Annotated in this window: 125 protein-coding genes, 1 tRNA gene and 2 pseudogenes (1 of these 128 running past the window's edge); 26 read left to right on the forward strand and 102 right to left on the reverse strand. The window is 68.5% G+C overall.

Features of this window, described 5'->3' with window-relative positions; all coding sequences use genetic code 11:
* The 5 genes in view from Acor_RS12695 to Acor_RS12715 are tightly spaced (at most 23 nt apart) and all read left to right on the forward strand, a layout consistent with a single transcriptional unit that may run on beyond the window.
* A protein-coding gene (locus Acor_RS12695; protein WP_155336816.1) for an AfsR/SARP family transcriptional regulator crosses the window boundary here: on the forward strand, positions 1-1,143 show its end. Its footprint begins 1,791 nt before the window's first position; 1,143 of the gene's 2,934 nt are visible here — the last part of the coding sequence; the start codon falls outside the window, past its left edge; the stop codon is at positions 1,141-1,143.
* Positions 1,144-1,166: 23 nt separating this feature from the next.
* Positions 1,167-2,057, forward strand: coding sequence for an ABC transporter ATP-binding protein (locus Acor_RS12700; protein ID WP_155336817.1), 891 nt, complete (start codon positions 1,167-1,169; stop codon positions 2,055-2,057).
* Positions 2,054-2,923, forward strand: coding sequence for an ABC transporter permease (locus Acor_RS12705; protein WP_155336818.1), 870 nt, complete (start codon positions 2,054-2,056; stop codon positions 2,921-2,923). The genes Acor_RS12700 and Acor_RS12705 overlap by 4 nt, the downstream gene beginning before the upstream one ends.
* Positions 2,920-3,828 carry an ABC transporter ATP-binding protein gene (locus Acor_RS12710; RefSeq protein WP_155336819.1) on the forward strand — a complete coding sequence of 303 codons (909 nt, stop codon included), beginning with the start codon at positions 2,920-2,922 and terminating at the stop codon, positions 3,826-3,828. Before Acor_RS12705 ends, Acor_RS12710 begins: the two co-directional genes overlap by 4 nt.
* Positions 3,825-4,541, forward strand: coding sequence for an ABC transporter permease (locus Acor_RS12715; protein WP_155336820.1), 717 nt, complete (start codon positions 3,825-3,827; stop codon positions 4,539-4,541). Before Acor_RS12710 ends, Acor_RS12715 begins: the two co-directional genes overlap by 4 nt.
* A 28-nt stretch (positions 4,542-4,569) precedes the next feature.
* Here the strand turns inward: Acor_RS12715 and glmM are convergent, their stop codons facing one another.
* From glmM to rplM, 3 genes are read right to left on the reverse strand one after another with little or no spacing between them, the layout of a single operon-like run.
* Positions 4,570-5,901, reverse strand: coding sequence for a phosphoglucosamine mutase (glmM, locus tag Acor_RS12720; protein ID WP_155336821.1), 1,332 nt, complete (start codon positions 5,899-5,901; stop codon positions 4,570-4,572).
* Between the two features lies 1 nt (position 5,902).
* Positions 5,903-6,424 (reverse strand): 30S ribosomal protein S9, encoded by a 522-nt coding sequence (rpsI, locus tag Acor_RS12725; RefSeq protein WP_155336822.1) that lies wholly within the window; start codon positions 6,422-6,424, stop codon positions 5,903-5,905.
* A 30-nt stretch (positions 6,425-6,454) separates the two neighbouring features.
* The gene (gene rplM, locus Acor_RS12730) at positions 6,455-6,898 is read right to left on the reverse strand and encodes a 50S ribosomal protein L13 (protein ID WP_155336823.1); all 444 of its coding nucleotides are present in this window, start codon (positions 6,896-6,898) and stop codon (positions 6,455-6,457) included.
* Between the two features lie 361 nt (positions 6,899-7,259).
* On the opposite strand from rplM, the gene Acor_RS12735 reads away from it, so the two are divergent.
* The 3 genes from Acor_RS12735 (at position 7,260) to Acor_RS12745 (ending at position 11,003) form a co-directional block, all read left to right on the forward strand.
* A complete protein-coding gene (locus Acor_RS12735) occupies positions 7,260-7,964 on the forward strand; it encodes a CAP domain-containing protein (protein WP_155336824.1) in 705 nt (234 codons plus the stop codon).
* Positions 7,965-8,016: 52 nt separating this feature from the next.
* On the forward strand, positions 8,017-8,754 hold the full coding sequence (locus Acor_RS12740; protein WP_155336825.1) for a hypothetical protein: 738 nt from the start codon (positions 8,017-8,019) through the stop codon (positions 8,752-8,754).
* A 71-nt stretch (positions 8,755-8,825) separates the two neighbouring features.
* Complete coding sequence (locus tag Acor_RS12745) at positions 8,826-11,003, forward strand: hypothetical protein (protein ID WP_155336826.1); 2,178 nt, start codon at positions 8,826-8,828, stop codon at positions 11,001-11,003.
* Here Acor_RS12745 and truA read toward each other — a convergent pair.
* The 52 genes from truA to Acor_RS13005 form a co-directional block, all read right to left on the reverse strand.
* The gene (gene truA / locus Acor_RS12750; RefSeq protein ID WP_155336827.1) at positions 11,000-11,806 is read right to left on the reverse strand and encodes a tRNA pseudouridine(38-40) synthase TruA; all 807 of its coding nucleotides are present in this window, start codon (positions 11,804-11,806) and stop codon (positions 11,000-11,002) included. The two genes, Acor_RS12745 and truA, sit on opposite strands and share 4 nt — an antisense overlap.
* Positions 11,807-11,880: 74 nt before the next feature.
* Positions 11,881-12,390: a 50S ribosomal protein L17 gene (rplQ, locus tag Acor_RS12755; RefSeq protein WP_155336828.1), complete on the reverse strand. Its 510-nt coding sequence runs from the start codon at positions 12,388-12,390 to the stop codon at positions 11,881-11,883.
* A gap of 83 nt (positions 12,391-12,473) precedes the next feature.
* On the reverse strand, positions 12,474-13,490 hold the full coding sequence (locus tag Acor_RS12760) for a DNA-directed RNA polymerase subunit alpha (RefSeq protein WP_155336829.1): 1,017 nt from the start codon (positions 13,488-13,490) through the stop codon (positions 12,474-12,476).
* 104 nt (positions 13,491-13,594) lie between these two features.
* Entirely contained in the window at positions 13,595-14,221 is a 627-nt protein-coding gene (rpsD, locus tag Acor_RS12765) for a 30S ribosomal protein S4 (protein WP_155336830.1), read from the reverse strand.
* Positions 14,222-14,238: 17 nt separating this feature from the next.
* Positions 14,239-14,643: a 30S ribosomal protein S11 gene (rpsK, locus tag Acor_RS12770; protein WP_020542285.1), complete on the reverse strand. Its 405-nt coding sequence runs from the start codon at positions 14,641-14,643 to the stop codon at positions 14,239-14,241.
* A 34-nt stretch (positions 14,644-14,677) separates the two neighbouring features.
* A complete protein-coding gene (gene rpsM / locus Acor_RS12775) occupies positions 14,678-15,058 on the reverse strand; it encodes a 30S ribosomal protein S13 (protein WP_155336831.1) in 381 nt (126 codons plus the stop codon).
* Between the two features lie 213 nt (positions 15,059-15,271).
* Positions 15,272-15,385 carry a 50S ribosomal protein L36 gene (gene rpmJ, locus Acor_RS12780; protein ID WP_003956441.1) on the reverse strand — a complete coding sequence of 38 codons (114 nt, stop codon included), beginning with the start codon at positions 15,383-15,385 and terminating at the stop codon, positions 15,272-15,274.
* A 40-nt stretch (positions 15,386-15,425) separates the two neighbouring features.
* Positions 15,426-15,647, reverse strand: a complete 222-nt coding sequence (gene infA, locus Acor_RS12785) for a translation initiation factor IF-1 (protein ID WP_030451477.1) — start codon at positions 15,645-15,647, stop codon at positions 15,426-15,428.
* A 249-nt stretch (positions 15,648-15,896) separates the two neighbouring features.
* Positions 15,897-16,334, reverse strand: a complete 438-nt coding sequence (locus tag Acor_RS12790) for a hypothetical protein (RefSeq protein WP_155336832.1) — start codon at positions 16,332-16,334, stop codon at positions 15,897-15,899.
* A 194-nt stretch (positions 16,335-16,528) separates the two neighbouring features.
* Positions 16,529-16,996 (reverse strand): hypothetical protein, encoded by a 468-nt coding sequence (locus Acor_RS12795; RefSeq protein WP_155336833.1) that lies wholly within the window; start codon positions 16,994-16,996, stop codon positions 16,529-16,531.
* A gap of 137 nt (positions 16,997-17,133) precedes the next feature.
* Entirely contained in the window at positions 17,134-17,586 is a 453-nt protein-coding gene (locus Acor_RS12800) for a DUF1707 SHOCT-like domain-containing protein (protein WP_155336834.1), read from the reverse strand.
* Positions 17,587-17,646: 60 nt separating this feature from the next.
* The gene (gene map, locus Acor_RS12805) at positions 17,647-18,444 is read right to left on the reverse strand and encodes a type I methionyl aminopeptidase (RefSeq protein ID WP_155336835.1); all 798 of its coding nucleotides are present in this window, start codon (positions 18,442-18,444) and stop codon (positions 17,647-17,649) included.
* A gap of 123 nt (positions 18,445-18,567) precedes the next feature.
* The gene (locus Acor_RS12810; protein ID WP_155336836.1) at positions 18,568-19,221 is read right to left on the reverse strand and encodes an adenylate kinase; all 654 of its coding nucleotides are present in this window, start codon (positions 19,219-19,221) and stop codon (positions 18,568-18,570) included.
* Positions 19,221-20,534 (reverse strand): preprotein translocase subunit SecY, encoded by a 1,314-nt coding sequence (secY, locus tag Acor_RS12815; RefSeq protein ID WP_155336837.1) that lies wholly within the window; start codon positions 20,532-20,534, stop codon positions 19,221-19,223. The genes Acor_RS12810 and secY overlap by 1 nt, the downstream gene beginning before the upstream one ends.
* A gap of 209 nt (positions 20,535-20,743) precedes the next feature.
* The gene (gene rplO / locus Acor_RS12820; protein WP_155336838.1) at positions 20,744-21,199 is read right to left on the reverse strand and encodes a 50S ribosomal protein L15; all 456 of its coding nucleotides are present in this window, start codon (positions 21,197-21,199) and stop codon (positions 20,744-20,746) included.
* Between the two features lie 2 nt (positions 21,200-21,201).
* The gene (gene rpmD, locus Acor_RS12825) at positions 21,202-21,384 is read right to left on the reverse strand and encodes a 50S ribosomal protein L30 (RefSeq protein ID WP_030451484.1); all 183 of its coding nucleotides are present in this window, start codon (positions 21,382-21,384) and stop codon (positions 21,202-21,204) included.
* A gap of 3 nt (positions 21,385-21,387) precedes the next feature.
* Positions 21,388-22,020 carry a 30S ribosomal protein S5 gene (gene rpsE, locus Acor_RS12830; protein ID WP_155336839.1) on the reverse strand — a complete coding sequence of 211 codons (633 nt, stop codon included), beginning with the start codon at positions 22,018-22,020 and terminating at the stop codon, positions 21,388-21,390.
* A 43-nt stretch (positions 22,021-22,063) separates the two neighbouring features.
* Positions 22,064-22,441: a 50S ribosomal protein L18 gene (gene rplR / locus Acor_RS12835; protein WP_155336840.1), complete on the reverse strand. Its 378-nt coding sequence runs from the start codon at positions 22,439-22,441 to the stop codon at positions 22,064-22,066.
* On the reverse strand, positions 22,441-22,983 hold the full coding sequence (gene rplF, locus Acor_RS12840) for a 50S ribosomal protein L6 (RefSeq protein ID WP_155336841.1): 543 nt from the start codon (positions 22,981-22,983) through the stop codon (positions 22,441-22,443). The genes rplR and rplF overlap by 1 nt, the downstream gene beginning before the upstream one ends.
* Positions 22,984-23,001: 18 nt before the next feature.
* Positions 23,002-23,400 carry a 30S ribosomal protein S8 gene (rpsH, locus tag Acor_RS12845; RefSeq protein ID WP_155336842.1) on the reverse strand — a complete coding sequence of 133 codons (399 nt, stop codon included), beginning with the start codon at positions 23,398-23,400 and terminating at the stop codon, positions 23,002-23,004.
* A 95-nt stretch (positions 23,401-23,495) separates the two neighbouring features.
* Complete coding sequence (locus tag Acor_RS12850) at positions 23,496-23,681, reverse strand: type Z 30S ribosomal protein S14 (protein WP_155336843.1); 186 nt, start codon at positions 23,679-23,681, stop codon at positions 23,496-23,498.
* Between the two features lie 2 nt (positions 23,682-23,683).
* Positions 23,684-24,253, reverse strand: coding sequence for a 50S ribosomal protein L5 (gene rplE, locus Acor_RS12855; RefSeq protein ID WP_155336844.1), 570 nt, complete (start codon positions 24,251-24,253; stop codon positions 23,684-23,686).
* Positions 24,253-24,552: a 50S ribosomal protein L24 gene (rplX, locus tag Acor_RS12860; protein WP_155336945.1), complete on the reverse strand. Its 300-nt coding sequence runs from the start codon at positions 24,550-24,552 to the stop codon at positions 24,253-24,255. The genes rplE and rplX overlap by 1 nt, the downstream gene beginning before the upstream one ends.
* Positions 24,553-24,564: 12 nt before the next feature.
* Positions 24,565-24,933, reverse strand: a complete 369-nt coding sequence (gene rplN / locus Acor_RS12865; protein ID WP_155336845.1) for a 50S ribosomal protein L14 — start codon at positions 24,931-24,933, stop codon at positions 24,565-24,567.
* A 173-nt stretch (positions 24,934-25,106) separates the two neighbouring features.
* Positions 25,107-25,397 (reverse strand): 30S ribosomal protein S17, encoded by a 291-nt coding sequence (gene rpsQ / locus Acor_RS12870; protein WP_155336846.1) that lies wholly within the window; start codon positions 25,395-25,397, stop codon positions 25,107-25,109.
* Entirely contained in the window at positions 25,390-25,626 is a 237-nt protein-coding gene (gene rpmC / locus Acor_RS12875) for a 50S ribosomal protein L29 (RefSeq protein ID WP_155336847.1), read from the reverse strand. The genes rpsQ and rpmC overlap by 8 nt, the downstream gene beginning before the upstream one ends.
* Positions 25,626-26,045 (reverse strand): 50S ribosomal protein L16, encoded by a 420-nt coding sequence (rplP, locus tag Acor_RS12880; RefSeq protein ID WP_155336848.1) that lies wholly within the window; start codon positions 26,043-26,045, stop codon positions 25,626-25,628. Before rplP ends, rpmC begins: the two co-directional genes overlap by 1 nt.
* A gap of 2 nt (positions 26,046-26,047) precedes the next feature.
* A complete protein-coding gene (rpsC, locus tag Acor_RS12885) occupies positions 26,048-26,920 on the reverse strand; it encodes a 30S ribosomal protein S3 (RefSeq protein ID WP_155336849.1) in 873 nt (290 codons plus the stop codon).
* A complete protein-coding gene (rplV, locus tag Acor_RS12890) occupies positions 26,920-27,273 on the reverse strand; it encodes a 50S ribosomal protein L22 (protein WP_155336850.1) in 354 nt (117 codons plus the stop codon). Before rplV ends, rpsC begins: the two co-directional genes overlap by 1 nt.
* Positions 27,274-27,301: 28 nt before the next feature.
* Entirely contained in the window at positions 27,302-27,580 is a 279-nt protein-coding gene (gene rpsS / locus Acor_RS12895) for a 30S ribosomal protein S19 (protein WP_132617246.1), read from the reverse strand.
* Positions 27,581-27,591: 11 nt separating this feature from the next.
* Complete coding sequence (gene rplB, locus Acor_RS12900; protein WP_155336851.1) at positions 27,592-28,428, reverse strand: 50S ribosomal protein L2; 837 nt, start codon at positions 28,426-28,428, stop codon at positions 27,592-27,594.
* A 162-nt stretch (positions 28,429-28,590) separates the two neighbouring features.
* Positions 28,591-28,893, reverse strand: a complete 303-nt coding sequence (rplW, locus tag Acor_RS12905) for a 50S ribosomal protein L23 (RefSeq protein ID WP_155336852.1) — start codon at positions 28,891-28,893, stop codon at positions 28,591-28,593.
* Positions 28,893-29,546, reverse strand: coding sequence for a 50S ribosomal protein L4 (gene rplD, locus Acor_RS12910; protein WP_155336853.1), 654 nt, complete (start codon positions 29,544-29,546; stop codon positions 28,893-28,895). Before rplD ends, rplW begins: the two co-directional genes overlap by 1 nt.
* The gene (gene rplC, locus Acor_RS12915; RefSeq protein WP_155336854.1) at positions 29,543-30,196 is read right to left on the reverse strand and encodes a 50S ribosomal protein L3; all 654 of its coding nucleotides are present in this window, start codon (positions 30,194-30,196) and stop codon (positions 29,543-29,545) included. Before rplC ends, rplD begins: the two co-directional genes overlap by 4 nt.
* Positions 30,197-30,210: 14 nt before the next feature.
* A complete protein-coding gene (gene rpsJ, locus Acor_RS12920; RefSeq protein WP_090930460.1) occupies positions 30,211-30,519 on the reverse strand; it encodes a 30S ribosomal protein S10 in 309 nt (102 codons plus the stop codon).
* 244 nt (positions 30,520-30,763) lie between these two features.
* A complete protein-coding gene (gene tuf, locus Acor_RS12925) occupies positions 30,764-31,957 on the reverse strand; it encodes an elongation factor Tu (RefSeq protein WP_155336855.1) in 1,194 nt (397 codons plus the stop codon).
* A gap of 61 nt (positions 31,958-32,018) precedes the next feature.
* The gene (fusA, locus tag Acor_RS12930; protein WP_155336946.1) at positions 32,019-34,106 is read right to left on the reverse strand and encodes an elongation factor G; all 2,088 of its coding nucleotides are present in this window, start codon (positions 34,104-34,106) and stop codon (positions 32,019-32,021) included.
* Between the two features lie 45 nt (positions 34,107-34,151).
* Positions 34,152-34,622, reverse strand: a complete 471-nt coding sequence (gene rpsG / locus Acor_RS12935) for a 30S ribosomal protein S7 (protein ID WP_155336856.1) — start codon at positions 34,620-34,622, stop codon at positions 34,152-34,154.
* Positions 34,622-34,996: a 30S ribosomal protein S12 gene (gene rpsL, locus Acor_RS12940; protein WP_030451506.1), complete on the reverse strand. Its 375-nt coding sequence runs from the start codon at positions 34,994-34,996 to the stop codon at positions 34,622-34,624. The genes rpsG and rpsL overlap by 1 nt, the downstream gene beginning before the upstream one ends.
* A 419-nt stretch (positions 34,997-35,415) precedes the next feature.
* Entirely contained in the window at positions 35,416-39,291 is a 3,876-nt protein-coding gene (locus Acor_RS12945; protein WP_155336857.1) for a DNA-directed RNA polymerase subunit beta', read from the reverse strand.
* Positions 39,292-39,305: 14 nt separating this feature from the next.
* The gene (gene rpoB, locus Acor_RS12950; RefSeq protein ID WP_155336858.1) at positions 39,306-42,770 is read right to left on the reverse strand and encodes a DNA-directed RNA polymerase subunit beta; all 3,465 of its coding nucleotides are present in this window, start codon (positions 42,768-42,770) and stop codon (positions 39,306-39,308) included.
* A 423-nt stretch (positions 42,771-43,193) separates the two neighbouring features.
* Positions 43,194-43,700, reverse strand: coding sequence for a hypothetical protein (locus Acor_RS12955; RefSeq protein ID WP_246238618.1), 507 nt, complete (start codon positions 43,698-43,700; stop codon positions 43,194-43,196).
* A complete protein-coding gene (locus Acor_RS12960; protein WP_155336859.1) occupies positions 43,697-44,188 on the reverse strand; it encodes a hypothetical protein in 492 nt (163 codons plus the stop codon). The genes Acor_RS12955 and Acor_RS12960 overlap by 4 nt, the downstream gene beginning before the upstream one ends.
* Positions 44,178-45,044, reverse strand: coding sequence for an ABC transporter ATP-binding protein (locus tag Acor_RS12965; protein WP_155336860.1), 867 nt, complete (start codon positions 45,042-45,044; stop codon positions 44,178-44,180). The genes Acor_RS12960 and Acor_RS12965 overlap by 11 nt, the downstream gene beginning before the upstream one ends.
* Before the next feature lie 66 nt (positions 45,045-45,110).
* On the reverse strand, positions 45,111-45,497 hold the full coding sequence (rplL, locus tag Acor_RS12970) for a 50S ribosomal protein L7/L12 (protein ID WP_155336861.1): 387 nt from the start codon (positions 45,495-45,497) through the stop codon (positions 45,111-45,113).
* An 83-nt stretch (positions 45,498-45,580) separates the two neighbouring features.
* On the reverse strand, positions 45,581-46,105 hold the full coding sequence (gene rplJ / locus Acor_RS12975; RefSeq protein ID WP_155336862.1) for a 50S ribosomal protein L10: 525 nt from the start codon (positions 46,103-46,105) through the stop codon (positions 45,581-45,583).
* A 339-nt stretch (positions 46,106-46,444) separates the two neighbouring features.
* A complete protein-coding gene (locus tag Acor_RS12980) occupies positions 46,445-47,257 on the reverse strand; it encodes an SCO4651 family lipoprotein (RefSeq protein ID WP_155336863.1) in 813 nt (270 codons plus the stop codon).
* Positions 47,258-47,396: 139 nt separating this feature from the next.
* Complete coding sequence (rplA, locus tag Acor_RS12985) at positions 47,397-48,110, reverse strand: 50S ribosomal protein L1 (RefSeq protein ID WP_155336864.1); 714 nt, start codon at positions 48,108-48,110, stop codon at positions 47,397-47,399.
* Between the two features lie 65 nt (positions 48,111-48,175).
* On the reverse strand, positions 48,176-48,607 hold the full coding sequence (gene rplK / locus Acor_RS12990) for a 50S ribosomal protein L11 (RefSeq protein ID WP_155336865.1): 432 nt from the start codon (positions 48,605-48,607) through the stop codon (positions 48,176-48,178).
* A 113-nt stretch (positions 48,608-48,720) separates the two neighbouring features.
* Positions 48,721-49,458, reverse strand: a complete 738-nt coding sequence (gene nusG, locus Acor_RS12995; RefSeq protein ID WP_155336866.1) for a transcription termination/antitermination protein NusG — start codon at positions 49,456-49,458, stop codon at positions 48,721-48,723.
* Between the two features lie 45 nt (positions 49,459-49,503).
* A complete protein-coding gene (gene secE, locus Acor_RS13000) occupies positions 49,504-49,758 on the reverse strand; it encodes a preprotein translocase subunit SecE (protein ID WP_155336867.1) in 255 nt (84 codons plus the stop codon).
* Between the two features lie 72 nt (positions 49,759-49,830).
* Positions 49,831-49,903 (reverse strand) — tRNA-Trp (locus Acor_RS13005).
* Positions 49,904-50,094: 191 nt separating this feature from the next.
* On the opposite strand from Acor_RS13005, the gene Acor_RS13010 reads away from it, so the two are divergent.
* Positions 50,095-51,294, forward strand: a complete 1,200-nt coding sequence (locus Acor_RS13010; RefSeq protein WP_155336868.1) for a pyridoxal phosphate-dependent aminotransferase — start codon at positions 50,095-50,097, stop codon at positions 51,292-51,294.
* Here Acor_RS13010 and Acor_RS13015 read toward each other — a convergent pair.
* Together Acor_RS13015 and Acor_RS13020 are read right to left on the reverse strand one after the other, a co-directional pair.
* Positions 51,291-51,884 (reverse strand): hypothetical protein, encoded by a 594-nt coding sequence (locus Acor_RS13015; protein ID WP_155336869.1) that lies wholly within the window; start codon positions 51,882-51,884, stop codon positions 51,291-51,293. The genes Acor_RS13010 and Acor_RS13015 overlap by 4 nt on opposite strands.
* The gene (locus Acor_RS13020; protein WP_155336870.1) at positions 51,881-52,375 is read right to left on the reverse strand and encodes a SigE family RNA polymerase sigma factor; all 495 of its coding nucleotides are present in this window, start codon (positions 52,373-52,375) and stop codon (positions 51,881-51,883) included. Before Acor_RS13020 ends, Acor_RS13015 begins: the two co-directional genes overlap by 4 nt.
* Positions 52,376-52,442: 67 nt before the next feature.
* Between Acor_RS13020 and Acor_RS13025 the strand changes: the two genes are divergently transcribed.
* Positions 52,443-53,462 carry an adenosine deaminase gene (locus Acor_RS13025; RefSeq protein ID WP_422664802.1) on the forward strand — a complete coding sequence of 340 codons (1,020 nt, stop codon included), beginning with the start codon at positions 52,443-52,445 and terminating at the stop codon, positions 53,460-53,462.
* Here the strand turns inward: Acor_RS13025 and Acor_RS13030 are convergent.
* From Acor_RS13030 to Acor_RS13045, 4 genes are read right to left on the reverse strand one after another with little or no spacing between them, the layout of a single operon-like run.
* Positions 53,459-54,187 carry a hypothetical protein gene (locus Acor_RS13030; protein WP_155336872.1) on the reverse strand — a complete coding sequence of 243 codons (729 nt, stop codon included), beginning with the start codon at positions 54,185-54,187 and terminating at the stop codon, positions 53,459-53,461. The genes Acor_RS13025 and Acor_RS13030 overlap by 4 nt on opposite strands.
* Positions 54,174-54,737, reverse strand: a complete 564-nt coding sequence (locus Acor_RS13035; protein WP_246238619.1) for an RNA polymerase sigma factor — start codon at positions 54,735-54,737, stop codon at positions 54,174-54,176. Before Acor_RS13035 ends, Acor_RS13030 begins: the two co-directional genes overlap by 14 nt.
* A 15-nt stretch (positions 54,738-54,752) precedes the next feature.
* The gene (locus Acor_RS13040; protein WP_155336873.1) at positions 54,753-56,762 is read right to left on the reverse strand and encodes an ATP-binding protein; all 2,010 of its coding nucleotides are present in this window, start codon (positions 56,760-56,762) and stop codon (positions 54,753-54,755) included.
* 18 nt (positions 56,763-56,780) lie between these two features.
* Complete coding sequence (locus Acor_RS13045; RefSeq protein ID WP_155336874.1) at positions 56,781-58,757, reverse strand: ATP-binding protein; 1,977 nt, start codon at positions 58,755-58,757, stop codon at positions 56,781-56,783.
* A gap of 103 nt (positions 58,758-58,860) precedes the next feature.
* Here Acor_RS13045 and Acor_RS13050 point away from each other — a divergent pair, with 103 nt between their 5' ends.
* The 4 genes from Acor_RS13050 (at position 58,861) to Acor_RS13065 (ending at position 62,277) form a co-directional block, all read left to right on the forward strand.
* A complete protein-coding gene (locus tag Acor_RS13050; protein WP_155336875.1) occupies positions 58,861-59,592 on the forward strand; it encodes a class I SAM-dependent methyltransferase in 732 nt (243 codons plus the stop codon).
* Between the two features lie 66 nt (positions 59,593-59,658).
* A complete protein-coding gene (locus Acor_RS13055; protein WP_155336876.1) occupies positions 59,659-60,156 on the forward strand; it encodes a hypothetical protein in 498 nt (165 codons plus the stop codon).
* 52 nt (positions 60,157-60,208) lie between these two features.
* Positions 60,209-60,895, forward strand: a complete 687-nt coding sequence (locus tag Acor_RS13060; RefSeq protein ID WP_155336877.1) for a response regulator transcription factor — start codon at positions 60,209-60,211, stop codon at positions 60,893-60,895.
* Positions 60,895-62,277: a sensor histidine kinase gene (locus Acor_RS13065; protein ID WP_155336878.1), complete on the forward strand. Its 1,383-nt coding sequence runs from the start codon at positions 60,895-60,897 to the stop codon at positions 62,275-62,277. The genes Acor_RS13060 and Acor_RS13065 overlap by 1 nt, the downstream gene beginning before the upstream one ends.
* Positions 62,278-62,327: 50 nt before the next feature.
* On the opposite strand, the gene Acor_RS13070 is transcribed toward Acor_RS13065, so the two are convergent.
* The 9 genes from Acor_RS13070 to Acor_RS13110 all read right to left on the reverse strand — a co-directional run bounded on the left by Acor_RS13070 (position 62,328) and on the right by Acor_RS13110 (position 71,985).
* Positions 62,328-63,473 (reverse strand): acetyl-CoA C-acetyltransferase, encoded by a 1,146-nt coding sequence (locus Acor_RS13070; protein WP_155336879.1) that lies wholly within the window; start codon positions 63,471-63,473, stop codon positions 62,328-62,330.
* Between the two features lie 75 nt (positions 63,474-63,548).
* Positions 63,549-63,992, reverse strand: coding sequence for a L,D-transpeptidase (locus Acor_RS42145; protein WP_170316899.1), 444 nt, complete (start codon positions 63,990-63,992; stop codon positions 63,549-63,551).
* Between the two features lie 965 nt (positions 63,993-64,957).
* On the reverse strand, positions 64,958-65,437 hold the full coding sequence (locus Acor_RS42915) for a hypothetical protein (RefSeq protein ID WP_155336881.1): 480 nt from the start codon (positions 65,435-65,437) through the stop codon (positions 64,958-64,960).
* Between the two features lie 132 nt (positions 65,438-65,569).
* On the reverse strand, positions 65,570-66,763 hold the full coding sequence (locus tag Acor_RS13085; protein ID WP_155336882.1) for a hypothetical protein: 1,194 nt from the start codon (positions 66,761-66,763) through the stop codon (positions 65,570-65,572).
* Between the two features lie 55 nt (positions 66,764-66,818).
* A complete protein-coding gene (locus Acor_RS13090) occupies positions 66,819-67,652 on the reverse strand; it encodes a class F sortase (RefSeq protein WP_155336883.1) in 834 nt (277 codons plus the stop codon).
* A 7-nt stretch (positions 67,653-67,659) separates the two neighbouring features.
* Complete coding sequence (locus Acor_RS42780; RefSeq protein WP_174876140.1) at positions 67,660-68,535, reverse strand: hypothetical protein; 876 nt, start codon at positions 68,533-68,535, stop codon at positions 67,660-67,662.
* A 166-nt stretch (positions 68,536-68,701) separates the two neighbouring features.
* Entirely contained in the window at positions 68,702-69,619 is a 918-nt protein-coding gene (locus Acor_RS13100) for a hypothetical protein (protein ID WP_155336884.1), read from the reverse strand.
* A gap of 218 nt (positions 69,620-69,837) precedes the next feature.
* Positions 69,838-70,635, reverse strand: coding sequence for a class F sortase (locus tag Acor_RS13105; protein WP_155336885.1), 798 nt, complete (start codon positions 70,633-70,635; stop codon positions 69,838-69,840).
* Between the two features lie 15 nt (positions 70,636-70,650).
* Positions 70,651-71,985: a hypothetical protein gene (locus tag Acor_RS13110; RefSeq protein WP_155336886.1), complete on the reverse strand. Its 1,335-nt coding sequence runs from the start codon at positions 71,983-71,985 to the stop codon at positions 70,651-70,653.
* 310 nt (positions 71,986-72,295) lie between these two features.
* On the opposite strand from Acor_RS13110, the gene Acor_RS13115 reads away from it, so the two are divergent.
* The 4 genes from Acor_RS13115 to Acor_RS13125 are packed head-to-tail and all read left to right on the forward strand — an operon-like array spanning position 72,296 to position 75,399.
* Positions 72,296-73,441, forward strand: a complete 1,146-nt coding sequence (locus Acor_RS13115; protein ID WP_155336887.1) for an acyl-CoA dehydrogenase family protein — start codon at positions 72,296-72,298, stop codon at positions 73,439-73,441.
* 43 nt (positions 73,442-73,484) lie between these two features.
* Positions 73,485-73,649, forward strand: coding sequence for a hypothetical protein (locus tag Acor_RS42155; protein WP_170316900.1), 165 nt, complete (start codon positions 73,485-73,487; stop codon positions 73,647-73,649).
* Positions 73,646-74,566 (forward strand): hypothetical protein, encoded by a 921-nt coding sequence (locus Acor_RS13120; RefSeq protein WP_155336888.1) that lies wholly within the window; start codon positions 73,646-73,648, stop codon positions 74,564-74,566. The genes Acor_RS42155 and Acor_RS13120 overlap by 4 nt, the downstream gene beginning before the upstream one ends.
* Positions 74,566-75,399: a hypothetical protein gene (locus tag Acor_RS13125; RefSeq protein ID WP_155336889.1), complete on the forward strand. Its 834-nt coding sequence runs from the start codon at positions 74,566-74,568 to the stop codon at positions 75,397-75,399. Before Acor_RS13120 ends, Acor_RS13125 begins: the two co-directional genes overlap by 1 nt.
* 79 nt (positions 75,400-75,478) lie before the next feature.
* Here Acor_RS13125 and Acor_RS13130 read toward each other — a convergent pair whose 3' ends face one another.
* The gene (locus Acor_RS13130; protein ID WP_155336890.1) at positions 75,479-76,282 is read right to left on the reverse strand and encodes an alpha/beta fold hydrolase; all 804 of its coding nucleotides are present in this window, start codon (positions 76,280-76,282) and stop codon (positions 75,479-75,481) included.
* Positions 76,283-76,429: 147 nt separating this feature from the next.
* On the opposite strand from Acor_RS13130, the gene Acor_RS13135 reads away from it, so the two are divergent.
* A complete protein-coding gene (locus tag Acor_RS13135; RefSeq protein WP_246238620.1) occupies positions 76,430-77,005 on the forward strand; it encodes an RNA polymerase sigma factor in 576 nt (191 codons plus the stop codon).
* Positions 76,998-78,023 (forward strand): CU044_5270 family protein, encoded by a 1,026-nt coding sequence (locus Acor_RS13140; protein WP_155336892.1) that lies wholly within the window; start codon positions 76,998-77,000, stop codon positions 78,021-78,023. Before Acor_RS13135 ends, Acor_RS13140 begins: the two co-directional genes overlap by 8 nt.
* A 71-nt stretch (positions 78,024-78,094) precedes the next feature.
* Here Acor_RS13140 and Acor_RS43175 read toward each other — a convergent pair whose 3' ends face one another.
* The 10 genes from Acor_RS43175 to Acor_RS44295 all read right to left on the reverse strand — a co-directional run bounded on the left by Acor_RS43175 (position 78,095) and on the right by Acor_RS44295 (position 85,182).
* Positions 78,095-78,256 (reverse strand): hypothetical protein, encoded by a 162-nt coding sequence (locus Acor_RS43175; protein ID WP_218034258.1) that lies wholly within the window; start codon positions 78,254-78,256, stop codon positions 78,095-78,097.
* Between the two features lie 471 nt (positions 78,257-78,727).
* Positions 78,728-79,105, reverse strand: a complete 378-nt coding sequence (locus Acor_RS13150) for a GntR family transcriptional regulator (RefSeq protein WP_155336893.1) — start codon at positions 79,103-79,105, stop codon at positions 78,728-78,730.
* Positions 79,102-79,917, reverse strand: coding sequence for a hypothetical protein (locus tag Acor_RS13155; RefSeq protein WP_155336894.1), 816 nt, complete (start codon positions 79,915-79,917; stop codon positions 79,102-79,104). The genes Acor_RS13150 and Acor_RS13155 overlap by 4 nt, the downstream gene beginning before the upstream one ends.
* Before the next feature lie 188 nt (positions 79,918-80,105).
* Complete coding sequence (locus Acor_RS13160) at positions 80,106-80,708, reverse strand: tetratricopeptide repeat protein (RefSeq protein ID WP_170316901.1); 603 nt, start codon at positions 80,706-80,708, stop codon at positions 80,106-80,108.
* A 361-nt stretch (positions 80,709-81,069) separates the two neighbouring features.
* Positions 81,070-81,498, reverse strand: a complete 429-nt coding sequence (locus Acor_RS43180; RefSeq protein ID WP_218034259.1) for a hypothetical protein — start codon at positions 81,496-81,498, stop codon at positions 81,070-81,072.
* Positions 81,499-81,554: 56 nt separating this feature from the next.
* Positions 81,555-82,052 carry a GbsR/MarR family transcriptional regulator gene (locus Acor_RS13170; RefSeq protein ID WP_155336896.1) on the reverse strand — a complete coding sequence of 166 codons (498 nt, stop codon included), beginning with the start codon at positions 82,050-82,052 and terminating at the stop codon, positions 81,555-81,557.
* Between the two features lie 88 nt (positions 82,053-82,140).
* On the reverse strand, positions 82,141-83,133 hold the full coding sequence (locus Acor_RS13175) for a serine hydrolase domain-containing protein (RefSeq protein WP_170316902.1): 993 nt from the start codon (positions 83,131-83,133) through the stop codon (positions 82,141-82,143).
* 348 nt (positions 83,134-83,481) lie between these two features.
* Positions 83,482-84,261 carry an ABC transporter permease gene (locus tag Acor_RS13180; RefSeq protein WP_155336898.1) on the reverse strand — a complete coding sequence of 260 codons (780 nt, stop codon included), beginning with the start codon at positions 84,259-84,261 and terminating at the stop codon, positions 83,482-83,484.
* Between the two features lie 19 nt (positions 84,262-84,280).
* The gene (locus Acor_RS44290; RefSeq protein WP_246238621.1) at positions 84,281-84,571 is read right to left on the reverse strand and encodes a hypothetical protein; all 291 of its coding nucleotides are present in this window, start codon (positions 84,569-84,571) and stop codon (positions 84,281-84,283) included.
* Between the two features lie 23 nt (positions 84,572-84,594).
* On the reverse strand, positions 84,595-85,182 hold the full coding sequence (locus tag Acor_RS44295; RefSeq protein WP_246238622.1) for an ATP-binding cassette domain-containing protein: 588 nt from the start codon (positions 85,180-85,182) through the stop codon (positions 84,595-84,597).
* Between the two features lie 166 nt (positions 85,183-85,348).
* On the opposite strand from Acor_RS44295, the gene Acor_RS13190 reads away from it, so the two are divergent.
* Entirely contained in the window at positions 85,349-85,789 is a 441-nt protein-coding gene (locus Acor_RS13190) for a MarR family winged helix-turn-helix transcriptional regulator (protein WP_155336899.1), read from the forward strand.
* On the opposite strand, the gene Acor_RS13195 is transcribed toward Acor_RS13190, so the two are convergent.
* Entirely contained in the window at positions 85,758-85,958 is a 201-nt protein-coding gene (locus tag Acor_RS13195; RefSeq protein WP_155336900.1) for a hypothetical protein, read from the reverse strand. The two genes, Acor_RS13190 and Acor_RS13195, sit on opposite strands and share 32 nt — an antisense overlap.
* 54 nt (positions 85,959-86,012) lie before the next feature.
* On the opposite strand from Acor_RS13195, the pseudogene Acor_RS46240 reads away from it, so the two are divergent.
* Positions 86,013-86,246, forward strand: a pseudogene (locus Acor_RS46240) (WD40 repeat domain-containing protein); the annotation flags it as partial.
* Here the strand turns inward: Acor_RS46240 and Acor_RS13200 are convergent.
* The 4 genes from Acor_RS13200 to pdxH form a co-directional block, all read right to left on the reverse strand.
* On the reverse strand, positions 86,187-88,409 hold the full coding sequence (locus Acor_RS13200; protein WP_155336901.1) for an ATP-binding SpoIIE family protein phosphatase: 2,223 nt from the start codon (positions 88,407-88,409) through the stop codon (positions 86,187-86,189). The pseudogene Acor_RS46240 and the gene Acor_RS13200 sit on opposite strands and share 60 nt — an antisense overlap.
* A gap of 102 nt (positions 88,410-88,511) precedes the next feature.
* Positions 88,512-89,210, reverse strand: a complete 699-nt coding sequence (locus Acor_RS13205; protein WP_155336902.1) for an iron-dependent transcriptional repressor DtxR — start codon at positions 89,208-89,210, stop codon at positions 88,512-88,514.
* 137 nt (positions 89,211-89,347) lie between these two features.
* Positions 89,348-90,586 (reverse strand): MFS transporter, encoded by a 1,239-nt coding sequence (locus tag Acor_RS13210; protein WP_155336903.1) that lies wholly within the window; start codon positions 90,584-90,586, stop codon positions 89,348-89,350.
* Positions 90,587-90,638: 52 nt separating this feature from the next.
* Positions 90,639-91,277 (reverse strand): pyridoxamine 5'-phosphate oxidase, encoded by a 639-nt coding sequence (pdxH, locus tag Acor_RS13215; RefSeq protein WP_246238623.1) that lies wholly within the window; start codon positions 91,275-91,277, stop codon positions 90,639-90,641.
* Between the two features lie 171 nt (positions 91,278-91,448).
* Between pdxH and Acor_RS13220 the strand changes: the two genes are divergently transcribed.
* A complete protein-coding gene (locus Acor_RS13220; RefSeq protein ID WP_155336905.1) occupies positions 91,449-92,549 on the forward strand; it encodes a citrate synthase 2 in 1,101 nt (366 codons plus the stop codon).
* Positions 92,550-92,572: 23 nt separating this feature from the next.
* Here Acor_RS13220 and Acor_RS13225 read toward each other — a convergent pair whose 3' ends face one another.
* On the reverse strand, positions 92,573-95,158 hold the full coding sequence (locus Acor_RS13225; RefSeq protein WP_155336906.1) for an ABC transporter substrate-binding protein: 2,586 nt from the start codon (positions 95,156-95,158) through the stop codon (positions 92,573-92,575).
* A gap of 167 nt (positions 95,159-95,325) precedes the next feature.
* On the opposite strand from Acor_RS13225, the pseudogene Acor_RS46245 reads away from it, so the two are divergent.
* A pseudogene (locus Acor_RS46245) lies at positions 95,326-95,415 on the forward strand (twin-arginine translocation signal domain-containing protein); the annotation flags it as partial.
* Positions 95,416-95,457: 42 nt separating this feature from the next.
* The gene (locus Acor_RS13230; protein WP_246238624.1) at positions 95,458-96,885 is read left to right on the forward strand and encodes a peroxidase family protein; all 1,428 of its coding nucleotides are present in this window, start codon (positions 95,458-95,460) and stop codon (positions 96,883-96,885) included.
* On the opposite strand, the gene Acor_RS13235 is transcribed toward Acor_RS13230, so the two are convergent.
* Positions 96,886-97,689 carry a response regulator transcription factor gene (locus Acor_RS13235; RefSeq protein ID WP_155336908.1) on the reverse strand — a complete coding sequence of 268 codons (804 nt, stop codon included), beginning with the start codon at positions 97,687-97,689 and terminating at the stop codon, positions 96,886-96,888.
* Between the two features lie 144 nt (positions 97,690-97,833).
* On the opposite strand from Acor_RS13235, the gene serC reads away from it, so the two are divergent.
* Positions 97,834-98,946, forward strand: coding sequence for a phosphoserine transaminase (serC, locus tag Acor_RS13240; protein WP_155336909.1), 1,113 nt, complete (start codon positions 97,834-97,836; stop codon positions 98,944-98,946).
* On the opposite strand, the gene Acor_RS13245 is transcribed toward serC, so the two are convergent.
* The 14 genes from Acor_RS13245 to Acor_RS13305 all read right to left on the reverse strand — a co-directional run bounded on the left by Acor_RS13245 (position 98,943) and on the right by Acor_RS13305 (position 111,503).
* Positions 98,943-99,356, reverse strand: coding sequence for a BlaI/MecI/CopY family transcriptional regulator (locus tag Acor_RS13245; protein ID WP_281353212.1), 414 nt, complete (start codon positions 99,354-99,356; stop codon positions 98,943-98,945). The two genes, serC and Acor_RS13245, sit on opposite strands and share 4 nt — an antisense overlap.
* 13 nt (positions 99,357-99,369) lie before the next feature.
* On the reverse strand, positions 99,370-99,978 hold the full coding sequence (locus Acor_RS13250) for a rhomboid family intramembrane serine protease (protein ID WP_155336911.1): 609 nt from the start codon (positions 99,976-99,978) through the stop codon (positions 99,370-99,372).
* A 55-nt stretch (positions 99,979-100,033) separates the two neighbouring features.
* The gene (locus Acor_RS13255) at positions 100,034-100,798 is read right to left on the reverse strand and encodes a crotonase/enoyl-CoA hydratase family protein (RefSeq protein ID WP_155336912.1); all 765 of its coding nucleotides are present in this window, start codon (positions 100,796-100,798) and stop codon (positions 100,034-100,036) included.
* A 6-nt stretch (positions 100,799-100,804) separates the two neighbouring features.
* The gene (locus tag Acor_RS13260) at positions 100,805-101,578 is read right to left on the reverse strand and encodes an SDR family NAD(P)-dependent oxidoreductase (protein ID WP_155336913.1); all 774 of its coding nucleotides are present in this window, start codon (positions 101,576-101,578) and stop codon (positions 100,805-100,807) included.
* A 33-nt stretch (positions 101,579-101,611) separates the two neighbouring features.
* A complete protein-coding gene (locus Acor_RS13265; protein ID WP_030451563.1) occupies positions 101,612-101,956 on the reverse strand; it encodes an STAS domain-containing protein in 345 nt (114 codons plus the stop codon).
* A gap of 60 nt (positions 101,957-102,016) precedes the next feature.
* Positions 102,017-102,754 carry an energy-coupling factor ABC transporter ATP-binding protein gene (locus tag Acor_RS13270; RefSeq protein WP_155336914.1) on the reverse strand — a complete coding sequence of 246 codons (738 nt, stop codon included), beginning with the start codon at positions 102,752-102,754 and terminating at the stop codon, positions 102,017-102,019.
* On the reverse strand, positions 102,751-103,503 hold the full coding sequence (gene cbiQ, locus Acor_RS13275; RefSeq protein WP_155336915.1) for a cobalt ECF transporter T component CbiQ: 753 nt from the start codon (positions 103,501-103,503) through the stop codon (positions 102,751-102,753). Before cbiQ ends, Acor_RS13270 begins: the two co-directional genes overlap by 4 nt.
* Before the next feature lie 38 nt (positions 103,504-103,541).
* Positions 103,542-104,543 carry an energy-coupling factor ABC transporter permease gene (locus Acor_RS13280; protein ID WP_155336916.1) on the reverse strand — a complete coding sequence of 334 codons (1,002 nt, stop codon included), beginning with the start codon at positions 104,541-104,543 and terminating at the stop codon, positions 103,542-103,544.
* Between the two features lie 79 nt (positions 104,544-104,622).
* Positions 104,623-106,422 carry a glycosyltransferase gene (locus Acor_RS13285; RefSeq protein WP_155336917.1) on the reverse strand — a complete coding sequence of 600 codons (1,800 nt, stop codon included), beginning with the start codon at positions 106,420-106,422 and terminating at the stop codon, positions 104,623-104,625.
* Between the two features lie 62 nt (positions 106,423-106,484).
* On the reverse strand, positions 106,485-107,087 hold the full coding sequence (locus tag Acor_RS13290) for a DUF11 domain-containing protein (protein WP_170316903.1): 603 nt from the start codon (positions 107,085-107,087) through the stop codon (positions 106,485-106,487).
* Between the two features lie 168 nt (positions 107,088-107,255).
* A complete protein-coding gene (locus Acor_RS13295; RefSeq protein ID WP_155336919.1) occupies positions 107,256-107,393 on the reverse strand; it encodes a hypothetical protein in 138 nt (45 codons plus the stop codon).
* Positions 107,390-107,974 (reverse strand): Ig domain-containing protein, encoded by a 585-nt coding sequence (locus Acor_RS42160; RefSeq protein ID WP_170316904.1) that lies wholly within the window; start codon positions 107,972-107,974, stop codon positions 107,390-107,392. Before Acor_RS42160 ends, Acor_RS13295 begins: the two co-directional genes overlap by 4 nt.
* Positions 107,953-110,376: a fibronectin type III domain-containing protein gene (locus tag Acor_RS42165; protein WP_170316905.1), complete on the reverse strand. Its 2,424-nt coding sequence runs from the start codon at positions 110,374-110,376 to the stop codon at positions 107,953-107,955. Before Acor_RS42165 ends, Acor_RS42160 begins: the two co-directional genes overlap by 22 nt.
* 149 nt (positions 110,377-110,525) lie before the next feature.
* Positions 110,526-111,503: a fimbrial biogenesis chaperone gene (locus Acor_RS13305; protein WP_155336920.1), complete on the reverse strand. Its 978-nt coding sequence runs from the start codon at positions 111,501-111,503 to the stop codon at positions 110,526-110,528.
* Positions 111,504-111,589: the final 86 nt, after the last annotated feature.

Here is a 111,589-nt window from a genome sequence, read left to right on the forward strand (position 1 = left end):
GCGGAGCGGCGCGGACCCCGGCGCGGGCACTGGCTGGGGGTGCTGCGCGAGGAGTACGCGAACCTGCGGGTGGCGATGGCGTGGACGCTCGCGGCCGGAGAACGCGAACTGGCGCTGCGGTTCGCCTCGGCGCTGTGCTGGTTCTGGCGGCACAGCGCGATCGGGGAGGCGCTGCCCTGGCTGCGCAAGGTGCTCGCCGTCCAGGACGGACCGCCGGAACCGCTGTCGCGGGCGCTGATCGGCGCCGGGTTCCTGTCCCTGCGGGCCTGCGTCGACGAGGCGGACGGCTACTTCCGGGCCGCGCTCGACCTGGCCTGGAAGACCGGGCGGCAGGAGGTGCTCGCGCTGTCCTGCCTGGCGTCGGTGAGCGTCTACCGGGGCGACCGCCGCGCGGTGGCCGGGTACGGCGACCGCGCGGTGGCCCTGGCCCGCCGGCACGGCGAGCCCTACCCGCTGGCGCGGACCCTGCTGGCCTGCGCGCTCACCCGCGGCCACATCGGCGACCTGGACGGCGTGGCCGGCGACCTGGACGAGGCGCAGGCGCTGTTCCACGCGCTCGGCGACCGGTTCGGCGGCACCGAGGTCGAGGTGGCGCGGGCCGAGCTGGCCTGGATCTACGCCGACGCGCCCGCGACGGCGACCGCCCTCGCCAAGGTGGCGGTGGCCGGCTTCCCGCCGACCGCGGTGGCGTCCTACTGGCTCAGCCACGCCTGGCTGGCCCTGCACGAGGGCCGCCACGACCAGGTCCTCGGCTGCCTGCGGGACGGCCTGACCGCCGTGCTCGACCAGTACGAGGGCCCGTACGCGGCGCAGCGCATCCTCGGCCCCGCCCTGGACCTGGCGGCCGCGCACGCGATGGCGGAGGACCGCCCGGCACGCGCGGCGATCCTGCTGCACGCGGCCGACGTCACCCTCACCACCGGCGGCGCGTTCGCCGAACGGCCTCAGGTCAGGTGGGCGAACCGGGTGCGGGCCGAGGTGCGGGCCGCGCTGGGCGAGGCCTCCTACGGCTGGGCGGCGGCCAGGGGAGCCGCGATGAGCACCACAGAAGCCCTCAGGTACGCGGGGCTGCCCGTGGACTTACCCGGCGAGGAGGAGGGCGACGCGGACAAGCTCGTCCTTTCGGCTGAGGTCGTGCGGTAGGCGGGACCGGTACTGTCCGGATCATGACAATCCTCGCAACCGAGGGTCTCACCAAGCGGTTCCCCCGCGTCACCGCGCTCGACCAGCTCACGGTCGTCGCCGGAACGGGCGTCACCGGTCTGGTGGGCGCCAACGGCGCGGGCAAGTCCACGCTGATCAAGATCCTGCTGGGGCTGCTCCCTGCCAGTGCGGGCCGCGCGTCCGTGCTGGGCATGGACGCGGCCGTACAAGGCCTGGAGATCAGGCGATCCGTGGGCTACATGCCCGAACACGAATGCCTGCCGCCCGATGTGTCGGCAACCGAGTTCGTCGTGCACATGGCCCAGATGTCCGGCCTGCCGCGCACCGCCGCCCGCGAGCGCGCCGCCGACACGCTCCGCCACGTCGGCCTGCACGAAGAGCGCTACCGCCCGATCGGCGGTTACTCCACCGGCATGAAGCAGCGGGTGAAACTGGCCCAGGCGTTGGTGCACGACCCGAAAGTGGTCTTCCTGGACGAGCCCACCAACGGGCTCGACCCGCAGGGCCGCGACGAGATGCTCGCCCTGATCCGCAGGATCGGCACCGAGTTCGGGATCAGCGTGCTGGTCACATCGCACCTGCTCGGCGAACTGGAACGCATCTGCGACCACGTCATCGTCATCGACGGCGGCCGGCTGCTCCGCTCCTCCGCCATCGGCGAGCTCACCCAGGTCACCCAGGCCGTAGCGGTCGAGGTCGAGGAAGGCTGGGAGCAACTCGCCAGGCACCTCACCGAAGCGGGCGAGACGGTCGCCGTCGAAGGCCGCCTGCTCACCGTCCAGGTCCGCGCCGACGCCACCTTCGACACGCTCAGGGACGCGCTCTGCGACCTGGACCTCCATCTGGTCCGGCTGGAACAGCGGCACGGCCGCATCGAGGACGTGTTCAAATGAGCAGCCCGCCCACGGGTGTCATCCACGACATCGGCTACCGCCACTACGACGGGGTCAGGCTCAGCCGGGGCTACGCCGCCACCGCGCTCGCCCTGAACAGCCTGCGCGGCGTCTTCGGCCTCGGCAGGACCGCCCGCTCGAAGATCATCCCGTTCCTGATCGCGGCCGTCATGCTGCTGCCCGCCGTGGTGTCCATCGCGGTGATGGCGCTGCTCAAACAGCAGGCGGTGGGGTACTCCGAGTACGCGGTGACCATGCAGGCGGTGCTGGCCCTCTTCCTGGCCGCGCAGTCGCCCTACCTGGTCGCGCCGGACCTGCGCTTCCGGGTGCTGCCGCTCTACCTGTCCCGGCCGCTGAAAGTGCTCGACTACGTGGCCGCGAAGTTCGTCGCGCTGGTCATCGCGCTGTTCCTGCTGATGGCCGTGCCGCTGACGCTGATCTACATCGGCGAGCTGCTGGTCGAGCTGGAGACGCCGGTCAAGCACGCCGAGTACTTCTCCTCGATGGGCGGCGCCGTGATCTTCGCCGTGGTGCTGGCGTCGATCGGGCTGGCGCTGGCCTCGTTCACGCCGCGGCGCGGCCTCGGGGTCGCGTCGGTGATCGCCTTCTACATGTTCACGCTGGCCGCCTCGGCGGTGTTCTTCGGCGTGCTCATGTCGGAAGGGCAGGACCCCGCCGCCAAGTGGAGCATCCTGCTCAATCCCTTCTTCCTGGTGGACGCCGTACAAGTGAATCTGTTCGGGACCGAACCCACCAACGGCGAGGGCTATCCGCCGGGCCTCGGGCCGGCGGCCATCACCCTGTTGGTCGTCGCGCTCGCGCTGGGCGCCCTGTTCCTGCGCTACCGGAAGGCGGCGTCCTCATGAGCGTGATCGAGCTGAAGCAGGTCTCCCGCTGGTACGGCAACGTGGTCGCCGTCAACGACGTCACCATGACCATCGGCCCCGGCGTCACCGGCCTGCTCGGCCCCAACGGAGCCGGCAAGTCCACCCTGCTGCACCTGATGGCCGGCTTCCTGTCCCCCTCCGGCGGCACCGCCACCCTGGACGCCAAGCCGATCTGGCGCAACCACGAGATCTACCGCACCATCGGCCTGGTCCCCGAACGCGAGGGCGTGTACGGCTTCCTCACCGGCTGGCAGTTCGTCCAGTCCGCCGCCCGCCTGCACGGCCTCCAGGACGACGCCGCGGAACGCGCCCTCGACCTGGTCGAGATGGCCCCCGCCAGGGACCGCAGGATCGAGACCTACTCCAAGGGCATGCGGCAGCGCATCAAGGTCGCCGGCGCGCTCGTGCACGAGCCGCAGGTGCTCCTGCTGGACGAGCCGTTCAACGGCATGGACCCGCGCCAGCGCATGCACCTGATGGACCTGGTCAGGAAACTCGGCGCGGCCGGCCGGACCATCCTGTTCAGTTCGCACATCCTGGAGGAGGTCGAGCGGGTCGCCCAGCAGATCGAGGTGCTGGTCGCCGGCCGGCACGCGGCCTCCGGCGACTACCGGGAGATCCGGCGGCGGATGACCGACCGCCCGCACCTGTTCCGGGTCCGCTCCAGCGACGACCGCAGACTGGCCGCCGCGCTGATCGCCGACACCTCCGCCGGCGGCGTCTCCCTCACCGAGCAGGGCCTGGAGGTCCGCACCGAGGACTTCCGCCGCTTCACCCGGCTGCTCCCCCGCCTGGCCCGCGACCTCAACGTGCACCTCTGGCAGGTGTCCCCCACAGACGAGGACCTGGAAAGCGTGTTCTCCTACCTGAGCGGACGCTCATGAACCCGGTCGTGGCGTCCATCACCTACCGGGCGATGCTCGGCCGCAAGCGGATCTGGCTGCTGGCGGCGCTGCCGCTGGCGCTGCTCGCCATCGCCGTGCTGCTGCGGGTGTTCGGCGGCGGCGACGAGAGCACCGCCGTCACCCTGATGCAGACCTTCGCGATCGGCACCATCCTGCCGCTGCTCGGCCTGATCGCGGGCACCGGCGTGATCGCCCCCGAGATCGAGGACGGGACGATCATCCACCTGCTGTCCAAGCCGATCGGCCGGCCGACGATCATATTCACCAAGTTCGTGGTGGCCGCCTCGCTGATGGCGGCCTTCTCGGTGGTGCCCACCTTCCTGGCGGCCTACCTGCTGATCGGCACCGAGGCGGGGATCGCCACCGGCTTCGCGGTCGGCGTGCTGTTCGCCGGCATCGCCTACGCGGCGGTGTTCCTGCTGGTGGGCGTGCTCACCAAGCACGCCGTCGTGGTGGGCGTCAGCTATGCGCTGATCTGGGAGGGCGCGATCGGCGGGTACGTGCCCGGCGCGCGCAAACTGTCCATCCAGCAGTGGGCCCAGTCACTGGCCGACCAGCTGTCGTCCTCGCCGTTCCTCAAGACCGATGTGGCGCTCAGCTTCGCCGTGCCGGCGATGGTGATCGTGACCGTCGGCGCCGTCATCTGGGCCGGTCAGCGACTGCGCGGGCTGTCGCTGACCGGCGATGAATAACTAACGGCGAATAACTAACGGCGAATAACTAGCGGCAGACTTCGCGGACGGTGTCGGCCAGGCGGGCCGCCACCGTCTCGGCGTGCTCGTGCGACCGGGCCTCGACCATCACCCGGATCATCGGCTCGGTGCCGCTCGGCCGGATCAGCACCCGGCCGGTGTCGCCCAGCTCCGCCTCCGCCAGCGCCACCTCGGCCAGCAGCGCCGGGTGGGCGGCCTGGTCCTTGGCCACATCCCTGACGTTGACCAGCACCTGCGGGAGCTTGGTCATGACCGAGGCCAGCTCGGCCAGGCTGCGGCCTGAACTCACCACGGCGGCCAGCAGGTGCAGCGAGGTGAGCAGCCCGTCCCCGGTGGTGGCGTGGTCGAGCATGATCACATGCCCGGACTGCTCGCCGCCGAAGTTGTAGCCGTGCTCCTGCATCTGCTCCAGCACGTAACGGTCGCCGACGGCGGTCTCCACCACCGACACGCCCGCCTCGCGCATGGCCAGCTTGAAGCCGAGGTTGGACATCACCGTGGCGACCACCGTGTCCTGCTGGAGGCGGCCTTCCGACCGCATCGCCAGGGCCAGGATCGCCATGATCTGGTCGCCGTCGATCTCCTCGCCGTCGCCTGTCACCGCCAGGCAGCGGTCGGCGTCGCCGTCGTAGGCGATGCCCAGATCGGCGGACTTGGCGACGACGGCCTTCTTCAGCGGATCGAGATGGGTGGAACCCACCCCGTCGTTGATGTTCAGGCCGTCTGGAGCGGTCCCAATGGTGTCCACCTGGGCGCCCGCCCGGCGCAGCGCCTCCGGGGCGACCATGTGCGCGGCGCCGTGCGCGCAGTCGAGCACGACCCGCAGGCCGTCCAGCCGGTGCGGCAGCGAGGTGAGCAGATGCGCGACGTAACGGTTGGCTTCCCCGTACGCCTCCCGGACCCGGCCCACAGCGGAGCCGACCGGGCGTTCCCACGGCTCGCCGAGCCGATCCTCGATCTCGTTCTCCACCGCGTCGGGCAGCTTGAAGCCGCGCCGGGTGAGGAACTTGATCCCGTTGTCGGGGGCGGGGTTGTGGGAGGCCGAGAGCATGACCCCGAGGTCGGCTCCCAGCGCGGGTGTCAGATAGGCCACCGCCGGAGTGGGCAGCACACCGAGCCGGAGCACGTCCATGCCCGACGACGCGAGGCCGGCGACCACAGCGGCTTCCAGGAATTCTCCTGAAGCCCGCGGGTCCCGGCCTACGACGGCGAGTGGTCGGCTCCTCCCGGCGTCCCGGAGCACATGCGCGGCCGCCACGGACAGGTCCATGGCGAGCTCGGCCGTGAGGTCGCGTCCAGCGACCCCACGTACCCCGTCGGTGCCGAAAAGGCGGCCCAATTTAACGCTTGCTGTACTGCGGAGCCTTACGAGCCTTCTTCAGGCCGTACTTCTTCCGCTCGGTGGCGCGGGCGTCCCGGGTGAGGAAGCCGGCCTTCTTGAGCGGAGGACGGTTGGTCTCCGGGTCCAGGATGGTCAGCGCGCGGGACACGCCCATCCGCAGGGCGCCCGCCTGACCGGTCACGCCGCCGCCGTTGATCCGGGCGATGACGTCGAACTGCTCCTCGGCGCCGAGCACCACGAAGGGCTCGTTGACGATCTGCTGGTGCACCTTGTTCGGGAAGTAGTTGTCCAGCGTACGGCCGTTGATCGTCCACTTGCCGGTGCCGGGCACGATGCGGACGCGGGCGACACCCTCCTTGCGGCGGCCGGTGCCGTACGAGTTGCCGGTGGTGACCGGCTTGCGCACGGGGACGTCCGACGCGGGCGACGACTCGGTGGTGTACTCCGACGGAAACTCCTCGGCGGAGAAGTCTTCCTGCTCGCCCTCGACGAGCGTCTCGGTACCAGTGGTCTCAGCCACGGTTCTCCTCTTAACTTTCCTGGCTCGGCGTTACTGGGCGATCTGGGTGATCGTGAAGGGCACCGGCAGCTGGGCCTTGTGCGGGTGCTCGGAACCGGCGTAGACCTTGAGCTTCTTGACCATCTTCCGGCCGAGAGCGTTCTTGGGCAGCATGCCCTTGACGGCCTTCTCGACGGCCCGGTCCGGGCGCTTCTCCATCAGCTCGCCGTACGTGACGGACCGCAGGCCGCCCGGGTAGCCGGAGTGCCGGTAGGCCTTCTTCTGCTGCAGCTTGTTGCCGGTGAGGGCGACCTTGTCGGCGTTGATGACGATGACGAAGTCACCGGTGTCGACGTGGTTCGCGAAGATCGGCTTGTGCTTGCCACGGAGCAGGACCGCGACGTGGCTGGCCAACCGGCCGAGCACGACGTCGGTCGCGTCGATGACGTACCACTGACGCTCGACCTCGTTGGGCTTCGGTGTGAACGTGCGCACGGCAGTGCCTTCTGTCGGAATGTGAACTCTCGGTAGGTTGCGCGGACGCACGGCGGCAACCTTCCGTCTCCACATTCACGGGAGATGACGCCGGACTGCGCCGTGCATCAGTCAACGAAGGACTGATCCACACACAACGAACTAGCAGACTACCGTTCCCCCAGCCAAACGGCAAAACGATCAGCCCAAGTCGCGCGAGTCTAGGCCCCGACGGAGCTGACTAGTCAATCCTGTCCCGCTGTTCTCATTTTCAACAAGCCCTCATATCTCTATATTTGGCTGCGGTATGTGGCAGACCCCTCACACCCGGCATACCCAACGGATCTCCCGACGCGGGACTCTCTTGGGCCTAGTCGCATGCGTGACGGCGGTTCTGCTGCTGGGCATCGTGATCGGCCGCCTGACCATGACCCCGGCCGACACCGACGACGTCTTCCTGCGCAACTCCGAGCCGACCCCGCTCGCCGAGCCGTCCGCCACGCCGTCCCCGGCCAGGAAACGCCACCTCACCGCGCTCGCCCCCGTCGCCCGCCCCGTCACCGGCGGCGCCGACCCCGTGACCGGCCAGGCCGTCCCCAGCGCCAAACCGCGCCAGCGCCCGTCCAACCTGATCGACGGCTCGTACGGCGGCGACCAGAGCACCAGCCACGGCGGCGACGAACTCGTCGGCGACGCCGGCCACCTGGCCGCCCTGGAGTCCGAGGTGGTCACCCTGGTCAACATCGAGCGCGCCAAGAAGAACGGCTGCGTCGCGCTCCGGATCGACCAGCGCCTGGTCCAGTCGGCCAGGACCCACTCGGCCGAGATGGCCGACGGCAACGCGTTCGTGCACGAATCCCCCGACGGCAGCACACCGTGGCAGCGGATGGCCCGCGCGGGCTACCAGCACGGCGGCGCGGAGAACATCGCCCGCGGCTACCAGACCGCCGAGGAGGCGGTCCGCGGCTGGATGGCCAGCCCCACCCACCGGGCCAACATCCTCAACTGCCGCCTCACCACCACCGGCGTCGGCGTCACCCTCGGCCCGGAGGGGCCCTGGTGGACGCAGGACTTCGGCTACCCCTGACGGTATTCCTGACCAGTCCGCATCTGATGGGATAGGCGGCTAATCTCAGCCCATGGGCTCCCGCGACTACCCGAAATCCTCCCTCAGGCGTCCCCCGGTGGTCATCGCCGTCATAGCCGTGGTCCTGGTCCTGGTCGTGGCCGTCAGTTTCTGGGTCTCCGCCAGCGGCGAGAAGGCGCCCGAGGCGAGCGCCACCCCGAAGCCGTCCCCGTCGCTGCCCCAGGTCCCCGGCGGCCAGTACGGCTACGCGGCCGCCCGCAAGACCGACCCGAAGCCGCTCACCCCCAAAGAGCTGTTCGGCAGCGCCAAGATCACCAACGAGAACCGCTCCTACCGGCGGACCACCTTCGACTCCAGCAAGGTCTGCAAGGACGCCATCTCCGGCCCGAAACTGGAGAAGGCCCTCAAGGCGGCCGGCTGCAACCAGCTCATCCGGGCCAGCTTCCGGGACGCCAAGGGCCTGGTCATCGGCACCGTCGGCGTCGCCAACCTGAAGACCTCCGCGGGCGCCAAGAAGGTCGCCACCGCCGGGGCCGGCGACGAGCGCAAGGACTTCCTCAAGCCGCTCCCCGGCAAGGACGAGATCAGCAAGTTCCTCGGCCAGGGCGAGGCGTACGCGGGCGGCTGGTATCACGGCCACTACGCGGTGTTGCTGTGGTTCCAGTTCAAGGACGGGCACAAACCGAAGAAGTCCGAGCTCAAGCGGCTCACCCAGGCCGCCGTGGACATCACCGACCAGACCGTTTTCGCGGCCCTGGACACCCGCTCCATCAGCGGCGTCCCGTCCTGAGCCAGCCCGGACCCCTGTGGAAACGCCCATAGCGGCACGCCGATCTCGTCTGCGCCGATACGCTTCCGCGTATGCGTGGCCAGGATCCGGGTTCCGAACACGACTACGACCGCAGCGGTCCCGCGGCCTCGGCGGTCCCCCCGCCGAGCTTCGGGCAGGCTGGCCGTGGCGATGACCTGCAGTTGGGCATGGGCTCTCCGTGGCGTCCCGGCTACAGCTGGTTCTCGGCGCCCACCCGCGAGGACGAACTGTGGTCACCCTCCGTGATCGAGCCCGCCAGAACCGTGGCGGAGGCCGCGCCGCCGGTGGTGCCGTGCGCGCCGCCGTGGCAACCGCCGCCCGCCTACACCGCGGCCGCCGCCGGGATGCCGGTGTGGCCGGGCGCGAACGACGCCGCCGACCAGCCGGTCTGGCCGGCCGCCACCGGCGAGTCCGTGGGCGGCGCGGGTGACATGAGCGACATGGGCGATCCCGCCGGCTGGCCGCCCCCGTCGGCGCCGGAACCCGACCCGGCCGAAGCTCCTCGATCGGGCCTGCCGCCGCTGCCGGCCTGGCCCGCGAACACCGCCGAGCAAGCCGAGACCCTGAACGCCACTGTGCAATCCGAGACCCTGAAAGCGGGCATGCGAGCCGAAACCTTCAACGCCGCCGTCCAAGCCGAAGCCCAGCCCGCCGAGGTCCCGCGGGAGCCGGTCCGGTCCGGCGAGCCCGGCGACGTCCCCGTCTGGCCGCCGCGCCTCCCCGGTGAGGCCGTGTACAGCGAGGACGTCACGGGCGACGACCCCCCGGTGGTGCCGCGGCACTGGCCGCCCACCGAGAGCCCCGCCCCGACGCTGCGGCCGTGGTCCGCGCCGGGCCGGTTACCCGCCGCCGAGACCGAGGTGCCCGAGCCGTCCGCCCCGGAGTCGTGGCCGTCGGCGGCGGGGGCCAGCTCCGAGGCCGCGACCACCGAACCCGCCGAACCGGCCGCCGAGGCTCCCGAGGGGACGGTCGAGCAGCAGTGGCCCGCCTTCGGGTCCTGGCCGTCGGTTCCGCAGGTCAGCCGGGATGACGAGCCGCCCCAGGACGCCGAGTCGCACGAGGTCGTCCCGGAGACCAGCGCCGGGGTGCCCCAGGACGAGTCCCCGGCCGATCGGGATCTCGTCACGCTGCCCGGCGACCGGGAGAGCGGGCTCACCTGGCCCGCCGAACGCGCGGTATCCGCCGTCCCCGAACCCGCCGAACCCGCCGTGGCCGCTCTCGACGCGCCCGCCGGCGGCCCCGCGACCGAACCCGGCGACGACCCCGACGCCTGGCCGCCCGGTCCCGGCCGCTGGCGGACCGTCGTCCCGACGCAGCCGCCGCCCGAGGAGTCCATCGCCGAGACCACGATCCCGCGCCGCGAGGTCATGTTCCCGGTCACCGACGCACCCCCGCCGCTGCGCCGGATCCACGGCCGGCACACCCCGGCCGAAGGCATCGTGCTGCCTCCCGTACCGCAGCAACAGCAGCTCCAGCGGCAGCTGCCGCCCCAGGCAGCCCCCGCCGAACCGCGCCAGTCCGGCGGCGGCCGCAAGGCCGTGCTCGCGCTCTGCTCGCTGATCGTGGTGGGCGCGATCGGCACCGCGGCCTACTTCGCCTACACCGACAAGGGCGACCCGGCCGCGACCGGCCAGGCCCCCGCGGTCGCCGGCGCGCCCGCCGTGGCGAACGAGGGCCCCGACCCGGCGCCGACGACCGGGGACGTGCTCGACTCCGAGACCTCCGACCCCCGCAAACTCACCCTGGCCGAGGCGTTCCCCGACGCCAGGATCAGCGTGGACGGCCGGACCTTCCGGCGGGTCAAGGTGAACATCACCGACAAGTGCGAGGACGCCGCCGCCGGCGCGTTCGCCACGGCCCTGACCCAGCAGCAGTGCCGCCGGGTGCTCCGCGCCACCTACGTGGACGCGCGCAAGCAGTACGCGGTCACCACCGGCATCGCCGTACTCCCGACCAAGGAAGCCGCCCTGGAGGTCGACAAGACCAAGAACCTCGGCGGCAACCTGTGGTTCCGGGGTCTGGACGGCGAGGCGGACACCGGCGCGGACCGGGTCTCGATCTCCGGCGGGTACGCGGCGGGCATGGTCTGGGGGCGCTACATCGTCTTCAGCTACGCCACCTACGCCGACGGCCACACGCCGGTGGAGAAGGAGAAGGACCTCGGGCCGGTCAGCGGCGCGTTCCGGGACCACACCGCCGAAGTGATCGAGAAGCGCATCGGCGGCTAACTGGTCGCGAGGTCGCGCACCCGGCGGGTCTGCACGGCGCGCAGCGCCAGCTCGTCGTCGGGCGGGTAGCGCACCTCCTCCAGGGTGAGGCCGAGCGCGGGCGCGACATTGATGGCAGAATCCCGCTGCCCGCGGGCCAGCGCCTCACCCGGCCACTCGACCGGCCGCCGGCCCTCGCCGACCGCCAGCAGCGAGCCCACCAGGGCCCGCACCATCGAATGGCAGAAGGCGTCCGCGACCACCGTGGCCAGCAGCACGCCGTCGGGGCCGCGGACCCAGTCCAGCCGCTGGAGTTCCCTGATCGTGGTCGCGCCCTCGCGCTTCTTGCAGAACGCGGCGAAGTCGTGCTCCCCCAGCAGGCCCGCGGCGGCGGCGTTCAGCAGGTCCACGTCGAGCGGCCGGTTGTGCCAGAGCACGTCCCGCCGCCGGAGCGGGTCCACGCCGCCGGGGGCGTCGCCGACGCGGTAGCCGTACCGGCGGGACAGGGCGGAGAACCGGGCGTCGAAACCGGCAGGAGCCACGGACAGCCGATGAACCCGGACATCCGGCCTCAGTACCCCGGCCAGCCTGCGCAGCAGCGCAGGGAGCTCCACATCGGCCTCCAGGTCCACATGCGCGACCTGCCCGCGCGCGTGCACCCCCGCGTCGGTACGGCCGGCCACCGTCAACCCCGGCGGATCCACCCGCAGAATGCGCCCGAGCGCCTGCTCGATCTCCCCCTGCACGGTCCGCAGCCCGGGCTGCCGGGCCCAGCCGGAGAAATCCGTACCGTCATAGCCGAGATCCAGCCGCAACCTGACCATCGGAGCATCTCCCATTCAACCGAAACGGGCCCGGCGCCCTGAGCGGACACCGGACCCGTCCTGAGCCTGAAAGATCAGGCGTCGTCCTTCTTCGCCTCAGCGGCCTCGGCCTCGGGGGCCTCGGGAGCGTCGGCCGGGGTCTCGTCGACCTCGGCGTCGGCCTTCGGGGCCTCCGGCTCGGCCGGCGCCGGAGCGGCGGGAGCCTTCTCGACCTTGACCGGGTTCATCGGCTCGGTCACCAGTTCGATGATCGCCATCGGGGCGTTGTCGCCCTTCCGGGGACCGATCTTGGTGATCCGGGTGTAGCCACCGGGACGGTCGGCGAACGTCGGCGCGATCTCCGCGAACAGGTGGTGGATGACGCCCTTGTCGCGGACGGTCTCCATCACCTGGCGACGGTTGTGCAGGTCGCCCTTCTTCGCCTTGGTGATCAGCCGCTCGGCCACCGGGCGCAGCCGCTTGGCCTTGGCCTCGGTGGTGCGGATCCGGCCGTGCTGGAACAGCTGCGTGGCCAGGTTCGACAGGATCAGCCGCTCGTGGGCCGGGCTGCCGCCGAGGCGGGCGCCCTTGGAGGGCTTGGGCATGGAATGCTCCTTGGAGATAACCCGCCCCGGCCGTATCAGGTACCGGGGTCGGGCCGACCGGCGAACCGATCGTTATGGGATTTCTAGTACTGCTCGGTCTCGATGAAGCCGCCGTCCTCGTCGTCGTACCCGCCGCCGGCGACCGCGGTGGGGTCGAATCCGGGCGGGGAGTCCTTGAGGGCGAGGCCCATCTCGTGCAGCTTCTGCTTGACCTCTTCGATCGACTTGGCGCCGAAGTTCCTTATGTCGAGCAGGTCCTGCTCGCTGCGCGCCACGAGCTCACCCACGGTGTGGATGCCCTCGCGCTTGAGGCAGTTGTAGGAACGAACCGTCAGGTTCAGCTCCTCGATCGGCAGCGCCAGATCGGCGGCCAGGGCCGCGTCGGTCGGCGACGGGCCGATGTCGATGCCCTCGGCCTCGACGTTGAGCTCGCGAGCCAGGCCGAAGAGCTCGACCAGGGTCTTACCGGCCGAGGCCACCGCGTCGCGGGGCTTCATACACGGCTTGGTCTCGACGTCCAGGATCAGGCGGTCGAAGTCCGTGCGCTGCTCGACACGGGTGGCCTCGACCTTGTAGGTGACCTTGAGGACCGGGGAGTAGATCGAGTCGATCGGAATCCGGCCGATCTCCTGGCCCGGCTGCTTGTTCTGCGCGGCGGAGACGTAGCCGCGACCGCGCTCGACGGTCAGCTCCATCTCCAGCTTCGCCTTGCCGTTCAGCGTGGCGATGTGCAGTTCGGGGTTGTGCACCTCGACACCGGCCGGCGGCGCGATGTCGGCGGCGGTGACCTCGCCGGGACCCTGCTTGCGCAGGTACATGACCACCGGCTCGTCGTGCTCGGACGAGACGACCAGCGCCTTCAGGTTCAGGATGATGTCGGTGACATCCTCCTTGACCCCGGGGACGGTCGAGAACTCGTGCAGCACGCCCTCGATCCGGATGCTGGTGACGGCCGCGCCCGGAATGGACGACAGCAGCGTGCGCCGCACCGAGTTGCCGATGGTGTAACCGAAGCCCGGCTCCAGCGGCTCGATGACGAACTTGGAGCGGTGCTCGTCGAGAGACTCTTCGACGAGGCTGGGACGCTGTGCGATAAGCATGCGTGCTCTCCTCTTTCACGGCGGCGCCCGCTATTTGACGCCACTCGCCTACAACCATGATGCCGCACGGCCCCAAATCGTGGGCCGTGCGGCAACGTTGAGCCCTACTTGGAGTAAAGCTCGACGATGAGCTGCTCCTGGACCAGCGTGTCGATCTGCTGGCGAACCGGGAGCTGGTGCACGAGGATGCGCATGGCCTCCGAGGAGACACCCAGCCACGCCGGGACCGTCTTGTCCCCGGCGGTGGCCCGAGCCACCTCGTACGGCAGCAGGTTGCGCGACTTCTCCCGCACCTCGACGATGTCGTGCTCACGCACGCGGTACGACGGAATGTCGACCTTCTTGCCGTTCACCACCACGTGTCCGTGACGGACCTGCTGGCGAGCGGCGTCGCGCGACTCGGCGAAACCGCCGCGGTAGACCACGTTGTCGAGACGGCTCTCCAGGATCTGGAGGAGGTTCTCGCCGGTCTTGCCCGCCTTGCGGTTGGCTTCCTCGTAGTAGTTGCGGAACTGCCGCTCGAGAATGCCGTAGATGCGGCGAGTCTTCTGCTTCTCACGGAGCTGAAGCTGGTACTCCGACTCCTTCGGACGACCGCGACCGTGCTCACCCGGCGGGTAAGGACGGATCTCGATGGGGCACTTCGCGGACTCGCACTTCTTACCCTTGAGGAAGAGCTTGGTCTTCTCCCGACGGCAGAGCTTGCAGTCCGCACCCGTGTAACGAGCCATTGTTCTCTATCTCCTGGTCAGACGCGGCGGCGCTTCGGCGGACGGCAACCGTTGTGCGGAACCGGGGTCACGTCCTGGATGGATCCGACCTCGAGCCCGGTCGCCTGCAGCGAGCGGATCGCGGTCTCCCGGCCGGAACCGGGACCCTTCACGAAGACGTCGACCTTGCGCATGCCGTGCTCCATGGCGCGGCGGGCGGCGTTCTCGGCTGCCATCTGCGCGGCGAACGGGGTGGACTTGCGAGAGCCCTTGAACCCGACGTGGCCGGCACTGGCCCAGGAAATCACGTTCCCGTTCGGGTCGGTGATCGAAACGATCGTGTTGTTGAACGTGCTCTTGATGTGGGCGTGCCCGTGAGCGACGTTCTTCTTTTCCTTGCGGCGCACCTTCTTCGGTGCGCCCTGGCGGCTCTTCGGCGGCATTTAGCGCTATCTCCTGGAATGTGGCTGCTAGGGACTACTTCTTGCCCGGCTTCTTCTTGCCGGCCACGGTCTTCTTCTTGCCCTTGCGGGTACGCGCGTTCGTCTGCGTCCGCTGACCGTGGACAGGCAGGCCCTTGCGGTGCCGGATGCCCTGGTAACAGCCGATCTCGATCTTGCGACGGATGTCCGCCTGAACTTCACGGCGGAGGTCGCCCTCGATCTTGAAGTTCGCCTCGATGTAGTCACGCATGGGCACGAGCTCAGCGTCGCTGAGCTGGTGCACGCGCAGGTCACCGCTGACGCCGGTGGCCGTGAGGATCTCCAGGGCGCGGGTGCGACCGATTCCGAAAATGTAGGTGAGTGCGATCTCCAGCCGCTTGTCGCGGGGGAGGTCGACGCCAACCAGGCGAGCCATGGTCGGGCATTCTCCTTCGTTTTGGGCGGAGGTCCTGCGCCTCACTTCCCCTCCCCATGCCCGGGGTGAGGGCCCCGGCCTCCGACCGGGGGTCTCCCGCGCGGTTCGTCCCAGACTTCGGGACGCCTACGCGAGTGTGACGCGCGTTACTGTTTCCGGCCCACATGCGTCGAGTCCGCCACGGGGGGCGGACTCATGAGGGCCGGGCGGCGACTAGCCCTGACGCTGCTTGTGGCGCAGGTTGTCGCAGATCACCATGACGCGACCGTGCCGGCGAATCACCTTGCACTTGTCGCAGATCTTCTTGACGCTCGGCTTGACCTTCATAGTCCTATTCGTTCCTCAGACCGGACGCCCGGTGGGCGACCTACTTGTACCGGTAGACGATCCGCCCACGAGTCAGGTCGTAGGGGCTCAGTTCGACGACAACCCTGTCGTCAGGAAGGATTCGGATGTAGTGCATCCGCATCCTCCCGCTGATGTGGGCCAGGACCTTATGGCCGTTGTCGAGTTGCACCCTGAACATCGCGTTCGGGAGCGACTCAACCACAGTGCCCTCGATCTCGATGGCGCCGTCTTTCTTGGCCATGTCCCTCGCGTTTCACTGATCGGTCGTCTGAGGTTCGGAACACTAATCAGCCGCGACCTATCCACGCTTCCAGAGAGCGGCAGCCAGCAAGGCCGCCTATGCGCAAAAGGTCATAGTGAACCGACAAAGGAGTGTACGACAACCCGCCGGGGAAAGCGAAACGATCGCGCATTCCCTCGTGCTCAGCGGAGCCAGTACACATCCGTCTAACAGACTACCGTAGTTCGCGGGTACCCGTGCCCGCCGCGATCAGGGGAAGCGCCTGGGCCACCGCATCCGCCGCCGGCGCGCGGCGACCGCCACCGCGGCGCCCAGCACGGCGATCGCGCCGAGCACCCAGGGCATCCGGCCGCCGCCCTCGCCGCCGCCCAGGCCGACGATGAACTCCCCTGTGAACGGGCCGCCCGCGCAGTAGACGTAGACCGTCTTCAGGCCCTTCGCGGAGTACGGGCTCAGCTGGGCGGTGCCGTACCAGATCGAGCCGGATCGGGTCAGCGCGGCGTAGGACGCGAACGCGGGTGAGGTGGCGGTCACGCTCGGGGCGCCGCTGGCGCAGCTGGAGGTGGTGATCCGGACGGTGCCGCCGGGCACGGCCGAGATCGGGGTGACGGTGACGTGCCGAGTGTCCGGAATGGCCGGGAGGACAAACGCGGCGGCCAGCACGACTGGCGCAAGATATCCGGACATGTCACTCCTTATGGCTCGATGGTGATCACCTACCCGGGGGCAAGCCGGGGGACGGCGCGAGCGCGGTAAAGAGTGACTCCGGACATGGAAAAAGCCCCGTCCGGGGACGGGAAAAGCGGGGCCCGTCCCGAGATTTACGGGCCCCGCTCAGCTTTAGGGTTCAACCCCCCGTGTTACGACTTCGAACGGACGGCTCAGAAAGCGTCGCCCCAGCCCCCGCAGTCCTCGAAGCGGTTGTCGCCTTCGCAGACGCGGATGTCGAAGTCGTTGAACTTGCCGCTCTTGAACTTGGCGAAGTTGTTGAAGTGCAGGTGGCTCTTGCTCTTGCCGAAGTACTTCTCGTGGTAGCCGCTACCGTCCCGGTACCGGTACCACACGTAGGAGTACTCGTTGTCGCGGTCGCGGTCGAACAGGTCGCCGACGAACCAGTAGTAGCCATCCTTCTTGTACCAGTAGCCCTTGAAGTAGGAACGGTGCCCGAAGTCGTCGTCCTCGCTCGGGTGCCACTTGGAGTAGAAGTTGCCGAAGAAGTGCTTGGTGGGGGCCGACGCCGCGGCGGCGGCGGGGGCGGCGGCCGCGTTGGCGGCGGGGGCGGCCAGAACGCCTGCGGCCAGTGCGCCGGCGAGGGCGGCGCCGACCATGATGCGGCGAATGTTTCGCACGATGTCCTCCAGTGAGACCAACTCCGGGATGCTGCTCATCTCCGGACATCGCTTACGTTATGGAGCTTCAACCATTCGTTCTGTGGACGAATACGCATAAGCCCCCGAGGGTGCACAACGGCACATTCAGCGGCCTACTAGTTGTCGCGCTTGTTTACCGCCGAGTTCCCGAAAAGCGTGCTGACCAGCAGGACCACGCCCCACGGGCCCATCACCCAGAGCGGCCACGGATAGACCTCGCCGTCCGAGGTGGTGCTGACGATCAGCCAGATCACCCAGTTGATGGAGCTGGCCATCGCCCAGATCGCCCAGTTTGCCCGCAGTTCGGCGCGCGCCTTGGCCGGGTCCTTGCGGGGGTCCTTGCGCGGCTGCGGCCGGGGTGTGGTGGCGGGCAGCGTGTGCAGGTCCGTGGCCGGCAGATCCGAGGTCACCACGGCCAGCTCGCCGTACGTGCGGCTTTTGTAGACCTGCTCCAGGCGCTCGTTGAACTCGTCCACGTCGAGGCGGCCCTCGACCATGTGCTCACGCAGCGCGGCGGCCACTCGCTCCCGGTCGCCGTCGGAGGCCCGCATCTCCGGGCTTGCCGCCATAGCCATCTCCTCGCTCTGCGTATAAATCCCATTATGTACGCATACCGCGAGCCATGAACGTCAGCTGAACCGGGATTCGCCGCCATCCAGCGCGGTCAGCACCCACGGCCCCTTCTCGGTCACCGCGACGCTGTGCTCGAAGTGCGCCGACGGCTTCCCGTCGATGGTCACCACAGTCCAGTCGTCGGCCAGCACCCGGGTCTTGTCCGTGCCCAGGTTGAGCATCGGCTCGATCGCCAGGCACATGCCGACCTCCAGCTTCGGGCCCCGTCCGGGCCGCCCGTGGTTGGCCACCCACGGGTCCATGTGCATCTCGGTGCCGATACCGTGGCCGCCGTACTCGTGCGGGATCCCGTAGCGGCCCTGAGAGCGCGCGTAACGCTCGATCTGGTGGCCGATGTCGGACAGATACCCTCCGGGGCGCAACGCGCCGATACCGCGCCACATGGCCTCTTCGGTGACCCGGATCAGCTCGGTCAGCTTCGGGTCCACCTCGCCCACCGGCACCGTGATCGCCGCGTCCCCGTGCCAGCCGGCCAGGATCGCGCCGCAGTCGAGCGAGATGATGTCGCCCTCGCGCAGCGCCCGCTCCCGGCTGGGGATGCCGTGCACCACCTCGGCGTTGACCGAGGCGCAGATGGTCGCGGGGAACCCCTGGTAGCCCTTGAAGGACGGCACGGCGCCCTCGTCCCTGATCGCCTTCTCCGCGATGACGTCCAGATCCAGCGGCGTGATGCCCGGCTTCACGGAACCGCGGAGCAGCTCCAGCGTGCGGCCCACGACCAGGCCCGCGGCCCGCATGCCGTCCAGCTGGGCGGGCGACTTGATCTGGATCCCGTGCCGGTTCTTCTTGAACACCTGCAGCACCCCCTGGGGTGGTTTTCGTGATTGTTCCCGCAACGACCGAACGCCACCCCACGGAATGGAGTGGCGCTCTCGGTCATCGGTGTCGCGAACCCAGTCCGGTTCTCGGTCCGCTTCTCAGTCCGCGAACCGGCGCAGCTCCGACATCGCCCGCTGGGTGACCTCCTCGACCGGACCGGTCGCGTCCACCCCGCGCAAAATGCCCTCATCGGCATAGAAAGACACTAAAGGAGCGGTCTGCTCCTGGTAGACCTCCAGGCGGTGCCTGATGGTCTCCTCGCGGTCGTCATCGCGCTGGAACAGCTCGCCGCCGCAGGCGTCGCAGATCCCGTCCACCTTCGGCGGATCGAAGTCCACATGCCAGACCTTGCCGCAGGAACGGCAGGTACGGCGGCCGGCCAGGCGGCGGACCACCTCGTCGTCGTCGACCACCAACTCCAGCACCAGGTCCAGCCCGGTGCCGAAGTCGGCCAGCATCTTCTTGAGAACCTCGGCCTGGGCCACGTTCCGCGGGAAACCGTCGAGCAGGAAACCCTCCTGCGCGTCGTTCTCCGCGAGGCGATCGCGAACCATCGCGATCGTCACCTCGTCGGGGACCAGGTCCCCGCGATCCATGTACCCCTTGGCGAGCTTGCCAAGTTCCGTGCCCCCCGAAACGTTGGCGCGGAAAATGTCACCTGTCGAGATTTTCGGGATCGACAGATGCGATGCGATGAACTGGGCCTGCGTCCCCTTGCCCGCTCCGGGGGGCCCGACCAGGACGACGCGCACTATCTCAGGAAGCCCTCGTAATTACGCTGCTGGAGCTGGCTCTCGATCTGCTTGACCGTGTCCAGGCCCACACCCACCATGATCAGAATGCTGGTTCCTCCGAACGGGAAGTTCTGGCTCGCCCCGGCCAGCGCCAGCGCGAAGATCGGGACCATGGAGATCACGCCCAGATACAACGAGCCTGGCGCGGTCAACCGGGTGAGCACGTAGTTCAGGTACTCAGCGGTCGGCCGGCCCGGACGGATGCCCGGAATGAACCCACCGTACTTCTTCATGTTGTCGGACACTTCAACGGGGTTGAAAGTGATGGACACGTAGAAGTAGGTGAAGAAGACGATCAGGAGGAAGAACGTCGCCATGTAGATCGGGGTGTCCCCCGTGGCGAGGTTCTGCGCGATCCACTCCACCACCACGTTCGGCGTGGTGCTGTTGGCGAACAGCGTCACCACCAGCTGCGGCAGGTAGAGCAGCGACGAGGCGAAGATGACCGGGATGATGCCGGCGTGGTTGACCTTCAGCGGGATGTAGGTCGAGGTGCCGCCGTACATCCGGCGACCGACCATCCGCTTGGCGTACTGCACCGGGATGCGGCGCTGCGCCTGCTCGACGAAGACCACGGCCGCGACCATGAAGACACCGACGATCAGCACGATGGCAAAGGTGAACCAGCCGCGTGACCGGAAGATGTTCATCAACTCGGACGGGAAGACCGCGATGATCTGGGTGAAGATGAGGATGGACATGCCGTTGCCGACGCCACGGTCGGTGATCAGCTCGCCCAGCCACATGATGACGGCGGTGCCCGCGGTCATGGTGATGACCATGGTGACAACGGTGAAGATGTCGTCGTTCAGCAGAACCGGCAGTTCGGCGCTGTTCTGGAACAGTTGCCCGGACCGGGCCAGCGCGACGAAAGCCGTCGACTGGAGCACCGCGAGCCCGATGGTGAGGTAACGCGTGTACTGCGTGATCTTCGCGGTACCCGCCTGCCCCTCCTTCTTGAGGGCTTCCAACCGGGGAATGACGACGGTCAGCAACTGCAGGATGATGCTCGCCGTGATGTACGGCATGATGCCGAGAGCGAACACGGAAAGTTTCAGCAGCGCGCCGCCACTGAACAGCTGCACCATCCCATAGATGTTGCCCAATTCACCCGCTTGCGCCTGTTCAAGGGCGGTACGGACGTTTTCAGCGTTGACACCGGGGGTCGGAAGTACCGAGCCGAGTCGGAACAACGCGATGATGCCCAAGGTGAAGAGCAACTTCTTGCGCAGGTCCGGAGTACGGAATGCCCGGGTGAGAGCGGTTAGCACGGTCCCTCCTGCGCGCCTAAGACGCGTTACGGTCAGCGATGGTCCGGGGGTCGTCCATCAGTCAGGTCTTCTAGTACGTAGTACACATACTGCACTTAATACACAAACTGCACATGTGGGCAGCCAACGCAGCCCACTGTCAGGCGAACTCTAACGCACTACGGGCGCGGAGACTCATTCCGAGCCCCCGCGCCTCGTGAAGCATCTGCCTACAGCTCCGAGACGGAGCCGCCGGCAGCGGCGATCTTCTCTTTGGCGCTGGCGGAGAAAGCGTGCGCCCGCACGTTCAACGCCACCGAGATGTCTCCGGTTCCCAGCACCTTGACGAGCTGGTTCTTGCGAACCGCGCCCACCTCGACCAGCGTGTCCACGGTGACCTCGCCGCCGTCCGGGAACAGCTCGCCGAGCCGGTCCAGGTTGACGACCTGGTAGGTCGTCTTGAACAGGGAGTTGGAGAAGCCCTTCAGCTTCGGCAGCCGCCGCTGGAGCGGAACCTGGCCACCTTCGAAGCCGAGCGGGACGTTCGTCCGGGACTTGGTGCCCTTGGTGCCGCGACCGGAGGTCTTGCCCTTGGAGCCCTCGCCACGGCCCTTGCGGACCTTGGCCTTGTGGGCGCCCGGGGCCGGACGCAGGTCGTGCGGCTTGAGCGGTGTGTTATCAGTCATGACTAGTCGACCTCTTCAACCTCGACGAGGTGCGTCACCACGGCGACCATCCCGCGAATCTCGGGACGGTCCTCCTTGACGACCACATCGCCGATGCGCTTCAGGCCCAGCGAGCGCAGCGAGTCACGCTGGTTCTGCTTGCCACCGATCTTGGACCGGGTCTGGGTGATCTTCAGACGAGCCATCGGCTAGCTCACCGCCTTCGCCGCCGCGGCGGCCTCGGCGAGACCCTCGGCGCGCGCCCTGAGCATCGCCTTGGGGGCGACGTCCTCGATCGGCAGACCGCGGCGGGCCGCGATCTCCTCAGGCCGGGACAGGCCCTTCAGCGCCGCCACGGTAGCGTGCACGATGTTGATCGGGTTGTCCGAGCCGAGCGACTTGGACAGCACGTCGTGGATCCCGGCGCACTCCAGCACCGCGCGCACGGGGCCACCCGCGATCACACCGGTACCGGGCGAGGCCGGCCGCAGGAGGACGACGCCGGCGGCGTCCTCGCCCTGCACGGTGTGCGGGATGGTGCCCTGGATGCGCGGCACCTTGAAGAAGTGCTTCTTGGCCTCCTCGACGCCCTTGGCGATCGCCGCGGGCACCTCCTTGGCCTTGCCGTAGCCGACCCCGACGAGGCCGTTGCCGTCGCCGACGATGACCAGCGCGGTGAAGCTGAAGCGCCGGCCACCCTTGACGACCTTGGCCACTCGGTTGATCTTCACGACGCGCTCGATGTAAGAGACGCCCTTGTCCTGGGCGCCGCCGCGGCGATCGTCACGACGTTCCCGCCGCTCGCCACCGCCGCCGGCACCGCGACGCGGAGCTCCAGCCATCAGTGGTTCCTCTTCTCATTGCTCATAAGACGGGTGGTCATCATCAGAAGTCCAACCCGCCTTCACGGGCGCTATCAGCGAGCGCCGCCAGGCGACCCGCGTAGCGGTTGCCACCGCGGTCGAAGACCACGGCGGAGATCCCGGCGGCCTTGGCCCGCTGAGCGAGAAGCGCGCCGACCTGCTTGGCCTTCTCGGTCTTGTCGCCGTCGGCCGTACGCAGCGAGGAGTCCATGGTGGACGCGCTCACCAGCGTGTGACCGGCGGTGTCGTCCACGATCTGGACGAACATGTGCCGGGTCGACCGGTTGACGACCAGACGCGGACGCTCGACGGTCCCGACGACCTTCTTGCGCACACGGCGGTGACGACGGGCTCGCGAGATGGCGCGAGCGGCGGTGTGCTTGCCGTACTTCGCGGCCATTACTTACCAGCCTTTCCGACCTTGCGGCGGATAACTTCACCCTGGTAACGCACGCCCTTGCCCTTGTACGGGTCAGGCTTGCGCAGCTTGCGGATGTTCGCGGCGACCTCGCCGACTTTCTGCTTGTCGATGCCGTCCACGTGGAAAAGCGTGGGGCGCTCGACCCGGAAGGTGACACCCTCCGGCGCGTCGACGACGACGGGGTGGCTGAAGCCCAGTGCGAACTCCAGCTGCGTCGGGCCCTTGGCCTGAACGCGGTAACCCACGCCGACGATCTCCAGCGTCTTCGTGTATCCCGCCGTGACCCCGCTCACCATGTTGGCGATCAGAGTCCGAGACAGGCCGTGCAGCGCACGGACCTTGTTCTCGTCGTTGGGACGGGTGACGGCGATGGTGCCGTCCTCGGCGCGGGCGACCTCGATGGGCTCCGCGACCGTGTGTGAAAGCGTGCCCTTCGGGCCCTTGACCTGGACATCCCGGCCGTCGATGGCGATCTCGACACCGCTCGGTACGGGGATGGGCAGTCGTCCAATTCGCGACATGCTGTGGTTACTCCCCTCTTACCAAACGAAGGCGAGGACTTCCCCGCCCACTCCGCGCTTGCCGGCCTGCTTGTCCGTCATGAGCCCGCCCGAGGTCGAGATGATCGCGACGCCGAGCCCGCCCAGAACGCGAGGCAGGTTGTCCTTCTTTGCATAGACCCGCAGGCCGGGCTTGGATACCCGGCGGATGCCCGAGAGCGAGCGCTCCCTGGTCGGCCCGAACTTGAGCTCCACCACGAGGTTCTTTCCGACCTTGGCGTCTTCGACGGTCCAGGCCTGGATGTAACCCTCCTGCTGAAGGATCTCGGCGATGTGCGCCTTGATCTTCGAATACGGCATGCTCACGGAGTCGTGATACGCCGAGTTCGCGTTACGCAGACGCGTGAGCATGTCTGCGATCGGGTCGGTCATCGTCATGGCCGGCGGCCTTCCTCACCGCGGTTTCCCTACGGGACCTACGGTGCGGTCGTGGGCGTTCGAAAGGAACGCCCGGTGAATATGACTTCGGTGATTTACCAGCTGGACTTGGTGATGCCGGGCAGCTCGCCCCGGTGCGCCATCTCGCGGAAGCAGACCCGGCACAGGCCGAACTTCCGGTAGACCGCACGCGGCCGTCCACAGCGCGTGCACCGAGTGTACGCACGGACGTCGAACTTCTGCTTGCGCGCTGCCTTGACCTTCAGCGACGTCTTCGCCATGATCAGGCCTCCTTGAAGGGGAAGCCGAGGAGCTTCAGCAGCGCCCGGCCCTGTTCGTCGGTGGTCGCCGTGGTCACGACCGTGATGTCCATGCCGCGCTGACGGTCGACCTTGTCCTGGTCGATCTCGTGGAACATGACCTGCTCGGTGAGACCGAAGGTGTAGTTGCCGTGGCCGTCGAACTGCTTCGGCGACAGGCCGCGGAAGTCCCGGATACGGGGCAGCGCGAGCGAAAGCAGCCGGTCCAGGAACTCCCACATGCGGTCGCCGCGCAGCGTCACGTGCGCGCCGATCGGCATGCCCTCACGCAGCTTGAACTGCGCGATGGACTTGCGGGCCCGGACCACGGCCGGCTTCTGGCCGGTGATGGCGGTGAGGTCGCGAACCGCGCCCTCGATGAGCTTGGAGTCGCGCGCGGCCTCGCCGACGCCCATGTTCACCTTGATCTTGGTGACACCGGGCACCAGCATGATGTTCTCGATGCCGAACTCCTCGCGCAGCTTCGCGATGATCTCTTCGCGGTAGCGCTGCTTGAGGCGCGGGGCGACCCGCTCTTCCGTCTGGGCAGTCATCAGTCGTCCTCACCCGTCTTGTCCGAGTCCGCCTTCTTGGACTCCGTCTTGGCGGGCTTCTCGTCGTCATCCTTGAGCTTCTTGACGTTGCTCACGTGGATGGGAGCCTCCAGGGTGGTCACGCCGCCCTCACGGGCGCCGCGCGGACCGTTGTTGGTCACCTTGGAGTGCTTCTTGATCATGTTGACGCCCTCGACCACCACGCGGTCCTCACGCGGCAGCGCGACGATCACCCGGCCTTTGGCGCCCTTGTCCTTGCCGGCGATGACCTGAACCAGGTCACCCTTCTTCACATGCAGCTGCTTCGGCATTTACAACACCTCCGGCGCGAGCGAGATGATGCGCATGAACTTCTTGTCGCGCAGCTCGCGGCCGACCGGGCCGAAGATACGCGTGCCCCGGGGGTCACCGCTGTCCTTGATGATGACCGCCGCGTTCTCATCGAAGCGGATGTACGAACCGTCCGGCCGCCTGCGCTCCTTGACGGTGCGCACGATGACGGCCTTGACGACGTCGCCCTTCTTCACGCCGCCGCCCGGGATGGCGTCCTTCACCGTCGCAACGATGATGTCGCCGATCCCCGCGTAACGCCGGCCAGAGCCACCGAGCACGCGGATGCAGAGAATCTCCTTGGCACCCGTGTTGTCGGCGACCTTGAGTCGCGACTCCTGCTGGATCACGTCTAACTCCTGTGTGTCTCGCCGGTTCTCGTGAGGTCACGAGCCTGGCGGAACCAATGTGGTCTTTTTCCCCCGACGTCAGTCCTACAGGACCGTCGCCGCAGGCGGGCCATGAGGCCCCTTGGACACCACCATGGGGGGCGGTCACCCACCCCCCACGAGGCGCGTCTGTGTTACTTGGCGCGTTCGAGGACTTCCACGACCCGCCACCGCTTGGTGGCGGACAGCGGCCGGGTCTCCATCAGGAGCACGCGGTCGCCGACGCCGGCCGTGTTCTCCTCGTCGTGCGCCTTGTATTTCGTGGTACGGCGGATGACCTTGCCGTACAACGGGTGCTTCACGCGGTCCTCGACGGCGACGACGACGGTCTTCTCCATCTTGTCGCTGACCACCAGACCCTCACGGGTCTTGCGGTAGTTCCGGCCGCTCTTCTCGTTGCCAGTGGTCTCAGTTGCTTCAGCCATCGCTCGACTCCTTCTCGACCGTGACGATGCCGAGCTCCCGCTCGCGCATCACGGTGTAGATACGGGCGATCTCGCGGCGGACGGCACGCAGCCGCCCGTGGCTCTCCAACTGACCGGTCGCCGACTGGAAGCGGAGGTTGAACAGCTCCTCCTTGGCTTCCTTGAGCTTCTGGACCAGGGCTTCCTGGTCCTCCACCCGCAGCTCACCAGCGGTCAGGCCCTTAGCCATCACGCCTCACCCACTTCACGCTTTACGAACCGGCACTTCATAGGGAGCTTGTGCATCGCACGGCGCATCGCCTCACGGGCGACGGGCTCGGCGACGCCGGACAGCTCGAACATGACGCGACCGGGCTTGACATTGGCGATCCACCACTCCGGCGAACCCTTACCGGAACCCATGCGGGTCTCGGCCGGCTTCTTGGTGAGCGGGCGGTCCGGGTAGATGTTGATCCACACCTTGCCGCCACGGCGGATGTGCCGGGTCATCGCGATACGAGCCGACTCGATCTGGCGGTTGGTCACATAGGAGTGCTCCAACGCCTGAATGCCGAACTCGCCGAACACGACCCTGGTACCGCCCTTGGCAGCGCCATGACGGTCGGGCCGGTGCTGCTTACGGTGCTTGACCCTGCGCGGGATCAGCATGGTCAGCTCCCTTCAGCACCCGGCTGCTCCGCCGGGCCGCTCTCGGGGGCGGCCTGGGCGGCCGCCTCAGTACGGGGTGCGCGCTCGGTACGGCCGCCGCCCGCGCCGCCACGGCGGGGACGGTCGCCGCCACCACCACGACGAGGACGCTCGGCGCCGCCGCCGCCACCGCCGCCACCGCGACGGTCGTCGCGCTCACGACGCTGGCCCGCGCGGGCTCCGGCCGCCGCCGCCTCGCGCTCGGCGCGAGAGGTCGGGGCCTCACCCTTGTAGATCCACACCTTCACGCCGATGCGGCCGAAGGTGGTCTTGGCCTCGTAGATGCCGTAGTCGATCTCCGCGCGGAGCGTGTGCAGGGGCACCCGGCCCTCGCGGTAGAACTCCGACCGGGACATCTCCGCGCCGCCGAGGCGACCGGAGCACTGCACCCGGATGCCCTTGGCGCCGCTCTTCATCGCGGACTGCATCGCCTTGCGCATGGCACGGCGGAACGAGACCCGGCTGGAGAGCTGCTCGGCCACGCCCTGCGCGACCAGCTGCGCGTCGATCTCGGGGTTCTTCACCTCGAGGATGTTGAGCTGGACCTGCTTCTTGGTGAGCTTCTCCAGATCGCCGCGGATCCGGTCGGCCTCCGCGCCGCGGCGGCCGATGACGATGCCCGGCCGGGCGGTGTGGATGTCGACCTGGACGCGGTCGGTGGTGCGCTCGATCTCGACCTTGGAGATGCCGGCCCGCTCCATGCCCTTCTGCAGCATGCGGCGGATCGCGACGTCCTCCGCGACATACGCCTTGTAGAGCTTGTCGGCGTACCACCGGCTCTTGAAGTCGGTGGTGATGCCGAGGCGGAACCCGTGCGGGTTAACCTTCTGGCCCACTAGCGGGTCCTCCCCTTCGGCTCGCGGGACTCCACGATCACGGTGATGTGGCTGGTCCGCTTGTTGATCCGATAGGCGCGACCCTGGGCCCGGGGACGGAACCGCTTGAGCGTCGGTCCCTCGTCCACCCACGCACGGCTCACGACGAGCGTCTCACGGTCGAGCTTGAAGTTGTGCTCGGCGTTCGCCATGGCGGACGAGAGCACCTTGTATACGGTCTCGCTCGCCGCCTGCGGGGCGAACTGCAGTACGGCCTGCGCCTCCGAAGCGGGCAGGCCGCGAATGAGGTCCACCACCCGGCGGGCCTTCCGGGGCGTGTGGCGCGCGTACCGCGCCTGTGCCCTGGCTTCCATCGCTGTCTCCTAGTTGCTTATGAAGGCGCTACCGCCGACTGCGGCGGTCTTCCTTGACGTGGCTGCGGAAGGTCCGCGTAGGCGCGAACTCCCCGAGCTTGTGACCGATCATCGACTCGGTGATGAACACCGGGACGTGCTTACGGCCGTCGTGCACGGCGATCGTGTGCCCGAGCATGTCGGGAACGATCATGGAGCGCCGCGACCACGTCTTGATGACGGTTTTGGTGCCCTTCTCGTTCTGGACGTCGACCTTCTTCTGAAGGTGGTCGTCCACGAAGGGACCTTTCTTAAGGCTACGTGGCATTTCGGCTGCTCCTACCGCTTCTTCCTCTTGCTCCGACGTCGGATGATCAGCCGGTCGCTGGCCTTGTTCGCCTGCCTGGTACGCCCCTCGGGCTTGCCGTTGGGGTTGACCGGGTGGCGACCACCGGAGGTCTTGCCCTCGCCACCACCGTGCGGGTGGTCGACGGGGTTCATGGCGACACCACGGACGGTCGGGCGCTTGCCCTTCCACCGGTTGCGCCCCGCCTTGCCGATGTTGATGTTGGCCTGCTCGGCGTTGCCGACCTGCCCGACCGAAGCCCGGCAGCGCACGTCGACCTGGCGCATTTCGCCGGACGGCATACGCAGCGTGGCGTAGGTGCCTTCCTTGGCCAGCAGCTGGATCTGCGCTCCCGCGCTGCGGCCCAGCTTGGCGCCACCGCCCGGACGGAGCTCCACCGCGTGGATGAAGGTACCCGTCGGGATGTTGCGCAACGGCAGGCAGTTGCCCGGCTTGATGTCGGCGCCAGGCCCGTTCTCGATACGGTCGCCCTGCTTGATGCCGGTCGGCGCGAGGATGTAGCGCTTCTCACCGTCGGCGTAGTGCAGCAGGGCGATGCGCGAGGTCCGGTTGGGGTCGTACTCGATGTGAGCGACCTTGGCCGGGATCCCGTCCTTGTCATGCCTGCGGAAATCGATGATCCGGTAGGCGCGCTTGTGACCGCCGCCCTGGTGCCGGGCCGTGACCCGGCCGTGGACGTTACGGCCGCCCTTGCTGTGCAGGGGAGCAAGCAGCGACTTCTCGGGCGTGCTGCGCGTGATCTCGGCGAAGTCCGAGACACTCGCGCCGCGGCGACCCGGGGTCGTCGGCTTGTACTTACGGATGCCCATCTTTTTCGTTCATCCTTGTCTGTGTCTATTTGCCGATCCTGCGGATCGGCGGGCTTGGCCGCCCCTTAGCCGGCGTCTTCCCTCGTCACTCCGGGTCGCTTCGCTCCCCTGCGTTCCTCAGTCCAGACGCCGGCGCGGCCAAGCCGGACGCAGCCGATATGATCAGCCGATTTGGCCGAAAATGTCGATGCGCTCGCCCTCGGCCAGGCTGACGATCGCGCGCTTGGTGGACGGGCGCTGGCCGTAGCCGAAACGGGTCCGCTTGCGCTTGCCCTGGCGGTTGATGGTGTTGACGCTGGCGACCTTGACCCCGAAAATCTGCTCGATGGCGATCTTCACCTGCGTCTTGTTCACCCCCTGCCGAACCAGGAACGTGTACTTGTTGTGCTCGTCGATCAGGCCGTAGCTCTTCTCGGAGACGATCGGCTTGATGATGATGTCGCGCGGGTCGGCGATCTTCTGCATCAGACCTCTTCCTTCCCGCTCTTCGCGAGCCGCGCCACCACGGTGTCGTACGCCTCCTGCGTGAAGACGACGTCGTCGTGGCACAGCACGTCATAGGTGTTCAGCTGCCCGGCGTCCAGCAGGTGGACCTCCGGGGCGTTGCGCAGACTCAGCCAGGTGACCTCGTCGTCCTCGCCGACCACGACGAGCACGCTGCGCGCCTCGGTGATCGTGCGAAGCGCCTGGAGCGCGGTCTTGGTCTTCGGCGTCTCGCCGGTGACCAGCTCGCTCACCACGTGCACCCGGCCGCCTACCGCGCGGTCGGAGAGCGCGCCGCGGAGCGCGGCGGCCTTCATCTTCTTGGGCGTCTTCTGCTCGTACGAGCGCGGCTGCGGGCCGTGCACGACGCCACCGCCGGTGAACTGCGGCGCCCGGGTCGAACCCTGACGGGCCCGGCCGGTGCCCTTCTGCCGGTACGGCTTCTTGCCACCGCCGCGGACGTTGCCGCGGGTCTTGGTGGCGTGCGTGCCCTGGCGGCGCGCGGCCAGCTGGGCCACCACGACCTGGTGGATCAGCGGGATGTTGACCTTGACGCCGAAGACATCCTCCGGCAGGTCCACGCTGCTGCCCGTCTTGGCGCCGCTCGCGTCGAGGACGTCGAGAGTGATGCTCACTTGCCGGCCCCCTTCTTGGCGGCGGTGCGGATGAGAACCAGGCTGCCGTTGGCGCCGGGGATCGCACCCTTGATCAGGATGAGACCCTTCTCGGCGTCCACGGCGTGCACCTTCAGGCTCTGGATGGTGGTGCGGACGTTGCCCATCCGACCGGCCATGCGCATGCCCTTGAAGACGCGGCCCGGGGTGGCACAGCCACCGATGGAGCCCGGCGAACGATGCTTGCGCTGGGTACCGTGCGAGGCGCTGAGTCCACGGAAGTTGTGGCGCTTCATGACACCCGCGAAGCCCTTGCCCTTGCTCTTGCCCGTCACGTCGACGTGCTGCCCGGCCTCGAAGGTGTCCGCGAGGACTTCCTGGCCGAGGGCGTAGTCGCCGGCGTCGTCGGTGCGTACCTCGACGAAGTAGCGGCGCGGGGTGATGTCGTGCTTGCGCAGGTAGTCGCCGAGCGGCTTGTTCACCTTGCGCGGGTCGACCTGCCCGTAACCGAGCTGCACGGCGGCATAGCCGTCGCGCTCTTCCGTGCGGACCCTGGTCACCACGCACGGACCGGCCTCGACGACGGTCACCGGAACCATCCGGTTGCCCTCGTCGAAGACCTGGGTCATGCCGAGCTTCTTGCCCAGGACGCCCTTGATCTGCTTAGCCATGTCAGTGCGTTCCCTCAGAGCTTGATCGAGATGTCGACACCAGCGGGAAGGTCGAGCCGCATGAGCGAGTCGACGGTCTTGGGTGTCGGGTCGATGATGTCAATCAGCCGCTTGTGCGTGCGCATCTCAAAGTGCTCGCGGCTGTCCTTGTACTTGTGCGGCGAACGGATGACGCAGTACACGTTCTTCTCGGTCGGCAGCGGCACCGGGCCCGCGACCTTCGCACCGGTACGCGTCACCGTCTCGACGATCTTCTTGGCCGAGGTGTCGATGACCTCGTGGTCATACGCCTTGAGCCGGATGCGGATCTTCTGTCCCGCCATAATGGCCTCGGTGTCCTTCGCTGTCGTCTGAACAAGTAACGTGCGGCAGGTTGCCGCTGTCTAGTTAATGAGAAACCCGTCCCATAGCCAGCCGCATGACCGCCGACCAGGCGATTCACTGCTGCGGCTGTCCAGTTCACGACTTTCTCATTAATCCGTGATCCGGCAGCTCCTTCGGATTTCGCCGAAAGGACTGCGGCATCACGGGTAGCGGCCGGGCCCTGGTGGACCCGGCCGCCGGGTACTACTTGATGATCTTTACGACTCGACCGGCGCCGACGGTGCGGCCGCCCTCGCGGATGGCGAACTTGAGTCCGTCCTCCATCGCGATGGGCTGGATGAGCTGGACGTTCATCTCGGTGTTGTCGCCCGGCATGACCATCTCGGTGCCCTCGGGGAGGTTCACCACACCGGTCACGTCGGTGGTGCGGAAGTAGAACTGCGGGCGGTAGTTGTTGAAGAACGGCGTGTGCCGGCCGCCCTCGTCCTTGGACAGGATGTAGACCTGCGCCTCGAACTCGGTGTGCGGGGTGGTCGTGCCCGGCTTGATGATGCACTGGCCGCGCTCGACGTCCTCGCGCTTGATGCCACGCAGGAGCAGACCGACGTTGTCACCGGCCTGGCCCTCGTCGAGCAGCTTGCGGAACATCTCGACACCGGTGACGGTGGTCGTGGTGTGCTTTTCCTTGATGCCGATGATGTCGACGGTCTCGTTGACCTTGACGATGCCGCGCTCGATCCGGCCGGTCACGACGGTGCCACGACCGGTGATCGAGAACACGTCCTCGATCGGCATCAGGAACGGCTTGTCGGTGTCACGCGTCGGCTGCGGCACGCTCTCGTCGACAGCGGTCATCAGCTCGATGATCGAGTCGCCCCAGGCCTGGTCGCCCTCCAGCGCCTTCAGCGCGGAGACGCGGATCACGGGCAGGTCGTCGCCGGGGAACTCCTGAGCCGAGAGCAGCTCGCGGACCTCGAGCTCGACGAGCTCCAGGATCTCCTCGTCGTCCACCATGTCGGCCTTGTTCAGGGCCACCACGATGTAGGGAACGCCGACCTGGCGGGCCAGGAGCACGTGCTCCTTGGTCTGCGGCATCGGACCGTCGGTCGCGGCGACCACCAGGATCGCGCCGTCCATCTGCGCGGCACCGGTGATCATGTTCTTCACATAGTCGGCGTGACCAGGGCAGTCGACGTGCGCGTAGTGGCGCTTCTCCGTCTGGTACTCGACGTGCGCGATCGAGATGGTGATGCCACGAGCCTTCTCCTCGGGAGCCTTGTCGATCTTGTCGAAAGGCGTCGCCTCGTTGATGGCCGGGAAACGGTCGTGAAGCACCTTGGTGATCGCCGCGGTCAGAGTGGTCTTGCCGTGGTCGATGTGCCCAATGGTGCCGATGTTCACGTGCGGCTTGTTCCGCTCGAACTTGGCCTTGGCCACTGGTCTGTCTCCTTAGAGATTTCTGACTTGACTTTCGTCTTCCAATCGGTCCCGAGCGGAGTTACTCGCCCCGGACCTTAGCGACGATCTCCTTGGCGATGCCCGGGGGCACCTCCGCGTAGGAGTCGAACTGCATGCTGTAGCTCGCCCGGCCCTGCGTCTTGCTCCGCAGGTCACCGACATACCCGAACATCTCGGACAGCGGCACGAGCGCCTTGACGACACGGGCACCGGCCCGCTCGTCCATGGCCTGGATCTGACCCCGGCGGCCGTTCAGGTCGCCGATGACGTCACCCATGTAGTCCTCGGGCGTGGTGACCTCAACGGCCATCATCGGTTCGAGGAGCACGGGGTCGGCCTTGCGGGCGGCCTCCTTGAAGACCATCGAGCCGGCCATCTTGAAGGCCATTTCAGAGGAGTCCACTTCGTGGAAGGCTCCGTCCTGAAGGGTGACCTTCACGCCTACCATCGGGTAACCGGCGAGCACGCCGAACTCGGCGGCCTGCTGGGCGCCCGCGTCCACCGACGGGATGTACTCCCGCGGGATGCGGCCACCGGAGACCTTGTTCGCGAACTCGTACCCGTCGTTGCCTTCGCCCAGCGGCTCAAGGTCGATGATGACCTTGGCGAACTGGCCGGAGCCACCGGTCTGCTTCTTGTGCACGTAGTCGACCTTCTCCACCTTGCGGCGGATGGTCTCGCGGTACGCCACCTGCGGCCGGCCGACGTTGGCGTCGACCTTGAACTCGCGGCGCATGCGCTCGACCAGGATCTCCAGGTGCAGCTCGCCCATGCCGTGGATCACGGTCTGGCCGGTCTCCTCGTCACGACGCACCTGGAAGGACGGGTCCTCCTCGGCCAGCCGCTGGATGGCGGTGCCGAGCTTCTCCTGGTCACTCTTGGTCTTGGGCTCGATCGCGACGCTGATGACCGGCGCCGGGAACGTCATCGACTCCAGCACGACCTGGTTGCTCGGGTCGCACAGCGTGTCGCCGGTGGTGGTGTCCTTCAGACCCATCACGGCGACGATCTGACCGGCGTGCGCGGACGGGCGCTCTTCGCGCTTGTTCGCGTGCATCTGGTAGATCTTGCCGATCCGCTCCTTGCGCCCCTTGACCGAGTTCACCACGCCGGTGCCGGTCTCCAGGGTGCCGGAGTAGATCCGGATGTAGGTGAGACGCCCCAGGTGCTGGTCGCTCATGATCTTGAACGCGAGAGCCGAGAACGGCTCGGTGACGTCCGAGCTGCGCTCGATGATCTGGTCCTCGTGACCGACCGCGTGGCCCTTGAAGGCCGGGAGGTCGATCGGCGCGGGCAGGTACGCCACGATCGCGTCGAGCAGCGGCTGAACGCCCTTGTTCTTGAACGCGGTGCCGGTCAGGACCGGGTTGACGGCGCTGGCCAGGGTGGCCCTGCGGATCCCCGCGACCAGCTGCTCCTCGGTGGGCTCAACGCCCTCGAGGAAGAGCTCCATCAACTCGTCGTCGTTCTCGGCGATGGTCTCGACCAGCTTGTCGCGCCACTCACGGGCGATCTCGACATGGTCGGCCGGGATGTCGACGATGTCGTACATCTCGCCCTTGGCCGCCTCGGCGCTCCAGAGCAGGCCCTTCATCTTCACCAGGTCGATGACGCCCTTGAAGTCGGCCTCGACGCCCCAGGGAAGCTGGATGACGGCCGGAGTGGCCGCGAGCCGGCTGACCATCATGTCGACGCAGCGGTGGAACTCCGCGCCGACCCGGTCCATCTTGTTCACGAAGCAGATGCGCGGCACACCGTAACGGTCGGCCTGGCGCCACACCGTCTCGGACTGCGGCTCGACACCCGCGACACCGTCGAACACGGCGACGGCGCCGTCGAGCACGCGGAGCGAGCGCTCCACCTCGATGGTGAAGTCGACGTGCCCCGGGGTGTCGATGATGTTGATGGTGTGGCCGAGCCACTCACAGGTCGTCGCGGCGGACGTGATCGTGATGCCGCGCTCCTGCTCCTGCTCCATCCAGTCCATGGTGGCAGCGCCCTCATGAACTTCACCGATCTTGTAGTTGATCCCGGTGTAGAACAGGATGCGCTCGGTCGTGGTGGTCTTGCCCGCGTCGATATGAGCCATGATCCCGATGTTGCGGACCTTGGCCAGGTCAAGAGCCATTTGGGTGGCCACTTCTCTGCGTCCTTTGCTTGGTGGTGCGCTCGACTACCAGCGGTAGTGAGCGAAGGCCTTGTTGGACTCGGCCATCTTGTGGGTGTCCTCGCGCTTCTTGACGCTCGCGCCGAGGCCGTTGCTGGCGTCGAGGAGCTCGTTCATGAGGCGCTCGGTCATGGTCTTCTCACGGCGGGCGCGGGAGTACTGCACCAGCCAGCGCAGGGCCAGGGTGGTGCTGCGCGCCGCGCGCACCTCGACCGGGACCTGGTACGTGGCGCCACCGACCCGACGGCTGCGGACCTCAAGGGTCGGCTTGACGTTGTCGAGAGCGCGCTTGAGCGTGACGACCGGGTCGTTGCCGGTCTTATCCTTGCAACCCTCAAGGGCGCCGTACACGATCGACTGAGCGATCGAGCGCTTGCCGTCCAGGAGGACCTTGTTGATCAGAGAGGTGACCAGCGGCGAGTTGTGCACCGGGTCGGACATGAGCTGGCGACGCCCAGGAGAACCCTTGCGAGGCATTACTTCTTCTCCTTCTTGGCGCCGTAGCGGCTGCGGGCCTGCTTGCGGTTGCGGACGCCCTGGGTGTCGAGCGAGCCGCGGATGATCTTGTAGCGAACACCGGGGAGGTCCTTCACACGACCGCCACGGACGAGCACGATCGAGTGCTCCTGCAGGTTGTGACCCACACCGGGGATGTAGGCCGTGACCTCGATGCCATTGGTCAGGCGAACACGAGCGACCTTACGAAGGGCCGAGTTCGGCTTCTTCGGGGTGGTGGTGTAGACGCGGGTGCAGACACCGCGCCGCTGAGGGCTGCCCTTGAGCGCAGGAGTCTTGGTCTTGGAGACCTTGTCCTGCCGGCCCTTGCGGACCAACTGCTGAATCGTGGGCACTACAACAACTCCGTTTCGTGCCTATGCCGGTGATACGAGAACATGCGTTTTCGCAGGTACTGCCGGTGTCATGACCTGCTGGTTTTCCTTCTCCGCCGACCCACGCGGTCGGGCGTGTCGCGTACGGATCGCGCTACGCCCTTGCTGGGATTGGAGAGAGCCACCCGGCGCGACCTGCGCGCACGCGTGCGGACCCACGAACAGTGGGCACGAAGAGCAAGAGTACCCAGCCCCACGCAACACGTCAAAACGGCCGCGCTCAGCGGGTCATCGGGATCCCGTGCCCGGGTCCCCGGCCCACCTTTCCAACGCAGGCCGATATTTGAGTCCTCGGCAAGTCTACTCGTAGCCGTGGAGTCCTCGCGCCGTTAAAAACAAGAACGCCCGGATCCGAGGATCCGGGCGTTCTTGTCTGGTGACTAGCGGCCGTACTGGCCGAAGTCGTACTCCTCCAGCGGGACGGCTTCGCCGGAGCCCGAACCGAAGGTGTAGTCGGAAGCGGAGCCGTCGTAGCCGCCCACGGTGTACATGGCGGCCTTGGCCTCCTCGGTCGGCTCGACCCGGATGTTGCGGTACTGGGGCATGCCCGTACCGGCCGGGATGAGCTTGCCGATGATGACGTTCTCCTTGAGGCCCAGCAGCGAGTCCGACTTGGCGTGGATCGCCGCGTCGGTCAGCACCCGGGTGGTCTCCTGGAAGGAGGCCGCCGACAGCCAGGACTCGGTGGCCAGCGACGCCTTGGTGATGCCCATCAGGACGGGGCGGCCGGAGGCGGGGGTGCCGCCCTCGGCGACGCACTCGCGGTTGATGCGCTCGAACTTCGGCCGCTCCACCAGCTCACCGGGAAGCATGTCGGCGTCGCCGGACTCCAGCACGTTCACGCGCTTGAGCATCTGGCGGACGATGACCTCGATGTGCTTGTCGTGGATGGACACACCCTGCGAGCGGTACACCTGCTGGACTTCCTCCACCAGGTGCAGCTGCACGGCGCGCGGGCCGAGGATGCGGAGCACCTCGTTGGGGTTGCGGGCACCGGCGATCAGCTGGTGACCGACGTCGATGTGCTGCCCCTCCGAGATGGCGAGCCTGGACCGCATCGACACCGGGTAGGCGATCTCGTCAGAGCCGTCGTCCGGGGTGATCACGATCTTGCGGGTCTTGTCCGTCTCGTCGATCCTGACCCGGCCGGTGACCTCGCTGATCGGAGCCACACCCTTGGGGATGCGGGCCTCGAACAGCTCCTGCACACGCGGCAGACCGTGGGTGATGTCCGCGCCCGCCACACCACCGGTGTGGAAGGTACGCATGGTCAGCTGGGTGCCGGGCTCACCGATCGACTGGGCCGCGATGATGCCGACCGCCTCGCCCACGTCGACCAGCTTGCCGGTGGCCAACGACCGCCCGTAGCAGGTGGCGCAGACTCCGATCTTGGCCTCGCAGACCAGCGTGCTCCGGGTCCTGACTGTCCCGATACCGGCCTCCACCAGCGCCGACACGGTGATGTCGGTGATGTCGGTGCCGGCCGTGGCGATCAGCTTGCCATCGACCTCCACGTCCTCGGCCAGGATCCGGCCGTGGATGTTGCTCTCCGCGTTCTCGGCCTTGACCAGGTTCCCGGCCAGGTCGCGCTCGGCGGTGTGCAGCGGGACCGCGCGGTCGGTGCCGCAGTCGATCTCGCGGACGATGACGTCCTGGGCCACGTCGACCAGACGACGGGTCAGGTAGCCGGAGTCGGCGGTCCGCAGCGCGGTGTCCGCCAGACCCTTCCGCTGGCCGTGGGTGGAGATGAAGTACTCCAGCACCGACAGGCCCTCCCGGAAGGAGGACTTGATCGGCCGCGGGATCGTCTCGCCCTTGGTGTTGGACACCAGGCCGCGGATACCGGCGATCTGCCGGACCTGCATCAGGTTTCCACGCGCGCCGGACTGGACCATCATCCAGATCGGGTTCGTCTTGGAGAACGCGCTCTGCATGTCCTCGGTGACGTCACTGGTGGCGTGGGTCCAGATCTCGATGAGCTCCTGACGGCGCTCCTCGTCGGTGATCAGACCGCGGTCGTACTCGCGCTGGACCTTGTCGGCCCGCTTCTCGTACGACTCCATGATCGCCGCCTTGTTCGGCGGGGCGATGACGTCGTCGATCGAGATGGTGACCCCGGCCCGGGTCGCCCAGTAGAAGCCGGCGTCCTTGAGCGCGTCCAGAGCGTTGGCGACCTCGACCTTGGGGTAGGTCTCGGCCAGCTCGTTGACGATCGCGGACAGCTGCTTCTTGCCGACCTGGTAGTTCACGAACGGGTAGTTCCCGGGCAGCGTCTGGTTGAACAGGCAGCGGCCGAGCGTCGTCTCCAGACGCAGCGGGTCGCCGACCTCCCAGCCCTCGGGCGCCTCCCAGCCACGCGGCGGGGCGACGTCCTTCAGCCGGACCTGGACCTTCGCCTGCAGGTCCAGCTCGCGCCTGTCGTAGGCCATCAGCGCCTCGGAGACCGAGCCGAACACCCGGCCCTCACCCACGGCGTCGTCGCCCTGGGTGGTGAGCGAGTAGAGCCCGATGACCATGTCCTGGGTGGGCATCGTCACCGGCTTGCCGTCGGCCGGCTTGAGGATGTTGTTGGTCGAGAGCATCAGGATGCGCGCCTCGGCCTGGGCCTCGGCCGACAGCGGCAGGTGCACGGCCATCTGGTCGCCGTCGAAGTCCGCGTTGAACGCGGTGCAGACGAGCGGGTGGATCTGGATGGCCTTGCCCTCGACCAGCTGCGGCTCGAAGGCCTGGATGCCCAGGCGGTGCAGGGTCGGCGCCCGGTTGAGCAGCACCGGGTGCTCGGTGATGACCTCTTCGAGCACGTCCCACACGACCGGGCGGGCCCGCTCGACCATGCGCTTGGCCGACTTGATGTTCTGCGCGTGGTTGAGGTCCACCAGGCGCTTCATCACGAACGGCTTGAACAGTTCCAGCGCCATCTGCTTGGGCAGGCCGCACTGGTGCAGCTTCAGCTGCGGGCCGACCACGATGACCGAACGGCCGGAGTAGTCGACTCGCTTGCCCAGCAGGTTCTGCCGGAACCGGCCCTGCTTGCCCTTCAGCATGTCGCTGAGGGACTTGAGGGGACGGTTGCCGGGCCCGGTGACCGGGCGGCCGCGGCGGCCGTTGTCGAACAGCGCGTCGACGGCCTCCTGCAGCATGCGCTTCTCGTTGTTGACGATGATCTCGGGCGCGCCGAGGTCGAGCAGCCGCTTGAGGCGGTTGTTCCGGTTGATGACCCGGCGGTACAGGTCGTTCAGGTCGGAGGTCGCGAACCGGCCACCGTCCAGCTGCACCATCGGGCGCAGGTCCGGCGGGATGACCGGGATGCAGTCCAGGACCATGCCGGCGGGCGAGTTCCTGGTGTTCAGGAACGCCGCCACGACCTTGAGCCGCTTGAGCGCGCGGGCCTTCTTCTGCCCCTTGCCGCTGCGGATCGTCTCGCGCAGGTTTTCTGCCTCCTGATCGAGGTCGAAACTCTGCAGCCGCTCCTGGATCGCCTGCGCGCCCATGCCGCCCTTGAAGTAGCGGCCGAAACGGTCGCGCATCTCGCGGTACAGCATCTCGTCGCCCTCAAGGTCCTGGACCTTGAGGTTCTTGAAGCGGCTCCACACCTCGTCCAGCCGGTCCAGCTCGCGCTGGGCCCGGTCACGGAGCTGCCGCATCTCGCGGTCGGCGCCCTCGCGCACCTTGCGGCGCGCGTCGCCCTTGGCTCCGGCGGCCTCCAGCTCGGCCAGGTCGCCTTCCAGTTTCTTCTGCCTGGCCTCGATGTCGGCGTCGCGGCGCTGCTCGACGTGCTGCCGCTCGACGGAGATCTTGGCCTCCAGCGAGGGCAGATCGCGGTCGCGCATCTCCCCGTCCACCTGCGTGATCATGTACGCCGCGAAGTAGATGACCTTCTCCAGGTCCTTCGGGGCGAGGTCCAGCAGGTAGCCCAGACGCGACGGAACACCCTTGAAGTACCAGATGTGGGTGACCGGCGCGGCCAGCTCGATGTGGCCCATCCGCTCACGCCGCACCTTGGCCCGGGTCACCTCGACGCCGCAGCGCTCACAGATGATGCCCTTGAACCGGACGCGCTTGTACTTGCCGCAGTAGCACTCCCAGTCCCGGGTCGGGCCGAAGATCTTCTCGCAGAAGAGTCCGTCCTTCTCGGGCTTGAGGGTGCGGTAGTTGATCGTCTCCGGCTTCTTGACCTCCCCGTGCGACCACTGACGGATGTCGTCAGCGGTCGCCAGGCCGATCCTGAGCTCGTCGAAGAAGTTGACGTCCAGCATGTGCTATCTCCCCCTCAGACTTCTTCCACGCTGCTCGGCTCGCGCCGGGACAGATCGATACCGAGCTCCTCCGCGGCGCGGAAGACATCCTCGTCGGTGTCCCGCATCTCGATGGACATGCCGTCGCTGGAGAGCACCTCGACGTTGAGGCAGAGCGACTGCATTTCCTTGATGAGGACCTTGAAGGACTCCGGGATACCCGGCTCGGGAATGTTCTCGCCCTTGACGATCGCCTCGTAGACCTTCACCCGGCCGAGCACGTCGTCGGACTTGATGGTGAGCAGCTCCTGCAGCGCGTACGCGGCGCCGTAGGCCTCCAGGGCCCATACTTCCATCTCGCCGAACCGCTGCCCGCCGAACTGCGCCTTACCGCCCAGCGGCTGCTGGGTGATCATCGAGTACGGGCCTGTCGACCGGGCGTGGATCTTGTCGTCGACCAGGTGGAGCAGCTTGAGGATGTAGATGTAGCCGACCGAGACCGGGTGCGGGAACGGCTCGCCTGAGCGGCCGTCGAACAACCGGGCCTTGCCGTTCTCCTGGACCATGCGCGAGCCGTCCCTGTTCTTCAGGGTGTTGCTCAGCAGGCCGACGATCTCCTCCTCCAGGGCGCCGTCGAACACCGGCGTGGCGACCTTGGTGAACGGGTCCACCTCGCCGAGGCCCTTGTCACGGAGGCGTTCCGCCCACGCGTCCTCGACCCCGGTCACGTCCCAGCCCCGGGCGGCGATCCACCCCAGGTGGGTCTCCAGGACCTGGCCGACGTTCATTCGGCCGGGCACCCCCAGCGGGTTGAGCACGATGTCGACGGCGGTGCCGTCCTCAAGGAACGGCATGTCCTCGACCGGAAGGATCTTGGAGATGACGCCCTTGTTGCCGTGCCGGCCCGCCAGCTTGTCGCCGTCGGTGATCTTGCGCTTCTGCGCCACGTACACCCGGACCAGCTCGTTCACGCCGGGGGGGAGCTCGTCGCCCTCCTCGCGGCTGAACACGCGGACGCCGATGACCTTGCCGGACTCGCCGTGCGGCACCTTCAGCGAGGTGTCGCGGACCTCCCGCGCCTTCTCACCGAAGATCGCGCGGAGCAGCCGCTCCTCGGGGGTCAGCTCGGTCTCGCCCTTGGGCGTGACCTTGCCGACCAGGATGTCGCCGGTGACGACCTCGGCCCCGATCCGGATGATGCCACGCTCGTCCAGGTCGGCCAGGACCTCTTCTGAGACGTTCGGGATGTCCCGGGTGATCTCCTCGGGGCCCAGCTTGGTGTCGCGGGCGTCGACCTCGTGCTCCTCGATGTGGATCGAGGAGAGGACGTCGTCCTGGACCAGGCGCTGGGAGAGGATGATCGCGTCTTCGTAGTTGTGGCCCTCCCATGGCATGAACGCCACGAGCAGGTTCTTGCCGAGCGCCATCTCACCGGTGTCGGTGCACGGCCCGTCGGCGATGACCTGGTTGACCTCGACCCGGTCCCCCTCGGCCACGATCGGCTTCTGGTTGAAGCAGGTGCCCTGGTTGGAGCGCTTGAACTTGGCCACCCGGTAGGTGGTGCGGGTGCCGTCGTCGTTCATGACGGTCACGTAGTCGGCCGAGACCTCCTCGACCACACCGGCCTTCTCGGCGTTGATCACGTCGCCCGCGTCAGTGGCGGCGCGGTACTCCATGCCGGTGCCGACCAGCGGGGCCTCGCTCTTCAGCAGGGGCACCGACTGGCGCTGCATGTTGGAGCCCATCAGGGCGCGGTTGGCGTCGTCGTGCTCCAGGAACGGGATCATGGCGGTCGCCACCGACACCATCTGGCGCGGCGAGACGTCCATGTAGTCGACCTCGCTCGGGTGCACGGCCTCGAACTCGCCGCCCTTCCTGCGGGCCAGCACGCGCTCCTCGGCGAAGGCTCCGTCGGGGTGCAGCGTCGTGTTGGCCTGGGCCACCACGTGCCGGTCCTCCTGGTCGGCGGTGAGGTAGTCGACCTGCGCCGACACCTTGCCGTCGATGACCTTCCGGTACGGCGTCTCAACGAACCCGAAGGAGTTGATCCGCCCGAAGGAGGCCAGCGAACCGATCAGGCCGATGTTCGGGCCTTCCGGCGTCTCGATCGGACACATCCGGCCGTAGTGGGACGGGTGCACGTCACGGACCTCGAAACCGGCCCGCTCCCGGGAGAGACCGCCGGGGCCGAGGGCCGACAGACGCCGCTTGTGGGTCAGACCGGCGAGCGGGTTGGTCTGGTCCATGAACTGCGACAGCTGCGAGGTGCCGAAGAACTCCTTGATCGACGCCACCACTGGGCGGATGTTGATCAGGGTCTGCGGCGTGATGGCCTCGACGTCCTGGGTGGTCATGCGCTCCCGGACGACGCGCTCCATCCGGGCCAGGCCGAGGCGCACCTGGTTCTGGATCAGCTCGCCCACGGTACGGAGACGACGATTGCCGAAGTGGTCGATGTCATCGGTCTCGATGATCACCGAACCGTCGGCGCCCATGGTGTCCTCGCCGGCGTGCAGCCGGACGATGTACTCGATGGTGGAGACGATGTCCTCGTCGGTCAGGGTGCCCTGAGAGATCTCAGAGTCGACCCCGAGCTTCTTATTGATCTTGTATCGGCCGACCTTGGCCAGGTCGTACCGCTTGGGGTTGAAGTACAGGTTCTCAAGCAGCGTCTGCGCGGACTCCTTGGTCGGAGGCTCGCCCGGACGGAGCTTGCGGTAGATGTCCAGCAGCGCGTCGTCCTGGCCGGAGGTGTGATCCTTCTCCAGGGTGGCGCGCATTGATTCGTACTGGCCGAAACGCTCCAGAATCTGGTCGGTGGTCCAGCCGAGCGCCTTGAGCAGGACCGTGACGGCCTGCTTGCGCTTGCGGTCGATACGGACGCCGACACTGTCGCGCTTGTCGATCTCGAACTCGAGCCAGGCGCCACGGGACGGGATCACCCGGCAGCCGTACAGATCCTTGTCGGAGGTCTTGTCGACCGAACGGTCGAAGTAGACACCCGGGGATCGCACCAGCTGGGAGACCACGACACGCTCGGTGCCGTTGATGATGAAGGTGCCCTTCGAGGTCATGAGCGGGAAGTCGCCCATGAACACGGTCTGGCTCTTGATCTCACCGGTGGTGTTGTTGATGAACTCCGCCGTCACGAACATCGGCGCGGAGTAGGTCATGTCCTTGTCCTTGCACTCGTCTACCGAGTACTTGGGCGGCTCGAACCGGTGATCCCGGAACGAGAGGGACATAGTTCCGGAGAAGTCCTCAATGGGACTGATCTCCTCAAAAATCTCTTCTAGGCCCGACTGGGCGGGTACGTCCTTCCGTCCGGCCAGCCTGGCCGCCTCGACCCGAGCCTTCCACTTCTCGTTACCGAGCAACCAGTCGAAGGACTCGGTCTGAAGAGCTAGAAGATCCGGAACTTCGAGCGGCTCCTGAATACGTGCGAAAGACACGGTACGGGGACCGGCGGGTACGGCGGAGGCGTTGCGCGAGGCTGCCAACAGATGTCCTTCCGAGGGCTCGCGGACTGACTACACGCACGCCAGACGACCATGCAGCAAGGTAACTGAGAGAAGCGGTCGTCAAAGGGCAGCGCAAAGGGGCAGTGTAGCCGATGGGCATACACCTGTCCACTCCGCTCTCGCTCTGCGCTCCACGTTGCTGGCAGCATCACCCGTCTGCGCCGAAACGTCAAGCCCGAGAGCCGACATTTCAGCTAACCAATGGCCAGCACGCTGGGTTTTTCCCTTCCGCGCCACATTCGAAAGCCGCAAGACCCTGTCGATACCCTGGACCGGGGGCAGCTAACGCTCTGTCACGCGGAGGACCGAACGTTGACCGACGGTCGACCTCTGCCGTGCATTGGGGATCCCCGGGCGTGGACGCGCCAAACCCAACCTTGACTAACAATTGAATAACGCGCCTCAGCGGATGGGCGTGTTGCCCAAGAGGGTGGAAAGGTCCGAAACCAGCCAACGATCAGCGACACGTACCATGACCAGCCGCGCCCTGTTCTGGACCACCTGCTGGCGAGGGCTTCCCGTGCTGGTTTCGGACGAAGACGTGGTCACGTTGAGGAAGACCAGTACCCGGACCTCGGCGGTGGTCGCGGACTCCACCGCGGCGTCCGCCACTACCGCCTGTTGCACCTTCTTCTGCTTGATCGCGGTGGGCGCCAGGGTGGTCGCGAGGCGGTCGTACTGGGCCACCAGATCGCCCGTCGCGTGCCCCCGGGCCCGGGCCAGATCTTCCTTGATCGTCCGGTAGTCGTAGGAGAGCATGTCGGCCGCGTAGATCCTGGCCGCGTTGACCGCCTCCTGGCCCGCCCGCTCCCCTCCGGTCAGGCTCCGCAGGTCCAGATAGAGCCACCCGGCCGCCCCCGCGGCCAGCAGTGCCACCACCGCCAGGAAAGCCGTCAGCCGGAGCTTCACGAGACCAGCTCCGCCTTGGCCACCAGCCACTTGCCGGACTCCTTGACCAAGGTCATCCGCCACCGGTAGAAGCGCTCCTCGGCCGGGTCGTCCCGGTCCGCCCAGTTGATCACCGCGTCCGCCACCACCAGCGCCTGCGCGTCCGTGGCCGTGAACGAGGTCAGCCCGGAGGCGCGGAGCACGCCCGTCTGGAGCACCTTGTTCTTCAGGGTGGCCGCCTTCAGGGTCGCCTGGTAGCCGGTTTTGGCCTCGCCGGTGGAGGTGGCCAGGATGCGGTTGAGGGTGGAGTCGATCGTGCGGTGGTCCACCGACATCAGGTTGATCGCGTGGGTGGAGGCGGCCGTGATCGCAGCCTGCCGGTCGGCCGCCACGGCGAGCTCCTCGGCCCTGGCCTGCCAGGCCAGCCAGCCGCCGGCGGCGAACGCCAGGGTGAGCGCGACCAGGGCGGCGTTCAGCTTGGCCGGGGCCCTGCGGACGTCACGCGCCACCCCGGCCTCCGCTGGGGGTCAGCTGCGGCGGGATGGGCGGCAGCTCGCCGGGATCCTGGCCGAGCAGCGCCTCGGCCGCCAGCTCGGTCACGTCCTTCTCCTCCGACATCCCGATCGGGCCGTGCCTGCGGGCGTTCAGGAACTGCCGTACGGCCGGCTCCGCGCTGGACAGCACCCGCTCGCGCGGCCCGAACATGACCAGTTCGCGGCGGAACAGCAGGCCGATGTGGTGCGGGACGGTTCTGGCGCTGTTGATGTCGTGCGTGACGATCAGGAACGTCGCCCCGGTCTCGTGGTTCAGGTCGACGATCAGCTGGTTCAGGTAGGCGGTCCGGACCGGGTCGAGGCCGGAGTCCGGCTCGTCGAACAGGATGATCTCCGGATCCAGGACCAGCGCGCGGGCCAGCCCGGCCCGTTTGCGCATCCCGCCGGAGATCTCCCCCGGCATCTTGTGCTCGGCCCCGACCAGGCCGACCAGTTCCAGCTTCGCCGCGACCAGCCGGCGGATCTGGGCCTCCTTCATGCGGGTGTGCTCACGCAAAGGGAAGGCGATGTTCTCGTAAAGATTCAGCGACCCGAACAGCGCGCCGTCCTGGAACAGGACCCCGAACAGGCGGCGCAGCTCGTACAGCCGGCGCTCGCCGCAGGTGGCCAGATCATGGCCGTTGATCCAGATGTGGCCACGGTCGGGGCGGATCAGGCCGACCAGCGCCTTCAGGAAGACCGACTTGCCGGTGCCGGACGGGCCGAGGAGCACCGAGATCTGGCCAGCCGGGATCGTCATCGTGACGTTCTCCCAGACGACCTGACGGCCGAACGACTTCGTCAGACCCTCGACCACGATTTCCACGCCCACACAGGCACGGTATAGGAACGCAAAAGGAGCGGCCCACCGAAATGGGCCGCTCCTTATTGACAAGAATTACTTGACGGTGACGCTGGCGCCGGCGCCCTCGAGGGCAGCCTTGGCCTTCTCCGCCTGCTCCTTGGTGACCTTGCCGTCGAAGACCGACTTGGGAGCGCCGTCCACCAGGTCCTTGGCCTCCTTGAGGCCCAGGCTGGTGAGGGTGCGGATCTCCTTGATGACCTGGATCTTCTTGTCGCCGGCCGACTCGAGCACGACGTCGAACTCGTCCTGCTCCTCGACTTCCTCAACGGCGGCGGCGGGGCCGGCGGCAGCGGCGACCGCGACCGGGGCGGCGGCCTTGACGTCGAAGGTGTCCTCGAAGAGCTTCACGAAGTCGGACAGCTCAAGGAGGGTCATCTCCTTGAAGGTGTCGAGCAGCTCGTCGGTGCTGAGCTTCGCCATGGTGTTCCTCCAGTGAATCTAGCTAAACGTTTAAAAAAGGGACCGCGGTCTGCGTTTCCCCCCGCTTTCGCGGACCTTCCTGATTACTCGCCGGCCTCTTCGCGCTTCGCGCGCAGGGCTTCGGCCAGTCGAGCCATCTGCGTGGGCAGCGCGGCGAAGGTGGCGGCAGCCTGCGACTGCTTGGCCTTCATGGCGCCGGCCAGCTTCGCGAGGAGAACCTCGCGCGACTCAAGGTCAGCCAGCTTGGAGATCTCGTCCGGGGTCATCGCCTTACCGTCGACGACACCGCCCTTGATCACCAGAAGGGGGTTGGCCTTGGCGAATTCCCGCAGACCCTTGGCCGCCTCCACCACGTCGCCCTTGACGAAGGCGATCGCGGTCGGGCCCTTGAGCAGCCCGTCCAAGGCGGTGATCCCGGCGTTGTTCGCCGCGATCTTGGTCAGCGTGTTCTTCGCCACGGCGAACTTCGCATTCCCACCGAGAGAGACGCGCAGCTGCTTGAGCTGGGCGACGGTGAGACCGCGGTATTCGGTCAGAACAGCGGCGCTGGAGCTGTCGAACTCGCTAGTGAGCTCGGCGACCGCGCCGGTCTTCTCCGACTTCGCCATGGGCCCTCCTTCCAGATGTGCCGCCGGCGAAGGCATGAAAACGAACAAGCCCCGGCGCAGGGCGCACGGGGCTCACGTTAAGCGAAGCTCACATCCACACCTGCGCGGGCCGTCCACTTCACGTGGATCCTTCGGTCAACGGGCCTCTAGGCACCCGAAGACAACCAGCGGTCTTTGGCAGGACACAGCATACGTGTCAATCTCCCATTCACCAAATCAGTGTCTATGGCCGCGCCTCCGGCGCGGCGGGCTTGGCCGCTGGGGAGCCTCTTCCCTCGTCACGCCGGCCGCTCCGCGACCTGCGTTCCTCAGTCCAGACACCGGCGCGGCCAAGCCACACTATTCGGCCACCGGGGCGTTCTTCGGCATCTCGCCGACCTGGTCGGCGGGGGGTGCGGAGATCGAGAGCTGCTCGTTGAAGGAGGTGAAGACCAGGGCAGCGGTGAAGGTGGCCTGGTCAGCGCCGCCGTTGAGCTGGATCTTGCGAGGCAGGCCCTCGGCGTCGATCCAGGCGTCGAACTTCATGTCCTTGACCACGGAGAGCTGGCCGCTGAGCCCGGCCTGGGCGTCCGGCGGCAGCAGCTTGACGGCCTCGGCCACCGGGAAGGTGCCGGTGTAGTGCGTGGTCTGGACGTTGCCGACGGTCTCGTTGCCGGCCGCCTGGACGTCCTTGGACGCGGTCAGCAGGGCGACCGCGGATTTGAGGTCGATCTGCTGGGCCTGGCTGAGGAACTGCCGCACGCTGGCGTCGTCACCGAGGTCGGTGAGGCTCACCTTGACCCACGGCTTGGTGGTGCCGGCCAGCTGCTTGAGCAGGTCCAGCTTCAGGTAGGCGGTCTCGCCGTCCAGGATCACCCGGACGCCGCCGGGCAGCGCCTGCCCGCCGAACGTCACCTGGCTCAGGGTGATGTCGGAGGCGAGGGTGGGCTTCTGCTGGAACAGCATGGTGCCGCGCACGTTGCCCGCGCCGCCCTTCGGGTCGCTGAAGTCGACCACGATGTCGGCGGCGTAGGACTGGACGTCCTCGGCCTTCTGAGCGGTCTGAGCTAAGGCGTCGGCAGCCGAGAGCTGGACCTGCCCCAGCGGCTGGGCCGTCGTCGTGCCACACCCGGCCGCGGCGATCAGCGCGGCGGCCACCAGTAGTCGGCGCATGTGATGTCGTCCTTTCGTCGCCCAGAGCCTACGTTCGCGGGATGATCGGTGCGGCGGTCGCGCGATATCCGCACACTTTCCTCACAACAGAACGACCCCCACCCGATACCCGGGCGGGGGTCGTTCAGTCCTGAGACGATCAGGCGTCGATCTCGGCGGTCAGGCCCCGCGTCGCGTTGGGGTCGACCGGGATGCCCGGGCCCATCGACGTGGCGAAGGTGACCTTCTTCACGTAACGGCCCTTGGCTGCGGACGGCTTGAGCCGCAGCACCTCGTCCAGGGCGGCGGCGTAGTTCTCCACCAGCTGGCGCTCCTCGAAGGAGGCCTTGCCGATGATGAAGTGCAGGTTCGCGTGCCGGTCCACCCGGAACTCGATCTTGCCGCCCTTGATGTCGGTGACGGCCTTGCCGACAGCCGGCGTGACGGTGCCGGTCTTCGGGTTGGGCATCAGGCCACGCGGACCGAGCACCCGGCCCAGGCGGCCGACCTTGCCCATCAGGTCCGGGGTGGCCACGACGGCGTCGAAGTCGAGGCGGCCCTTGGCCACCTCGTCGATGAGCTCGTCGGCGCCCACGATGTCGGCGCCCGCGGCGCGGGCCTCCTCGGCGCGGTCACCGGTCGCGAAGACCAGGACCCGGGCGGTCTTGCCGGTGCCGTGCGGGAGGTTGACGGTGCCGCGGACCATCTGGTCGGCCTTGCGCGGGTCGACGCCCAGCCGCAGGGCCACCTCGATGGTGGCGTCGAACTTCGTGGAGGCGGTCTTCTTGGCCACCCGCACGCCGTCCAGCGGCGTCAGGACGGCGTCACGGTCGATCTGGACCGCCGCGTTCTTGTAATTCTTGCTGCGCTTCACTTCTGGCTCCTACAGGAGTTCGTGGTACGGGCCGCGCTAGGCCCTTCCACTGGGGATCTGAGTACTTAGTCGGCGACCGTGATGCCCATGGAACGGGCGGTGCCGGCGATGATGCGCTCGGCCATCTCGATGTCGTTGGCGTTCAGGTCGGGCATCTTCGTCTCGGCGATCTGCCGCAGCTGCTCCTTGGTGAGGTGACCCACCTTGGTCTTCAGCGGGTTGGCGGAACCGCCCTTGAGGCCGAGCGCCTTCTTGATCAGCTCAGGCGCCGGGGGCGTCTTCGTGATGAAGGTGAAGCTGCGGTCCTCGAAGATGGTGATCTCGACGGGGATGATGTTGCCCCGCTGAGGCTCCGTCGCCGCGTTGTACTGCTTGACGAATTCCATGATGTTCACGCCGTGCGGACCGAGTGCGGTACCGACGGGCGGCGCGGGCGTGGCCTGGCCAGCGGGAAGCTGGACCTTCACCAACGCCGCGATCTTCTTCTTGGGAGGCATGACTCTCTCCGGGTCCTCAATGATTTCCGTGGTGCCCCGGCCATGCCTGCCTGAAGGCGGCCTGGGGCGTCCTCGCCGCAGCGAGGAGAACTAGAAGAGTCTACGCGACTCTGTCAGATCTTCGAGACCTGGTTGAACGAGAGCTCCACCGGGGTCTCCCGGCCGAAGATCGACACCAGCACCTTGAGCTTCTGCGACTCGGGGCTGATCTCGCTGACCGAGGCGGGGAGCGTGGCGAACGGGCCGTCCATGACGGTGACCGACTCGCCGATCTCGAACTCGACGGTGGACGCGGTCGCCTTCGCGGAAGCCTTCTTGACCTCTTCGGTCGGCTCCGGCGCGAGCAGCTTGGCCACTTCGTCGAGGTTGAGCGCGCTCGGCTTGTTGGACAGGCCGACGAAGCCGGTCACGCCGGGCGTGTTCCGCACGGCGGCCCAGGACTCGTCGGTCAGGTCCATCCGGACCAGCACGTAGCCGGGGAGCACCCGCTCCTTGATCGGCGTCTTCTTGCCGCCCTTGAACTCGGTGACCGTGTGGGTCGGCACCTCGACCTGGAAGATGAAATCCTCCATGTTGAGCGACCCGGTGCGGCTCTCGATGTTCTGCTTGACCCGGTTCTCGTAGCCCGCGTACGAGTGGATCACATACCACTCGCCGAACTGGCCGCGGAGCTGGCGCTTGAACTCTTCGATCGGGTCGACGTCGGGAAGCACGTCACCGTCTTCGTCGACGGCGGCGTCGGCGGCCTCCTCGACCTCCGACTCGACCTCTTCTGCCTCTTCAGTCGTGTCGGCTTCCCACTCGTCGTGCTCGTCGTGGGAGCCGTCGACCGGCAGTGGGGACTCGGACACGGTGGCATTTCCTCTTTCGTCGGTGAACTAGTCGTGCGGTCGCGATCAGGAACCGAAGACCGCGAGCACACCCTTCGTCAGCGCGAAGTCCAGCGCGGAGACGATGCCCACCATGATCAGGCAGAACCCGAGCACCACGATGGTGTAGTTGATCAGGTCCTTCCGCGTAGGCCAGATGACCTTACGCAGCTCGCCGACGGCCTGCCGATAGAAGAGGGCGGGCGAGGTGCGCTTGGCCTTCTTCTCGCCGCTCGGCTTGCCTGGCTGTGCCGCGGCCTCGCCGCGCGTGTCGATCGCCACAGTCCTCACCTGATCCGTCGTGTCCATCGCAACCGGCGGCTCTTACGCCCTTAGTGCGCGGACCGCACTCCGCAGGGCACGAGGGACTCGAACCCCCAACCGCCGGTTTTGGAGACCGGTGCGCTACCAATTGCGCTAGTGCCCTAAGCCGTGCACCACCCTACCCGACTGTTTCGGCGTTGTGGCCCACTAGACGGTGAAGTGTACGTGGGAATGGCTGCTTCGTCGAACCAGTAACGCCTCGGCAAGTCCCCGCAGCTCAAAGCTACCCCGTGGCCTTGTCCAGATGCTGGAATAGCGCGGGAATCGGGCCGCGTGTTCTGAAAACATGGGGCAATGAGCCGAATCTCCGCGCGCGTCGCCGCTATCACCGAGTCCGCCACCCTGGCCGTCGACGCCAAAGCGAAGGCGATGCGGGCGGCCGGTCGCCCGGTGATCGGCTTCGGGGCCGGCGAGCCGGATTTCCCGACGCCGGACTACATCATCGAGGCGGCGATCGAGGCCTGCCGTGACCCGCGCTTTCACAAGTACACCCCGGCCGGCGGCCTGCCCGAGTTGAAGCAGGCCATCGCCGAGAAGACCAAGCGGGACTCCGGGCTGTCCGTGGACGCCGCGCAGGTGCTGGTCACCAACGGCGGCAAGCAGGCCGTCTACCAGGCCTTCGCCACCCTGCTGGACCCGGGTGACGAGGTGCTGGTGGTCGCGCCGTACTGGACCACCTACCCGGAGGCGATCAAGCTGGCCGGGGGCGTCCAGGTGGACGTGGTGACCGACGAGAGCACCGGCTACCTGGCCTCGGTGGAGCAGCTGGCTGCGGCCAGGACCGAGCGCACCAAGGCGCTGCTGCTGGTCTCGCCGTCCAACCCGACCGGCGCGGTCTACTCCCCCGCCCAGATCGCCGAGATCGGCCGCTGGGCGCTGGAGCAGGAGCTCTGGGTGGTGACCGACGAGATCTACGAGCATCTCGTGTACGGCGCCGCCAAGTTCACCAGCGTCGCCACCGCCGTGCCCGAGCTCGCGGACCGGGTCGTGGTGCTGAACGGGGTCGCGAAGACGTACGCGATGACGGGCTGGCGGGTGGGCTGGCTGATCGGCCCGGCCGACGTGGTGAAGGCGGCCACCAACCTGCAGTCGCACGCCACCTCCAACGTGTCGAACGTGGCGCAGGCGGCGGCGCTGGCCGCGGTCAGCGGGGACCTGACGGCGGTGGCGTCGATGCGGGAGGCCTTCGACCGGCGGCGGCAGACGATGGTGCGGATGCTGAACGAGATCCCTGGCGTGGTGTGCCCTGAACCTTTCGGCGCGTTCTACGCCTATCCGTCGGTCAAGGAGCTGCTGGGCAAGGAGCTGCGCGGGAAGCGGCCGGCCACCACGGCGGAGCTGGCGGAGCTGATCCTGGAAGAGGCGGAAGTCGCCCTGGTCCCAGGTGAGGCTTTCGGAACCCCGGGCTACTTCCGCCTCTCCTACGCACTCGGCGACGAGGACCTCGCTGAGGGCGTGAGCCGGTTGGCCAAGCTGTTCGGCGAGACGCGCTAACCCGCCAGGCTCAGCCCTTCGGCGATCTTGCGGAGCTCCCGTTCGACGGTGTCCGCGCCGAGCTCGCGGGCGGCGTCGTCGCCGATGACGACCAGCACGCCGTGCTGGTCGTCCAGGATCCGGGTGATCATTTTTCCGGACGCGTCCAGGTAGGTGCCCTCGGCCACCTGCCTGCCGTCGAGCCTGCCGTCCACCCGGAGGGACTGGTCGCCGTCGCCGTAGACGCCCACCCAGATGCCGCAGTCGTTCGGGCCCGGCCCGTCGCAGGTCTCGGGCAGGTACCCGACCCGGACGCCCTCCACGACACCGCCCGCGTCGGCGACGACCGGGGTCTCCGTCGGGGTGACGGTCGCCGTGACCGCGTTCGTGACGGGGGCGGCGCCGACGCTGACCGCCGGGCCGGCGGTCAGGCTCATCGCCACCGGCGCCGACACGGCCGCCACGGCGGTGACCAGGCCCGCGCCGGCCGTCCTGAGCCTGAGGGTGGTCCGGCGGCTGCGGCGGCGTACCGACCGGCCCAGCATGGGGCTGGCGTGCACCTCGGCCACGTGCTCCGACATCGCTTCCCGCAATGCCTCTTCTGTGTTCATACCGGCACTCCTTCCAGAAGGCGTTCTCTGATCCGGGCGAGCCCGCGGGCCGCCTGGCTTTTCACGGTTCCGGCCGAGCAGCCCAGGGCGGCGGCGGTCTCGGCTTCCGACATGTCCTCCCAGTAGCGGAGGACGATCACGGCCCGCATCCGGGCGGGCAGCTTCCGCAGTTCGGTCATGAGCGCGTCGCGCATGCCGTGATCGGGCGTGTCGACCGCGGTCTCCGGCGGCCGGGCGAAGGAGATCTCCTGGAGCACCCGTTTCCGGCGGGACCGGCTGATGGCCGCGTTGACCACCACCCGGCGCGCGTACGCCTCCGGGTTGTCGTGCCGGATCCGGGCCCAGTGCCGGTAGACCTTCTCCATCGCGCCCTGGACCAGGTCCTCGGCGTCGTGCGGGGACGCGCCGCAGACCAGGACGGCGGTGCGGAGCAGGGCGGTGCTGCGCGCGGCCAGGAACTCGTCGAAGGCCGCGTCGTCTTCTTCGGTCATGAGCTCCCCTTTCGACCGTCCACAACGCGTGAAGCGCCTCCGGGGTTGAGAGCGCGTACGGCAGGATATGGAAATGCCACGCCCGCTCCTCGCCCTCCCGAAGGCCCACCTGCACCTGCACTTCACCGGCTCGATGCGGCACACGACGCTGATCGAGCTGGCCGCCGAGCAGGGCGTGCACCTGCCGGACGCGCTGGTCCAGGACTGGCCGCCGCAACTGCGGGCCACCGACGAGCGCGGCTGGTTCCGGTTCCAGCGGCTGTACGACATCGCCAGGTCGGTGCTGCGCCACCCCGAGGACGTGTACCGGCTGCTCCGCGAGGCGGCCGAGGACGAGCGTGCGGAGGGCTCCCGCTGGCTGGAGATCCAGGTCGATCCGTCCGGGTACGCCCAGCGCTTCGGCGGCCTGACCGAGACCATGGAACTCATGCTGGACGCCGCCGAGCGGGCCGCCAAGGCCGTCGGGATCGGGATCGCGGTGATCGTCGCCGCCAACCGCACCCGGCACCCGCTGGACGCGCGCACGCTGGCCCGGCTGGCCGGGCAGTACCGGGACAGGGGCGTGGTCGGCTTCGGCCTGTCCAACGACGAGCGGCGCGGCCGGGCCAGGGACTTCGACGGCGCGTTCCGGATCGCCAAGCGGGCCGGCCTGCTGGCGGTGCCGCACGGCGGCGAGCTGCTGGGCGCGGTCTCGGTGGCCGAGTGCGTGGACGACCTGGACGCCGACCGGGTCGGGCACGGCGTGCGCGCGGCCGAGAACGCCCGGCTGATGGAGCGGCTGGCCGACCGGCAGATCGCCTGCGAGGTCTGCCCGCTGTCCAACGTCGGCCTCGGCGTGGTCGAGCGGGCCGAGGACGTGCCGCTGCGGCGGCTGTTCGACGCGGGCGTGCCGATCGCGCTGGGCGCCGACGACCCGCTGCTGTTCGGCGCCCGGCTGCTCGCCCAGTACGAGCTGGCCAGGGACGTGTACGGCTTCCGCGACGCCGAACTGGCCGAACTGGCCCGCCAGTCGATCCGCTCCTCGGCGGCCCCGGAGTCGCTGAAGAAGGAACTCCAGACCGAGATCGACGCCTGGCTGGCGGGCTAGCGCACCGAGTTCCCGATCCGGCGCGCCTCTTCGACCGTCTTGGGCCCTTCGAGCCGGATGCCGACCTGGCCGCGCTGCCAGATCAGGGTCGGCCCGGACAGCCGGAACTCCTGCGGCGGCCCGGCCCCCGGGCTGTACTGGAGGCCGTGCTGCTGCTGGATCCACACCCCGGTGACGCCGTCCACGAACACGTCCTCCGGCCAGGGCGGGCCGAGTTCCTTGCGCCAGAGCTCCTGGAGGCGGCCGTCGTACTGGTCGAGCCGGACGCCGGGCCAGAACATGGACACCACCCGGCCGCCGTCGGCGACCCTGACGTCGGCGGGGTCGCCGAGCACGGCGGGCACCACCAGCGGGAACCGCACCTGGGCGCGGGCGTCGGCGAGGGAGACCCGGCGTTCGCCGGGCAGCGGGGAGGGAGATCCGGAGGGCAGCGGGGCGGGCTCGCCCACCCGGATCTCGACGCCGGCGAAGCGCAGAATGGAGACGACGGCGGCCCGGCCCTGCGGCGTGGCCGCGACCAGCACCACCAGGAAGGCGGCCACGATCGCGATGATCCGGCGCCGGATCCGAGGCCACCGCCGGACCTGGCGGGCAGGCTCGCGTTCCAAAGTGGCGCGCACGGCGCTGGCGATGGCGGAAGGCGGGCTCGGCTCCGGAACTGCAAGCGCGTCGCTCAGCGCGCGCAGTTCGTCCTCCAGCTCACTGAAATCATCAGAGGAGTTCACGGCCCACCTCCTCTCGCAGTCGCCGCAGGCCGCGGAAGGTCCGGGACTTCACCGAACCCACCGGGCAGCCCAGCACCTCGGCGGTCTCGGCTTCCGACAACTGCAAGAAGTACCGGCAGACCACCGCCTCACGTTCCCGATCAGGCAACCCTCGCACGGCGGCGAGCAGCCGCGAGGACCGGTCGGCGGCCACCACCGCCCCCTCCGGGTCCGCGTCCGGATCGGTGGACCCGCCCTCGGGCTCCTGCCCGAGCCGGACCGCGAGCTCTGCCCGCCGCCCCCGTGACCTGGTCAGATTGTGCGTCTCGTTGGCGACGATGCGCAGCAGCCACGGCTTGAACGCCGAATCCCGCCGGAACCCCGACAGATGCCGGTACGCCTTGACGAACGCCTCCTGAACCACGTCCTCGGCCTCATGCCCGGCCCCGAGCAGGTGGGCGGTCCGGTGCGCGACCGCGCTGTAACGGGCGACCAGCGCCTCGTAGGCGCCCAGATCGCCGGACAACGCGCGGGCGATCGCCTCGTCGTCCTGCATCGGCAGCGGGGTCATCTTCCAGGGGACGGATCAATCGGGAGCGGGAAGATTCCACCGCACAATTCGCGAATTGGGAAGCCCGCCCAGCGCATATCCGACCGCACGTTCCGGTGGGAACGCCGCACCGTCCTGGTATTCGCGCTCGAACGCGGCGTCGCCCATGGCTGCCCTGGCCCGGCGTTCGGCCTCCAGCCGGGGGCCGGCGAACTCGGCCGAGCCGAACTGGGTCAGCCCGAAGCTGTCCCAGATGCGCTGGCCCGCGCCGAGCAGCCGGGCCGCGCGCGGGTGGTCGCCGATGGCGCAGGCGGTGATCGCGAGCTGGTCGACCGCGATGGCGCTGCTCAGGATGTCGCCGAGCCGCCAGACCGCGCGCAGCCCGGTCCTGGCCAGCCGGTCGGCGGCCACCGCGTCGCCGCGGCCCAGCTCGACCCGGGAGCGGATGTAGTCGCCGCTGGTCCTGGCCCAGATCTCGCCGGCGTTCTCGCATTCGGCCCGCTGCTCGGCCATCAGGGCGCCGGCCCGGTCGTACTGGCCGCGCATGGTCAGCGAGAGGGCCCGCATGGTGACGGCCACCAGGCGGCCGACGTGCCGTCCGCCGGCCTGGTCGAAGTAGCCGATCGCCTGCTCGACGGCTTCGCCGCCGCGTTCCGGGTCGCCGTTGACCGTCTTCAGCGCGCCCAGGCCGAGGTGGGCGTAGCCCGCGCCGGCCCAGTCCTGCTGCGCCAGCGCGGCGTCGCAGGCCTCCGCGGTGCGGCGCGCGACCAGCTCCAGGTCGCCCTGGGCGAACGACACCCAGGCGGCGGCCCACAGCGCCTTCGTCCTGGCCGGTCCCGGCTTGCTGTTACGTTCCAACGCCCGGTCCAGGTAGTAGCGCCCCTCCCGGATCTCGCCGAGGCAGAACCAGACGAACCAGAGCGCGCCGACCAGTTCGAGGCCGACCGCGCTGGCGATGCTGTGGTCCAGGGCCAGCCGCAGGTTGGGCAGCTCGCAGCGGACCCAGAGCGCCCAGCTGAACTGGTTGGGGCCGAACCAGTCGGCGTCGGCCTCCCGGGCCAGAGTGAGGTAGTAGTCCCGGTGCCGGCGGAGCTGGAGTTCCTCCTCGCCGAGTTCGCGCAGCCAGTCCCGGCCGTACTCGCGGATGGTGTCGAGCATCCGGTAGCGGTCGTCGTCGGCGCGGACGATGGACTTGTCGGCGAGGCGGGCCAGCAGGCCGGGCACGTTGGCGAGGCGGTCGTCGGCGCAGACCTGCCCGGCCGCGTCCACGTCGAAGGAGCCGGCGAAGACCGACAGCCGGGCCCAGAGCAGCCGCTCGTCGGGGGTGCACAGCTCGTGGCTCCAGCCCACCGCCGACCGCAGCCCGTCATGCCGCCCGGCACGGCGGCCGCCGCCGAGCAGCGCGAACCGGTCGTCCAGCCGGTCGGCCAGCTCCTCGGGGGAGAGCGCGCGCAGCCGCCGGGCGGCCAGTTCGAGGGCGAGCGGGATGCCCTCCAGGCGGGCGCAGAGCCGTACCACCGCGTCGGTGGGGGTGAACTGGGGCTGCACCGCGACGGCGCGGTCGCAGAACAGGCGCTGGGCGTCGGCGTCGGGGAGCGGTTCGACCCGGTAGACGCATTCGGCCGGCAGGCCGAGCGGCTGCCGGCTGGTGGCCAGCAGGCGGACGCCGGGGGCGGCGGCCAGGATCCGGGTGACCAGGTCGCGGGTGGCGCCGATGAGGTGCTCGCAGGTGTCCAGGACGAGCAGCAGGCGCTGGTCGGCGAGGTGTTCCGCGAGGACGTCGGCCTGCGGGCGGGCCGACTGCTCGCGCAGGCCCAGCGCGGCGGCGACCGCGTGCGCGAGCAGGTCGCCGTTCTGTTCCGCGGCCAGTTCGGCGAAGTAAACCTGCTCCGGGACGGACGCCGCGGCGCGGAGGGCGAGCCGGGTCTTGCCGACCCCGCCTGGACCGGTGAGCGTCACCAGCCGGGAGTCGGCGATTAACTGGCTGACCTCGGACAATTCCGTGTCGCGTCCAACAAAGGTGCTTGTCTCGGCCGGCAGATTCACGCCCGCAGCAAATCACGCTCAGGGCCGGGAATCGACCACACCTGTGGAGAAAACCACTCCTTGGGAAGATATTTCTAACGCATCGTCCAGCCCCACCCGGCGGCCCTTGGCCAGCGCCGCTTCGTACCCCGCGTCCCCCAGGGCGCTCCTGGCCCGGGTCTCACAGGCCGCGTGCGGCGCGTTGAAATGCCGCGAACCGAACAGTGGCGGCCCGACCGAGCGCCACAGCCGGGCCGCCGCGCCCTGCAGCAGCGCGGCCCCCTCGTGCTCGCCCGCGTCGGCCGTCACCAGGGCCAGCAGTTCGACGTCGAGCACGGTGCCGACCAGGTCGTTGAAGGTCCGGTTGATCAGCAGCGAGGCGCGGGCCAGCCGGTCGGCCTCGGCCAGTTCGCCGTTGGCCCAGTGCGCGTACGCCTGGACGTAGTAGGCGTAGGACAGCACCCAGCGTTCGCCGTGCGCCTCGCACTCCGCCCTGACCTCCCGGCAGCGGGTGGCGCTCTCCTCGAACCGGCCGGTGAAGGCCAGCGCCATGGCGAGTTCGACCTTGCCCATCAGGACCTGGCTGTCCAGGATGCCGAGCCAGGCGTACTGGTCCAGGGCGTCCTCGAACAGCGGGATGGCGGCGGCGTGGTCGTCGGTGAGCAGGGCGGCGCAGCCGAGCCGGTGCACGGCCCTGGCCTTGGCGCGGTTGTCGCCGTGCTCGCGGCACTCGGCCAGCAGGCGGAGCGCGTGTTCGGTGTCGCCGAGCAGCAGGGCGACGTAGCCGCCGGCCCAGAGCGCCTTGGCCCGCTCGGGCGTGGGCGAGAAGTCCAGCGCCAGGCCCTGCTCCAGCCAGTGCCGGCCCTCGCCGAGGTAGCCGCAGCCGACCCAGTAGAACCAGAGCGAGGCGGCCAGCTCCAGGCCGTCCCTGACCTCGCCGGGGATGCTCAGGCAGAACTCCAGGGCGGTGCGCAGGTTGCCGTGCTCCGACCGGGTTCTGGCGAAGATGGCCTCCTGGTCGGGGCCGAACCACTCGGTCTCGCCGCGGCGGGCCAGCCGCAGGTAGTAGTTCTTGTGGCGGCGGCGGAGGCGGAAGGTCTCGTCCTCGCCGAGGCGGTGCAGCCACTCCTCGCCGTACTCGCGGACGGTGGCCAGCAGGCGGTAGCGCGAGCCTTCCTCGCGGGTCAGGATCGAGCGTTCCACCAGGCCGCTGACCAGGTCCAGCACCTCGTGCGGCGGGATGGCCCGGTCGGCGCAGACCTCCTCCACGGCGGCCAGGTCGAAGCAGCCGGAGAAGACCGAGAGCCGGGCCCACAGTAAGCGCTCGCCAGGCGAGCACAGTTCGTGGCTCCAGCCGATCACCGCGCGCAGGCCGTCCAGCAGCAGGAACCGGTCGTCCAGGCCGCGGATGATCTCGGCCACCGACAGGTCGGCGAGGCGGACGGCGGCGAGTTCGATGGCCAGCGGGATGCCGTCGAGGCGCTCGCACAGGCCGCCGTCCTCGACCATGGCCCGCCCGGCCCGCTCGTTGAGCAGCGTGATCGCGTCCGCCCTGGCCATCGGGCCGACCACGAACAGGTGCTCCCCCGCCACGTCCAGGGCCTGCCGGCTGGTCACCAGGACGCGCAGGTCGGGGGCGGCCTTGAGGAGCGTCTCGGCCAGGTGGGCGCAGCCGTCCACCAGCGAGTCGGCGCCGTCGAGGATCAGTAGCTGGCGGAGGTCGGCCAGGTAGGCGACCAGCACCTCCTCCTGGGACCTGGTGGTCTGGTAGGTGAGCGGCAGCGCGTCCACCACCGTGTGGCTGAGCAGGTCGGGGTCGCGGACCTTGGCGAGGTCGACCAGGGTGACGCCGTCGGGGAAACTCGCCCGCACGCTCTCGGCGACCACGACGGCCAGCCGGGACTTCCCGATGCCGCCGACCCCGGTCAGCGTGACCAGGCGGGACAGGTCCAGGAGTCGCGCGACCTCGGTGAGCTCCGGCCTGCGGCCGACGAAACCGGCCTGTTCGGCGGACATTCACGAATCGTAACCCTCAGACCCGGAGTCGGGGTTCTGAATCATCCGGCGGGGTCGGGGCACTAGACTTCACCCACCGCCACCTGCCGTAAACGAGGATCGCATGTCTGGGTATGACCGAGTAGTTCAGCCGGCGGCCGGAGACGAGGCCCTGGAGAACCACCTGGGTGGTGACGAGGCCAGGAACTACCGGCAGTACGAGTTCGACATGGTCGCGCCGCATGTCGGCAGGTCGATGCTGGAGATCGGGTCCGGGCTCGGCCACTTCGCCGAGCAGTTCCTGCCCCGGCTGGACCGGCTGGTGGTGAGCGACTTCGATCCGTACTGCGTGGAGCAGTTGGAGAAGCGGTTCGCCGACCGGGACGACATCGACGTGCTGCGGTTCGGGCTGCCGACCGCGATCCCGCTGGAGAACAAGGTCGACACCGTGGTGCTGATGAACGTCCTGGAGCACATCGAGGAGGACGTGGCGGCGCTGCGCTCGCTGGCGGAGGTCACCCAGCCGGGCGGCAAGATCATCATTTGGGTTCCCGGCTACATGCAGCTTTATGGGGACTTCGATCGCAAGGTCGGGCATGTCACCCGGTACACGCCGGCCACGCTGGGGCGGACCGTCGCGGCGGCCGGGCTGGACGTGGACGTGCTGAAACCGATCAACTTCCTCGGCGGCATCGCCTGGTGGCTGGCCGTGCGGCGGGGCGGGGTCGGGTATCCGGATCCCCGGCTGGTCAAGATCTACGACCGGACCGTGGTGCCGACCACGCGGTTCATCGAGCGGTTCGTCCGGCCGCCGTTCGGGCAGACGGTGTTCTGCGTGGCTCGGGTGCCGTTCTAAGATTTCTCACGGATTTCCCACCTTTCTCCGCTGATCAGCCCAGCATGGGCGGCTTTGCTGAGCGTCATGAAGACGAAGCTCGCCCTCGGCGCCGTCGCCACCGCGGCGGCCGTGATGTTGACCTCGGCCACCGGCGCCGCCGCTGACCCGGCCGCGCCGGCCGCCGCGATGGCCGTCCCGGCGGGGACGTACACGATCGCCGACTCGCTGCTGACGGCGGACTCGACGCTGCGCGGGCCGCGCCTGCGCAACCGCTTCAACCGGTGGGTGATCGGCATCCACGGCACCGCGACTGTGCGGGAGAAGAAGGCGTTCGTCCCCTACACCTGGCAGCGCGGCTCGATCATCGCGAAGGGCGCCGCCACGCTCACCGTGAAGAGCCTCGACGGGGTGACCTGGACCTGGAACACGGCCACCGACACCCGGTTCCGCCGGCTCGGCGCGAAGGCCGATCTGACCAAGCTGATGGTCGGCGACCGGGTGGTCACCATCGGCGCGCCCGGCACCCCGAACCCGACGGCCGCCGCGGTGTTCGTGCCCAAGAACAAGGCCGTGGCCAGCTAAAAGGGACATATGGGGCTTCTCTCCCTGCGGAAGCGCCATACTTATCTCAGCCATGAGTGAGACCAGAATCCTCGTCGTCGAGGACGAACCGAACATCCGAGACATCGTCGATGTCGCGCTCCGCTTCCACGGCTTCAGCGTGACCGCGGTGGCCAACGGGCGGGACGCGCTGCGCGAATACGCCGTCCGGCGACCGGATCTCATCGTCCTCGATGTCATGCTGCCCGACCTCGACGGGTTCGAGGTGTGCCGCCGGATCCGCTACGAAGGCGGGCAGACTCCGGTGATCTTCCTGACCGCGCGGGACGCCGTCTCGGACACCGTACGCGGGCTGACCATGGGCGCAGACGACTACGTCACCAAGCCGTTCTCGGTCGAGGCGCTGGTGGCCAGGGTCCGGGCCGTGCTGCGCCGGACCAGCGTGCCCGACGCCGACGACCGGCCTTCCGGGGACGTGCTCAGGGTCGCCGACCTGGAGCTGGACGAGGCGCGCTGGGAGGTCAGGCGGGGCGGCGTCCGGGTGGACCTGAGCCCGACCGAGTTCCGGCTGCTCGCGTTCATGATGGAGCATCCGGGGCTGGTGCTGACCAAACGGCAGCTGCTGGACCAGGTGTGGGGGTACGGCGGGTCGTCGCAGGTGCTGGAGACCTACATCTCCTACCTGCGCAGGAAACTCGATCCGCTCGGTCCGCCGCTGATCCACACCCAGCGGGGTGTGGGGTACGCCTTGCGGCCGTAATGTCGCTGCGTACCCGGCTGCTGGCCGGACTGCTCGCGATCAGCGCGCTGCTGCTGGTGGTGCTGTCGGCGGTGAGCGCGGTGGTGCTCCGCGGCCACCTGTACGAACGGCTGGAAGGGCAGCTGCTGGCCGCCACCGCCACCGCCTCCCGCCGGGTGGAGGCCACCGACACGCTCACCCAGCAGCTGACCGGCTCCACCTTCGCGGTGGTCACCTTCAACCTCAACACCCAGCGGACCCGGCTGATCAGCGGTGACGCGCCGCAGGCCGAGTCGGTGCCGGCGCTGGTGGAGGGCCTCGGCCAGGAACGGCTGACCGCGCACGCCTCGGCCGGGCGGACCTTCGAGCTCGGCGGCGACCTGATCGCCGCGGCGGCCAAGACCAGGATCGGCAACCGGCTGGCGATCGTCGCGGTGCCGCTGGACGGCGTGGACGACCCGGTCCGGCGGGTGTTACTGGCCGAACTCGTCACCGGCGGCCTGCTGATCGCGCTGCTCGCGCTGCTCGGGCGGGTGCTCATTGTGACCGGGCTGGCCCCGCTGGGGCGGATGGCGCGGATGGCGCTCGGCATCGCCCGGGGCGGTGACCTGTCCGCGCGGATGCCGGAGGGCACCTCCGAGGTCGGCAAGCTGGGCAGCGCCATCAATCTCATGCTGGACCGGATCAACGCCTCGTTCCGGGACCGGTGGGCGTCGGAGGACCGGGTCCGCCGGTTCGCCGCCGACGCCTCCCACGAACTCCGCACCCCGCTGGCCGCCATCCGCGGCTACGCCGAACTGCATCGCGCCGGGGCCATCCCCGAGGACGATCTCCCGAAGGTCATGGGGCGCATCGAGGACGAGGCCACCCGGATGGGCAAACTCGTCTCGGAGTTGCTGGAGCTGGCGCGCCTGGACCGCAGCGCCGCGCTCACCCTGGACGAGACTGATTTGTCGGACATCGCCAGGGAAGCCGCGGCCGACGCCACCGCGCTGGACCCCGAATCCCCGATCATCGTGGACGCGCCGGCGTCCCTGGTCGCCGTCGTCGACGAGGCCAGGATCCGGCAGGTCGTGGTGAATCTCCTGGCCAACGTGCGGGCCCACACCCCGCCGGGTACGCCGGCCTTCATCCGCATCTCCAGGAACGGCGGCCGGGTTCTCCTGGAGATCGCCGACGACGGTCCCGGCATGTCCGCGGAGCAGGCGGCCCGCGCGTTCGACCGCTTCCAGCGCGGCGAGGAACGCCTCTCCGACGGCGCGGGGCTGGGGCTGTCCATCGTCAAGGCCATCACCGACGCCCACGGCGGCCGGTGCTGGATCACCTCCGCGCTCGGTTCGGGGACGATCGTCCACATCGAACTCCCCGCGCTGCGGGTCGGCGAGCTGGTGGGGCCGGAGTAGGAACGGAGAAGGCCGCCCCGAGGCTTCGGGGCGGCCGTTTCTCGTCGAGCCTACAGGCGCTCGATGATCGTGACGTTGGCCTGGCCGCCGCCCTCGCACATGGTCTGCAGGCCGTACCGTCCGCCGGTGCGCTCCAGTTCGTGCAGCAGCTTGGTCATCAGGATGGCGCCGGTGCCGCCGAGCGGGTGCCCGAGGGCGATCGCGCCGCCGTTCGGGTTGGTCCGCGCGGGGTCGGCGCCGAGCTCCGCCAGCCAGGCCAGCGGAACCGGGGCGAACGCCTCGTTGATCTCGATGACGTCGATGTCGTCGATGCTCAGGCCCGCCCGCTTCAAGGCCTTGTGGGTGGCCGGGATGGGGGCGGTGAGCATGTAGACGGGGTCGTCGCCAGTGAGCGCCAGCGTGACGATGCGCGCCCTGGGTGTCAGGTCGTGGTCCTGGACGGCCTGCTCGGAGGCGATCAGGATCGCGCCCGCGCCGTCGGAGATCTGGGACGAGGTGGCCGCGGTGATGCGGCCGTCCTCGCGCAGCGTCCGCAGCTGGGCCATCTTCTCCAGGGTCGTGTCGGCCCGGGGGCCTTCGTCGTCCTCGACCCCGTTGAGCGGGGCGATCTGGTCACGGAAGTAACCGTTGGCGATCGCCTTGGCGGCCCGCTGGTGGCTCTCGTACGCGTAGCGCTCCAGGTCCTCGCGGGACAGGTTCCACTTCTCGGCCATCAGCTCCGCGCCGCGGAACTGCGAGATCTCCTGCTTGCCGTACCTTTCCACCCACTTCTCGCCGAAGGGGAAGGGCATGCCCTTCTCCAGGGCGGCGGTGATGCTGGAACCCATCGGGACGATGGACATGGATTCGACGCCGGAGGCGACGACCAGGTCCTGAGTGCCGGACAGCACGCCCTGGGCGGCGAAGTGGATCGCCTGCTGGGACGAGCCGCACTGGCGGTCGATGGTGACGCCCGCCACAGTCTCCGGGAGGCCCGCGCTCAGCCACGCGTTGCGCGCGATGTCCATCGACTGCGGGCCGAACTGCATGACGCAGCCCATGATGACGTCCTCGACCGCCGCCGGGTCGACGCCGGTGCCCTCGATCAGCGCGCTGAGCACGTGCGCGGCCAGGTCAGTGGGGTGGACGGTGGACAGGCCGCCCTTCTTCTTGCCAACCGGGGACCGGACCGCCCCCACGATGTACGCCTCTGCCACAGTGCCCTCCAACTCAGAAACCGAGCAATGTTCGGTCAGTGTCAGCTTACAACAGAACGTCGTTCGAGTGACGGGTCACCTGATGGTGACCATGGTGCCCAGCGGAACATGCCGCAGCACGGCCAGGGTGGCCTTGGGCACCCGGACGCAGCCGTTGCTGACGTTGTGCCCGAACACCCCGGAATCGGGCCAGCCGTGCAGGCCGATGGTGGCGGGGCCGCCGTTGAAGGTGCGGAGCGCGTTCGAATGCATGCCCAAGGGCAGGACCGGTACGCCGTAGCCGTGGCCGGTGTCGACCGCGGCCATGACGAAAGTCCGGCCGGCGGGGGTCGGGGTATTCGGGGCGCCGATCGCTACGGGCCAGACGCCGAGCCTGCGCCCGGATTTGTATACCGCGATCCGCCGCATTCGGAGCGAGACATAGATTTTGTAGTCGCTGCGCGACCACTGCACGCCGCCGGAGCCGATGTGAATCCAGCCGGTCGAACGATTAGGACGGTTGGGGAGCAAGACCCGCACCCAATCACCATCCCCCTCCACCACAGGCACCCATGTCGGATTTTTCAGCAAATGGGTGGGCAGGATGCCGAATGGGGTGCCGCCTGGCTCCATGTGGACGATTTTTGGCCTGGTGGGATGGAGCATCTCGCCATTCGTGCCGTCGAAGGCGTCCCGGTCCCGGGGTACTCGTCGCAATGACGTCCAGGTTGTGACTCGCGGCAATTCTCGGATGTACCGGAATGGCACGTGTTGTGGGGAAGTCTGGTGCGTCGGCGCGGTCGTGCGCGCCCGCGCCGGGTGATTGGCGGTCCTCGCGACGGTCCTCGCGACGGTTCGAGCCCGGGCGACCCTGGCGTGCTGGATTCGGGCGTGGCGGGTTCGCGTGTGGTGGACGCGAGCCCTGTGAGCCCTGTGCGCCCGGTGGGCCCGCGCACGGCCGGTCCGGGCCTTACCGACCCGGGCCTTGCCGGCCCGCGCACGTCCGGCCTTCGTACGGCCGGTACGCGCATGGCCCTTCTCCGGGTGCGCGAACTGCACGTGACCTAGCTGGGCGGGGCCGGACCGGGCGTGGCTGATCTCAGCGTGGGCGGTCGCGCCCATCGCCTCACCGACGGCGGGAGCCGTGACGCCTAGCGCGGCACCAGTGGCTATCGAGAGTAGAAAACGTACTCGCACGGACACCTCCGAAAGAAAGCAACGAAGGAACTATGACATGCGAAGAGGCGAAATTAGGGGAGGCGACACGAGCATTCCCTCAAGTGCCCGCCTATAGCAGCCTGCCCTCACACATTCGCCCGCGCCACGCCGGTCCGAATAGCAAAGAAACGGCTTGTGCGAAAATCAAACGTCCTTTACGCATTAGTGTGTCGGCTTCCAACGAGAATCGGGGAGATCGACAAGTAGCAAGCGATTCGAGCAAGAAGATCACTTAGATACGGGATCAACGAATCCCGCATCGTTCTTCATAATAAGAAGGGGATCGTCTAATGAAGAGCCAACTCAAGCTCGCGGTGATGGCCGGCTTCGCCGTTGTTCCGGCCATGGCGGCCATGTTCGCCATGGCCCCCAGCGCCCAGGCGGCGGCCGTCGCGATCAACCACGTCGCGAAGGTTCAGCCCGTGCTGCCGGCCGAGCCGACCGCGCCGATCGAAGAGGCGAACGGCCTCCAGTACCGCGACCCGGAAAACGAGAACGAGAACGACAACAAGAACCGTCTCCGGGACGACGTCCGGATCGACATCGACAACCGTCAGCGTCAGCACGTCGACCAGGACCAGTTCAACTTCCAGCGCCAGGAGCAGCGCCTGAACGGCGAGCACCGTCACTTCGGTGAGCACCGTCACCACGGTGAGCACCGCCACCACGGCTGGCACCGTCACCACCACCACGGTGAGCACCACCACCACGGCCACGGCCACTTCCACCACAACCACCACCACCACGGCCACATCCACCACCGTCACCACCACTGTGGCCGGTTCGGCGTGGCTGGCTAAGTAGCGGGGATCTTGCCGAGGTAACTCTGCAAGAAAGGCAATAAAACAAAGCGGATCTCTCTGTGCCTGGCACAGAGAGATCCGCTTTGCGTTTTCCGCTCAGACTCGGCGTGCGGGCAGCAGGTCCTCCGCCTCCAGAATCTGGAACCCCCACGCATCGACGACCGGCCCGTCCAACGCCTGCCCCAGCGCCAGCGCCACCTTGCCCGGTTCGAGCACGACATCGTCCCCGGCAAGCTCACCGTCTTCGAGCGCACGCACCGCGATCCTGACCACTTCCGTCGCGTACGGCAACAGCCCGGCCACCACAGCCGGGAACCGGTTCTCGTAGCTGGCGGTGACCTGAATGTCGGCCCCGGTGTAAACGATCGTCTGCCCAGCGTGAATCACAAGCCCGCTGTCGCCAGCCTCGGCATCGTCATCCTCCGCTTCCGCTTCGTCAGACGCGGTTTCGTCGGAAACAACTCCGTCAGACGCAGCCTCGCCTGACCCGGTTTCGCCAGACTCAGCCTCACCAGACGTGGTTTCGTCAGACGCTTCAGCTTCGGGTGCTTCGTCCGCAGGCGATGACTCCCCTGTGGGCGACTTCTCCGCTGCGGTTTCGTCCGGCGTAGCCGCTGCGGCCGGAGTCTCGTCCGGAGCGAGCGCCGTTACCCCGGCCTCGGCGGCTTCGGTTTCGGGCTCAATCTCGGCTGCGGGTGCTTCGTCCGCTGACGACTCCCCTGCCGGCGACTCCTCGGCTGCGGTTTCGTCCGGCGTAGCCGCTGCGGCCGGAGCCTCGTCCGGAGTGAGTTCGGTTACCCCGGCCTCGGCGGCTTCGGTATCGGCCTCGGCGGTGGGTTCCGGGAGGCGGAGGAGGCCGCGGAGGAGGGTGGCGAGTTCCTCCTGGTCGGGCATTTCCGGTAGGTAGACGGCCGCCAGGCGGGTTTCGTCCTCGGCGGGGTCGTCGGCGGAGCCCTCGCAGAGGGACCAGCCGCCGTAGCGGTAGGCGATTCCGGCGGCGAGGAACTTGTCGTAGTAGTCCATGGGCAGGGGGCGTTCGGCCACCACCCGATAGGCCCAGAGGCGTTCCTCGTCCTTGATGCTCAGTTTCCGCAGCAGGTCCGCGGTCAGTTCCAGCGGTGCGTGGATCCGGGTTCCGGCCGCCAGCAGTTCCTCGCCGTCCTGTGTGGCGGTCGGGTCAGCGAGCTGCACGGCCTCCAGCAACGCGTCCGGCTTCACCTTCGCGGGCAACAGGACCGTCGGACCCGTCCTCAGCCGCCCCGGCAACAGAAGATTCGATAGCAGGCCCACGAGTCCTCCTCCTCTTTTTGAGGAGCACGATAGTCGTATTTGACGGTGTTTGTGATCAGGAGTTGGCGAGCCGGGTGCTGGTCATCCTCGCGTACACGATGACGTTGTCGACATAGTGGCCAGTGGCCCGGTTGTAGTTGCCGCCACAGGTGATCAAACGCAGCTCGGCGTCCTCGGCGTTGCCGTACACCCGGTTGGTCGGGAAGGTCTCCTTGTTGGCCTGTTCGACGCCGCCGACGGTGAAGACCGCGATGGTTCCGTCGGCGCGGATGACCTCGATGGTGTCGCCGTACCGGAGTTCGTGCAGACGGCTGAAGACGGCGCTGCGGGTTTGGGTGTCTTTGTGCCCCAGCATAATCGCGGGGCCCGCCTGGCCCGCGGTGGGACCGCCTCGGTACCAGCCGACCAGGTTGGAGTTGCTGATCGGCGGAGTCTCGATGGCGCCGCGTTTGTCCAGGCCGACGGACTTGATCGGGGCGTTCACGCCTAACTTGGCGATGATCAGTCGTTTCGGCGAGGAGGGTAACAGCGGCGGGGCCGCGGGCAGTGGCGGCGCGGGCGGCGGAGCCGACGGATCCGCCTGGGTCAGCTGCCCACCGCCAGGACCGACGCTCGGCGCGAGCGCGCCCGCCTGCGACCGGAGCGTGGTCCGCTCCGGCGCCGCATACTCCTCCGGCGAACCCAGCCAGAACATCAGCCCGGCCGCCACCGTGAACACCCCGGCCAGCGCCGCCAGAATCAGCACACCCCGCACGATCTGGGTGCCCTTCAACCGCGGCCGTTCCGGATGCTCCTGGCCATACACCGCCGGATAAACAGGCTGCGCGTAGACCTGCTGCTGCTGGTAAGCCGGATGTCCCGGCGGCAGGTGTCCCGGCGGCGTCGTCATCCGTGTCCTACTGGCGTACGGCGCTGCGCCGCGAACGCAGGATCAGCCCGCCGGTGATCGCGGCGAGGATCAGCGCGGTCCCGGACAGGACGAGAATCCGGCCGTCGGGGCCCAGCTCCCCGCCGCCACCTGTCGCGACCCCGCCCCCGGGGGTGTTGGTCACCTGGTCCTGCCCGGCCGTGACCGTCTCCGTGAAGGTACGGGTCTGCCGGGGCGTGGGGGTCGTCGCGGACGGAGTGGGCGTCGGAGTCGGGGTCGGCGTCGGCGTGGGGGTCGTGCTGGCCGAAGCCGTGGCCACGACGACGGTCGCTGCGGCGGCGGTCGCGGTGGTGGCCATACTGCAATCGTAAGTCTGGGCCGCGTTCGAGCCGATGCGCAGAGAGAAGATGCTGGTTTTGACCGAGACGGTGCCGGTGGCATCAGGGGTGGCTGTCGCGGAGATCGTCGGGAACGGAATCGCCGCCCCGGCCTGGATCGCGGCAGCGGGCGTCAGGGTGGCCGCAGGCGTGATGGTGGCCGTGTCGCCCGTGTCGGGGCCGGTCACTACGATCTCGCCTTCGAAGACGATGGCGTCCGTGGTGTTGATGACCACCGGCGCGGTCATCAGCTTGCCGGTGACCGTGTTGACGTTCGTCCAGACCATCGAGACCTTCTGAACCGGCGACCCGGCGGTGCCGGTCGCGGTCAGCGTGACTATGAGGTCGGGAGCCTGGCCCGTGCCCCCCGTGATGGTGCAGTTGTAGTTGATCGTCTTGGTGTCGGCGGTGGCGCCTAACAGCGGGAAAAGGCCGAAGAGAATGCCCGCGCTGACAACTCCGGCTGCGGCGGCCTTGGTGGCGATGCGACGCCGTGCCTTCAACTTCAGCACTGACTTCTCTCCCATTTCAGACAGTCTGCCCGGTTTACGGTTGGCCCAGCATTCCAGCCCATGGTCACAATTCGATCTCCTGATCCTATGGACTTCTCATGGGTTCTGGGGTGGATACGGTGCATCTGCCATCGATTACCCACAATGACTGAACCTAACAGTCAAGCCTGAGTGTTCTGCATCAGGTGCCCGTGTTCCGGCTGGTGCGATGACGAAGCACCAGGCCACCGAGGGTGGCGGCCCCGATGAGCGAAATCCCGACCAGCATGACCAACCGCGCGTCCGCCCCCACATCCCCACCCCCACCGGTCTGCGCCCCACCAACCGGCGTCATCCCAACCTGAGCCGTATTGGTGACCGAAACTGTCGAGGTGTTCGTGGTATCGACCGTATTGGTGACCGTCTCGGTGTCGGTCGCCTGAACGGTCTCGGTCTCGAACACCGTCGAGGTCGCGGTCGTCGTGGTGGTCGTGGTGTCGTCGGGGTCGTCCGCGGCGGAGGTCGCCACCGTCAGGGCCAGGGTTGCCGGCGAGGCATGGTTGGCCGGCTCGCAGGAGTAGTGAGTGCTCGGCTGCCCGCCTAATGGAACGATCTTGAGGACGAAGCCTCCAGCGGTGACCCCCACGGTGCCCGTCGCCGTGGGTGTGAATACCAGCACCATTTCGGGAATCGGCGTCATGGTCGCGCCCGCTGCCGCCAACGCCACAGCCGACTCGGTCGCGACGGGCGCGGTCGCGATCGGGTTCGCACCGACGGGCGTGCCCGCGATGGTGGCCTTGCCCTCGATGACCACGGCGTCGCTCGGTGAGATGGTCACCGGTGCGATGAACACCGACTCGGTCGGGTCCTGCCCCTCAGGCGGGGCGATCGACGTGGGAGCCAGCAGCCAGGACACAGTGACGACCTGACTGGGCGTCGGGTTGGTGTCCGGACCGTCAAGCTGCACATCCATGGGGTACGTCGTGCCCCCACACGTGTAGCGGACGGTCGAGTCGAAGTCCGCCGCGAGGACCGGGAGAGCGATCAGGCCGAGCAGCGCGACAGCACCGATGACGGCGGCTCTCGCGGCTATTCGGTGCCGTCCGGTGGTCGTCGTCACTTCCGCTCCCGTGGGTCGTGGCCAGATCGCGCATCAGCTTGTCAGGAAATATCCGGTGCTATGCGGCACAGATCCTGTGAATCCAGTGAATTCTGGCTGGGAATCTGGTCGCCGCTGACGTTCAGGCGGTTCCGATGGAGCCGTACCGAGTGCGGGTTCGACCGAGGGTGTGCCGGTCGAGGGGTTCGGTTCATGGTGCTCTGGTGGGGCGGGGTCGGCTACGCGGTTTTGGTGGCGCTCAGCGTGGCGTAGACGATGATGTTGTCCGTGTAGTGGCCGGTTCTGCGGTTGTAGACGCCGCCGCAGGTGATGAGGCGAAGTCCGGCTGTATCCAGCCTGCCGTACACACGATTGGTCGGGAAGGTGTTCTTGCTGACTTGTTCGACGCCGTCCACGGTGAACTCGGCCACGGCGCCGTCGGTCCGGACGATCTGGATTTTGCTGCCGCGTTTGACCTCGCGGAGGCGGTGGAAGACGGCCGGGCCTTGTTTGGTGGTCACGTGGCCGAGGATCACCGCCGGCCCGGGCTGGCCGGGGACCGGGCCGAGTTTGTACCACCCGGCGACCTTGGGCTGGGACAGCGGCGGCACCTGAACCTCGCCGTTGCGCAGGACGCCCACCGTGCGCAGTGACGCGTTGAGCCCGACCTGAGGGATGACGATCTTGGCGGGCAGGACCGCGCCGACGTCCACGATCGGGGCGACCGGGACCACGGCCGGGATCGGCGGAGGCGCGCTCGGAGCCGCCGCCGTCAGCGGCACGTCCAGCCCGCCGGGTCCGACCGTCGGGGGCAGCGCGCCGGGCATCTGCTGCGCCATCGGCGTGATCCCCGGTCCGGGCGGCCCTTCGATCGCGGCCTCCTCCGGGGAGAGCACCGCCAGCAGCCCCGCCATGATCAGCGCGATGCCGCCGAACGAACCAACAATCAAGATCGCGGGCAGCGCCTTGTTCCACCGCTGCCGCCGCTGCTCGTCAGGCAACGGCAATGGCGTCTGCCCCGGTTCCAGCTGGTTCATGACAACCCGACGACCTCAGCCCACACGCCCGGCATCAGCCCTGACCCGCCGCCGCCAAACCAGCCCCACACCGACACTCGCCAGCACGGTCACAACCCCCAGCCACAGATAAACCCGCCCCGAAGGCCCATCAACGGCCATCTCCCCAGTCTGCGCCCCACCCTTCGGCGTCACAGCCACCTGCGGCGACTGACTGGTCGAAGCCGAAGGCGTCACCGTCACCGTCGTCGTAGTGGTCGGCCTGGGCGTCGGCGTGTGCGTGTTCGTGGGCGTCGGTGTCGCGGTCGCGGTCGCCTTGATGACCTTCACCTTGGCGGGAACCGCTCCGTCCGGAGGCGCGCAGAGGACGTCGAAGTATGTGGGAGGAGCGGCAAGCTCCTGGGTGAGGACGTTGAAGCCGTCCACGAGGAAGAACCCGCGCGTCGGCTGGTGGGTGTAGGTGAGCTTCGCCTTGTACTTGCCGTAGGGAAGGCCGGTCTTGCTCCAGAGGGTCTGGTCGGCGAACCACTTGTTCGCGTCGACCTCCTCCTGATTGGAAACTGACTTCTGCCAGGGATGCACAGTTTCGACCGGGTGGCCGGCGACTGCCGAGTCATCAAGATTCAAGACCTGGACTGCAACGTCGCCGAACAGCCGGTGGCGTTCCCCGACATACTCGATTCCGGTGCCCTCGAATGCGACCTCGACGGTGTTGCTTGCGCCGATGACGTGAACATCGTCCTTACGGGTCTTCTTGGTATCGCCCCAGGTGATCACCGGGTTCGCACCTCGACCGAGCTCATATTCCCAGCCGAGCTGGTACTTGATCGGCCCTTCTTCGTGAGCGGGCAAGGGGGCCGGAGCGGAAGCCGTGCGCGTGACGTTGTCGTTGAGCTGGATCGTGGACTTCGGCGGGGTGAAGGAGATCCGCAGCCCTCCGGGGGCGACCGAGATCTGGCCTTCCTTGTCCGTCGCCGCCGCGCCTGAAGAAAGTTCGGGGTAGGTGACGTTGTCACCGGCTTTCAAGGCGGCCAAGGCGGCGCTGGCGCCGAGCGAGTCCAGGCTTCCGTTCAGCAGGCCGCTCACGTTGACCCGGCCGAGCGCGGATACCTTTCCACCGGCGATGAAGTCGGTGGGGAACTTCAAGCTCGATCCGCTGGCGGGCTGCTTGATCGACCAGCCGATCTGCAGAGCCTGGCCGACGAAGACCGTCTCGGGAACCGAGATCGTGACGTCGATGTCGACGGGGGTCGCGCCGAGCAGCTTGCCCTGGGTGTCTCCCGGCGTGCAGCGGTACACGAAGTGGTAGTGACCCGTGTCCACAGCCTCGGCCGATGAGGTTAATAACAGCGTGCTACCCAGGAGGCCCACCGTGGAAGCGACAGCCGCTTGTCGGAGTATCGATCGCCGCCTGAACACCGCACGCTCCGAATGGTCGAAGATCGGCCCAAATCGGACCACTCAAACATGAATCAGACGAGAGCTTAGGGGCTCAGAGGGTGTCCCAGCAGCCACTTGGGCAACAGTGCGTGGAGTGTGGCCCAGTTGTGACACAAGGAACGTTTGACCGATCGGCCCAGGAACGTCCGCGGGTACGAATGCCATATAACGGTGTACCTACAGGAAACCGAATCGTATTCTGGCCACGGCGGAAGCAGCCCGACCCCGGAAGGCGTACCCGATGCAGCGTGACCTCTTCGACGAAGAGCATGAGCTCTTCCGTGAGACCGTGCGCGAGTTCCTGGCCCGTGAGGTCGTCCCGCACCACGGGCAGTGGGAGCAGGACGGCATCGTCCCCCGCGAAGTCTGGAAATCCGCCGGCAAACTGGGCATGTTCGGCTTCGGCGTCCCCGAGGAGTACGGCGGCGCCGGCGTCACCGACTTCCGCTACAACGCCATCATCGTCGAGGAGATCATGCGAATCGGCGCCTCCGGCGTCGGCTTCTCGCTGCACAACGACGTGATGGCGCCGTACTTCGTGGATCTCACGAACGACGAGCAGAAGCAGCGCTGGCTGCCCGGTTTCGCGGCCGGCGAGCTGATCACCGCGATCGCGATGACCGAGCCGGGCGCGGGCAGCGACCTGCAGGGCATCCGCGCCACCGCCACCCGCGAGGGCGACGACTACGTCGTCAACGGCCAGAAGACGTTCATCACCAACGGCATCAACGCCGACCTGGTCGTCGTGGTCACCAAGACCGACCCCACGGCCGGCGCGCGCGGCACCACCCTGTTCGTGGTCGAGCGCGGCATGGACGGCTTCGCCCGGGGCCGCAACCTGGACAAGGTCGGCATGCACGCCCAGGACACCGCCGAACTGTTCTTCGAGAACGTCCGGGTCCCGGCCGCCAACCGCCTCGGCGACGAGGACGGCCAGGGCTTCTTCCACCTGATGCAGAACCTGCCGCAGGAGCGCCTGTCGATCGCGGTGACCGCGGTCGCGGCGGCGGAAGCCGTGCTGGCGATGACCATCGAGTACTGCAAGACCCGCCAGGCCTTCGGCCGCAACCTCGGCTCGTTCCAGAACACCCGCTTCGTCCTGGCGGAGCTGGCCACCGAGCTGGACATCGCCCGGCTGTACATCGACAAGTGCATCCTGGCGCTGAACGCCGGCGAGTTCACGGCCGTGGACGCCGCCAAGGCGAAGTGGTGGACGACCGAGCTCCAGACCAAGCTCATCGACCGGTGCGTGCAGCTGCACGGCGGATACGGCTACATGACCGAATATCCGGTCGCGAAGGCGTGGCTGGACAGCCGCGTGCAGACCATCTACGGCGGCACCACCGAGATCATGAAGGAGATCATCGGCCGATCCTTCGGCTTCTGACCGAACCCCGCCGCAGCGCCGATTAACCGCTCATAATGGGCGTGTGGACACCACCGGGCTGATTCTCCTGATCTTCCTGGCGTTCCTGTTCGTCTGGCTGCTGAACAAGGTGCGCCGGTTCTTCCGGCTGGGCAACGCCGCGTACGCCGGCGTGATGATCGTGTTCGTCATCGCCATGCTCCTGATCTGGGGCCAGACCGTTCGATGAACCCGATTCTCGACCCAGAACTCCCGGCGTCGGACCGGGCCCTGATGACAGCTCACCCCGAGTTCCTCGGCACGCCGCACACCCGCCCGCGCTGGGGCGGCCGGGTGCCCGCCGACGCCTGGACCGGCCTGCTCTCGGCCTCCTTGTGGGGATTCCTCCCCGCCCTGATCGCGCCCCTTTACGGCCGCCTCGCCCTGATCGGCGGCCTGCTGCTCCAGGCCGCCCTGCTCACCCTCTGGATCGGGTACGGCTTCACCGCCATGTTCCTGACCGGCCTCGCGATCGAGCTCGTCGCCCTCCTGCTGCTGCTCGCGCTGTCCGGCGAATCCCCGGTGAGCCGCCTGGCCCGCCGCCACCGTGGCCGTTTCCTGCTGGGCGCCGACTTCGATCCGGCGGACGCCGCCCTGATGGAGCGCGCGCAGGCCGCGGTCGCCGCCGTACTGGAGTCGAAGGTCAACGAAGCCGGGCTGCTGGACGACATCGCCAACCGGGTCACTCTCCCCCGGCAGGAATGGGAGATCGCCGAAACCCTGGCCGAGATGTCCCGGCTCCGGCGCGAGCAGCAGGCCGTACGCCGCGGGAAGGTCACCGACCGGATCTCCACGATGCTCGACTCGCACGCGGACGCGCTGCGCCTGGCCGCCGAGTCGCTGGGCGAGCGGGTGGACGCGCTGGAGGACTACGCGTTGCGGACGATGGCCGCGGATGAGGCGTACACCGAATGGCGTACCCTCCAGGACCTGGCCGAGGACAGCGACGCGTACCGGGAACTGCTGGCCCGCACCGTGCGCGACCGGCTGGCCACCGGTGAGCTCGACGCGATGACCGAACGCGCCCGCCTGGTCGAGGCGGCGCTCCGGGAGAGCGTCAAGGACGCCCGGCGGGCCGGGCTCGTGCTGCTCCCCGAGGCGAGCTGATGCCCAAAGTCTCCCCCCGGGCCGAGAAGATCCTCGGCCGCGTGCCCACCGCCGTCAACCTGGTCGGCGCGGCGCTGCTGATCGCCCAGGTGGTGGTGGGCATCTCGCTGGCCACCCCCGCCTCGGATCCGACGGACTGGATTCCACCGCCACCGCCGCCTCCTCCGTCACCGGCGACGATCGTCACCCCCGACGTGGCCGCGATCCCTGAGGTCGAACCCCCTTCGCCGACTCCGGAAGCCACCCTGGAGGTCAAGCGCATCCCCGAAGGCGAGGTCGTCCGTCTACGGCGTCTCCCCGGCGCGGGGTCTCCGGTGATCGGGCAGGTCACGGACAAGAAGGCGGGGCTCACTTTCGTCGAGTTCGGCCGGCCGTGGGGGCGGAGCAAACCGCTCGGCACCGGCCCGATCGTGGACGGCGCCTACAGCAGACGCCAGACCTTCGTCACCGAGGAGTACGGCCCTGACGGGGACCGCCAGTGGTGGGCCGACATCGACAGCCAGCGCCACACGTCCGCCCTCGCCGGCGACAGCCTTTACGACGTGGCCGCCGCGACCCTCGACGCCAAGCAGAGCCGCAGTTTTCCCAGCGGCACGGCCGGAATCGACGTGGCCTCGCAGCCGATCAAGAACGGCTGGGTGATCGTCCGCCGGATGCTCATGCCCGAGAGCGACGCCGGACGCGAATCCCGGATCGAACTGTCGGCGGTCATCGCCGTGGACACCGGCGCGGCCAGGCCCGGCATCCTGTGGATCACTATTCCCGACACGCACAAACGGCTCTGGCCGGACATCAACCGACTGGTGAACTCGGTCCGCGTGCTCCGTCCGTAGGCCCGACATCAGCTCGGTTCGCGTCCTGCATCCGAGAGGCCAGGCATCGGTTCACATGCTCCGTCCGTAAATCCGGACATCAGCTCGGTTCGCGTCCTGCGTCCGTGAGGCCGGGCGTCGGTTCGCGTGTTCCGTCCGTGATCACTCGGGCTACCAGCTCGGGGTCGTCGCTCATCGGCAGGTGTCCGCAGCCCTGGAGCAGGGCGACCCGCTGCTGCGCCCACCGCCCGGCCCGCACTGCCTGCCGGCGCACCAGCAGCCGGTCATGCTCACCCCAGGCCACCGTGATCGGCACCTTCGGCGGCGCGGGCGGCGCCATCCACAGGAACGAGTCGAGCATGTCGTCGAACCCGACCGCCGACCGCAACGCCGCCACCCCCGCCACCAGCGCGGCCGGCTCGACCTGCGCCGGTTTGGCGACCAGCAGCCGTCCGGTGAACGCCCGCCCGGCCGGCGACCCGACCAGCTCGGGCGTCGACGCCACCGCCGCCGCGCGCAGCAGCCGCAGCACTGACCGCGCGTAGAACAGCTCCGACCGGGACCAGAACCCTGCGGGCGACAGCGCCGTAGCCGACCGGACGACCCCCCGCGAAGCCATGTCCAACGCCAGATATCCGCCGAGCGAACACCCCGCCACATGCGGCTCGGAAATCCCCAGTTTCGCCCAGAACACCTCTACCGCGTAGGCGAGCGTCTCCGCGTTGTACGGCAACCCCGGCGGCAACGGCGGCGAAGCCCCGAACCCGGGCAGATCCACCGCGATCACATCGAACCGCTCGGCGAGTAGATCAAGGACCGGCGTCCACGCCTGCCAGTGATGCCCGATGCCGTGCATCAACACCAACGGCGCCCCTCGGCCCCTGCGCTCGTACACCAGCTCCATAACTTCGAGTCAAGCACCGAACTGACCCATATGCCAGCAAGGCAAGCCCCGGTGGTTCTTAGTGACGTAGGTCACAGCTCAAACCGTGAACTCGTACCGGCCGTACGGGCGAAAGCTGATGACATCGCTCAGGGACGGGAGCCCCATGTGATCGCCGAGGAACCCGGCAGAGCCGGCGACGCCGAGCTGATCCGGCGCTCGGAGCGCGACCCGGAGGCCTTCGCCGACCTCTTCGACCGGCACGCGCCCGCGTTGCGACGCTACGTCGCCCGCCGGCTCGGCGACGCACTGGCCGACGACATCGTCTCCGACGCCTTCCTGACCGCGTTCCGCCGCCGCGCCCACTACGACACCACGAACCACCCCGACGCGCGCCCCTGGCTGTACGGCATCGCCGCCCGGCTCATCAGCCGGCACCGGCGGGTGGAGCTCCGGTTCTACCGGGCGCTGGTACGCACCGGTGTCGACGAGATCGCCGAGCCGTACGCCGACCGGGTCGAGGACCGGGTCGCCGCGCGGCAGGCCGGGCTGGCGGCGGCGCTGGCGGAGCTGTCACCCGGCGACCGGGAGGTGCTGTTACTCGTGGCCTGGGCCGACATGACCTACGAGGACGTGGCCAGGGCGCTGAACATCCCGGTCGGCACTGTCCGATCCCGACTGCATCGCGCCAGGGCCAGAACGCGCCAGGCGCTCGGCGACCGAGAGGAGTCTCTTGATGGATGACCTGCGATCACTACGCGAGTGGCGCGCCGAGATCCCCGAGCCAGGCCAGGAGTGGATCATCCCGGAGCGCCGGCGGCTGCTGACGCGGATGCGGGGGCGCAGGTGGGCACTGGGACGCCTGCCCATGACCGGGGCGCCGGGACGCCGTCTGCTCATGACCGGGCTGGGACGCCGCCTGCTCGTGATCGGGGTGCTGGGGACCGCCGCCGCGGTCGCCGTCACCGTGCTACGGCCGCAACCGCCCGCCCCGGGACCGGCGAGCACCCCCTCCCTCATCCAGCTTGACGCCGGCGCGGTGTTGGCCCAGGCCGCCGAAGTGGCAGGCAGCCGCGGTAGCACCCAGGCCCCCCTGCCGACGCAGTGGCACTACACCAAGACCCTGGACAAGCAGCCGAATTCGGACGCGACCGAGACCCGCGAGGGATGGCTGCGCTATGACGGCCGGCAAACCGCGGATTACGGCGAGGACGGCAGGCTCATCGTCAGCAACCTCCCCCCGGATCCGGGCGACGACGACCTGTCGCCGCAGCAGTACGACGCCAGGCTCCGGGCCCTGCCGACCGACCCGAGGAAGCTGCTGGCCAAGGTCACCGGCGACCGCCACTGGATCGACTACCCCCGCGAGGAGGGCGTCCCCCGCAGCACCGAACCCGCCGCCGCCCGCGCCTACCGCGTGATCATCCTCTATCTGAGCCGGTACGGCACGATGCCGCCGCGACTGGAGGCGGCCATGTTCCGGGCCCTGGCCCTCATCCCCGGCATCCGGATCGAACAGGGCGTACGCGACGCCGCCGGCCGCAGCGGGCTGGGTGTGTGGCTGGAGGGACCCGGTGACCTGCCGTCCCGCCAATACGACATCCTCGCCCCGGACACCTACCGCTACCTGGGAACCCAGACCGTCTGGCTCCGGGACGAGTACATGTTCGGCGAGAGCAAGCCCGGCTTCCGCAAGGGCTCGGTATGGAGCACCGCCCTGATGACCTCGGCGATCGTCAACCGACCAGGCCAACGTGACTGAGGTATTCGTCCCTGCCATAGCGTCATCATCGACGCAATCCCCGCCCAGCCCATCCAGACCCCGCAACCACCTCAGTCAGCGGTGAGCTCCATGAGCACTTCGGCGGCGGTGGCGCTGCCCTTGTCGGCGAGACGCCGCAACTCATCCAGGTCTTCTTGTTCAGAGGCGAGCTTGATCAGCTGGTCGTTCGCAGTGGCGTTTCTTCCGTCGGAAAGACGCCGAAGCTCATCCAATAGCCATGCTCGGAAGCGAATTCGATGAGTTCGTCAGCTGCGGCCTTGTCGCCGTTCTCGGCTCGTTACCGCAGGACGGACAGGTCGGATTCCGTCATGGTGTGCGCTCTCCGATGGTTCAGGCGCGGGTGTCTCTGTCATCCGCCGAGAGTGGGGAATTTGCCTGACGCACGAAGCTCGTCACGGTTAGTGGTTCCCGGCCCGTCCAGGGATGTCTGCGAGACGAGCGTGAGACGGCTACTCCCCCGCCGGCGGTGCTGGCCGGGCTTGGGACAGGACCTCGACCCGGTCTGGCGCTCTCCTTCGCGTCTGGTGCCACCGAGTGGAGGCCTCGGACGCCCCCTCATCGGCGCTACGCCGTCGTGCGCCCGGCGAAGCGGCCCGCTACGCCGGCGTGGTGTGCCTGGCGAAGCGGCCCGCGCTACGCCGGCGTGGTGCGCCCGGCAAAGTGGCCCCGCGGCCGGGTCGCGGTCATAGCGAGGCCGGTGCTGCCGCGCCGGACGTCAGAGCCGCCTGCACGATGCGAATCGCCTCGCCCGCGTCGATGCCGACGCTGGCGATCACGGCCGCGTAGTCGGCGGCGGCCCGGCGGGCCCGCTCCCGGCCCTCCTCGCCGGCGGCCGACACGAACGAGCCCGCCCGCCCACACGTCTCGATCAGCCCCGCCTCCTCCAGCTCCCGGTAGGCCCGCCCGACCGTGTTGACGGCCAGGCCAAGGTCGGCCGCGAGGTGGCGGATGGTCGGCAGCCGGGCGCCCACGGCCAGCGTGCGGTCCTGGATCTGCCGGGCGAGCTGGGCCCGTAGCTGCTCGAACGGCGGCACCGGGGAGGCCGCGTCGATGACGATCATCGGACGCTCATGGCCTGCCGGGCCACCGTCGCGCTCGACGGCGTCCTGGCATGGATCGCGACGAGCGCGACCAGGCCCAGGAGCAGGTAGGCGACCGCAGCGATGCTCCACCAGCCGGGCGCGGTGCCGAACAGCAGCACCATGGGCAGCGTCCACTGCACGTTCGGCGTGGTGAGGTCGCGGGCGTCCTCGACGCGCATGATGACGTCGGCGGTCAGTGACTCCTCGTCCTCCGCCACGACCAGGTGCCTGAGCAGGTGGCGTAGTTGCATGGCGGTGATGGCTGTCGCGCCGAGCAGGCCGATCAGCAGGACGACGGCCAGCTGCCGCACGGTTGGGTCGGGAATGGCCAGGGCGCTCCCGGCCAGCACCATCGAACCGGCGAACGTGGCGACCGCGAAGATGGCATACGGCCGGCCGAGCACGGCCCGCCAGCCGGGCTGGATCAGGTGGGCGGCCCTGCGGGACAGCGTCGTGCCCGCCCGCTGGTCGACGCGTCGTACCCACCGGTCGAGCAGCGACTGTGCCAGCAGCAGCCCGGCCACCAGCGCGGTCAGGGCCAGCAGCGACAGCGGGTGATGCGGCTGGAAATCGCCGAAGGCGGAAGTGGCGGCGAGCGCGCTCGCGAGGATCAGCACGGTCAGGATGATCTGAGCGGCGAGGCGGGCGCGTCGGCGGACCGCCAGCCGGCTGGCCAGCAGCGGGGTCGGGCGGGCGCCGGCCAGGTCGTGCTGGGCCAGCCACTCGCCCGCCAGTCGCAGATCGGCCGCACGCACCGACGGGTCGGCGTCCGGTAACGGTTCACGGGGCATAGCGCCTCCTTTGTCGCAAGCTTTGTAGCAATATGGTGCGTCATGCTTTGCGACAAAGTCAACGCCGGTGGACTCTCGTCGTCCCGCTGGCGCGAGCTTCGCCGAGAGCGAGCCAGGCTCGGTGTGGAGGCGCAGCCCTGATGGCCTCGGCAACCGACCAGGTCAGCGTGGCTGACGTGCTGACCGATTCATTCAGGGAACCACTCGCGGATCGAGAAACCGGTAAGGGACTCGAAAGCTTTGTCGACTTCGTCCGGGCTTGCCCTGTATCCCTCGTGGAGGATGGTGCCGACGGCCCCGAGAATGTCGCGCTCATGCCCAGGCAGGTCACCGCCCAACGAGAGGGCACGCACCAGGGGTGCCACGGCTTCGCCGTACCGCCGCGCCCGGGTCAGGGCAGATCCCTGAACGCCCAGGCTCCGCATGAAGGCGTACAGATAGGCGTCACGATTACGCTCGGCCAGCTCACCGAAGAGCTTGACGGCCTGCCCGGCGACCGACACGGCCGCTTCCAGCCGCCCCATCTCCGCCAGCAGCAGCGCGTGGTTGTTCAACGACTTGGCCAGGTCGGGCAGGTGCGCCTCCCGATTGAGCTCAACCAGCCCGGTACGCAACCGAAGCGCCCGCTCGGAGACAGGCACCGCCTCCTCCCGCCGCCCCACCTGCGTCAACGACGTGGCCAGCTCAGGCAGATACGCGTCACGGTGAAGCTCCACCAACTCACCGTGAAAACGCACAGCCTCCTCGGAGACCGGTACCGCCTTTTCCCGCAGATCCACGTCCACCAACAACGCCGCATGATTGCTCAGCGAGGCCGCCAGGCGCGCCGCTCTACGGCGAGCTGACGTGCGAGAGCGCCGTGCTCGTGAACGCCAACCGGCAGCGACCGCCCATCCTCGATGGGCCGATGACCTGAGGTCAGCTCGGCTCCCGCACCTGACATCAGCTCAACTCGACTGCCATCGGCTCGGCTCCCGCACCTCACATCGGCTCGGCTCGGCTCGGGACATCGGCTCGGCTCGGCTCGGCTCCTGACATCGGCTCGGCTCCGCACCCGGACCGTCGGCGATGTGTCCCCACGACCGGTGAGTGGTGAACTCGGCCGGTGAGTGGAGGACTTGGCCATCCAATGACGCAGCCAGTTCCCTCCTCTCATTCAGCGGTGAGTTCCATGAGCACTTCGGCAGCGGTGGTGTTGCCCTTGTCGGCGAGACGCCGCAACTCATCCAAGTCATCTTGTTCGGAGGCGAGCTCGATCAACTGATCGGTCGCAGTGGCGTTTCCCTGGTCAGAGAGACGCCGCAACTCATCCAGGTCGCCATGCTCCGAAGCGAGCTCGATCAACTGGTCGGTCGCGGTGGCATTGCCCCCGTCAGAAAGACGCCGCAACTCATCCAAATCGCCATGCTCGGAAGCGACCTCAATCAGTTGATCGGAGGCGGTGGTGTTGCCCTTGTCGGCGAGACGCCGCAACTCATCCAGGTCTCCCTGCGCGGAAGCGAGCTCAATGAGTTCGTCAGCTGCGGCCTTGTCGCCGCTGTCGGCCCGTTCCCGCAGGACGGACAGGTCGGATTCGGTCATGATCCGCACTCTCCAATGGTTCAGGCTCCGGTCGGTCCGGACCTGGCGTGTCTATGTCATCCGCCGGGAGTGGGCAGCTTGCCTGAAGCCCGAAGCTCGTCGCGGTATGTATGCCATTCATCCAGCAGCGCAGGTAGCCGCTCGCCGAGGAACTCAGCCAGGGCGACCATTTCCTCAAGCGGAGCGCGGCGTTCCGGCGGAGCATCGGCCAGTAACGCCAATCCCTCTCGGAACAGCGCCGCATGCTCCGTGTGGATCGCGGAGTTGAAGTTCTGCGGCTGCTGGCTCACCGGATCCAAGCTCACCCGGTCCATACGCTCACCGGCAACACGCGTCCGCCGCGCCATCCGATAGCTCTCAAGCAGCTTGACCGCACCAGTGATCGCGCTCCGGCTCGCCAGCAACGCGTCGCCCAATTCATCGATCGTCTGCTGTGGCGGATCGCAGACGAACAGATACCCCAGCAGACGGCCAGCCATCGGTGGAAAGCCGTACTGACGTGCATAGAAGCGGCCGACATGGTCGGCGAAAATCAGCTGTGAATCACGCTGCACACCATCGACGGTAGCAGTTCTAACTGAGATAACACAAATTTGTGTCATCTCAGTTGTCACCCCCGGCACCGTCCTCGCGCCAGCAGCGTCAGAGCGTGCACATGATGCGCTCGGCTGTTGCGATGGCGTCGCCGGGGCGGGTGGAGTTCACCTGGACTACCACGACCTTTTCGCCGTCCTGGCTACTCATCACCATTCCGCCGTAGCCGTGGATCTGCCCGGAATGGCTGAGCACCCGCTGCCCGCAGCCGAGCGTTCTGGTGAAGATCCCGAAGCCGCCGGATTGGAGTCGTTTGCCCACGTCCTGGGCGAACAGCCAGTGGTAGAAGGCCGACACGTCCGCCGCGGTCGAGACCAGGCCGCCCGCCGTCCAAAAGATCGAGGAGTCCAACTCGGCGATGTTCACCCCGCTGTGGCTCCCGTGCGCGAGACCCTCCGGCAGGTCGCCGGTGGGCAGTTCGGTCGCGCTCAGACCCAGCGGACGCGTGATGCTCTCCCACAGCAGCTGCCTGTACGGCCTGCCCGACACCTTCTCCAGAATCATGCCAAGCAAGATGTAGTTGGTATTGGAGTACCCCCGAACCTTCTTATCCGAATATTTCAGCAGCTCCCGGGGCGTCCAATGGCGAAGGTACGCACCATCTTCCAAATCCTTCTCGAAGCGCTCATCGCGAAGGTAGTCGGAGATGTCGCTGGTGTGCCCGAGCAAATCCGCCACGCGTGCCTCGGTCTTGATGACGCCAGGCAGTAACTCGTCCACCCGATCGGCCAGCGCCAGACGCCCCTGCTCAACCTGCTCCATCACAAGGGTCGCGGTGAACGTCTTGGTGATGCTGGCGATCCTGAACCGGTGCTCAGGCCGCATCACCACCCCGACGTCAGCCAGCCCCGCCGCCGCCTGCCACGTCTGCCCGCCTTTCCTGACATGCACAACCGCCCCCTGCGACCCGGTCTCGACCAAGAGCGCCGCCTCTTTCTCCAAGGCAGGCGCCGCCGACACCGATGGCCGAGCAGCCGGCGCCTGGATAGCGGGAGATGTGCACGCGGCGACCGCGACGAGCAGGGCGAGCAGGACCGGCATCCGCATCACCTCATAGTGAAGAAGGGACCCCGCGCACGGAAGGGAAGAGGCTGCCGCTGGAGGACGAAAGCTGTGGAACCCCTTGCGTGGAAGGGGGGAGCTCCCTGCCTGAATGCGGGTGGGATCCACAGCACATCGCCTCCGAACGCCAGGACGAGGCCAACTTGACCTCGACTATCCAAGCGATGAGCGGGCCGGCGGATGGCGGAGCGGCGACAGCCAGACCGAGGTCAGGAACACGAGGCTGGTTCCAGCGCAGCCCAGAGCTCGATCAGCGAGCGAGCGTATTGCCAGCCATACCGACGGTCAAAAGCACGAGGCCGGTGCCCAGCCCAGCCCAGCGCTCGATCAGCGAGCCCGGCGGATCACCAACGCGGCGGTAGCCATACCGATGGTCAGAAGTACGAGGCTGGTGCCCAGGGCGGCCCAGATCGTGGAACCGGTGGGGTGGCCGAAGGCTAGGTTTCGGGCGGTGTCGAGGGCGTGGGTGAGGGGGTTGGCGGTGGCGACGAGTTGGAGCCAGGTCGGCATGGTCGTGATGGGGACGAAGAAGCTTGAGGCGAACATCAGGGGGAACATCGCCATGAATCCCAGTGACTGCATGAATGCCGCGTTTCTCTGCCAGGCCGCGAGTGCGAGGAAGATCCAGGTCAGGGACCAGCTCACGAAGAGGGCGAGTAGTGTCGTGGCCGCCTGACCCGCTATTCCTCCGGCCGGATCGAAACCGAAGACCGCGACGCCGAAGGCGGTGAGGAGGAGCATCTGCACCGCCGTACCGGCCAGGTCGGCGAGGCTGCGGGCCACGAGGACCGAGATCATGCTGATCGGCAAGGCGCGGAGTCTTCCGATGACGCCGTTGTTCAGGTCGTCGACCAGTCCGATCCCCGAACCGAGTGCTCCGCCGACGCCGGTGATGACGATGATCCCGGGCATCAGGTAGTCGATGTAGCCGATGCCGGGCGGGAAGCCGTCGACGCCGGCGACGCCGTTGAACACCTGGCTGAACAGGATCAGGATGATCAGTGGCTGGATCAGCGAGAGGATGACCAGTCGCGGATTGCGGCCAGTGCCCGGAGCGATCGTCCGGTGAGAATGGCGATCTGGTCGCCGATACGGGTCCCCTGCCAGGCCGTGCCAGTCGTACGGATCATCGGAGGCTCTCCTGTGGTTGCCGGTGGAAGTGCATGTAGACGTCGTCCAGCGTCGGCTCGGTGAGCCGGAGTTCGGCCACCTCGATCGAGGCGTCGTCCAGCGCCCGTATCACCCTGATCACGTCGGGGGCGGCCTCGACCGGAGTGACGAGTTCCCGGCCGACCTCGTCGATCAAGGGCCGCAGCCCCGCGCGACGGAGCGCGTCCAGCCCATCGGACAGACCATCGGACGGGCCACCGGACAGGCCAGCGGAGTTCTGGCTCGTCGTCGCGAGCCGTATGTGCACGGCGCGCTGCCCGACCAGGGCCTTCAGTTCGGCAACGGTCCCGACGCGACGGCCTTCCCCCGGGACAGCACCGTGACCGAGTCGGCCAGCCGGTCGGCCTCCTCCAGGTGCTGGGTGGTGAGCAGGATCGTGGTCCCCGCGGCAGCCAGGGTCTGGACGATCTCCCAGACCGCGCTGCGGGCGGCCGGGTCGAGACCGGTCGTGGGTTCGTCCAGGAAGACGACGTCGGGCCTGCCGACGAGGCTGGCCGCGATGTCGAGCCGCCGCCGCATCCCGCCCGAATAGGTCCCGCAGGGCCGATCCGCCGCCTCGGCGAGGTCGAACATCTCAACCAGTTCCCGGGCTCGGGCACCGGCTTCGCGGCGGTTCGCGCCGAGCAGCCTGGCGATCAGGATGAGGTTGTCCCGGCCCGACAGCTGCTCGTCCACCGAGGCGAACTGTCCGGTGAGTCCGATCCTTCGGCGTACCTCGCGGCTCTGGGTCGCGACGTCGTAGCCGGCCACCCGCGCCGTGCCCGCGTCCTGCGTCACTGTCGTCGTGAGGATGTCGACCAGCGTGGTCTTACCTGCGCCATTGTGGCCGAGCGGCGCGGCCACAGTCCCCCGGGGCACCCGCAAGGTCACCTCGTCCAGGGCTGTGACCTTCCCGAATGCCTTCCGCCAATGGCGTCGATCATCGTTTCGCGCATCCGTTCGCCTCTCTACACACTGGATGCAATGCGTGCGTTTTGCACGCAATAAATATGCATTATGCACGCATCGATGGCAAGGTGTAGCCATGACCGCAGTTGGTGGAGGGCCGGAGTTCTTCCGGCTGGTGCGTTTCTGGTCCCGCAGATGGACGGCGGGATTCATCAGCCAGGCGCCCGAGGATCCGCACTGCCAGCAGGTCATGGTCGTGGAGGCGGTCGACTCGGCGGCCAGGAACGGCGGCGAGGTCACGGTGGCCGCCGTCGCCCACCAGCTGGGAATCGACCGGTCGACGGCGAGCAGGATGATCAGCGACGCCGTCGCGGCCGGATGCCTCCAGCGGGAGGAATCCGCCGCGGACGCCCGCCGGGCGCCGGTCTCACTGACCGACCAAGGCCGTCAGGTCCTCGACGGATCACACAACTGGCAGCAGCAGGTGTTCGACCGGCTGATCGCGGACTGGGAACCAGCTGACCGGCAACGACTGGCCGGCTATCTCAGGCGGCTGACGGATCAGACCGACACGTGAACGCCGGGCGGAAGCTCTGCCAGCGCGGGGTCAGCGCGCACTCCGGCGCGGTCAGCGCGTCAGGTATGCTCCAGTAGCTAAATTTGGCTACCGACTCATCCACCGCCTCGAACACGGCGCTTTCCAGATGGCCGACGAAGAACAACAGCTCGGGGGCGATGAGGCTCACACTCCCAAGCCATGATCAGAACCGGCACCGCCAAGGCGGGTCCGCTCGCGGTTCAACGGCGACGGCACGCGGCTCGCGTCCTGCGGGGACGATCGCACAGTGCGGGTGTGGGAGGTGGCGACCGGCCGTGCCGTGCGGCCGCTGACCGGTCACCGCGGCTTCAGCCCGGACGGGCCACCGAACCGCCGGGAAGTCCGCCGATCCGAAAGATCGGCCATGAACAGAGAGCTACCTTCCGCCCAGCGGAATCTCGAACCAGACGGCTTTGCCCTCTTTGGTCGGGCGTGAGCCCCACCGGCGGGCCAGCTGGTCCACGAGGTAGAGCCCGCGCCCGCCTTCGTCGTTCTCGCCCGCGCTGCGGATCCGGGGCAGCCGGAGGTCCTGGTCGAAGACCTCGACCCAGATGGACTCGTCCCCCCGCCGCAGCCGCAGCGTGAACTCCTTGTCGTTGGCGATCTCCTCGTCCAAACCGGGCACGTCCCAGGACTCGTCGAACGGCAGCGGCGGGCCGTCGAGCGCGAGTTCCCGACGGGGAACGCTGGCCGCGGCCGCGTGCAGGACCACGTTGGTGACCACTTCGGAGACGAGCAGGCAGGCCAGGTCGCCGCGTTCCTCGGAGACGTTCCAGCTGGCGAAGGCTTCTGCGGCCATCCGGCGGGCTTCGCCGACCATGATCGGCTGCGCGGGGAAGGTGCGTTCCTCGAATTCGAGCTCGGTGGCGACCGAGCGGACGACCAGGATGGCCATGTCGTCGTCGATCTCGCCGGGCACGGCCACGGTGGCGGTGTCGGCTATTCGTTCCACCGACTCGCCGGCGATCTTGGCGACCTTGTCGCAGAGGATCTGCAGGGTCTCGTCGTCGGACAGGGACGGCTCGTCGGTGCCGCGGGCGGGGCGGCGGTCGACCAGGCCGTCGGTGTACAGGAGCAGGGTGGCGCCGGGCGGCAGGACCCGGGTCTCCTCCTTGTAGACGAGGTCGGCGTGCATGCCGGAGGCCCGCACGCCCAGCGGCTGGCCGACTTCGGTGATGTCGAGTTCGGTGACGCTGCCGTCCACGATCAGCAGCGGCGGCGAGTGACCGGCGTTGGCGAAGGACAGCTGCCGGGACCAGGCGTCGTACACCATGTACTGGCAGGTGACGATCGGCGGGCTGGTGACGTCGGCGCCGAAGTCGTCGCGTTCCGGGGCGGCGACGACCCTGGTCCACTCGTCGAGCCGGGCCAGGATGTCGGCGGGCGGCTTGTCGTCCTGGGCGAAGGCGCGCAGCGCGGCCCTGAGCTGGCCCATCACGGCGGCGGCTTTGGCGCCGCGGCCCTCGACGTCGCCGATGACGATGCCGACGCGGCCGGCGGAGAGCGGGATCACGTCGTACCAGTCGCCGCCGACCTGGGTCTGGATGCCCTGGCCGTGGCTGGCCAGGGGGGCGGCGGGGTAGTAGCGGACGGCGATCTCCAGGCCGTCCAGCATGGGCAGTTCGCGCGGGAGCAGGTGCTTCTGGAAGGACTCGGCGGTGTGCCGTTCCTCCTCGAACAGCAGCGCGTTGTCCACCGCGAGGGCGACCCGGGTGGCGATGGCCCCGACGAAGTCGCGGTCGAAGGCGTCGTAGTGGGGGGAGCGCCGGTCGGTGAGGTTGGACATCGCCAGGTACATCAGGCCGAGCGTCTCGCCGCGCGCGCACAGCGGCGCGACGATCGCCGAGGTCATCCCGATCTCGCCGCAGACGCGGGCCGCGCCCTCGCTCGGGGAGGGGTAGCTGACCTGGGAGAAGTCCTCGACCAGGATGGTCTCCTGGCGGCGCAGGGCGGCGTCGCCGTAGTGGCCCTGCGGGTAGCGGACCTCGGCGCCGACCGGGAGCCAGGTGTCCGGCGGCGGGGTCCAGCCGTTGACGTGGGTGGACACCTTGCGGATCAGCCGGTCCCCCTCCATCAACTCGATGAAGCAGTGGTCGGCGAACTGCGGGACCAGCATCTCGGCGACCCGGTTGAGGGTCTCCTCCACATACAGCGAGCCGGCCAGCCGTTCGCCGATGCGTTCCAGCAGGCCGAACCGGTCCTTCTCCCGCTCGTTGCTGCGCATCGCCTCACGGGCGGTGATCACGATCCCGGTCACAGAGCCGGACGGATGACGCATCGGCACAGCCTGAGCGCGCACGTAGATCATCGTGCCGTCCATCCGGACGACGTCGAACGTACCCTCCCAGACGCCGCCCTTCAGGACGTGTTTGGCCAGGTCGACGGCGAGCGGATGGTCCTTCTCCATGATCCCGAGGGAGAGCACGTCGTCCAGGCCGGTGTGACCGGGCCGGCCGAACAGACGCTCCGCGAACGGGTTCCAGTAGAGGACGTTGCTGAACCGGTCGGTGACGACGACCGCCATCTCCGCGTGGTCAAGGACCGCCCCGGCGGAAAGATGGTCGGCAGTGTCCTGCGACAGATCCCCCCAACGTTTCATCCAACGACCACCCCTCGGGGCATGCGGGCCACGGGTGCTCCTGCCTGAACAGAGCTAGTGCTGTCGTGGGAGAGGAGGGGCTCCCGAGAAGGACCGCTGGGATCAGCGTCTGGTGACGAATACATGCGTGGCGACATCACGCGGCAGCTCCGCGAGAGTGTTGTCCGCTTCGTCGTCACCTGTCACCCGCACACCATCGTCGCTCGCCGCGAGCGTCACCTCGCGTCCGGGTTGTATCCCAACTTGCTTGAGTTTAAGCATCACAGCGGGATCGCTTTGCACTTGTTCGCTAATTCGGCGAACCACAACGGGTATATCTCGGGGTCCGGCCAGATCAGACATTGCCGAGACCGCCTCATATTCCTCCAAACTGGACGCGCCAAGCTCGTCCAGGCCGGGGATGGGGTTGCCGTGCGGGCACTCGGTGGGGTTGTCCAGCAGCTTGACCAGCCGCGCCTCCACCGAGTCGGACATGACGTGCTCCCACCGGCACGCCTCGATGTGCACTTCTTCCCACGGCATCCCGATCACCTGGATCAGCAGGCACTCGGCCAGGCGGTGCTTGCGCATCACCCTGATCGCGAGCGTGCGCCCGAGGTCGGTCATGGTGAGGTGCCGGTCGCCCTCCACTTTGACCAGACCGTCGCGCTCCATCCGCGCGACCGTCTGGCTGACCGTGGGGCCGCTCTGCTGTAGTCGTTCGGCGATGCGCGCGCGCAGCGCGACGATGCCTTCCTCTTCCAGCTCATAGATCGTCCGGAGATACATCTCCGTGGTGTCGATCAGGCCGTGTGCGGTCACAACGTCTTCCTCCCGGTCTGCCCTCGATGCTACGACCTACCAGCTGGTTCAGCCGACGTCGGCGGCGAACCGGTGCACGATTGGCAACGTGCGAGGGACCTGAATCCTTCCATGCCCGGGGCTGGTACGGGACCACCTCACGATCGAACCTGATAACGGCGGAACGAGGGCACCGCCAGCCCCACCACCACCACCGTCACCGCGCACAGCAGACCGCCGCCCACCCAGGCGGGAACCAGCCCGAAGGTGGACGCGGTGGTGCCCGCGCGGAGATCGCCCAGCCTCGGCCCGCCGGCCACGACGACGAAGAAGACGCCCTGCAGCCGGCCGCGCATCGCGTCCGGCGCGTACGTCTGCAGGATCGTCTGCCGCCAGACGGCGGAGACCAGGTCCGCGAAGCCGCTGAAGGCGAGCAGCAGCACCATCAGCCAGAGCGCCTGGGCCAGCCCGGCCACGGCCACGGTGACCCCCCACACCGCGATCACGGCGGTCAGCGCCAGGCCCTGCCGCCGGACCCGGCCGACCCAGCCGGAGAAGACCCCGCCCACCACCGCGCCGAGGGCGATGGCCGCCGACAGCCAGCCGTACGCGATGCCGGAGCCGCCGAACCGGAGCGCGGTCATCTCCGGGTAAAGGGCGCGGGGCATCGCGAAGGACATGGCGATGATGTCGACCACGAACGACATCAGCACGACCGGGGTGGCCATGATGTAGCGCAGCCCGCCGGCCACCGCGCCGAGGCCGGGGGCGGTCACCTCGCCGAGCGGCTCCAGCCGGGGCAGCCGGATGGCCGCGTAGAGGCTGGCGGTGAACAGGACGGCGTCGATCAGGTAGGCCCAGCCGTACCCGCCGCCGGCCAGGATGAAGCCGCCGAGCAGCGGGCCGAGCACCGAGGAGATGCTGCTGAACAGGAAGTTGAGGGTGTTGGCTGCGGGCACCAGCTCGGTGGAGACCAGCCGGGGGATGATCGCGTTCCGGGTGGGCGAGGAGATGGCGAAGCCGGTGGACTGAACGCCCACCGCCGCCAGGATCACCCACACGTTCTGGAAGGTGAACGCGTTGGCCAGCAGGACCAGGGTGGCGCTCCAGCTGATCAGGGACGCGGTCAGCAGCAGTTTGCGGCGGTCCACGGCGTCGGCGATGGCGCCGCCCCACAGGCCGAACACGATCAGCGGGACCAGGGCGACCGGGCCGAGCATGCCGACCCAGAGCGAGGAACCGGTCAGCGCGAACACTTCCGCGCTGACCGCGACGGCGGTGAGCTGGAACCCGACGAAGGCCACCGCCTGTCCGGCCAGCAGCCGCCGATAGTCGGGAATGTGGATCGGTCTCGTGTCGACGAAGTGCCGCCGGAGGAGACTTTTTACCAAGCTCACGACCAGCTAGCCTGCCACGTCACGAAATATCGCCCATGGCCAGGGTCAGGAGTCAAGGTGCCAGACGCTCCTGAACCCATTTATCGCCGGTACGGCGGTAGCGGATCCGGTCGTGCAACCGGTCGGCCCGCCCCTGCCAGAACTCGATCTCCTTGGGCACCACCCGGATGCCGCCCCAGAAGTCCGGCACCGGCGGATCCTCCGGCCAGCGCTCGGCCAGTTCGGCGAACCGGTCGTCCAGCTCCTGCCGGGAGCGCAGCACCGCCGACTGCCGGGAGGCCCACGCGCCGATCCGCGACCCGTACGGCCGGGACCGGAAGTAGGCGGCGCTCTCCTCCCGCGCGACCCGAACGGCCGACCCCTCCACCCGCACCTGCCGCCGCAGTGGATGCCACGGGAAGAGCAGGCAGGCGCGCGGATTCTCGGCCAGATCGCGCCCCTTGCGGGACTCGTAGTTGGTGAAGAACGTGAAACCTTGCTCGTCGAAGCCTTTCAGCAGAACTGTCCGGGCCGAGGGTCTTCCCCCGGCGGAGCTGGTTGCCACGATCATGGCATTGGGTTCTGGGAGCCCGGCGTCGACGGCGTCGGCGAACCACCTGGTGAACTGCGTCACCGGGTCGTCGGCCACGTCGATCAACGGCTCGCCGTGGTAGCTGCGGCGGAGCCCGGCCAGGTGCGATCTGCTATCCACGAAAAGGTATTCTTGCGCGCTTGGTTGATGTCCGACGCACCACCCCCTACCTGGGACGACGGCGTTCGGGAGGGACCGGGGGCGACCCGCAGGACCGCGGGAGGTTAAATTGACCCGCCGGTATCTCGACATCAAGGCTTTTGACTTCACAAGAGAGGGAGGCGGCCGAGAGTGTCCGACTTTAAACCCGGGCTCGAAGGCGTGGTGGCTTTCGAGACCGAGATCGCGGAACCGGACAAAGAAGGGGGCGCCCTGCGATACCGGGGCGTCGACATCGAGGAGCTGGTCGGCCGGGTCTCCTACGGGAACGTATGGGGACTGCTGGTCGACAACGAGTTCCAGCCGGGACTCCCCCCGGCCGAGCCGTACCCCGTTCCTGTCCATTCCGGTGACATCCGGGTAGACGTGCAGAGTGCGCTGGCCATGCTGGCGCCCGCGTACGGCTTCCGGCCACTGCTCGACATCGACGACGCCCAGGCCCGCGACGATCTCGCGCGCGCCTCGGTGACGGCGCTGTCGTTCGTCGCCCAGTCCGCCCGTGGGCTCGGCCTGCCGATGGTGCCGCAGCGCCGGGTGGACGAGGCGGAGACCATCGTCGAACGTTTCATGATCCGCTGGCGGGGTGAGCCCGATCCGCGGCATGTGAAGGCCATCGACGCGTACTGGACTTCGGCCGCCGAGCACGGCATGAACGCCTCCACGTTCACCGCGCGGGTGATCGCCTCGACCGGCGCGGACGTGGCCGCGGCCCTGTCCGGCGCGGTGGGCGCCATGTCGGGCCCGCTGCACGGCGGCGCGCCGGCCCGGGTGCTGCACATGATCGAGGGCGTCGAGCAGATGGGCGACGCCAAGAAGTACGTGCAGAGCGAGCTGGACAAGGGCCAGCGGCTGATGGGCTTCGGCCACCGGGTGTACCGGGCCGAGGACCCGCGGGCGCGGGTGCTCCGGCGGACCGCCAGGGAGCTGGACGCGCCTCGCTACGAGGTGGCGGCGGCGCTGGAGACGGCCGCGCTGGAGGAGCTTCACGCGCGCAAGCCGGACCGGGTGCTCGCCACCAACGTGGAGTACTGGGCCGCGGTCATCCTGGACTTCGCCCAGGTTCCTTCGCACATGTTCACTTCGATGTTCACCTGCGCCCGCACGGCCGGCTGGGCCGCCCACATCCTGGAACAGAAGCGCACGGGCAGGCTCGTCCGCCCCAGCGCGACCTATGTGGGCCCGCCGCTGCGCTCGGTCTCCGACGTTCCCGGCGCCGCCGACCTGGTCGTCTAGCACTGATGTGATCAGCCCGCGGCTCAGCGAGCCGCGGGCTCTGTCGTGCAACGGACGTCTAGTTCAGCCGTATCTGTGGCTTTGGCGTCCACAGTGCATTTGCCGCGTAGGACGGGCACGGATTTGCCTGGCTCGCTGGAGAACAGCCAGAGTTCGCGCGGGAGCGCGGTGTGGAAATCAGCGTCGGTGGAGAAGTAGAAGCTCCCGGTGGCTCCCTGGATCTGGCCGTCCACCCCCAGCCCGCGCAGGTTGTAGGCCACGCTCTGGGCGATATTCACCGAGGGGTCAACTGTTGTGGCCTTGATCTGGTCGATCGCGCTGGTGATGGCAAGGAGCGCGTCGTAGCCCATCCTGGCGTGCACCCGCGACACCGAACGGCCGCGTTCGGGCAGCACCTCCCGGATCCACGCCTCGATCTCCCGTTGCGTGTCGTTGATCGCCCCGGAACCGTCCTGCTCGGCGCGGGCGTCGTTGAGCGCGATGAACGAGATCTCCGGATTGTTGACCGATGTCCCATCCGCCAGGATCTGCGCCAGCCGCCCGGTCACCTCGTCCCCGGCGAGTACCCGCACCTCGTCGTCGCACTGGTGTTCCTTCGTGTCCATCAGGTTCCCCAGATAGCTGGAACGCCCGGTGTAGAAGAGCACCGCCGCGCCGTCCTGGCACGCCTGGTCGACCTGCGCGGTGAGCTGGTTCTCGTCCCGGAAGACGTACCGGCGGGATTTGGCGTAGATCGCGCCGTTGGGCGTGGTGAGGCCGTCGGCCAGGTCGCTGCTGTACAGCTCGCGTTTGCGCTCGTCGACCTCCAGCAGGATGGCGACCTTGTCGGCCGGGACCTTCGCGCCGCCGGGCAGGCCCTGCTGCAACCAGTATTCGGCGGCCTTGGCCTGGGCCGAGTTGGGGGCGGCCATCCGGAAGAAGGACGGGGACGGCTTCCTGCCGTACACCAGCGGGGTGGTGTCGGCGGTGTTGGTGGTGCTCAGCATCGGCATGTGCGCGTCGCTGAGCAGCCGGATCGCCTCCTGCGTCTCGGTACGGCTCCAGGCGAACCCGATCGCCCCGGCGATGTCCGGATCCCCGGCCGCCCGGTCTTTGATCATCTGGGCCGCGTACCCGGCGCTGACGAAGTCCTGGCCCGCGTTGGCGAACTCGACCCTGATCTGCCAGCTGTGCAGCCGGTTGTAGGCCAGCTGGCGGGCCGCGATCCCGGCCAGCTCCCCCGCCGAGCCGCTGATCTGGTCGCCGCCGCTCCGGTTGGTGGTCAGCGGGCCCAGGTAGAAGACCGTGATCACCCGCTGGCCGTCCTGGACCTCGCGGTTCTGCCGCTGGATCCGCTCCAGGACCGGGGCCAGCAGCAGGTCAGGTTCGATCTCGTTGAGGTTGTCGCTGAGGCCGACGCACTGGCGCTCGACCTCGCGTAACCCGTCGCCGCAGCCGATCCAGGTCTGGCCGACCACCGCGATCGGCCCGAAAGCGAGCAGCGCGACCACCGCCCAGTAGCCGAAGGCCCGCAACGGCGTAGGGCGAAATGCCCCCATGTCAGAGAGGTCAGACTCATTCACGGTGACGGGGATGAAGAGTTCGGGCCGCCTGGCCCGCCAGTCCTCGACCGCCTCCGGGAGACGCTCCAGCGGCCGGACCGGCGGGGCGACCGGCAGCGGCGGATCCCCGGCGGCCAGCACCAGCATCGGCGGGTGGGCGCCGGTGTCGGCGATGACCTCGCGCATCACGCCCAGGAACCGGGCGCCGCCAGGTCCCGGCTCCGGCAGGACCAGCAGGCAGTACCAGCCGCGGCCCCAGCTCGGCCAGGGGATGAACCATTTCTGGTACGCCTGCCGCAGATCCTGGAACATCGCGTAGACGAGCAGCTTGTCCAGGTCCGGGGCGGCGGCCAGGCGGAGCGCGTACTTGTGCCGCGACTCGAATCGTTTCCGGCGAAGATTCTCGTACCGGTGGCGGCGGAACCAGCCGGAGAAGAAGGTGCCCCTGATCGACAGGGCCGCCTGCACGGCGGTGCCGGCGGCGGCCACCACCAGGCCGACCACCCAGGGGATCAGCGACAGCAGGTCGACGACGTCCCACCCGGCCAGCAGGGCCACGGCCATGCCGAGCGGCACCCAGGTGGTGGCGGCCCGGACCACGAAATCGGCGGCGGTCCTGCGGACCCGGCGTTCGCCGTACCGTTCCCAGCGCCATTTCCGGTAGCGGGCCCGGAATTCGTCCTGGGCTTTGCGTGATTCCGGCGCGGGCGGCCACGCGCCGCTCCATTCCTCCGGGCGCAGGACGCGCTGTTCCCTGGCCCAGAGCACGAACTGGACGAGCGGAAATCGCGGCGCGGGCAGGAACGAACCGCCGACCGACGCGCCCAGGTCCCCGTTCTCCCCCGCCAGCGCGTTGACCAGCGCCCACACGTCCCGAAGCTCTTCACCCTCCGGCGCCGCGTACGGCAGGCCGCCCTTGAACGGCTCCGCCAGCGCCAGCGCGGTGGCCGCGGATTCCTCGCCGACCAGCAGCAGGACCGGCAGCGCGGGGTCCCGCCGCCAGAAGGAGGGCCGCCGCAGCAACCCCTCCAGCACCCCGTGCAGGCGCCGTTGATCCGCCGCGATCATCCCCATCCTTCCGCCCATCCCCTATTCAATTTACCCCCAACTACCATTGGGGGTAAATCTCCCAGTAACCACCCTTAAGGGTTTATTGTCAATCAATGTCCCTTGAGTCAGGAATGTTAAGGATCACATAATTCCCGGACAAATGCCTTTAAGTCACGGGAGCGTTCATGGCCAAAAACGGACCGGACCGGGGAGTGAGCAGGCGGGGATTCCTCGCCGGCCTAGGAGCGGGGGCTGGGGCCCTGACCCTGGCCCCGGCCGAGGCGATAGCCAAGGTCGTTACCACACAATCCGGTGGAATGGCGGTCGCCTCCGACCGTTTCGGACGTATCTTTAACCTGCCGCCGTTCGCCGATTTCAACGCGTCGAGCCTGCGCCCCGCCCTGGTCGAGATGGGCCGCGCTGGCGGCATCGTCGACGCCAAGGATCCGCTGGCCGAAGGCCCGATCCGGCTGATCACGAACCCGGAGCTCAGCCCCAACAACCTGGACAACCCCACCCACACCGCCGGGGTCACCTTCTTCGGCCAGTTCCTCGACCACGACATGACGTTCGACCGGGCCTCACCCCTGGGCACCGTGACCGCGCCGGAGACCAGCCCCAACACCCGCACGCCCGGCCTGGACCTGGACTCGGTCTACGGCCGCGGCCCGGTCGCCGACCCGCAGCTGTACAACCCCGCCGACCCCGCCAAACTCAAGGTGGAGAGCGGCGGCCTGTTCGAGGACCTGCCCAGGATGGCCGGCGGCCAGGCCATCATCGGCGACCCGCGCAACGACGAGAACCTGATCATCTCCGGCCTGCACTGCGCGTTCCTGCTGTTCCACAACCGGGTCGTCGACCAGCTGCGCGCCCAGGGCCAGAGCGGGAACGTCTTCGCCGCCGCCCAGCAACTGGTCCGCTGGCACTACCAGTGGATCATCCTGCACGAGTTCCTGCCCCTGATCATCGGCCAGGACGTGGTCAACTCCATCCTCTTCGGCGGACGCCGGTTCTACCGCCCGGCGCCGGGCCAGCAGTTCATCCCGGTGGAGTTCCAGGGTGCCTGCTACCGCTTCGGGCACAGCATGGTGCGGCCCTCCTACCGGGCCAACCTGGCCGGCAACAGCGACGGCTCGGCCTTCTTCGGCTTCATCTTCGACCCGGCGGGGCAGGGCCAGGCCGACCCCGTGGACCTGCGCGGCGGGGCCAGGGCGCCGCGGCGCTTCATCGGCTGGCAGACCTTCTTCGACTTCGGCGACGGCGCGGTCCGGCCCAACAAGCGGATCGACACCAAGATCTCGACCCCGCTGTTCAACCTGCCGCTGGGCGCGATCGCGTCCGGCGAGCCGCCGACCTCGCTGGTGCAGCGCAACCTGCTGCGCCACGTGACCTGGTCGATGCCGTCCGGCCAGAACATCGCGCGGGCGATCGGCGTCCCGGCACTGGAAGCCCAGCACTTCCCGGAGCTCCAGGCGCTCGGGCACGGCCTGCCCGCCAGCACCCCGCTCTGGTACTACATCCTCAAGGAGGCCGAGATCGGGGGCGGCCTGAAGCTGACCGGCGTCGGCGCCCGGATCGTCGGCGAGGTCTTCATCGGCCTGCTCCAGCTGGACAACAACTCCTACCTGCGCACCAACCCGAGCTGGGTGCCCACCCTGCCGCGCCGCTCCGGCCCGGCGGGTGACTTCAAGGTCATCGATCTGCTCACTTTCGCCCGGGTGGACCCGACGTCACGCGGGCAGTAGTCAGCCCGGCACGAGGCCCTGGCGGTAGGCGTTCGTCAGGGCCTCCGGGCGGTTGCGCGCGCCCAGCTTGCGGAACAGGCGGCCCTGGGTGTTCTCCACGGTCTTGACCGAGATGCCGAGTGAGCGGGCGGTCTGCTGGAGGGTGTGGCCGGTGGCGATCGAGTCGAGAATGTCGCGTTCCCGGGCGCTCAGCTCCGGGGACGGGCCGGCCGGGAGGCGGGTGCCGGCCATGATGACGTAGCCGTGGGCGACCATGGCCAGCGTGGTGCAGAGCAGGTCGGGCACGTCCTCCAGCCAGACCAGGGCGCGGGCGCCGTACCGCATCGCCTCCTGGACCAGGCCGTCGCCCGGCCGTACCGACGGGATCACCACCACCGGGGCGCGGAGTTTGGTGGTGGCCAGCCAGTCGTGCGGGGCCGGATCCATCAGCACCGTGATGAACCGGCCCCGCCAGCGCCAGAGGGCGGGGTCGAGTTCGGGGGTGAGCACGAACGGGCGGCCGTGGCCGAGCAGGGCCTGGGTGACCCGGTCCACCGGCGCGCCGGGGCGGGCGTGCACGACCACCATCTCGGTCTCGTCCCGGTCCTTGGGCGGGGTCTTGAACAGGCCGAGCGTGATGGCCTGGGAGACGGCCTGGCTCTGGTGGGTGACGCCGAGCTTCTGGTATAGGCGGCGTTTGTGGCCTTCCACCGTGGACGCGCTGATCCCGAGCTGCGCGGCGATGTGTTTCACGCTGCTGCCCGCGCCGATCAACGAGAGCACGGTGAGTTCGCGCTCGGAGAGGGTGCCAACCGAATCGGCCATATTTGATCACACTTCGCTAGGCGGAGTGGGAGCGCTCTTCACCGCGAACAATGGGAGCTCCAGCGGGTTACGTCAAGGGGGAGCTCCATCTCAGGATGCGGACCTGCGTCTGGACCACCTGGCCCGCTCAGTAGGCTTGGTTGAGTGGCTGACATCGTGATTCCCGCTGACATCAAGCCCGCCGACGGCCGCTTCGGCTGCGGGCCCTCCAAGGTACGTTCCGAGCAGCTGGCGGCCCTCGCCGGGCCGGGCGCGAGCCTGATGGGCACCTCGCACCGCCAGCAGCCGGTCAAGCACCTCGTCGCCAGGATCAGGTCCGGCCTGGCCGACCTGTTCACCCTGCCCGAGGGCTACCAGGTCGTGCTCGGCAACGGCGGCACCACCGCGTTCTGGGACATCGCGGCGCACGGACTGGTCCGGGCGAAATCCCAGCACCTGCACTTCGGCGAGTTCTCCAGCAAGTTCGGCTCCGTGGTCAAGCGGGCGCCCTGGCTGGCCGACCCGTCCATCATCTCGGCCGAGGTCGGCAGCCACCCGCTGCCGGTCGAGGAGGCGGGGGTGGACGTGTACGCGCTGACCCACAACGAGACCTCCACCGGCGTGGCCATGCCGATCTCCCGGGTCGGCTCCGGCGACTCGCTGGTCCTGGTGGACGCCACCAGCGGCGCGGGCGGCCTGCCGGTCAAGGCCGAGGACTTCGACGTGTACTACTTCGCGCCGCAGAAGAGCTTCGCCTCCGACGGCGGCCTCTGGCTGGGCCTGTTCTCCCCGGCCGCGCTGGCCAGGGTCGACGAGATCGCCGGCTCCGGGCGCTACATTCCGGAGTTCTTCAGCCTGCCGATCGCGATCGACAACTCCGCAAAGGACCAGACGTACAACACCCCCGCGGTGGCCACGCTGATCCTGCTGGCCGAGCAGATCGAGTGGATGAACGGCAACGGCGGGCTGGCCTGGACCACGGCCAGGACCGCGGACTCAGCCTCCCGGCTCTACACCTGGGCCGACAAGACCGCCTACACCTCGCCGTTCGTGGCCGACCCGGCGCAGCGTTCCAACGTGGTCGGCACGATCGACTTCGACGACTCGGTGGACGCGGCGGCGGTGGCCAAGGCGCTGCGCGCCAACGGCATCGTGGACACCGAGCCCTACCGCAAGCTGGGCCGCAACCAGCTGCGGGTGGCCATGTTCCCGGCCGTCGACCCGGCCGACGTCGAGGCGCTGACCGTCTGCGTCGACTACGTGGTGGAGCGGCTCTAGTCGCTCGGACCGGGCGGGGGCACCCAGCCGGGCGGTTGCTCGGCCGGGCCCCGCCCGGCACGGCGGGCCAGCTCGTCCAGCAGGCGCAGGGCGTCGTCCAGGTCGACGCTCTGCGCGAACCTGGTCAGCACCGGCGACCGGTCGGGGCTCTCGGCCAGCGCGTCCAGCATCAGCTCGGTGAGGTGCTCGGCACGGGAGCGGGCCGCGCCGTAGCGGAAGGCCTTGCGTTCTGGGGCGCGGCTCAGCAGGCCCTTGCGGACCAGGCGCTCGGCCACGGTCTGGATCGTGGTGTACGCCAGCGGCTTCTCGGCGCCCTCGTTGAGCTGCTCCTGGATCTCACGGATCAACAGGGACTTCTTGGCGTCCCAAACCACGTCCATGATCGCACGTTCCAGGGGACCCAAATTCACAAGAACAATTGTGTCAGTACTCCCGCCTGCGGCGCAGCAGCCAGGCGGCGGCGACTCCGCCGATCAGCCCGAACAGGTGGCCCTGCCAGGAGATTCCCTCTTCTCCGGGCAAAATTCCGAAAATAATGGAGTAGTACATGACCGCGACGACGACGGCGAGCACGATGTCGAGAATCCGTCGGTCGAAAAGCCCACGCCCCACGACATATCCGAAATAGCCGAATACCAGGCCGCTGGCCCCCAGGGTCACCGTGTTCGGCGGCGCGACCAGCCAGACCCCAAGCCCGCTCACCACGATGATGATCAGGCTCGCGCCCAGGAACCGGCCGACGCCCCGGATCGCGGCCAGGAACCCCAGGATCAGCAGCGGCAGCGAGTTCGCGATCAGGTGCGGGAAGCCCGCGTGCAGGAACGGCGCGGCGAAGATGCCGACCAGGCCCTCCGGATCCCGGGCCACGATGCCGTACTGATCCAGCGCGCCATCCTGGACGTAGTCGATGATTTCGAGCACCCACATGCCGCCGACCAGGAACAGCATGACGATGACGCTGCCCAGGGCGCCGGCCAGCAGGCTGGCGGTGCGCTCCCGGGGGGTCCGGATCGGGGGAAGTCCGTCGCTCATGCCTTTACCGTACGCAGTTCGGGCCATGAGCGCGGACTACCCCTGGGACTCGGGCTTACTCGCCGCGCCAGTTGGGCGCGCGTTTCTCGGCGAAAGCCGCCGCGCCCTCCATCGCGTCCTTGGATCCGAAGATCGGATTGACGATCGCGCTCTGGTTGGCGAACATCTCCCCGGTCGGCCAATCCTGGGACTCCAGGATGATCTTCTTGGTCGCCGCCAGCGCCAGCGGCGCGTTCGCCGCGATCTTCCTGGCCAGCTCCAGGGCCCCCGCCAGCGCCTCCCCGGCCGGCGTGACCCGGTTCACCAGGCCCAGCTCGTACAGGCGCGCCGCCGGATAGTGATCGCCGGTGAGCGCGATCTCCATCGCCACGTGGTACGGAATCCGCCGGGGCAGCCGCATGATCCCCCCGGCGGCGGCGACCAGGCCCCGCTTGGGCTCCGGCAGCCCGAACTTGGCCTCCTCCGACGCCACCACCAGGTCGCAGGCCAGCGCCAGCTCGAAGCCGCCCGCCAGCGCGTACCCCTCCACGGCGGCGACCAGCGGCTTCTTCGGCGGCGACTCGACCAGGCCGCCGAACCCGCGGCCCTCCAGCATCGGGAAGTCCCCGGTCAGGAAGCCCTTCAGGTCCATCCCGGCGCAGAAGGTGCCGCCCGCGCCGGTGAGGACCAGCGCGGCCACGTCCGCCCGCCCGTCCAGCTCGTCCACGGCGGCGGCGATCCCGCGCGCCACCGCGCCGTTGACGGCGTTCCTGGCCTTCGGCCGGTTGATCGTGATGACCGCGACGCCGCCGTCGGTCTCTACCAGAACCTCGTCAGACACGGGACCTCACTTGGGCTGGAATCGGATGCCGCCGTCGAAGCGAATGACTTCGCCGTTCATGTAGTCGTTCTCTATCAGGGAACGGACCAGCTGGCCGAACTCCGACGCGCGGCCCATCCGCTTCGGGAACGGCACCGGCGCCGACAGCTGCGCCTTGAACGCGTCCGACTCGGGCCCGGATCCGTAGATCGGGGTGTCGATGATGCCGGGGCAGATCGTCAGCACCCGGACGCCGATGGCGGCCAGGTCGCGGGCGGCGGGCAGGGTCATGCCGATGATGCCGCCCTTGGACGCCGAATAGGCCACCTGCCCGGTCTGGCCCTCCAGCCCGGCCACCGACGCGGTGTTGATGACCACGCCGCGCGCCTTGTCCTCGCCCACCGGGTCGGTCTTGGCCATCGCGGCCGCGCCGATCCGCATCAGGTTGAAGGTCCCGATCAGGTTGATGTCGATCACCTTGCGGTAGGGCGCGAGGTCGTGCGGCGAGCCGTCCCTGTTCACGGTCCGGGCGGCCCAGCCGATGCCGGCGCTGCTGACCACCGCGCGCAACGGCCGGCCGGTCGCCACCGCGGCGTCCACGGCGGCCTGCACGGAACTCTCGTCCGCCACATCCGTGCGGACGAAGACGCCGCCCAGTTCGTCGGCGAGCGCCTTGCCGCGCTCCTCGTTCAGGTCGGCGATGACCACGGTCGTGCCGATGCCCGCCAGTTCCCTGGCCGTGGCCTCGCCGAGACCGCTGGCACCGCCCGAGATGATTGCTGCTGCATCCTTCAGGTCCATAGCCGGACCCTAACCTGCCAACCGAATGAAGTTCTACTCGGGGTGCCCCAAAATTGCCGTGTCGACATCCGGATACACCTTGATCCGCCGGTCCAGCCCGGTGGTCCGCAGGATCCGGGCCACCGGCGCCTGGGGCGCGGCCAGCGTCACCCCACCGCCCTCACTCGTGGCCAGCCGCCACGCCTCGATCAGTACGCTCAGACCACTCGAATCCATGAACGACAGCGAGGTGAGGTCGAGCACCAGGACGGCGCCATCCTGCTTGATGGCGTCCCGGACCTCATCGCGCAGGAAGGGTGCGGTGAACAGATCGAGTTCGCCCTCGACGGCCACCACGACGGCACCGGAGAGTGATCTCCGCGCAAGCCGCAGCTTCATGTTGTACCTCCTCCGCGAGGCCCACTTTACTTGCGCATCACCGTGAGTGAGGTCCGGGAATCAGGTCCCCGACGCGGGGATCGCGAATCCGTACGGCAGTTCCAGCCGGTGGGCGGTGAGCAGGGCCTCGTCGGCGAGCAGGTCGCGGGTCGGGCCGTCGGCGGCGATCACGCCGTCGGAGAGGATTAGGGCGCGCTCGCACAGTTCGAGGGCGTAGGGCAGATCATGCGTGACCATCAACACCGTCACGTCCAGATTTTTCAGGATCTCGGCCAGCTCCCGGCGGGAGGCCGGGTCGAGGTTGGAGGAGGGCTCGTCCAGGACGAGGATCTCGGGGTCCATCGCCAGGACGGTGGCCACGGCGACCCGTCTGCGCTGGCCGAAGGAGAGATGGTGGGGCGGGCGGTCGATCGCGTCCCGCATGCCGACCCGGTCCAGCGCTTCGGCCACCCGGCGGTCGAGTTCCGCGCCCCGGACGCCCAGGTTGGCCGGGCCGAAGGCGACGTCCTCCCGGACCGTCGGCATGAACAGCTGGTCGTCCGGGTCCTGGAAGACCAGGCCGACCCGGCGCCTGATCTCGCCCATCGTCTCCTTGCCGACCTGGAGCCCCGCCACCCGGACCAGGCCGTGCCCGGCCGTCAGGATCCCGTTCAGGTGCATGACCAGCGTGGTCTTGCCCGCGCCGTTCGGCCCGAGCAGCGCCACCCGCTCGCCGCGGGCGATCGTCAGGTTCACCCCGAACAGGGCCTGCGTCCCGTCGGGATAGGCGTACGCGAGGTCACGGACTTCGAGCGTCATGACAGAAACAGTACGGCCGCCGCCGCGACGGGCAGCGCCGCAGCCGTCAACCACTGCCCCACATCAGCCGAAATTTCGCGATATATGGGCATCGTCCCGGTGTATCCCCTGCTCAGCATGGCCAAGTGCACGCGTTCCCCCCGTTCGTACGACCGGATGAAGAGCGCGCCCGCGGACTTGGCCAGGACCGGAGCCTGGCGGAGGTTCCTGGCCTGGAACCCGCGTGACTCGCGGGCGACCTTCATCCGGCGCATCGCGTCCAGCACCACGTCCAGGTAGCGGAGCATGAACGTGGCGATCTGCACCAGCAGTTGCGGCATGCGCAGCCGCTGCGCGCCCAGCAGCATGGCCCTGGGCTCGGTCGTCGCCGCCAGCAGGATCGACGCGATCACCCCCAGCGTGGCCTTGGCCAGGATGTTCCAGCTCGCCCAGAGCCCGTCCACGCTGAGCGAGATCCCCCAGAACGTCACCCGCTCCCCCAGCCCGATGACCGGGATCGCGAACGCGAACAGCACGAACGGCAACTCGACCACCATCCGCCTGAGCACGAACCTGGCCGGCACCCGGGCCACCGCCGCGACCGCCGCCAGCAGCAGCAGGTACCCCCCGAACACCCAGAACCGCTCCCGTGGCGTGGCCACCACCACGACGGCGAACGCGACCACGGCGACCAGCTTGCACTGCGGCGGCAGCCGGTGCACAACCGTGTCGCCGGCCCGGAACAGCTGGTGGTGGTGCCCCGCGCCCACCTAGGTGGCGGCTTTCCGCGCCCGCGTGACGCCGGGCCTCACGTGGTGACCTTCCGCCTGCGGCGCAGCGCGTACCCGATCCCGAGGCCGACGGCCAGCGTGATCAGCACGCCGATCACCCCCGCGACGCCTACCGGGATGCCGCCCACGTCGCCGTAGTCGGCCAGCGCGAACCCGCCGAACAGGTGGTCGCCCGCCTGGCCGAGGAAACCCTTGTCCTCGGCGACCCGCTCCAGGCCGTCAGGCGAACCGGAGGCGAAGAAGCTGACCACCCCGGCCAGCAGCAGCGACACGATGCCCGCGCCCACCAGGAACGGCCGGATCGGCTTGGCCTGGGGCTCCTCGGGGGCCGTCACGACCTGCTCGCCCGTCGCCGTTCGCAGCACCAGCGGCTTGGCCAGGCCGCGCGCGCCGTACACCAGGTCGGGGCGGACGGCCAGGACGCTGCTGACGGTGACCGCGGTGATCAGCCCCTCGCCGATGCCGATCAGCACGTGCACGCCGCCCATGGCGGCGGCGACCGAGCCCGCGTCGATGGGCGCGGTCCCGCCGATCGCGAAGAGCACCGCGAAGGCCAGCGCCGCCACCGGCACCGACACCAGCGCCGCCACGAACGACCCGGCCACGATGGCGGCCCGGTTCCGCGCGACCCGGGTGATGAGCCGGAAGACCCCCCACGCGACGGCCGCCGTCACGATCCCCATCAGGGTGATGTTGACGCCGAGCGCGGTCAGCCCGCCGTCGGCGAAGAAGAAGCCCTGCACGAGCAGCACCACCGCCACGCACAGCACGGCCGTGTACGGCCCGACGAGTATCGCCGCCAGCGCGCCCCCCAGCAGGTGCCCGCTGGTTCCGGCCGCGACCGGGAAGTTGAGCATCTGCACCGCGAAGATGAACGCCGCGACCAGCCCGGCCATCGGCGCGGTCCGGTCGTCGAGCTCCTGCTTGGCCCTGCGCAGCGCGACGCCCACTCCGGCGGCGGCCACCACGGCCGCCCCGATCGACACCGTCGCGGTGAAGAATCCATCGGGCACATGCACGGCAATACCTCCGCGTTTGCGAACTTTGACCACAACATTAGAGCAGTTGCAAACGATTCGCATTAACGGGGAGTACGGATCAAATGACGATCCGGCGAAGCGCGCGGCGGACCAGCGCGAGCATGCTCGCCCGCCGGACCGAGGTGCTCAGGCGATGGCTGACCGCCGTCGCGTACGGACGGGTGGTCCAGCGGGTGGTGCCCTGCCACCAGGTGCGGGCGCGCTCCAGCGACTTGGGCTCCCCCACTTTGACGGGAAATCTCGCCATAGGACCGCCCATGTCGAGCTCCAGGTAGGCGTCCCAGGTGCCGCGCCCGAGCGGGCTCGTCTCGGCGGCGAACGCCCGCGAACCCGTCGCCACTGCCTCCTCGTGGCGCTCCCGCCCGGTCCGCCGCTCCCGCCAGATCAGCCGCCGCACGGCCGCCGCCCCCGGCCTGCCCCCCACCATGACCTGCCCTTCGATCCGGAACCGCCGCTCCACCCACTCGGTGTGCGTCAACCGGACCGAGGCCGGCACCCGGACCACATGCCCGCCCACGTCCAGGCTCAGATTCCCGTACGGCCGCGTCAGATACGGCAACGCCACGACATTCCCCGTGAACCTCGGCACCGGCCGGGTGGAACGGCGGTCCCGGTCCGCGCCGAGGCGGCCGAGGCGGCGGATGCCCTCACACTCCACGACCACGAACACGTCCCAGATCCCGGTCTCCAGGTCGGTCACGTCGACCGAGGCGCTGAACAGATCGGCCACCCGGGTGACCGGGATCCTGCGTTCGGCCCGCCGGGAGCGCTCCTTCAGCAGCAGGCCGACCGATCCGTCGAAACCGGTCAGGGTGGCCGTGCCGGAGATCTGCAGGCGGTCGCCTTCCCAGGTCAGCGCGGTCAGGCGGCGGCGGAGGTGGGCGGCTTGCACGCGCGCGAGCCGTACCAGCCGGTCGGGGTCGGTCAGCGAGGTGACCCGGGCCTGGTCGGCGGCGCTCAGCCGGGCGCGGACCCCGTCGGTGAGCCACTCCTCGCACAGGTCGGCCACCTCGACGGCGATCTTCTCCCGGTCGGCCTCGGGGGCGGCCAGGAACGGCTCGCCCAGCTGGTGGAGCACGTCGAAGGTGAAGTGGCGGAGCAGCAGGTGGTCGCGGAGCGGGCCCGGCGGCACGTGTTCGAGCATCCGGCCGACCGGGATCCGGCACATCCGCAGCCAGGAGATCGGCTCGCGGCTGCCCGGCTCCTGCATCAGGCTGCTGCCGTCCTCGCGGGCCACCAGGTGGTAGCAGTCGTGGTCGGCGACCACGGAGATCACGTCGGCGTGGCAGTAGGCGTGCACGGCGAACTCCTGGTCCTCGCCGACCCGCAACGACTCGTCGAAGCGGATCCGGTGCCGGTCCAGCATGGCCTTGCGGAACAGTTTGAAGACGTTCAGGTTGTTGTAGACCGTGCTGCCCTGGAGGCTCACCCGGTCGGCACTGGCCCGGAACATCGACTCCGGCACCTTCCGGCCATGCCCGACGATCTTGCCCAGCACGATGTCGGAGCCGTTCCGGTCCGCCATCGCGAGCATCTTCTCCAGGGCCTGCGGCCCCAGGTAGTCATCGGCATCGCAGAAGAACACATACCGGCCACGCGCCCGGGCCAGCGCGCGGTTGCGCGCGCTGCCCGGGGTTCCGGTGTGCTCCTGATGGACGACAGTGATCGCCGGGTGATGCCGCGCATACAGCTCCAGCAGGGAGCGGCTCTCGTCGGTCGAACCGTCATCCACCACGATGATCTCTTTGCTGACCCGCTGGACCAGCAGGGAGGTCAGGCAACGATCAAGAAATGCGCGGCAGTTGTACGCGGGGACGAGCACGCTGACATCGACGGAGTAGTCACTTAGCGCATCCATTGCGTTTCATTATGTGACGCCGCGCAGGTCGGCCGGGCCGTCTTGACGATTTCCACACCTGGTCACGCGGGTGGGAGACCTCGTTCGGCGGGACGCCGACGCAGCAGGCGGCGAGCCGTGAACGCGACGACGATCAGGAGAAATCCCCCGATTCCCGCCAACAGGTACCACTGGCCGCCGCCGGACTCGCTCGGCAGACCGGCTGCCGCGGGTGCCAGCTGGTCGGAATGGGCCGAGCAGACGATCGGCCGGCCGGCGTCCCTGACCGCCGCGCAGGCCACGACCGCGAGCCGGCGCAGGTGCGCGGAGAGCTCCCCGACCTCGACCGTCGAGCTGAACCGGGCCTTCTCGCCCGCGGCCAGCGACCTGGACCACTCCAGGCGCTCGCTGGAGACCTCGGCCTCGGGCGTCGAAGAGAGCAGTCTGAGGCCGGGCACCATGTTCTGCGAGATCCACAGCGCCGGGCTCCCCACCGCCCCGGAGTTGGTGATCTCGGTGGTGTAGGTGAGCCGGTCGCCCTGCCGCACGACGGTCTGGCCGTTGTCGATGGCGATGTTCAACGCGAACGAGGGTTCCGGCTTCGGGGAGGGCGGCCCGGACGGCTGGGCGGCGGCCGTCCCGAGCGGCAGCGCGGCCAGCGCGACGGCCGCGACGGCGTGGATCAAAGAAGCCTTTTTTGACAGGCGAAATACCATCGATGAATACCTTTGGCGTGAAATTCCCGGGCATCCGCCACGAGTGAACAGGACGGAATTAATGATAGGGCCGGTGAACGAGAATCCACCGGCCCCGCTCCGGGCCTCGCCGGCCTAAAGTCAGGGCTGAAGGAATTCTCACATCGTGAGGCCGAGGGCGCCGCCCGGACTGTTGGTGACCACGGTGGCGGTGAGGGCGGCGTCGCCGCGTACGGTCGCGTCCGGCCCGCCGGTCAGGGTGAAGCCGCTGGTGAGATCGGCCAGGACGAGGTTCACCGAGAGGACGGGGACGCTGCTGGCGCATCGGGGGTCGACGCTCCCGGCCGGGCAGTTGCCGCCCCGGGTGGCCGAGGTGACGGTGTTCGCCAGAACCGCGTCGCCATCGGGGCCGGTGGTGACGCTGTAGGTGACGGTCGCGGTGGCTCCGACTGCCAGGTCCCGGTCCAGGTCAGCGTGGGTGCGGTGTAGCCGACCGTACCGGTGGTGGCGGAGGCGTCGTCGCCGAAGGCGGCGTCATCCAGCACCCCGGTCAGCGAGTCGGTGAAACCGGCGTCCTGGTAGTGCGTCTGGCCGGTGCTGGCGACCGTCACCGTGTAGGTGACCTTGCCGCCCGCCACGATGCTCGCCGTGTCGGCCATCTTGGTCAGGACCGTGAACGGGTAGCTCCCGATCGTCGTCGGCGTGCCGGACAGCAGTCCGGTCGACGGGTTGAGCGTGACCCCCGGCGGCAACGTGCCCGAACTGACCGACCACGCGAACGGTCCCGTGCCGCCGGTCAGGGTCAGCTGGTCGCTGTACGGCACACCCACCTGCCCGCCCGGAGGCGGCGGAAAGTTCAGCGTCGGGCTGGCCGCCACGACAGCGTCACCGCCCGGGTGTCGTACTGGTTGTTCGCGTCGGTGACCTTCGCCGTGAAGGGGGAACTGCCCGCCGTGGTCGGCGTACCCGACAGCAGGCCGGTGGCGGGGTTGAGCGTGATTCCCGGCGGGAGGGCGCCCGTGCTGACCGACCAGGCGAAAGGTCCCGTGCCGCCGGTGAAGGTCAGCTGGTCGCTGTAGGCCACGCCCACCTGCCCGGCCGGAGGCGGCGGGAAATTCAGCGCCGGATTGGCGTTCGGGGTCACCGGGCCGAAAGGCGCGGAAGCCGGGCCGGGACCCGCCACGTTCCTGGCCGTCACCGTGAAGGTGTAGGCGGCGCCCGCCGTCAGCCCGGTCACCGTCTGGGTCGTCCCGGTCCCGGTGAAGGTCTGCGGCGTCTGAGCCACCCCGCCGATGAAGGGCGTCACGACGTACGACGTGATCGGGCTGCTCCCGTTCGCCGGAGCCGTCCAGGTCAGCGTGGCCGAACCGTCCCCGGCCGTGCCCGCGGTGACGGACGGCTGGCCCGGCACGGTGTACGGGACGACCGCGTTCGACTGGGCGCTCGCGGCACTGGTGCCCAGCGCGTTGGTGGCGGCGACCGTGAAGGTGTAGGAGCCGCCCGCCGTCAGGCCGGTCAGCGTGCGCGTGGTGGTGGAGGCGTCGAAGGGCTGCGGCGCCTGGGCGACCCCGCCGAGATAGTGCGTCACGACATATCCGGTGATCGCGCTGCCGTGGCTGGCGGGCGCCGTCCACGTCACCGTGGCGCTGGTGACACCCGCGGTCGCGGTCGGCGCGGCCGGGGCCGCCAGTTTGTCGGTGTAGACGTAGGAGGCCGCGCCCGCGACGCCCTGCGTCACCACGGTCACGGTCACCGTGTCCGCCGAACTCCGGGCCGGCATCGAGGAGGTGCTCAGTGTGCCGTTGGCGTTGACGGTGAAACAGCCCGCGGCCGGCCCCGAAGCGCACGGCAGCAGCACGACGGGCGTCCCCGCCCGCTGCTCCGCCGTGGTGCCGATCTCGATCGCCGTCGCGCCGCCGATGTTCGTCCCGCCCACCGTCACCGCGATCCCGCCCGCGATCGTGCTGGTCGCGGGCGTGACGGTGATCCCGGAGGGTACGGCCGGGATCGTCCCCGCCGTCGCCGTAATAATGTCCGGGTTGGCGTCATCGGACGAGACGACCGCCGTGGCCGACTGAATCAGCGCGGGCGTCACACCGCTGCCCGTGACGATGCTCACCACGTTGAGCGGCGGCAGGGTCGTCCCCGCCGGGTACGGCGCGGCGTTGTCGGTGCAGGTGATCTTCTGCCCGGACGGAGCCTGGCAGGTCCACCCCGACCCGAACGCGCCCACCGGCACCACCCCGGCCGGCAGCGTCTCGGTCACCGAGATTGGAGACGTCTCGTTCGCGCCTGGCGAGTCCACCCCGGCGGTCACCGTGTAGTTGACCGGGTCGCCCGGCTGCGGCGACGACCCGTTGTAGCTGGTCTGGGCGGCGGTGAGCACCGGTACGGGGTTGATGCTCACCACCTTGACGTTGTCGATCTCGTGGAAGTCGGTGACACTGCCCGTCAACGCCACCCACCCGAAGGCCAGCTGGCGCGGGATACCCGCCGACGTGAGCCAGGACGAGGAAGGGTAGAGGCTCGACGCCACCGTCGGAAGCGTGCCCTCCAGCGTCCTGGCCGTGCCGCCCACCGGCGTGAACACCACCTTGTAACGGTCGGCGGCGACGGACAGACCCGACGCGGTGACCACACTGGACGCGGTCGGGTTGATCACGACCTCCACCGGGACCACGGACTTCGCCCGGGTGGTCGACCGCGGGGCCACCGCCGCCGAACTGGTCGTGGTGGCGGTGCTGTTGATCGCGCAGTAGCCGACCGTGCCCGTGCCGGGGCCGCGCACGACGACCTGGCCGGGGACGGTGCCGCCGGTCGTGTTGATATACGCCGGGTTGGTGCAGCCGGTGCCCTGGTAGACGCTGTCGCTGAAGTTGCCGTAGACGTCGAAACCGAACCCCAGGTAGGCGTTGACCAGGCCGCTGGCGCCGCCCGTCGCCGAGTAGCCCAGCGCGCCGCCGGCCCGGCCGATGGTGGCCGGGGGGACCGGGTTCGTCGGGTCCACCGCCGCCGCGACGAAGGTCATGCCGTCCGCGCCGCCGCCGCCGTACTGGTAGGCGTTGAAGGTCACGTCCAGGCCCTGGGAGGTGGGCACGCTGGTCGCGCCGAACAGGCCGCCCTCCTGGTTGACGGTGGCGCTGGTCAGGCGGAGCGTGCCCAGCCCGGCCGCGTCGGTGTTGGTGGCGCAGCTGTGCAGGCCGGAGCCGGAGTTGCCGGTGGCGGTGAGGCAGGCGGTGTTCGTGCCGGTGCTGCCGGAGGGGAGCGCCGGGAGGAACACCGGATAGGTCGAGCTGGCCGTGTTGTTCTTGAACGGCTGATCGAACAGGGTGGTGCCGGCGGCGTACGCGATCTGGGGGGGCCATGCCGGACAGGTTCAGGGCGGAGCCGAGCATGGCGACCGTGACGAGCTGGGCTACGGCGCGGTACTTAGGCATGGACGTTGCCGTCTGTCCTGTTCGAGCGGCGGCATTTCACGAGCCAGGTGAGAAGGAGCGCCGCCAGTAGGGCGGCGAGCAGAATCCCCAGCAGGTGCAGGGGGAAGACGACGATCCGGACTGTCACCGGGCGGGAGCCCGGGAGCGACACGGTGGCGTCGCAGAAGCAGATCAGCGGCGGGTTCCAGTGCGCGGTCACGTCCCGCGTCCCGCCCCGGACCACGGTGAATTCGGGGAAGGCGACCTCGGAGCCGCCCACCCGGGCCTTGATCTGGTCCGTGCCGCGGAAGTCCCGGTGCACCGTCCCCAGGCTGTGGATGTTCGCGGTGATGGGGACCGGGCCGCCGGTCGCGAACTCCGGCGCGTGGAACCCGGCGATCTCCACGGAATCGTCGATCCGGCCGGGGACGGTGACGAAGACCGGAGCGGCGACTCCGCGATTGATGCGGATATTCGACGCGTTCCGGCCTGCGGGCACCTTGAAGATGATCGCGAAATGGTGGTCGCCCGGTTCGGGCGCGGTTGGCACGGTCACCCGGACGTTCACCATCCGGCTCGCGCCCGCCGCCACGCGGAAACTCACCGGTTCCACGCCCGCCCAGGCCGAGGCCGCGTACGGCGCCTGCGCCTGCGCCTGCGCCTGCGCCTGCGCCTGCGCCTGGAAGTTCAGCACGCCGTTCGCGTCTGCCGTGAAGTCGCTTTTCTCCACGGTGACGTCGAAAGGCGCGCTGCCCTTGTTGGTGACCTTGAAATGCTGGTTGGTGGCGGTGGTGCCGGCCGGGATGACCAGGCGGGTCGGGCTGACCTGCAGCGCGAAGTTCGGCGCGGGTGCGGGTGCCGTCGGCATCGACATCAGTGTCGGCTCGGCGAGGGCGGGGCAGCCGGCCCAGACCAGGGACAAGGCGCCGCCCAGCGCCAGCCCGCGCCGGACGAGCGAGGCACGTCGGTGTTTCTGAACAGTCCGGTTCACGGTAGGGCGCTCCAGATAGTGATCAACTTCAGACGCTATCCACTTGATCACCAAGAGCCACACCACGGTCCCGCCGTGGATTCCCA

It is taken from the genome of Acrocarpospora corrugata (assembly GCF_009687845.1).
In the GTDB taxonomy this organism is placed as follows: Bacteria; Actinomycetota; Actinomycetes; order Streptosporangiales; family Streptosporangiaceae; genus Acrocarpospora; species Acrocarpospora corrugata.

Excerpts from the sequence above, each read along its gene's own strand:
- Acor_RS13175 (WP_170316902.1), bottom strand. The coding sequence starts at position 83,133 with ATGCCGGTCCTGCTCGCCCTGCTCGTCGCGGTCGCCGCGTGCACATCT.
- Acor_RS13130 (WP_155336890.1), bottom strand. The coding sequence starts at position 76,282 with ATGGAGCTGGTGTACGAGCGCAGGGGCCGAGGGGCGCCGTTGGTGTTG.
- Acor_RS13265 (WP_030451563.1), bottom strand. The coding sequence starts at position 101,956 with ATGAAGCTGCGGCTTGCGCGGAGATCACTCTCCGGTGCCGTCGTGGTG.
- Acor_RS12980 (WP_155336863.1), bottom strand. The coding sequence starts at position 47,257 with ATGCGCCGACTACTGGTGGCCGCCGCGCTGATCGCCGCGGCCGGGTGT.
- Acor_RS42780 (WP_174876140.1), bottom strand. The coding sequence starts at position 68,535 with ATGGGAGAGAAGTCAGTGCTGAAGTTGAAGGCACGGCGTCGCATCGCC.
- Acor_RS13140 (WP_155336892.1), top strand. The coding sequence starts at position 76,998 with ATGGATGACCTGCGATCACTACGCGAGTGGCGCGCCGAGATCCCCGAG.
- rplO (WP_155336838.1), bottom strand. The coding sequence starts at position 21,199 with ATGACTGATAACACACCGCTCAAGCCGCACGACCTGCGTCCGGCCCCG.
- rpsJ (WP_090930460.1), bottom strand. The coding sequence starts at position 30,519 with ATGGCGGGACAGAAGATCCGCATCCGGCTCAAGGCGTATGACCACGAG.
- Acor_RS13060 (WP_155336877.1), top strand. The coding sequence starts at position 60,209 with ATGAGTGAGACCAGAATCCTCGTCGTCGAGGACGAACCGAACATCCGA.
- rpmJ (WP_003956441.1), bottom strand. The coding sequence starts at position 15,385 with ATGAAGGTCAAGCCGAGCGTCAAGAAGATCTGCGACAAGTGCAAGGTG.
- Acor_RS13200 (WP_155336901.1), bottom strand. The coding sequence starts at position 88,409 with ATGAAACGTTGGGGGGATCTGTCGCAGGACACTGCCGACCATCTTTCC.
- rplE (WP_155336844.1), bottom strand. The coding sequence starts at position 24,253 with ATGACTGCCCAGACGGAAGAGCGGGTCGCCCCGCGCCTCAAGCAGCGC.
- rpsK (WP_020542285.1), bottom strand. The coding sequence starts at position 14,643 with ATGCCGCCGAAGAGCCGCCAGGGCGCACCGAAGAAGGTGCGCCGCAAG.
- truA (WP_155336827.1), bottom strand. The coding sequence starts at position 11,806 with ATGGTCAGGTTGCGGCTGGATCTCGGCTATGACGGTACGGATTTCTCC.
- Acor_RS13115 (WP_155336887.1), top strand. The coding sequence starts at position 72,296 with ATGCAGCGTGACCTCTTCGACGAAGAGCATGAGCTCTTCCGTGAGACC.
- rplJ (WP_155336862.1), bottom strand. The coding sequence starts at position 46,105 with ATGGCGAAGTCGGAGAAGACCGGCGCGGTCGCCGAGCTCACTAGCGAG.
- Acor_RS12945 (WP_155336857.1), bottom strand. The coding sequence starts at position 39,291 with ATGCTGGACGTCAACTTCTTCGACGAGCTCAGGATCGGCCTGGCGACC.
- rplK (WP_155336865.1), bottom strand. The coding sequence starts at position 48,607 with ATGCCTCCCAAGAAGAAGATCGCGGCGTTGGTGAAGGTCCAGCTTCCC.
- Acor_RS13230 (WP_246238624.1), top strand. The coding sequence starts at position 95,458 with ATGGCGGTCGCCTCCGACCGTTTCGGACGTATCTTTAACCTGCCGCCG.
- Acor_RS13190 (WP_155336899.1), top strand. The coding sequence starts at position 85,349 with ATGACCGCAGTTGGTGGAGGGCCGGAGTTCTTCCGGCTGGTGCGTTTC.
- Acor_RS12800 (WP_155336834.1), bottom strand. The coding sequence starts at position 17,586 with ATGGCGGCAAGCCCGGAGATGCGGGCCTCCGACGGCGACCGGGAGCGA.
- Acor_RS13155 (WP_155336894.1), bottom strand. The coding sequence starts at position 79,917 with ATGCCCCGTGAACCGTTACCGGACGCCGACCCGTCGGTGCGTGCGGCC.
- Acor_RS13125 (WP_155336889.1), top strand. The coding sequence starts at position 74,566 with ATGCCCAAAGTCTCCCCCCGGGCCGAGAAGATCCTCGGCCGCGTGCCC.
- rpsQ (WP_155336846.1), bottom strand. The coding sequence starts at position 25,397 with ATGGCTGAAGCAACTGAGACCACTGGCAACGAGAAGAGCGGCCGGAAC.
- rplW (WP_155336852.1), bottom strand. The coding sequence starts at position 28,893 with ATGCAGAAGATCGCCGACCCGCGCGACATCATCATCAAGCCGATCGTC.
- Acor_RS13050 (WP_155336875.1), top strand. The coding sequence starts at position 58,861 with ATGTCTGGGTATGACCGAGTAGTTCAGCCGGCGGCCGGAGACGAGGCC.
- rpsM (WP_155336831.1), bottom strand. The coding sequence starts at position 15,058 with ATGGCTCGCCTGGTTGGCGTCGACCTCCCCCGCGACAAGCGGCTGGAG.
- Acor_RS13055 (WP_155336876.1), top strand. The coding sequence starts at position 59,659 with ATGAAGACGAAGCTCGCCCTCGGCGCCGTCGCCACCGCGGCGGCCGTG.
- rpsH (WP_155336842.1), bottom strand. The coding sequence starts at position 23,400 with ATGACGATGACCGACCCGATCGCAGACATGCTCACGCGTCTGCGTAAC.
- rplF (WP_155336841.1), bottom strand. The coding sequence starts at position 22,983 with ATGTCGCGAATTGGACGACTGCCCATCCCCGTACCGAGCGGTGTCGAG.
- Acor_RS13120 (WP_155336888.1), top strand. The coding sequence starts at position 73,646 with ATGAACCCGATTCTCGACCCAGAACTCCCGGCGTCGGACCGGGCCCTG.
- Acor_RS12700 (WP_155336817.1), top strand. The coding sequence starts at position 1,167 with ATGACAATCCTCGCAACCGAGGGTCTCACCAAGCGGTTCCCCCGCGTC.
- fusA (WP_155336946.1), bottom strand. The coding sequence starts at position 34,106 with ATGGCTCTTGACCTGGCCAAGGTCCGCAACATCGGGATCATGGCTCAT.
- rpmD (WP_030451484.1), bottom strand. The coding sequence starts at position 21,384 with ATGGCTCGTCTGAAGATCACCCAGACCCGGTCCAAGATCGGTGGCAAG.
- rpsE (WP_155336839.1), bottom strand. The coding sequence starts at position 22,020 with ATGGCTGGAGCTCCGCGTCGCGGTGCCGGCGGCGGTGGCGAGCGGCGG.
- rplR (WP_155336840.1), bottom strand. The coding sequence starts at position 22,441 with ATGGCCGCGAAGTACGGCAAGCACACCGCCGCTCGCGCCATCTCGCGA.
- rpsG (WP_155336856.1), bottom strand. The coding sequence starts at position 34,622 with ATGCCTCGCAAGGGTTCTCCTGGGCGTCGCCAGCTCATGTCCGACCCG.
- Acor_RS12740 (WP_155336825.1), top strand. The coding sequence starts at position 8,017 with ATGGGCTCCCGCGACTACCCGAAATCCTCCCTCAGGCGTCCCCCGGTG.
- Acor_RS12715 (WP_155336820.1), top strand. The coding sequence starts at position 3,825 with ATGAACCCGGTCGTGGCGTCCATCACCTACCGGGCGATGCTCGGCCGC.
- Acor_RS13285 (WP_155336917.1), bottom strand. The coding sequence starts at position 106,422 with ATGGATGCGCTAAGTGACTACTCCGTCGATGTCAGCGTGCTCGTCCCC.
- Acor_RS12745 (WP_155336826.1), top strand. The coding sequence starts at position 8,826 with ATGCGTGGCCAGGATCCGGGTTCCGAACACGACTACGACCGCAGCGGT.
- Acor_RS13035 (WP_246238619.1), bottom strand. The coding sequence starts at position 54,737 with ATGACCCCGCTGCCGATGCAGGACGACGAGGCGATCGCCCGCGCGTTG.
- Acor_RS12850 (WP_155336843.1), bottom strand. The coding sequence starts at position 23,681 with ATGGCGAAGACGTCGCTGAAGGTCAAGGCAGCGCGCAAGCAGAAGTTC.
- Acor_RS13025 (WP_422664802.1), top strand. The coding sequence starts at position 52,443 with ATGGAAATGCCACGCCCGCTCCTCGCCCTCCCGAAGGCCCACCTGCAC.
- rplV (WP_155336850.1), bottom strand. The coding sequence starts at position 27,273 with ATGGAAGCCAGGGCACAGGCGCGGTACGCGCGCCACACGCCCCGGAAG.
- Acor_RS12705 (WP_155336818.1), top strand. The coding sequence starts at position 2,054 with ATGAGCAGCCCGCCCACGGGTGTCATCCACGACATCGGCTACCGCCAC.
- Acor_RS13045 (WP_155336874.1), bottom strand. The coding sequence starts at position 58,757 with ATGTCCGCCGAACAGGCCGGTTTCGTCGGCCGCAGGCCGGAGCTCACC.
- rplP (WP_155336848.1), bottom strand. The coding sequence starts at position 26,045 with ATGCTGATCCCGCGCAGGGTCAAGCACCGTAAGCAGCACCGGCCCGAC.
- rplQ (WP_155336828.1), bottom strand. The coding sequence starts at position 12,390 with ATGCCCAAGCCCTCCAAGGGCGCCCGCCTCGGCGGCAGCCCGGCCCAC.
- Acor_RS13225 (WP_155336906.1), bottom strand. The coding sequence starts at position 95,158 with ATGATCGCGGCGGATCAACGGCGCCTGCACGGGGTGCTGGAGGGGTTG.
- Acor_RS13010 (WP_155336868.1), top strand. The coding sequence starts at position 50,095 with ATGAGCCGAATCTCCGCGCGCGTCGCCGCTATCACCGAGTCCGCCACC.
- Acor_RS13090 (WP_155336883.1), bottom strand. The coding sequence starts at position 67,652 with ATGACGACGCCGCCGGGACACCTGCCGCCGGGACATCCGGCTTACCAG.
- Acor_RS13150 (WP_155336893.1), bottom strand. The coding sequence starts at position 79,105 with ATGATCGTCATCGACGCGGCCTCCCCGGTGCCGCCGTTCGAGCAGCTA.
- Acor_RS13105 (WP_155336885.1), bottom strand. The coding sequence starts at position 70,635 with ATGAACCAGCTGGAACCGGGGCAGACGCCATTGCCGTTGCCTGACGAG.
- Acor_RS13015 (WP_155336869.1), bottom strand. The coding sequence starts at position 51,884 with ATGAACACAGAAGAGGCATTGCGGGAAGCGATGTCGGAGCACGTGGCC.
- rplB (WP_155336851.1), bottom strand. The coding sequence starts at position 28,428 with ATGGGCATCCGTAAGTACAAGCCGACGACCCCGGGTCGCCGCGGCGCG.
- Acor_RS12790 (WP_155336832.1), bottom strand. The coding sequence starts at position 16,334 with ATGTCCGGATATCTTGCGCCAGTCGTGCTGGCCGCCGCGTTTGTCCTC.
- Acor_RS13065 (WP_155336878.1), top strand. The coding sequence starts at position 60,895 with ATGTCGCTGCGTACCCGGCTGCTGGCCGGACTGCTCGCGATCAGCGCG.
- rpmC (WP_155336847.1), bottom strand. The coding sequence starts at position 25,626 with ATGGCTAAGGGCCTGACCGCTGGTGAGCTGCGGGTGGAGGACCAGGAA.
- Acor_RS13250 (WP_155336911.1), bottom strand. The coding sequence starts at position 99,978 with ATGAGCGACGGACTTCCCCCGATCCGGACCCCCCGGGAGCGCACCGCC.
- Acor_RS12760 (WP_155336829.1), bottom strand. The coding sequence starts at position 13,490 with ATGCTTATCGCACAGCGTCCCAGCCTCGTCGAAGAGTCTCTCGACGAG.
- rplL (WP_155336861.1), bottom strand. The coding sequence starts at position 45,497 with ATGGCGAAGCTCAGCACCGACGAGCTGCTCGACACCTTCAAGGAGATG.
- Acor_RS13270 (WP_155336914.1), bottom strand. The coding sequence starts at position 102,754 with ATGACGCTCGAAGTCCGTGACCTCGCGTACGCCTATCCCGACGGGACG.
- Acor_RS13020 (WP_155336870.1), bottom strand. The coding sequence starts at position 52,375 with ATGACCGAAGAAGACGACGCGGCCTTCGACGAGTTCCTGGCCGCGCGC.
- rpsD (WP_155336830.1), bottom strand. The coding sequence starts at position 14,221 with ATGGCTCGTTACACGGGTGCGGACTGCAAGCTCTGCCGTCGGGAGAAG.
- Acor_RS43180 (WP_218034259.1), bottom strand. The coding sequence starts at position 81,498 with ATGACCGAATCCGACCTGTCCGTCCTGCGGGAACGGGCCGACAGCGGC.
- Acor_RS12710 (WP_155336819.1), top strand. The coding sequence starts at position 2,920 with ATGAGCGTGATCGAGCTGAAGCAGGTCTCCCGCTGGTACGGCAACGTG.
- infA (WP_030451477.1), bottom strand. The coding sequence starts at position 15,647 with ATGGCCAAGAAAGACGGCGCCATCGAGATCGAGGGCACTGTGGTTGAG.
- Acor_RS13235 (WP_155336908.1), bottom strand. The coding sequence starts at position 97,689 with ATGGCCGATTCGGTTGGCACCCTCTCCGAGCGCGAACTCACCGTGCTC.
- rpsS (WP_132617246.1), bottom strand. The coding sequence starts at position 27,580 with ATGCCACGTAGCCTTAAGAAAGGTCCCTTCGTGGACGACCACCTTCAG.
- rplC (WP_155336854.1), bottom strand. The coding sequence starts at position 30,196 with ATGGCTAAGCAGATCAAGGGCGTCCTGGGCAAGAAGCTCGGCATGACC.
- Acor_RS13260 (WP_155336913.1), bottom strand. The coding sequence starts at position 101,578 with ATGGACCTGAAGGATGCAGCAGCAATCATCTCGGGCGGTGCCAGCGGT.